Here is a 115,343-nt window from a genome sequence, read left to right on the forward strand (position 1 = left end):
GAGTGTTGGATTGACCGGAGTAAACGTCCCCAAAAATTGAGGGATGACGTGCTCCTTATTAAAGGGTCCGGTTGATCCGCAGTAGATGCAGTGCATACATGCGTGAGCGAAAAGGTATGGCGGAGGGTGTAGGATTCGAACCTACGAGGGCTATTAACCCTAACGGTTTTCAAGACCGTCGCCATAGACCACTCGGCCAACCCTCCAGCGTGTGCCTCGCATTCTTTGGGGTCCCAACAAACTTGGCGTGTATTCGTGCTCGATTGGGGTCCCCACGAATGTGGCGCGCAGTCCTGCATCAGGACGAGCACGCGTTCGTGGGGCAAAGCGAGGCTTCGCGCGACGGGCGGAGCGGATTCGGTAGCAACCGGATACGCGCAGCTCTGAGCGCGAAACGAACTGGTTTGCCAGCCGTAGCTCTGGCAACATACTTTATGTCCTCCTTCGCTATGAGCTTCGGAGGACAGCCTTCGCTCTCAACAAAGCTTGAGAGCGAAGGCTGGCGGAGAGGGAGAGATTCGAACTCTCGATACGGTTTTAAAGCCATATAACAGGTTAGCAACCTGCCGCCTTCAGCCACTCGGCCACCTCTCCAGAACACGATATTTCGTGGTATACTCTACCCCGTATGGACAATCCTAGCAATGCTACGGAGAATCAGCAACCACAAACCCCACTCCTGCGGTGGGAATTTCCGTCATTCATCCAGCATGATCGGAGCATGTTCTGGTACATCGGGCTAGGCGTCATCCTCGTTGGGTTACTGGTGTATTCATTTATTAACAAGAATTACCTCTTTGCAGTCATCATAGTCCTCTTTGCCGTTGTGATGGTCGCCCGGCAATTTCGGGTTCCAGAGCGGGTTGCCTTTGAGGTCAACGAGGATGGGATTCAAATCCACGATCGTGCCCATCGCTTCCGGGAATTTGCCACATTTTGGATTGCCTATGAACCCCCTGCGGTAAAAATGCTGTACTTGACCTTTAAAAGTGGGATCCGGCCCAGCTACCCAATTCCACTACAAGACCAAAATCCGCTGCGGGTGCGCGCTGTACTGCAGAAGTACATTCGGGAAGACCTGGAACGAGAAACGGAAGACTTAACTGATCGCCTTGCTCGAACCTTTAAGATTTAGGCTTGCCAGCTCCCACTTGGGTATGGTAGGAATGTAGAGCATTCAGCAACATTGTGCGCGCTCGTAGCTCAGCTGGATAGAGCGCAAGCTTGCGGAGCTTGAGGTCACAGGTTCAACTCCTGTCGAGCGCACCAGCTCGTTTCGTGCTTCAGCCTACGTACCCCCGCTGCTCGGGGTTACTTCGGCTTTCGCACGAAACCTCGCTTTGCCCCACAAACCCGTGCTCACTCCGTTCCGCTTCGTGTTTGTGGGGACCCCATAAGAAACACGCGAGCTTTTTTGCTATCCAAAAAATACCATGCCCATGAAGCCTTGACTCTCCCGGGTGTTGATGCTACACCATAAGCAAAGAAAATAACTAATCGTTTGGAGGAAAAAATGAAATCGATCAGAATTGAGCCTGTGGGAAGGGACGTTGTCCTTATTGATATCGTCTGCGATTGCGGCAATAATTGCCTCACGAATGAAGCAACACAGGAAGCTTCCTTCAAGCACGAATGCCCGATCGGCATTGCACCCGAGACCCACTTGATCTGCCGGTGCGAAAAGAAATTTCGTGTCATCCTGCAAGGTACGCACATTCACGTTTCTAACGCCTAATCGCTTGGCAAAGGTCGGGAAACCGGCCTTTTCTTTTTGGTTGATAACAGGTGCGATAACCCAAAAATGCTACACTTAGCTTATGCTCCGCCCCGAATCACCCATTGGCACCCTCACCGGCGTTGGCCCCACGGCCGCGAACCGGCTGAAGAAACTTGGCATTAGCACGGTGGCTGACTTGCTCTGGCACCTGCCCTTCCGATACGAAGATTTGTCCCGCGTGGAGCACATTGCCGACGTGCGGGGAAACAGCACTGTGTCCATCCGCGGCCGCATCCAGCTCATCTCCTCCCGCCGTGCAGCCAAGCGGAAACGTATGCTCGTCACTGAGGCGATTGTGGCCGATGAGACAGGGAGCATTAAGCTCGTCTGGTTCAACCAGCCCTTCCTAGCCAAAGCCCTGCACCCAGGTGATGTGCTATGGCTGGCGGGAAAGGTTGAGACCAACATTTTTGGCACCACGTTGGTCAACCCCACCTGGGAGAAGCGTGACAATCCCCTGCACGCCGCTGGACTCATTCCCATCTACCCGCTAACGGACGGTCTAACGCAGAAGCAACTCCGCAACTGGATTGCCCAGTGCTTGTCCGTCGTCCACAGTCTGGAGGATATCCTTCCCGCCACGGTGCAGGATGCATACGAACTCTTGAGCCTCAGCCGCGCTCTGCAGCTCATCCACCACCCAGCAAGCTTTGGCGATGTGCAAGCTGCGCGGCACCGGCTGGGTTTTGACGAACTCCTGGTGGTACACCTGGCCGTGCAACAAGAACGGGCGAGCTTAGCCGCCGAGCCCAGCGTTCGCATACCCTTCAACCAGCAGCAGACTGTGGAATTCGTGCAGCGGCTCCCCTTCACCCTCACCCCCGGGCAGAAGCGCTCAGCCTGGGACATTCTGCAGGACATGGATCAACCTGCTCCCATGAACCGACTTTTGGAAGGGGACGTGGGTTCGGGAAAAACTGTCGTCGCGGCCATCGCAATTCTGAATGTGACAACCGCTGGGTTCCAAACTGCGTACCTGGCACCTACGGAAATTCTGGCGCGGCAGCACTACCAGAAACTCACCCAACTGCTGAAGCCCTTTAACACGCGCGTGGCGCTCTTCACGCAGGCAAGCAGGCAGGTGAGCACCCAACCAGACAAAGCACTAACACGGCCAGCCCTCGTGGCACTCATGGCAGAAAAGAAAGTGGACTTGATCATTGGCACCCACGCCTTACTCAGCAAAGGGGTTGGGTTTCATTCCCTCGCCCTTGTCGTGGTGGACGAACAGCACCGCTTTGGTGTGGAGCAGCGGAAAACCCTACGCGCGGCTGGCAACCAAGGCATCCCCCATTTTCTCTCACTGACCGCCACACCCATTCCTCGAACACTTGCATTGACCGTGTATGGTGATTTGAGCACCTCCCGCATCCCCCACCTGCCAGCAGAGCGGAAGCCAGTGAAGACTGTGGTACTGGACAACAAGAACCGAGAACGTGCGTACACCGCCATTCGCGAACGCTGCACTGCTGGCGAGCAAGCTTTTGTCATTTGCCCACGCATTACGGATGACCCATTGGGTGCAAAATCCGCTACCGTGGAGTACGAGCGGTTGCGCAAGGACATTCTTCCCAGCCTCCGCATTGGCTTGGTGCATGGCAAACTCTCCAGCAAGGACAAGGAAGCAGCAATGGCAGACTTCACGGCTGGAAAAACCCAAGTGCTGGTGGCCACCGCCGTGGTAGAAGTGGGCGTGGATATTCCTAATGCCACGGTGATGCTCATTGAAGGGGCAGACCACTTTGGCTTGGCACAGCTTCACCAATTCCGCGGCCGCATTGGCCGGGGCAGCCAGGCCAGCGCCTGCTTCTTGGCCACTGAAGCAACGGACCCGGAAACCCTGGCACGTTTGGATGTGCTGGCAACGACCCAGGATGGTTTCAAACTTGCTGAGGAAGACTTGGCCCGGCGTGGACCTGGTGAAATATGGGGGATTCAGCAGAGCGGCTTCCAACCTTTCCGCGTAGCCAGGTTATCTGACCAAAAGCTGGTGGAAGCCACCCGTGCAGCAGCAACGACATTGCTACAATCTGATCCGCAACTGACAACGGCGCCCAAGTTAGCCGTTCTGGTAGCTGAGAAGCGAAACCTACTGCACCCGGAGTAGGGGGGTCAGGGTATGGATGCTCGTTAGGGTAGCGGGTATGGAAAAGGGTAGAAGTAATAGACCAAGCGTGTTCTTTTTGCGCTCTTGATTCTTGGCACCCTAGTTTACCCCATTAGGGTTACCTCCCCCTACCCCCTCCTTCTCAACAGGATGGAGGGTTTAGGTGTGGCAGCGAGTATGGTGAGAAGGTAGAGGTATAGGTTACTGATAAAACTCCTCCCCCTCCTTCCCAAGGGGGTTAGGGGTGGTTCTTATTTTTCCCTTCCATCTCCACTTTCAATCGATCCACGTCCAAACCCCCACCCAAAACCCTCTTTACCCTACAACAATCCCGGCTCAAGCAGCGGGCAGAGCCGTCCCCGCTCGGAGGAAAACACCATTTCCCCTCCCCATTCGTAATTCGTATATTTCCCGCCACTTCTTGCTTCTGAGGAGAAGAGGGCGGGATCCCGCCTCAGTGGCGGGACGTAACCCTCTTCGTAACCCGGGTTGACGAAACCAGTCCAAGGCGTATCATGGGTTGTATAAACCGCATCGCTTGTTTTGCGTTGCACAAAACCCTCACTCGTCAGGACGACGAAAACTGTACATTTCAACCAGAGGAGGTTCCATGCCTAAATTTCCCCAGCTTCCGGCGGCAGACCGAGAACTTTTGCTTAACAAGTTCAACGAGCTCGGTCTTGATCCGCCTCCCCCAACGCAAAATTGCGAATGTGAAAGGACTCACAATTGCCATGAGCAAGTGGCTGAACTCGTTCACATCGAAGTGAACGGTGAAACAACCCAAACAGTTCATGGTTGTGCGATCTGCGGAAATCTCCGCGCACAAAATGGCAGCATTCTGTCTACAACCAAGCTTTCGGTGGTCGTACAAGCTTTGATGGTCAAAGGCGCAGAAAAAATTGTTATCAAACCGACGATCAAAGGCCAGCGACTTCGCTTCAAACCCCGAAAACTCGAGTTGGGCACCATGCTCAATTTCCTCAAAACTGACGTGGACGAAAACATCCAGGTCGAAGCATAACACCAACATCGTAAATTCTTTAGAGAGCCTCAGGAAGGGGCTCTTTTTTTATTGTGGAAAAAAGATGAGGTTCATCCCTCTCTGTCATTGCGAGGAACGAGTCTTCGAGTGACGCGGCAATCCCGAAGTACCAAAAAACCAGATCCTTTCACAGACTTAGTCTCGTAGTTCTACGGGATTGCCACGCTCCTGCCCTCCTCCGCCTTTGGCTTCGGCGGACAAGCTGGAGCTCGCAATGACAAAGGGGGAAATACACAGACAAACCCATACGTCACCAACAAGCCACCGCGGCTTGGAAAAGCCGCTCTGGTATTATTCATAAACCTCTACAGCTCTACGGCTTTATAGCTTTACAGCTCTCTTCCCTAGCCTATCTTCAACGCCCGCAGGGCATCCGCGACCGTCTTCACTGGCACCAAGCGAATCCCTTTCAGGTTCGCGGCTTTGGCGTTGGGTGGGCACAGGAGGCTGGTGAACTTCAACTTCTGACATTCACCTGCTCGGCGTTCAAAGAAGCTCACACCCCGCACTTCGCCACCCAAACCAACTTCACCCACGGCCGCCACCCCAGCCGGTAAGGCGACGTTGTGCAGCGATGAGGCAATAGCCAAGCACACGGCTAAATCCACGGCCGGTTCATCAATCCGGAAACCCCCAACCACATTCAGGTGCACGTCTTGATTTCCCAGCGCCAGACCGGCCCGCTTCATGAGCACGGCAATGAGCAGCTGCAACCGGTTCAAATCAAACCCCGCTGCCACCCGGCGGGGGTAGCCAAAGACAGTAGCACTCACCAAGGCTTGTATATCCAGCAAAAAACTCCGCGTGCCTTCCACCACTGGGGCAATAGCCGAGCCACTGGTATCTGCTGGCCGTTCTGCCAGGAAGCGCTCTGAGGGATTTGGGACTTCCACCAGGCCGGTACTGGCCATATCAAAGACCCCCACCTCGTCTGTGGCGCCAAAACGATTCTTCGTTGCCCGGAGAATGCGGTAGGCGTGATGCGGATCCCCTTCCATAGTTAGCACGCAGTCCACCAGGTGCTCCAGCACGCGGGGGCCGGCAATGGTCCCTTCCTTGGTGACATGGCCAATGAGTACCACGGGAATGTGCGAGCGCTTCGCCACTTCCATGAGCTTCACCGTGGACACGCGCACCTGCACCATCGAGCCAGCTTCGGATGGTAATTCTGGGTCAAACAGCGTCTGCACTGAATCAATAATGACCAACGCTGGTTTCAGCGCTTCAATGGTTGCCAGCACCGATGGTACATCAGTCTCAGCCAGGAACTGCACATGCGGCGCTTTGAGCCCCAAACGGTCATACCGCAGCTTCACCTGGCTGGCAGACTCCTCACCTGAGACGTACAGGACGGGTTTGGGAATGGCGCTGGTAATCTGCAAAGCCAACGTAGATTTTCCAATCCCAGGTTCACCACCCAGGAGAATGAGTGAGCCTGGGACAATTCCCCCACCTACGGTTCGGTCAAATTCCGCAATGCCCGTGACCAGCCGATTCACTGCCGTGCCAACGACATCCGAAAACGCCTGAGTCTTCCCCGGTTTGCCACCTATGGCCGTCTTCTTCTTACTTTGGCGATTCGCTTCTGCAGTAATGGTCCCCCACTGGCCACACTCATTGCATCGGCCTTGCCACTTGGGGTACTGGGCGTCGCAGTTAGTGCAAACAAAAATGACATCGGGCGTCTTCATGGATTCGTAAACGTCTTTATTTGCTCATACGCACTCAAAACCTGTTGAACATAGTTTCGTGTCTGTGCATACCCAGAATTCTTCTCACACTCCCACCAAGTCTTCTTTGAATCTGGAATAATATTGCCGCTCACATCTCTCTGGGGTGGACATTTGCTCGCACTATTGCAATTCGCGCCCGCGCCACCATTGTACGCGGCAACCACATACCGTAAATCGCCATTCTTACAGTTCGTTAAAGATTGATCACATTGTTTCGTGATATATGAACCATCCTTTTGCTTCTCCCGAGCGCGCATAGGACACGTGCTACTGAAGAGTGTCTTCAAATACCCCGCAGATGCCTTGGCATTCAAAGCCGGGTCATACAAATCTGCACACGTGAGATTTGGTTTTTCTGGGAGATATGGTTGCGCCGTACTTACCCGCAACTGAAAGAGTCCACAAGCAGGCGGCGATGCCTTCGAAGTAGCTCTTTCAAATCCACTAGATTCAATCAACATGATTGCGTACATCAACTTTGGATCCAGCCCGTTGGTTGCAACTGGAGCAATGAAATTATTGTACTGATTGTATACCTTCGTATACCAGGACTGACTAGCAGACACTGTTCCAAGCGGCTGCTCACTCTTGTAACCATCTACTGCTACTTCTTGCTCTGCAAAAGTCTGCTGCTGACCAACCACCTGGCGGACATTCAGAGAGTTAAATTTTACCAACTTTGGGCTAATGGTGACCAAGATCAGGTACGCGCCAAAAGCCAAGCCCAAGCCAATGAGTGAGGAGAGAATGTGATCTTTCGCATCCTGTACAGCCCCCCGATTTCCACCCGCCGTCAGCCACCGGATGCCGGAATAGAAAATCATTCCAGCGGCTAAAATCCCAGCAGCGCTAACCAAAAAAAAGTAGAGGGCGGCAATGTACTCCCCTAAGGTCTCTCCGGTAATAGCAATACTCTGGCCTGCCAAAAATTTTGAACCGGGTAAGCTTACCGTTACCCGGAAACTAATGGGATTCTTTTCCTGCGTCTGACCAACAACCGGACCATCAGTTGGCGCTTCTCGCCCTGGCGTTCCAGTCTGCTTATCAAAGCAAGTTTGCTCATTATTACTTGCCGCATCAGCGCAACATATCTCACCACCATCCTCCTGAGCATTTATACCAGTTTTACAAATGCAAATACTCCCCCCACAGAAGTTGTTCAAACACGGAGCTGACGTGTAGGTTGATCCCAAATCTGAACACCCAGCAATGACAGCCTGCGATACCTTGGGTACCCAAAAACCAACGAGCAGCACCAGAATACCAGCGAACCGAATCATGTTCCTCATAGCCGGCCATTTATTGCCTGGCGAAGTGTATTTTCTTCTTGCAGACCTGTAAATCGTTCGTCACCAATGAATATGGTTGGCACATCATTCACCAACATCCGCTGAGATTCAGCGACGCTTGCATCCACCCGCGCCTTGCCGCCTCCTGTGGTCATGCATTGCTCCAGAGCTGCGGCATCAGCCTCAGCGTCCTTTGCCAAATCTACCAAAGCAATGGTCCCCAGCTGCGTTTGCTTTTCAAAAAGCAGGTCGTGCATTTGCCAGAACTTCCCCTGGTCTTGCGCACAGCGGGCAATTTCCGCCGCACGTCTGGCCGTGGGGTGCGTGGGCAGAGGCGCATCTTTGAACACCAGCTGCACATCTTTCTGGTAGTCCGCCAGAATACTCTTCAGAATGGGCACTTCGGCTTTGCAAAACTCACAGGCAAAATCGGTGAAGACAATGATCTTTAAACCACCTGAGCTTCCCAGCACAGGATCATCGCTGGTCACGCGCGGCGTTTGGCTTAATTCGCCTTGGTTCGCTTTGATGACGCTCACAGCAAAAACCACCAGCACCAGAGCGGCTGCGCCGGAGAGGATTGTCAGCCAGTGGCGCCGGAAATCCAACATACTTAGCGGACGGTCAATTGGAGCACGCGGCCAGTTGGTGCATCAGTGAAGTACAGCGTTCGGCCATCAGGGGAAAGGCCCAAGTTGGTTGCGGAAAATTGCCGGCTGCCATCTGTCCCCACGGGCACGGCAAGCTGCGTTTTCACCCCGGTGGTCAGATCAATTTTGTAAAATGTATCTGCACTTTGGCTGGCTTGGCTGCGGTAGATCCCACTGCCTGAGGCTAAAGAGTTTGGCACCGCGCAGAAGAGAGACGTGCCACCAGTGCCAAAGGTACACTTATCCGACCACGTTTGGATATCCAAAGACCGGTTATTCCCGCCAATCCTATCCCCCTGCGAATCCACAATGTGGAGCACGGGATTGAAATTTGAAGCAGCTGAGTACGTACTGTACACCAGCTGCTGGCCAGATGGTGCCCACGTACTTTCAAAACCCCGACCGTCGGTTACCACAGTTTTAAAATTCTCGCCATGCAATCCTGCAAAAACCACTTCTTGCGCTTCGCCATTCACGCCTTTGGTTTTGGAAGCCACAATTTGATTATTTGGTGACCAAGAAACTGTCACCGTTGAACCAATATCGCCCAGCGGTTCAATGGGTGTCATCCCTGTGCCATCCGGGTTTGCCACCACCAAGTACCGGTCATTGATGTTCGCAGCGTTGTACTTAAAGGCAATTTGCTCACCAGTTGGGGCAAAGCTAAAGTCTTCTGCTTCCTTGGGCAGGGTCGCTTGCTTTTTGGTGGTGAAGTCGTAGAAGACTTTGGAGTCATCCGGAAAACTAAGAATTGCGGAGGTTCGGTTTGGGGACCACACTACTGCTTCTGCAGATGGGAAACGAGTTGTACCCATGGGCACCACATTTCCGCTTGCATCCAGTTTGTAGAACTGCCCAGTGGACGGGTCGTAGTACAACACATTTCCGCTACTATCCACAACCGAAGCAAAGGCGTTTTGGGAAACCAATGTGCGCACGGTGGTATCCCCACCATTCGCTATGGATGACGGACCGGTGTTCGTGTTGGCAGTCGGTCGGTTTGCATTTGCATCATTGACGTTCGGCAAACCGCCATTGCTGTTCAATGGCCGGTTCACCCCACCATTGAGGTTTGGGAATTCCCCATTCACATTTTCATTGCCATTGGCATTCCCGTTGGGTGAGGGACTTATTGGACGAAAAAAGACCACGTACAGCAAAAGACCCAGGACAATGACCCCTAAGCAATAGGCTATGATGAGGAGGATGCGACGGTTCATATTCTTATAGTCTACACAAAAACCAATTTTTACGCATATTTTACTTCGAATTGACACTCAAACACTTTAAAAACTCATCTGAGGTTTGAGCTGCCGTGGAACCATCTTTCCTACAGCAAATAGAACGCACATTTTCTTTATCAGTTGTTAAATCAAGAGTGTAAACCGGATCTTGAGCTCCGGCATCACATTTCGCATTCTTAAAATCATATCCAGGGTTTCCATCAAATAGTCCTGCTAACCAATTTGGGGGATTGAGTGGAATAATCGTTGGAGAACCAAATGGAGGAATGAAGAGAAAACTTTTCGCCAAAGAATCTCCGCGGATATTTACTTTTCCACAACCCTTATTCGCAGCGACACATTCATTCGCGCAGTCAACCTGATGCCAATCAGCTGGGCATTTGAGAAGCGGTCTCCAGATGCAGCGGTCATCCTTAAAGAATTGTGCCCAGTACTCATCATACCAGCCGCAACGACCCACCCCAGGTACTGACAATCGACGGCAAAGGTTATCATGGTTTCCGAAACCAATACCAACAGAAGAGTCCGTCACTTGCTCGCAGCGTATAGAATTGAACTTACACGTTGAATCAAAACCAATAGGGTCAAGTGGATTTGGAGCTGTACATGACATGGTGGGATCTGTACACACAGCACCAAAGCACTTCCCCTCAGATCCAACACCCGCTTTCAAATACGTATACTCTTTCCCACATTCAGGAACAATGGTTCCTTGCGCAAAGACATCAACACTCCAACTGCATGTACCCAAAGATGTGCCGGGCCCGCAATCTGCATCGGCAATGCAAGTTTTCCCTTCAGAAGAGCCAGTTTGACAAGTTTTTTTGGTAGGGCAATTAACAAATTGCTGCTCCTGCCCTACTATCGATCGAATAGACGGCGGATTGAGATTGACGAGTTTTGGATTAATGGTGAAGAGAATGAGGTACGAGCCCAAGACCAAAGCCACTGCAACCAGTGATGTGACAATGGTTTCCTTAGCGCTCTGCACGTGCGCGCGGTTCCCACCTGCGGTCATCCACCGAATGCCGGCGTAAAAAATCATTCCTGCAGCGATAATCCCAATAATCCCTGAGAAAAATTTGTAGATACCACCAATGTACGCGCCCATGTCTTCAATATAGTGGCCAGACTCACTGGTTTGGGAGTCAACACATTGAAACGTTACCCCGGGAATTGGTACACTCACCCGAATAAGCTTTTCTCGCTGTTCAACGGTATAACTCTTCCCTGTGCAGTCAATAAACGCCGCGGCAGGGCGAGGGATCATGAATACACATCCAATGAACAGCGTAGCAGCGAGAAAACCTAGGTGTATTCCAGTTTTTTTATTGAAAAGCATCATACAAACTTTTTAAACCACTAAATCCATCGCCAAAGGTTGCAAGGACTATTTCCCAGGGGTGGGTAAGGAAGTAAACAATGAGTGCTGCAAGGAAAAAGAGAATGATGTAGAAAATGAGAACGAGGACAGTCACCCCCGTATGGGTGAACACCGCGGCCATGCCACCCATGGAAGTGAACCGATACGGCGGAATGACGTAGACATCTTTCAATTTGATTTTCATGAGCCCTACCACGATCCGCGCAAAGTACAAACCAACGAAGATAGGACCGGAAATGAAGACGCCGACGAGTGTAAAAATGGGGGCAATGAAGCCGGATTGAAAGGTGTTGAACCAGGTTTCGTAGGACTTGTTGACCAGATCGGTCACCTGCGCGGTTGGCGCGTCGAAAGTGCTAGTCAGCTGCCGCTGCTTTTCCCGTGCGGCGTGGAGCGCGCCAGCGACACTCCGAATATTTTCTGCCGGGTTGGCGTTATCTGCCGCGGCTTCCCGAGCCTGTGACGGGCCGCTGAGGCCATCCATCTGCCCAACGCCAAACGACGGTGGTCGGCTGACGGAAATGTTTGCGGCCTGCTGCGTATCGTGCGCTCGCTGCTTCTGTACTTCCATTGCATTTGCTCGCGCCCAGTTCTGCTCTTGTTGGATTGCATCTGCCATAGCCTAGCTACTGCTTTGCGCCCCAGGCTAAGCGGCCGACCTTCCACACGCCGTCCATTTTTGCAAAGGTCAAAGTGAGATTTTGGTTGTAGGTAGTGGTCGTCGCATTATTCCCAGACGTTGCTTCCCGCACCAGCGTTACTGTCACCGCTGCGGTGCCAGCCTTGGCATCCAGTGCATCCAGGTGCACAATGCGCGATTCAGAGCTGGTGCCTTGGTACAGGGACGTGTCCCCCTGCTTGGCTTTCTCCGCTGCCACAAAGGCTTCTTGCTGCGTTTTGAGCTCTGGGGTCATGTAGAAGTACAACTCGGTGATATTCTCATAGTTATTCTGGGTGGAAAAGCTGCCGTAGATACTGGCAAAACTCTTGGCAATCCCCTTCACCGCGGCTTCATCGGTGGTCACCCCGGCGCTGGGTTGATTGGTATTCGCATTCCCATTCTGCAAACTCACGTTCACCAGGTTCACATTCAGCACGGTTTGGTTCGCATTATTCGTATTTGCGGGGGTGGCTTTGCGCTGGAGAAGCACATAGCCGATGATGGCAATGAATAGGATAACCACCCCGAGGAGAATGAGTATTTGCGTGCGTCGTGACATAGAGAAGTGCATATTAGGCGGGGCCACCGTCAGCTTGCTGGTCGTTAAACTCTTTCTTCGCAGCTTCAATTTCCAAGAGCTGACGTGGGTCGGAAGTAATAATTTGATCTTCGGTGTACGAGGCCACAACTTTGATGGCGGCGTGCTTGGCGCCGGCGAAGAATATCCCTTCGCCCACCGCGGCTTCCAGCAGCAGGTACTTCTCTCCTTGGGTGAGCATGAAAGTCTTGGCGATCATATCAATGCCAGCCGGGGACTGCTTCATGAGTAGCTGCAAGGCAGAGTTGGTCACAATGGCTTGACCGTACGCAGAACGTAGGAAGTCATTCACATCCTGGGTAATGGTGGTCACCCCCAGGTAGTACTTGCGGCAGCGTTTCACCAGTGCGTAGATGAACTTGGCTGAATCTTCGTTCTGCATGAGCCACCACGCTTCGTCAATGACCAGGATACGCTTCTTCAACTGCGAGCGGACAATGTTCCACACGTAGGAAACAATCATGGAAATGCCAATGGGCCGGAGTTCATCCTCCAAATCACGAACCGAGAACACCACCAGCTGGTTCTGTAGTTCAATGTTGGTGGGACTATTGAACAAACCCGCAAACGTCCCTTCCGTAAACTTCTTTAGCCGTTCCACCAGGGAGTCTGACCCCACCATGCCGCTGAGCACTTCCTGGAAATCAGTCATGAGTGGGGCTTCCACCTTGGACAAATCACTGTCCGCGGTAATGTCCTTCTTGGCGTACGTTTCAATGAGTGCCCGGTCAACTAATGAGTCCTCCTCAGGGGTGAGTGTGCCAAGCATGAGCCGCATCAAACCTTTGAGGGTGATGACTGCAGCGCGAATGATGTCTGCAGGCTTTTCCGACCCGCCAACCGGGCGAGGTAGGTCAAAGGGGTTGATCTTGGATTCTGAGTTGAGGGAAATGTTAATGTACGTCCCGCCCACCGCATCGGACAGGTACTTGTACTCCCGCTCTGGGTCAATGACCAGAACGTCGGTTCCGGTCATCATGGAGCGCAGAATTTCCAGTTTCACCGCGTAGCTCTTTCCCGCACCAGACGTGGCGAATACCACGAAGTTTGCATTCTGCAAGCTAAACCGGTCAAAGAGGATGAGGGAGTTATTGTGCCGGTTAATGCCGTAGAGAATGCCGTTATCTGACGAGACGTCCGAAGAAATGAAGGGGAAGCTGCTGGCTGCCGGGGAGGAATTCATGTTGAACAGCACTTGCAGCAAGTCCCGGCCCAGGGGCATGGTGGACACAAATCCTTGCTCCGACTGGAAGAGCACCCGTTTGCTGAACACCAGTTTGGAACCAAAGAGCTGCTCCACCTTGTCGCTCTGCTTGTCCAGCTCTTCTTTGGTATCTGCGTACAGCGTGACGTACAAAGCCACTTGGAAGAACTTCTCCGTGCCTTGGGTCAAGTTATCACGCAGTTGCTCAATATCGCGCAAGGCAGTTTCCCGAATTGGATCACGCGGGGCGCCTTTCTCCGCATCCGAGAGAATTTGCGCCTCCAGCTGGCCCACTTTGTTTCGGAGCTGCTTCAAAACGACTTCTGACCCCACAGGGTAGAAAAACATGGCAATGTCCAACGGGACATTCAGGTTGATGATGGGCGCAAACCAGCCCACGGCAATGTACCGCGGGTAGGTGATGACAAACTGCGTCCGCGCCAGCTTGCCGCCCACTTCCACTTCCTTGGGGCTTACCTTGAAAGCCGCAGGGGCAATGAAGTCCCGCACCGAGACCACGCCTCGACGGTAAATCCGCTCAGCTTCCAGAAGCTCTCGCTTCCGTTGAAATTGAGATTCCTGCTGCTGCACCTGCTCTTCAGCAGTCAGCAACTGCTGCGGTTGGGTATCCTCAACTTTGGGAGCGTTTCGTTTGGTGAGATTCAGTGCCATTAGCGTTCAATGCTTACCTGCTCCACGGGAACGGCTTTCTCCGTACTGGAGGTTTGGGGGTTGTAGGTGGTGTAGTAGAGCTCAATGAGTCCTTGGGTATCCAGCGAGATTGCCTTCAAGCCCACACTACCCAGCCCGTCAATGATAATATCCATGCGCTTCATGAGCTCAGCCCGGTACTCTTCAAACCGCTTCTGCTTCAGGTTGATGACCCGGGTGGGAAACAGTGCGGCGGTCAACCGCTTGAAGAAGTTGGCGTTCTTATACTGCCCGCGTTGGAAGGGAATGACAATGTAGAAACGCTTGGCCATGATATCCGCCAACTCCACCAGCTCCCGGACGTAGGTAATGTACTCTTGCGTTTGCATTTTCAAGAGCTCATTCGTCTGCTGCTTTTCAATCCCTTTGAGATTATCCAGGTACCCGTCAATGTTCAGCTTCCGGGACTGGATGACAATTTGCAGGGGGAAATCCAGGGTATTCAGAAACTGCGTGTACGCTTGAATGACCGCGGCTTGCTCCTCATCACTCTTCAAGGCGAAGTTCACGGACGATACCAGCAGCACGCCACGCAACGTCCCATCACGCAAAATTGCCACATCATCTTTAATTTCCCACACGTCCACGTACCGTTGGGTGGACGGGAAAGGCGAGCGCTTGGATTGTGGAGCAGGGCTAGCCATTGGCGCGTTTCAATTCATGGGCGACGACTTCACCAGCTTCGTTGTACGCCCCACCCGTATCAACCACCAGGGCAATTTGGTTCAGGCGGGAAGCGTTGAGCGGCTGCTTGGTGGGTATGGCGGCTACGGCTTTCTTCAGCTGCGGGGCAACAAACCGAAATTCAAACTCCGTATCCTCTTTGTGCCAAATGCGCGTGCGCGGCTGCCGAAAGGTTTGCAGAAGTGAAAGAATGAAATGGTGGAAGAGTCTACCGTTAATTTTAATAAAGGCGAACAGGAAGGTGACCCCAGATTCCAAGATGAAGAGGAAGATGAACGTGAAGAAGGACGCCAGGCGGAAGGTGAGAAAGCCTGCTAAGGCCCAGAAGAGAATGAGGACAAACTGCCTGGCGGTCAGCGGACCCAGAATTTTGCTCTCCACATCAATGAATTGGGGGACGACGAATTGCATAGGTTAGAATCGGAATTGTCGGTTCAGCGCACCAATGGCCTCCATTTCATCGGCAGAGAGGACGGGTTTCCCTTGCGCGGAAAGCAGCTGAATAATGTCCGCTACTTCTTCATTGCGGTCCATAGCCATTCGCCCAATTTCCAAGTAACTCTGGAAAGTAGGTGACTGCCGCCACGCCCGAATGCCGGCAGTACGCTGGGAAAAAGAGTCTCGACCCAACGCCTCAATTTCCTCGGCAATCTTTTGCGTTCGGATCATTGCATCAGATCCCAACCGGCGGAAATCTGCCAGCGACAAACTGCCAAGCGCTTCTACGGGTCCCAACACCTTCTGCGGTGCCCGCACATCGGTCACCACCTCCCGGTACGTTGGCATGGCCGGACGCTTGGACACCAAAGGTGGTTGCGGTTTGGCTGGCACTGCCGCTGGTACGCTGGACGGACGGAACCACGGAGGTGGCGCAACAGGACCAGGTTTTGGTGCTGGCGCAGCTGGGGCTTGGGGCACAGTGGGTGCTACCGGTTTGGGTGCAGGTGCAAGTGCCGGAGGAGCAACAGGCTTGGGTGCAACCGGAGGAGGTGGAGTAGGTTTTACTACCGATGGTTTTGGTGCAGGAGGGGGTGGTGGCACGACTTTCTTGATGACCGGCTTTGGCCGGCGATGGAGCTCTTCCACCACCCGCTGCAGTTCATTGGCAATGCGGCTAGATCGAGCGTCATCAAAGCCTAAACCACCAATTTTCACCGGACGAAGCAACATTTCCACGGTTTCGGTTGTGTCACGTACATCCACCAGGCGGGATTCCACAATCTTCTGCAGCCGGCGTAGCAGCACATCATCTAGCTGCAACTTCTCCATTACCACAATATTTTTGGTAACGGTTTGCGGATCCAACACCGCCATGGGTGCGGGCGCAGTCTGTAATTGTTGCACGTGCGGAGCCACATCCTTTGCATCATCTGGGTGCACTAAGTACACAGAAGCGCCTGCTTGCGGTTGGAGTGTTGGAACCGCATTCTTCACCTCCGGCACTTCTGGGACTTCCAAAAGCCGGAACTTGAAGAAGAGCTGGTCCAAAAGCATCTTCGCGACCTCAGCAGACTTGGCTTTGGGGACGTTGTACTGCGCAACCAGCGCTTCGTCAATTTTTGTGGGTTCCACGTCACGCACCAAAACCCGCATGACCAGTTCGGCCAATTTTGTTCCGGTTTCCTGCTCAATCCGGTCTAAGGCACGCATGGCATCCGGGTCGGATGCACGCGCTTTCACCAGGTCGGGCAGTTTTTGAAATGTGAGGAGGAGGGAATCAGGCATGGGTCATCTCCCCTACTATGGGGTGTTTATTCGATAATACTGTCAAATTCTTTTTGCAGTTTGCCAAAGTCTTCGCGGAAGCCTTCAATATCATTGCCGTCAACGTGCTTCTGCAGGTTAGACAATCGCTTGCCTAGGAAGCCTGTGGTTTCTGCGGAAAGATTCTTCTCTGATTTCTGCATAGCATCAAAACCATTCCGGAGGTTGGTCATCAGCGACTTCATAACTAAGCTACTACGCAACGCGCTATCCAACGATGTGGACGTAAGTTTCATTGTATCACGGAATCCTTGGGGTGCGGACTTGACGACCTGCGTGATTTCATTGCGGATGTTGTTCGTGATGTTCGTGGTGCCGGCTTCTTCTGTGGCATACCTTGGCGCTGCTGGAATAGAATCAGTTGCAGGCGTAAAAGATGTAGCTGCTGCTTGATCACGTTCGTAACGTTCTGGAAGCGTGGCTGTGGGTGACTCACCTCGGGCTGCCCGGGTAGCAGCAGTTTGCAAATTCTTGCCCTTTACTGTGCTGGCTTTCCATTGTGACTCCAACTCATCAAATTGTTTCCCATATGCATTGTATTCAGCTTCTGCTTGCTTTGCTTCAGCCTCGTAGCGGCGCCCAGCTTCCCCAAGACGCATTCGATTTGCCGCAGCCTTTGTTTCCACCATCCGCGCTTTGAGCTGCGCAAGCTGCTGTTCACCTTGCGTGTAGTAGGTATCAAGTTTTTCCTGTTCGGCATCCTGATTTTGCAATGCGGCAGCGTAATTTTCGGGTGCTCCTGCTTGTTCTTTCGTTTGCGCTTTCGGATTCCCTACAAACCGCATTTGCACACCCTTTGCTTCAGCTTGTCGACGTAATTGAAGAGCTAAACCGCTCTTTAGCTGAATCGCATCTTTCCCTTCACCTTTGTAATTTCCGCTATTTGCTAAACCCTTTGCAAAATACTCATCAAAGGCCTGCTCAATGGTCATGTACTGTCCACCTTGTTGCTTTGAAATCTGATCTGCAATCTGCACACGTTCCTGTGGCGAAAATTGCGAATTAATGATTTCACGGCGGAAAGATCGATCAGGATCCATCGCTTCCATAATGGCATGCGATTCCTCTTCGGCGATTATATTTTTCGCATCCCCAGCTTTTCTATCACGCACAATGAACTGAATATTTTGAAGCTGATTTGGATTCTCCAAACGTTCAAGTGCAGCTTTCTGGCGTTGGAGCGGTTGGTATTGCCGATTCAAATCTTGTAATTGTACTTGTTCTGCATCAGAGAGTGGTCCGCTCTTTTGCTTATTCAACAGTTGCTCGCGCTGTTTGATTGCAGGGCCTAACTGCTGCTCCATCGCTGCAATATCCTTCGTCACAATTTCTGCCATCAGCCCAGCAACTTCGGCTTTCTGATTTGGAGTAATAGAAGTCCCAGCTCGAACATTCGTTATTCCTAATTCTCTTAGTGCGGTATCACTAATGGCGAGCATATTAGATGCACCGGCTGCAAAAGTTGACACACCAGATAGATGTTCATCTTGCAGGGCTGCATCTCGGAATTTATTACGGGTTCGCACTTCACGTTTCCGCATCAGTTGCGAGGGTGGAGTAACAACTTGCACTCCGCCTTCTTCGGTTTGGAATAGAATACCTCCTGCAGCATTATTAATTGCATCACGAACATTTGCGGGTACCTCCTGCTGGAGCCGCCGGGTAAACTGTGGGTTCGCAGCAACGCGGGTGGAAAGTATTGGGATTGCCACTCTGGCAAATGCGGTTTGCGCTCCACCAGCACCTGGCCTCCCTCTGTACCATGCGCTGTCAGTCATATCTGCAAGATCATTTGGCCGAAGCTCTTTCACTCGCTCTTCAATCTTATCGTGCCAATACGTCTCCAAAGCGACATTACCTGCCGCATGTGCTTTCTCCATGTAATCGCCCATGGGCGCAGGATTCTTTTTCAAGTAGTCTTTGTAAATCTTCAGCCCCTGCTGATCAGTAGCAAAATCGGACATCTTCCCATTCGGCCCAACCTTAATTTTCATGCCAATATCTCTTTCATACTGGGCGTGCATCATTTCTTGTTGCGCAGCACTCGCTTTGCTCATTTGGCCAGTGTTCATCAGTTTCTCAATTGCAACCTTGCGCCGTGCTGCCGCAGTCGCACTCACAGCGCTACCAGAACCAAGCTGAATGAGTTCAGAGGCAGAAAGATTTTCCACCATCTTCGCTTGAGCATCATCAGCGCGCTGGGTCTTTGCACGCAACCGGGAATTCATGGCCATGGCAGCACCGCCAATGAGCGGCATTTTGCTCATGAAACCCAACGTCTTCTCAGCAGCAGTGACAGCCGGTCGCTTCACTACATCGCCGGCGTACTTCACCGGTGCCAGTGCTAGTGCGCCAGCTCCTTTACCCAAATTCGAACCCCACTTCTCAAACGTGGCCATGGATTTACCTGCTATTTTCCCAGCTACGCCGCCCGCGGCTGCGGCCTGCTGCAAACCCGCAATGAGTAGCGCCGCAAACACAATGTAGTTCAGCACATTTGCGCCGGTGGATGCCTGGTTCGCAAAGTACGCCACACTGGATGTACTTACCCCAGAGTCAGTCCCCAACGGATCAACGCTGGATGTTGGTGAACCGGTGGTAAAAGTATTATTGGTAAATGAAGCAATGGTGAATGCCAGCCACAGGTAGAAGCCAATGACCGGCCCACGGATGAGGTACTTCATGAACGTCTCCCACCACCCACTCCAGAACCGGCCCAAGCTGCCGGGCAGTACCGCCATCATGTACGCCATGGGAGAGAGAATGATGTAAATCCACAGCATGATCATTCGCTGCACCAGGAAAACCACAAAGGAGGCCACGATGGCCGTAGCAATGAAGAGCATGACAATCCCGGCGAACATGGCACCCAGCACAGAGAGGAGGTTAATATCCCCACCTTCCGCAGAAGCGGTTTGGGAGAATGCAACAATATCTGCCACGCCAAAGCCTTCAGTAATGTTCCCGGCAGCCAAGTCTCGAAAAGCGTTGACGAAGGTGAGCATGATGACCTGAGAAAAGTCCACCAGCAAACTAGCAATGAGCCGCGAGAAGTTAATGAGAATGGCCATGATGACGAGCTTGCCCAGCAAGCGGCTGTACCGGTACTCCTGGAACCGGAAAATGGTGCCAAAGGAAATGAGGAGCATGGCCACAATGAAACCCATGTTCGCTAAGTCACGCACGACTGCCCACCCAACCTTCACCGCTTCCACGTCCGTGATGTTGGAGTACGTGGCAATGTAGATAAGGACGTCGGTGAAGAGAACCAACAGCCTCCCAAAGATAGACATGAAGAAACTGAAAATCGCATTCATCAAGGAAAGCGTGGCGCTCTCTAAGTCACTAGCTTGGGAAATATTTGGAACGAAGAGCGCCAGGGCAACCAACAGCAACGGCACAACGGCCAGCGCCACCCGGAAAGGGTGGGCTTTGACCTGCGCGAAAATGGAGGCGAGGCGACGAGGCATGAATTAGCGAATACGGATGGTAAGCTGATTATTCTGATTAAACCAGTACGTCTGATCCTTTGGGTCACTATCTGAATCAAATGGGAAGCTCCCCGCCTGGGGTTTTATGGTTGGGAGACGATTATACGGCGATGTGATGTTCTGGGTAGTCCAGCCCCAGTTGTCAATAATTTGTATACGGGGGTGGAAGATTGTGCCAGACGTACCCATGTACGCGTGAGCAAAAATGTGTGGTTTTGCAGGATCACTCTTGGGTGCCGCATCCCAAGGAATGATCTCATCGGCCCGGTAATCCCCATCCCAGTCAATTGCAATGCTTCGGAGCGGAAGTTGTTCATTATCAACGACCGTATTGAAACGCAATTGCACAGATTGGCCACTCGTAATGTCCACAGTACCACCAACGCCATTCAACGTGCCGTTCGTAATCTTCGGGAGCATACCACAATATGCGAGCGATAGATTGCTGTCTGCTCGGTTGTAAGGAGAATTAACTCCTGGTTGGGCGCAAAGGTGCATCTTCTTAAAACTTGTACGGGAGCCCACATCATCCACCGTATTCCAGTCATCAATAATTGTGCTGGCTGGGGTATTCGTTACTTCACCATACCTTTGAAACGTCGAATTCCAGGTCCACTCCCGGTAGGCTTTGGCAAATAACAACTTCAACCGATCAAGTCGGTCATCTTGGGTAGGAATTGGGGCAGTACTGGTATACTTCCCACCACCGTAGGTTTGGCTTGAACCGTAGTCACACTTATTTAAGGTTGTGGTTTGCGGACCACACGTTCCATAGATAGCTGGGAATAATGATATAGGACACTGGGTATTGGCAACACACACTTGACCTTGGAACATACCATTCGTACAAACACTCTGCGTCGTACTCCCGCACTCAGAATCTGCATCACACACTTTGCCGGCTTTCCCGCCAGACTGGCAGACTTTTACTGTGCCAGTCCCCAAGCAGAAACCATCTTTGTTTTGACAGTCACGAATCTCCTGGTTGGTATTGCAGGCTGCGCCAGTGGTGGAGCATACGCGTGATGCACACCCAGCACCGGAGCAGCCGTAGGCCGAACCAGCCCGTGCTACTGACGCGGTTTTCAAATTGTTCTTTACCACAATTGGCTGCTGCCCAGGCTCCACGGAAGAATCCCAAAGCTCGGGTACAGACTCATTTTGGGCAGGTGCCAAGATGCTCCCAAAGGGTTTGGTATCTTGCAAAAACCGGTAGCCAAAACCCGGAGTCACAAATGTGGACGTGGTTGAAACACGGGAAGACCAGGCAGCATTGCTGCCACCATTTTCAACGACCTGGACGATATTCGTACAAATGGAACGTGTAATGACCGTTGCACGAATTTCAGCATATCCAGTGCCACCAGAAGAGTCACAAAGGCCAGCCGTAAAATGATCTAAAATATTAAACGATCCTTCGCATTCACCCGTTTGTCCTGCGCCATTCCTACACTGCATTTGGACAAAGAAAAGATTTGTATTGTCGCTAGAGCCGCCTAAATCTCCACATCTTGAAGCAGAGCTAGTGTAGTGGTTAAAGTCGCGGTCATTCGCACCATTAAAATTTACAGTGTAACTAAGTTTGCCACACTCGTGGTTCTTTTGCTCATCATTCCCTCCACACCAAAACATGGTCCAAGGTTGATTCTTCTCTGGTTCAGTGGGGGTGCTGACCGAATCCGCAACATGTGATCCTCCTGAGGCATCAAGATAAAATTGACTTCCTTTTGGCCAGTCATCATTTTCCGCGCGACCAACTGTGAGAATTACGCGCTCGACATTCTCTAGTTTCATTCCTGCAACAGGAGTTGGTGCAAATGAGTATGTTTTCTGAATAACATCTCGTCCTGCACCACCCAATAATGCGTCTGTACATCTAGCGCCATTATCCATGAGCATCGAACTACCATCGGCAATTAGTGCATTGCAATCCAGTGGGATCACACTTGCTGGTGTGGACTCCGTACACAGGTATAGTGGGTTCCGCTGCTTGTAGCCCGCTTGTTCCACGGAGGTGAAAATATTCTTCTCCCCCGCTGGCAGATCAATGGGTAGCCACTGCAAGCAGGTGTTGGGATTCTTGGGGTCGGTTTCCACGCAGTACCCTTGCCAGCCTGCATGCGTGGTGCCAGTGTCATCCGTGTACGAACAGCTCATGGCCGTAGCGTCGGGGTACGCCCGGCAGGTACGCGGCACAAATTCTTTTCCACCGGAATCGCTCACTTGCAGTACGGGGAGCAAAGAAATGCTATCAAGAGCAAATGGTGTTCGATTACGGTTCACTGGAGGGTTGGTGTTGTTATCTCCTTTACTGGATCCAGCCAAAACAAAATACAGGAAACCCTTTTCTGGATCAAAGACTTGGTGCCCAGTACTGCCTAAATCCCAAGTCACATGATTCCCCAAACATGGCACGGCAGGGTCGCCCGGATTTTCCACTTTTGACCGACAAAGCTCAAACGGTCCAACGGTGTACTCTTTCCACTCCGTTGTCAAATCCACATTGTCGTACCAGGTGCTATACCCGCCCGTGCTACTGCCATTGGAAATCCCTACTTCAACATCCCTTCTGGCACCGGCCGGCGGTTCTTCCAAGTACCGAGCACGGAAAGAAACCATGTACCCTCGGCTTCCGCTCAAGCGATCTCGCAAAACACTGGGCTGCGTCCGTACGCCAATGTAGTTGGTACCCACGCACACGTCATCACTGCCGCACTGCAGGTTATTCGTACAAGCCGTACCAGGATTCTTGGCACAGTGGAGCGGTAAACCGCAGTAACCCGGGGTACCCAGACCTGTACAGACTGCATTACTTGCACAGGCAACCAACGTGGCACCACTATTGGAGCAGTACTGCTGTGCCGAAGTTGGATTTTCCGGAATCTTGGCCGGGTTTACTTCCAGGTACGGGTCAACTTCTACTGGTGCCACAGCGTTCCCAGCCTGCTTCACCTCACTGGTGACAATCCGCGCAGTACTACCTTCAGCAACCGCGGTTCCTTCCAACGCCCACCCGCTGCCTGCAACCGTTGTCGTGCTTTGGAAGTTACCGTTCAAAATCTCATTCGTCACTGGGGCTGCTTCTGCACCGGTTTGTGGTGCGGAACCGTATGGGTATGTCCCAATCAAACTATTCTTCACCACGCAACTCCCCAACGTTGTTGCCGGCCCACAGACACCAGAACCAGGAATTGGACCCGTCGGACCGGTAAGATTACATTGCGTATCAGCGAGACAGGGCACACCAACTAAACCTCGCGTACAGGTTCGCGGACCTACCCCGCAGTCAGTACTCGTCAAGCAGGACTTGGTAGCGTTGTTGGAACACGTTCTCCAAATGGCACCCACTTGCACCGCGCCAGTATTATTATGAAAATCTTCCACTTTGTAGGCGCTCCCCAAGCATTGGGCACCATTCTGAAAGCCACATGTACCACTCGTCCCGCCTGAACCGGTAAAATTGCAATCACCATTTGATCCACATAATCGATACGGGTCGTTGCTACATGTCCGACAATCATTATTCACCGAACAGGAATTCTTCAGGTAGTTTGAGCACCGTAGCTCATTTGCGGTTTGCGTGAACGGCTCGCACTTCCGAACGCCACCCGTGGCTGGACAGTCCGTATCCACCGTGCAGGTTTGCCGAGGGTTGTTGACACAGCGTTTCTCGCTCACGAACTGCTGGCATTCACCATTGGGGCCAATTTTACTGCACGTGGAAAGTTGCAGCGTCAAGTTTTGCTTTTCACCGCTGGGCTTGGTGCTCTCCACGGTTGTGGTGGGCGAGAGCCACGCCTTGCAGACCCGGTCTTGCTTCACCTTCAGCAGCACGTTGCTGTCGCAGTCGCCATCGATACTCGCGCAACTCTTCGGGGCACCTTTGGCATCTGGGTCGGTGGGCTCACTGCCAATTGGGCTTCCATCAACGTCATACGTCAAATTTGCACTTGAGCGATCATTGAACAACTTACATCCTTCCGCTGCATTCACTTCACCGTTGCAGGAGGTTGTATCTACACTCTGTCGCAAAACTGTGGTGATTGTTGTTGGAGTAATGCTGATATTATCAAACCACTGTCCATCAGCGCGACCGTAAATGGAGAACGTACTGCACCGAATTGGGACGGATGCATCGGGGTTCGAAGGCAGCACAGCAATGAACCGACCACTGAACCGATGAAACTCCGTATCAGAAAGTTTACTTGCTGGGGCATTTAAGGTTACGCCGTAGTGCGTACTCTGTGGCATGGTAATCAATGACACGCTATTGTCCGGAGTGTAAATTGGAATTTCTACAGTTCCACTGGTGGAATTGTACGTACATGCCCAGAGTTCTACGGTTGCCGGGGTTGTGTTCCCCGTATGCTGCATAATGTCTGCACTCATGACGTACATTTGGTTTGTCATCAGGTTTACGGGCTGCCCCATCCACCCATACGTGTCAGACCCCAGAGCACGAACTGCTTTCCCGCTAGCACCTGCCGAATCTGGAAAATCTTTATACTCCTGCAATGACCATTGACCAGCAACCCAGCCTTGTGGTTTTGTGTCTGGAGTTGCATTCAATGGTGGTGTTGGCTGTGTAGCTGGGGCAGCAAGTGATGCTACCGACTCCGTAGATTCAAACGTGCCATTCACCACTAGGTTGTCACCCTGGCCAACCGGATCCAAGTACCCTGTGCAACCACTTTGGTCACCTGGGCAGGTACCCGCAAAACCACCGTACGGTACCCCTGGGGGGACGTTATCTATTCGCTGCGTGGGGCAGACTTTCCCTGATCCACGCAATTTCCACCTTTGGCTAGCAGCATCGTAATCACAGACATTATTTACAGGATTCTTAAAGTAGGCAGTGCTCCCTTCTGGAGTTTTAAACTCTTCACAACGCAAAGCTTGCTGGCTGCAGAGAATTTGCTCGTAGGCGTCTGGGTCATTCTTCAGGTACTGCGTTTGCGCGCCTTGCAATGTGAGTGTCACATCGCTGGCTGTTGCCCCAATTTGCAAGGCTACAGACTCCCGACCCAAAGCGCGGCAAGCTTTGTCTTCCGGCCGGCAGGCTTTCTGCGGATCATTCACCCAGTACTCCACAACATCCGCGGGGGTAATTATTTCATCACCAGGGAGCGGGTCTGGAGAAATTGCCGTCCCGGCCGTAACCAAGCTGTTGATGGCACTGACATCATTCAGCGTAATAACGCCAGTCCCATCTGCGTCCCCGGCAACCAATGGATTTGGGGGCGGCCCTCCACTGAAAATATAATTAAGCATGTACTGCACATCATTCTGATCAACCTTGCCATTCCCATCCACATCCCCGCGCACGCTAGATACCGTGTTCGTCTGCGCAAATGGCGTCCGCAGGCTGTTCTGGGTATTGATGAGTGCTTCACACCCAACCTTCTCCGTCTTGCAGAGTTTGGTAAAGTCTTGGAACGTCGAGGTTTGTCCGCCCCGGTTGGTGTATGCCTGGCAACCTTCAAAACCGCCACAAGCTTTCTGCGAACCCTTTATCCGGTAGATGCTATCAGTAACTTCGGTGAGGATAATGTTGTCAATGAAAAACGCTGCCCCTCCGGCATTATTTTCAAGCAAAAGGTCATCAACAGTTACTGCGCTACCACTCCGCGTGAAGGTAACGGGGCCAACCGAGTACTTTCGCCAATCATTGGAGAGGAATTGCCCACCAAACCGTGCTCCAACATTTGCGGATCCGTACATGAGATACCCAGTGACCTCAACGGTATCGTTGCTGTTTTGCTTCTTTGCCCAGTACGTCAATGTATATGTCTTCCCTTCTTGGAGGAGGGAGGTTGGTGCACCACCACCTGCGGAAGTTGCCATCAAATTCGCTCGGTTTGCTCCACTAAACAGCAGAGAATGTCCACCAAATTGAATACTTTCTGTACTGATGATTCCACCAGACCACGGCGCAAAGCTCCCACCTTCAAACGTGCTGTTCAGCACTGTGCGGATGTTGCTGCCTGTGTTGCCCACGTACTCCCGGCAGCCAGCCGCGGCTTGACTGCAGGACTTGGATTTGCCTTCGTCAAAGTAGTAGACCAATTCATCGGTGGCGTTCCGGAACGGTTTGCAACTCACGGACTCTTCCACAACCAGGGAGCGTAATCGGTAGGTGATGTTCCCAGCGTTATCGTAAAACTCAGTACAATCAAGGTTTGTTCCATATTCCCCTTGGCAATCAGTGACTGTGGTTGCCGTATCAATACACACGAACGGTGTACCCGCAGTGGTATTCACTTGCAAATTTGTACACGGCGCACTGGGATTAAGATTGCTCTGCACAAAGCGGAACTTTTTGAGTTGGTACCCATTTTCATTTGACCCTTCCCAGCTGAAGAAGTCTGCGACGGCTGCGTTGGAACCAGGTGGGACGCACAGTTTTGGCGTAATAAATGCAGCTTTCCCTTCACCCCCAGCCGCCACTTCATCCAGGTTGGTGTACGCTTCGCAGCCTACATCCGCTGCCGTGCACTGCGTCCCAGATTGAGCAACGAAGGAGACGAGTGGTTGGCAGGCGCCACCAACACCCCCACAGTCAGTATCATCAGTGCAGGAAATGAATGCAAAATTTGGGGCGCCATTGGCGGGCTTGCAGTACTTTCCAGTGCGCGCATCGTGGTCTGGGAAAATGCCCGTGACTGGCTGTTCGCGGAAGGATTGACAGCCCACCATATCTGCTGGGCAGGACTGGCCGGCAATACCGGGTACTGCCGAACTCCCATCCGCTGGGGTGTACAGCTCGCAACCCACGTTCTCTGCTTCACACTTTCGGGCAAACTTCTCACAAGCAGCTGGGTCGGTGGCTGGGTTACCCGTGCACCCAAGGTTATTCCCTGGTTCCGACGGTGGGCGCTTCAGGTGAATGACATTTGCCTGGGCATACTCTTTGTACGCTGTGGCGGATTCGCCGGGTTCTAGCTGCACATCATCCAGGTAGAGCTCGCAGCCGTTATCTGGTAACCGGAAAGCAACAACAATGTTCTGCGAACGCTGGGTAACAGCGGAGTCTGGCCAAGTATACGTGTAGGTAAAACGCTGCCAATCTGCAGTGATGCCGGCAGCCGATGCTGGTGCGTACTCCCAATTCACGCCGTACCGTGGCCCACCGGTTTGGTATTCAACTGTCACGTTTGCGCAACTTGCTCCCACCCCCCGAGCCGTAAATGAGGTTGTGTAGGCTTTATTCGCCATTGCTGTTCCAACATCTACACCGTTGTACATGTAGTGTTCGCCCGAGCAGGTTGCATTATCATCTTGCCAAGTAACTTTCGCAGCTTGCGGGCTGCCGTTTGCCCCCGTGGTCACGGCCGCTGTCGCGCCACATGCTTGTGTCCCATTTCCCACACCCCACCCCTGGAAGTCAGCGGATCCAGCCGGGGTTGTCCGCGGTGTGGAAAGCTCAAAGCCAGAGTTCACCAAGAGATTGGTACCTGTCGTTTGCCGAATGAAGGCCGTGCACCCTTCAGAGGTAACATCGCACGGCACCGCATCACGGTCCAGGCGAATCGTATTCGCGGGATCTGTTGCACTGGTGCACGTCCACTGCTGCGTGGCATAGTCAAAGGACGTGCAGTACTGCGTACAGCCAGCATTGTTTGCGCCACAGATGCTGGTTTGCAATGTATTCCCCAGGTACGTGGCGGATACCCCGGCTGCGTCAATGTAGGTTTGACAGGTGGCATTCTGCGGGTCACAGCTCTTCCCGTTAAACTTCCAGGTATTCTTCTCTTCCACGCAGGTACCGTACGTCTTACAGCTCCCATCATCATTCTCTTGAATGCACGTTTGCTCATCAATGCACGCTTCTCGTCGCTGAATCTGCTGGACACGGGGGGTGATGAACGCACACGTACTTGTCTGTTCCGTGGTCGCTTTCAGGTCACACGTTTCTGAGTAGCAACTGGTATTGTCTGGGGTGGTTTCTGCGCAGGTACATTCTTTACCAAAATTTGCTTCAGAATTACTGGAACAGTACCGCACCGAAAAGTTGGTGATTCGCTTCCCACCTTCATCTCCATCATCATCCACGTACTCGTTGGAAACTGTTTCTTCTACAAAGCCGGTGCGCACGCACATGGTTTCTGGGGCTTTCAGTACCCAGTTGGGATCCACCAGCTTGTAAAACGGACTGGCGGGATCGTTATACTTTTCCATCATCGTTCGCAACGTCGTGTTCTGCTTGCTCACGTCCCGGACAAACTGGGCAGCCAATTCCCAACCCACGGGAATAATCCGGTTCTTCCGCAAAATGACCATGCTCCGGTAGGGGTAGCCATTCAGGTAGGTTGGTTCCTGGCCGTTGGCCAAAAAGCCAAAAGGCTTTTGGTCAGAGAGTAAACCTTGATCTAGAGCTTGCTTCACCGTCAGTCGCTCCTCAATCGCCCGGCGAAACGACTCATCAATAACACAGCTCTCCGCCGTCACTTGCCCCAGTGTCGTTGGGGTTATCACTGCCGCATCAATTGCACAGGAAGCTAAACGACCCAGTATATCCACGGGTCCACCGCTGCCCACGTTCAATGTCGCCAGGCTCGCAAAGCGTTCTTTGGCAGCCGCTACGCCACCAGTAGAGCCGCCGAATTGGTTAAAAACCGTGCTGAGCGACGTTGGATTTACTAAACCTTGGTTAAAAATGCGTTCCAGCAGTTTCTTTGAAAGGGTGTTTGTGAAAATGCCAATTGCATCTGCTACTGGCGAACCGGTGTAGACCCCAAATGGACTGCCAGCATTTTGGACCGACAACCCTTCCTGTGCGGCCTGCCGGGTTATACTAGCCGGGGTTTTTATCCCTACGCCAAATGCGGTAGTGACGGGACCTAGATCATACGCATCTGACCGAACTAGTTTCTCTTGCTCCACAGCTTTCCGCGCAGCTTCCCCGGTTTCCTGGGTAAGGATAAGGTACTGACCCAGCTCATTATTCTTGGGGTCAAAAATATTGGGCAGTTCCGCAAACACTTCTTTTGACTGCAAGTTGTGCAAGTTGTCTTTGAGCTGCGTGTAGGAGCACTGTGCGGTACGCCGTCGTGCTGAACACAAATTTTTACAAATGAGCAGGTCAGATTTTACTTTCTCTTCACCTTGGCTAAGAGCCGATTGATACGCGGCAATGCAATCAAGGACAGTGGCCAGCGGCGTGCACGCTGCTTGTGCTTGGATTCCAAGATCTTCTAGGTCTGACGTGTCTACAGTTGTGTCCTCCGAAGCGGGATTCTTTAATTCTAATGCCTGGATGATCGACCGTGCAGCAGTGAGTGAAACATTATTCATTCTTGTTATGTGCGCAGCTGGAACGATAATCTTCTCGTCATTCATTCCAGAATTAAAATTCTTCTGGCACGCCTCTTGGCAAAAATTTGGATTCAGATTCACCCGGATGGCAATGTCAATTTGCGTCTTGGCTAAACCAGGGTCACACAAGCTTACCCCAAAAGTATCCTTCGCAATGGTATCTAAGAAGTCCCCTGCGGCTGCATCATTGAGGTTGGCGAAGTACTGCGGGTCAGTAAGGAAAAGGGGTTTTTGGCCAGTTCCTGCGGAAGCGACCCAGGTTGCCGTGTCTTCCGCAATCTTCCCCAAGTACACCTTCAACGCGTTCTTAAAAGCCACATCTGTAGCGGTTTTCAAAGCTTTTTCGGCCTGCTTTGCCACCTTATCGGCAATATCTTTGATTTTATCCAGAATGGTTTTCTGCTGAAGTTGTTGCAGCACTGTTGGGTCTATCACCACCTGAGGGATACCGAGCTGCGCTCGAGCGGTTTGGGAGGTACGTAAAAGCACGCCACCAACAATTGCTACGCTAACAACCGTCAATACCCCCAAAACAAAAGCGCGGTGGGTTCGAGATACCCGCATGTTCCCTTTTTTCCAAAGATGGATTCGCTTAGGAGGCATTCGTATTTGTGGAAAGGGTTTCTTGGAGTGCTTGCTGGTATATGGCGCGCAGCGTGTCGTCATCCATTTTGTCCAAACTTTCGGCCGGCACACCGCCCAAGGAAAGGAAGGATCGGATCTCCGCAATGCTCAGATTTTGCAACTGCGACACAGTTTGCGGAGAGACATTGGTATTGCTTGTGCTATTCGTGGTTTGGTTCGTATTACTGGTGGCCACATTACTGTTCGCTGACTCTTCAGCCACCAGAGCGGCGTAATTTTCCATCAACGTCGCGTCGTCAATTGCATCCAATTCCGTTTTGGAAGCCCCGGCAGCAATGAGCGCTTCTCGCAGTTGGGCAGCAGTTACCTGGCTACTGGCCGCAACTTGGGTATTCGTTGCACTTCCTGCATTTGCGTTACTCGTTGCAGCATTGCTATTGGACAGCAGACTGCAGGTCTTCCCCGTGGGACAATTGGGGTCAGTTTTTGCTTCAATTTCCTCGCCATCATTCCGTCCATCACTATCTGAATCAGGAATGTAGGGACTAGTACTGTACTTGTAGAGCTCATCGTAATCCGTTAACCCGTCTTGGTCGGTATCCTTTGCCTGCAGGGCAATGAGTCGCTCATCTTGTGGCGCCTGATTCACATTTTGCAACTGCGACAGAGCGATGGGATTGAACGGCGCGGAAAGGTTGTTCTTAAACTGGATAATGCCCAAAATGAGGGCGGTTCCTGCCACAACACCCAGCATGAGCAAAATGCGCCGCTCCTGCCGAGGGTTTACGTCTATCCTGCGCTCAGGCTGATCGTCCGGTGAACCTCCTGGGGCATCGCGCTGATCAATGGCCATGGTTGGGCCTGGGGTTTAAGGTTTTTGGGGCTTTTCTGTACCGAGGATAGGCAGAGTGTACCACAAAAAGTGCTTTATGTCAAAATATATTTACCCCTATACGTCAAGTTTGGTGGTTAGCCAAGCCCACTGATCTAACGTTAATTCTTGTGCTCGCTGCAGTGGCTCAATTTCTAAGATTTTTAAGGCTTTTTCAACGATTTCTCGACGAGTACGAAGGCTGCTAGACAGGCTATTCGCTAAGGTTTTTCGGCGATTTGCAAACCCTGCCTTGGCTAAAGTGAAGATTTTCTGACGGACCTCCGCGGCGAACAAGGGTTTTGCATAGGTGTCAATGTGGAGAACTGCGGAATCCACGTCCGGCGCAGGCCAAAACGCCGTGGCGGGCACTTTGGCAACAATTGCTGGTTCGCCAAAGAGCTGCACGCTGAGACTCAGCAAAGACATGTGCCCCGGCAAAGCGCAGATACGCTCCGCAACTTCTGCTTGGACAAGGAGTGTGAGTGATGTGGGTGGCGCTGGCGAATCCAAAAACTTTTTTATTATTGCGGAAGTAATGTGGTACGGCACATTGGCCACGACTTTGTACGGTACACGGGAAAATGCTTTTTCCAAGACAGCGAACCCAAGCTGCATGATGTCACCTGGGAGGATGGTGAGGTTTGGATGCGCAGCAGCGAGTTTGTGCAGACCCGGGAGTAAACTTTCATCAATTTCTACAGCCACAACCCGTTGTACCAACGGAACCAGAGCTTGCGTCAGAATGCCTGTCCCCGCGCCAATCTCCAAAATCTGGTCATTGGGCTGAAGATCTGCAGCATCAACAATGCTTTCCAGCACCTCGTCATCCATCAAAAAATTCTGGCTCAGGTGCTTTTTGGGCTTGAGACCAGGTATGGAGGGGGTGCGTCGTAGCCGCCTTTTCTCTTTTCGATTCATGCGCGGGTCTGCTTTGGCGCTGATGGCAATGGTTCAGGCGCCCGAAGGAACTGGTACAGCAGGGTCACCAGACCGCTGACAATGAAAATGACCGACCAGGTATTGAAGAAGTGGAAAAGTCCAAGCAAAGCAATGGCCGTGAGAAATTTACCAATGGCAAGCGATTGCTCAAAGTACACGGCGATGGCCAAAGGATCTTCCCGAACCCCGTGCTCGTAGGTCATGGCCAAGAGGGGTACACCCACCAAATTCTTGGACGTTCTGCCGGCGATATCAAAGAGCACAATGCTCAGCGGGGTAAACCGCACAATTGCACGCAACAACCACACACCCGCCAGGAGCCAGGTCCCCAAGCGGAGCACGCGAAGTTTGGAAATGCGATCTGAGTACTTCCCAATGACCAGCACAATTGCCGTGGTGACGAATGTAGAAACGGCAATTGCCACCCCGGTGTCGGCAAAACCTTTCATAACCGTGAAAATGAAAATTGGCCAGAGCACAAGCGCAACCAGTTCTTCGCCAAAACCAAAGTACGCCAGTGCACTGCGCCGATGCGTTGGCTTCCAGAGCAACTTCCAATACTTCTTGTACGAAAAAGGTTTGGGATCGTAGACCTCTTTGAGCTTGAGTAGCGGAATGGAGGAAATGAGGAACAGCGCGGCAACAATGACGAAGAGCGTGGTAAAGCCAAAGAATTTCACAATAATGCCACCGGCAATTGGCCCCAAAATGGTGACAATCGCATTGAGGGTGAGGTACCCAGACACTTCTCTCCCCCGCTGATCCCGGGCTGAGAACAGGGCAAAATCAGCGTGGTAAGCCGGCCAGTACAGTGACTTTTGGATGGCGAAAATGAGCGGTGCAACGTAGATGAGCCAGCTAAAATGCGGCAACGCAAACAGCGCAACGTAGTACGCAATGAAGGCAAACTGGCTGCCAAAAATTGCATGCTCAAAGCCGTGCTTAGCTGCAATGCGTCCGCCCAAAGGAATGAGCACGGTATAGCCAAAGTAGACCGCTGCGTAGAAGAGGAGAATTTGCGCAATGGAGTACCCCTGGGTCCACAGGTAAATGGGTTCAAACAGGGCAACGGCAGAGTTTGCGAAATCCATGATACCCACGGACCAGTACAGTTCCTTCAGCTCATGGCTGGGGTGCTTGGAAAAGTAGTGCGGGATTGCCCGAAATTTATGGAACATGTGGATTAACGTTTGCGGCTTTTTGCTTTCCCACCAATGGTCACCTGCACCGACCCTTGCCGAAAGACCTTCGGTGGCTGACTAGTGAGGTCAACAATCGTGGATGGTGGTTCTTCAGGGATATCACCTACATCAATGATGAGGTCGGGCTGCATGGGTTGCTGCTCAAAGTGCCGAGCAACTTCCTGGCCACTGTAGAACACCCCTTTTCCAGAAATGTTGGCGCTGGTGCTGGTGATGGGCTTGTTCAGACCACGCACCAACGCTTGAGCAACAGGCTGATCTGCATGCCGCAGTCCAACGCCGGTGAAGTGCAGCGTGAGCGCAATGGGCAGCACTTTCTTGGACGGCAAAATGAAGGTAACCGCGCCGGGCCAGTACTGCTTCAAAAATGGCTTCGCAACAGCATCAATGGTCGCGTACTGCGCAGCCATCCGCGCGCCACTCACCAAGACGGGCAGCGGCTTCTGCGGCCGATGCTTCATGATGAACAACTTCCCAATTGCTTCCTCATTGGTGGCATCCACGGCCAAACCGTACGCCGTATCGGTTGGATACGCCACCACCCCGCCAGCCATGAGCACAGCCAACGCCTGCTTGATCACTGCGGGGTCTGGCCGAGTTCGTCGGGTAGTGAGGATGAGCATACGTTAATTATCTATACCGAGGTAGGAACGGGCAGTGCGAGCAGTGAGATCCCATGCGGAGGGCGTGTACTCAATCCCATGCTTCTCCCGCAGACGAAGTTCAGCTGTGGCCAGGGCATCAGGCAGGGCCAGACCTGCCCGTTCCGCAACCGCCGCCGTGATGGCCTGCAGGGTCCGGTCTCGCTCCTCTGGGTTGGGAAATCCTGTGGCCAGATTCACCCGAACCAGGAGCCAGATGAGATCGTGCAGCATGAGCTCCACATCGCTGGTCGCCACCAAGCACAGGGGAGCAAAAAGGTTTTCCCCGTCAGTCACCAGGTACACCGGCAGCACCGCATGAACGTCTTGCCAGGAGAACCCCGTCACTTCTGGAATAACTTGCAAGACTGGGGCAATTGCTTGGTCAAACACCAGCTCAAACGCCTCGCCCATGCCAATCAATCCCTGCCAGGCTTCGTCAAACGCTGCTGGATTCCCTCGGTACAGGCGTTTGGCAAAGTCGTAATTATAGGTGAGCGTCGTTATCGGCGTCATGCTCATACTGTAGCAGATTTCCCGTGCTTCTGGCACGTAAAAAAAGACCGCTCCATCCTATGGAACGGTCGACATTATCTTGGTAGGGTAAAGTGGTACCCTGTATCCGACTCGACTGCCGCGTCCCGCCATGAATCTCCCTGTCGGCCATACAATTGGCCTTGGTACTTTGTCACTAACCAATTGCCGGGTAGTCCACTAGGATCTTCCAATTCAGTCAACGGGTATGTACCCCGCGGGAGAGTGACATTTCTTGGAAGTGCACGCTCACGAGCTGCTGCAGAAGGGTATGCCCATACCTCGCAGCTTCTCTCGACCACCAGGTTGATGGGATACCCAAGCCCAGAATCAGGGTTGTTTTTTCCCCGCAGCTTTCTCAGTACTGCTACGGTAAAAAAACTGCTGATACCCGCACCAATGAGCACTTGGATTGGATCCACCTTTCCCTCCTTGGAAAATGGTTTTTTTGTTTTCAAAACTGACCTAGCACCGTATACCAGGAAGAGGATAATGTCAAGACTACGCTACCCTCCAAAGACTCATGAACGACCCAAAAAACTGAATAGGCCTCCCCTTACTCAGCAATCAAGATGAGCATGAGCATTATGACGGCAAAGAGTAACAACTTCTTCGTGATATTCTTCCTATCAAACTGCTCCCGGAATGCACCGGGGAAACGTTTTCGAAGCAGCAGGGTGTAGCCGAGCACGAAAATTGGTTGAATGGAAAAGACGGCTTTTACGAGCGTCACCGGCGCCAGGGAGTATGCGAGCACACTCCCGATCCCACTGCCGAATGCGAGCGCGCTATTTGCAAAGAAGATCTTGCGAGTGCCAAGGAACGACTGCCAGTGTTCCCGAACTGCCCGCCACTGCAACGCACCCAAGATCATCATGATGCCAAATGAAAAGAGCATGAAGTACGTCAGTGCCGTTACCCAATCCAGATGTTCCAGTACATGCTTGTAGATGATTGCACTTACCGAGTGTGCAAGTGATGACACAATCATAAGGAAGAGTGCCCTATTCACCACGAACTTCCCGCCAGCATGATTTGTGGTCAGCAAGGAAGCGCAGGTGATGATAATTATAAAGGCCAGATACTGGAACGGGCTTAATCGTTCGCCAATGAAGAAAAAGGCGAGAATCGGTACAAAAATTTTTCCAATGGAAAAGAGCGATGCGACAATGGAAGTGTCTGTATGCTGCAAAGCCCGAAGGTAAAAAAGCAAACACAGAATATCCAAAAGCGTGATGCAGAAAAACCACGCTGCCGTTGGGAGATCTATACTCTGCGGCAAACGGTACAAAAAAAGCAACGGTAAAAAAATAATTCCTACTACCTCCGCGTAGAAAAGCTGAACAAATGGTTTACGGAAGTACCCGTTGGATAAACGGCCGTCCAAAATATTTGCCAGCGCATCACTTAAGGTTGGAACCAGTGCAAAGACGAACCAGAGCATATTTTGAACTTCAGTTTACAAACCCTGCCCGACTGCTTCGCACTCGAAATAGGCGCAGCGCCCTAGGGGAGGTAACCCTTACCAAGAAGGAGAATGAAACTAGCATCGCGGCTTCCCGCCATAGGCGGACAAGAGAAAAACCGCTCTAGGTGTTTTTACGTTTTCTTAGCTTACGGCCTATGGCTTACTGTTCCCCCTCACACTACAATACTCACAATCTTCCCTGCCACGTAGCGGAACTGCTTGGGTTCTTTACCAGCCAGCCATTTCTGCACAGTCTCATTAGCCAGAACCAGTGTGCGAACTTCCACTTCCGTTGCTTGCGTCGCCACATCCAACTTCACCCGTACCTTGCTGTTGATCTGCACGGGGAGAGTAAAGGTATCCTGCACGGCTAACGCTGGATCAAACTTTGGCCATGTCTCCTGGCAAATGAACGTCTCATGACCAAGTTCGTGCCAAAGTTCTTCAGCGATATGCGGAGCGAAAGTGGACAACACTTTTAGGAACGCGACGAAGTCTTGGCGGGGGACTTCTTGAAGTGCGGTCATGGCATTCACCCACTTCATCGCATCACTCACGCAGGTGTTGAAGGCAAACCGCTCAATGCCACGAGAAAAACTATCCAGGAACCCATGCGTTGTTGGCAGTAATGAGTGCGATGCTGTCTGACTGACATGTTGATGAAGCGCCCACACCTTTTCCAAAAACCGCGTGATGCCCCGAATCCCCTGCGTGCTCCAGGGCTTGGCATCTTCAAATGGACCCATGAACATTTCGTACATGCGCACAGCGTCCGCGCCGTACTCTTTAATCACATCATCTGGGTTAATCACATTCCCACGGGATTTGCTCATTTTCACCCCATCCTCACCCAAAATCAGGCCTTGATTTTTTAACTTCACAAACGGTTCGTCTCCACACTCTTTAGGGATTGCGCTAATGTCGAACAAAACTTTATAAATGAATCGCGCGTAGAGCAAGTGCAGCACGGCGTGCTCAGCCCCGCCCACGTACACATCTACCGGTAGCCAGGCTTTCAACTTTTCTGGATCGGCAAAGACTTTGTCATTCTTTGGATCGCAGTACCGGAGGAAGTACCAGTTCGACCCTGCCCACTGTGGCATGGTGTTGGTTTCCCGCTTGGCCGCTCCGCCGCAGTTCGGACATTTTGTATTCACCCAGTCCGTTATTCCAGCTAAGGGTGATTCACCCGTACCCGTGGGTTCGTACTTTTTCACATCCGGTAGCAACACTGGGAGCTGCTTTTCTGGGACCGGAACAATCCCGCACTTCGCACAGTGCACCATAGGAATGGGCTCGCCCCAGTAGCGCTGACGGCTGAAGACCCAGTCGCGGAGTTTGTACTGGACTTTGGCTTTCCCAATCCCGGTCTTCACTAACCAGCCAGTGATAACTTTTCGAAACTCCTGCGAAGTCAAACCTTCGTACGGCCCGTCATATCCAACGCGCTGCAAATCATTACCAAAGTGACCATTTGCACCTGGGCTGACTACGGCTTCCAACGGATTTGTCGGAACGGGTGTTTGAGGAGTAGCTTCCCGAAGCATAGTACCCTCGCCCGTAAAAGAAAAATATTTTGGCACAGCATCTTTGCTTTCGTTATCAAAATATATTTCCCCTCTTATTCTCTGTTCTAATAGTGCACTTTGTTCATTAGGTAAATACTTGGGATTGTGATACTTAAAATACCAGCAATCTTGGGCTGTTGTGGGTTCAATTACTTGTATTTTCGGTAATTGATATTTTTCCGCAAACCCAAAATCCCGTTCATCATGCGCAGGCACGGCCATAATTGCCCCCGTGCCGTACGTAGCCAGCACGTAGTCTGCTACCCAGACTGGAATTTTTTCCTGGTTCACGGGGTTGATTGCGTAGGCACCGGTGAATACGCCAGTTTTTTCTTTCGACAAATCGGTACGGTCTAAATCCGTTTTCTGCTGCGCCTTTGCAACATATTGCTCAATCTCAATACGATGCTTGTCAGTCGTAATTTCTTTCACCAATACATGCTCGGGCGCAAGTACAACGTATGTTGCACCAAACAATGTGTCCGGGCGTGTAGTAAACACCGTGATAACTTTGGGAATCTGCAATTCTACATTCTTCGTTTTTCCTTCTCCTTTCTCAGTTCTACTTTCTACATTCTGCATCTCTACAGCAAACCGCACCTCAGCTCCTTCACTCTTCCCAATCCAATTCCGTTGCAGTTGCTTGATTGATTCTGGCCAGTCAAGATGGTCCAAGTCATTGAGTAACCGTTCGATGTACCGCTCGTCCGTGATCTTCACAAGCCACTGCCGGATGCGCTTCTTCTCCACCGGCGTGCCGCAGCGGTCACACTTGCCCCCAACCACCTCTTCATTGGCTAAGCCGGTCTTGTCTTTCGGACACCAGTTAATCGGCGCCTCAGCCTCGTAGGCCAGGCCTTTTTCAAACAATTTCAGGAAAATCCACTGGGTCCACTTGTAGTAGCTGGGGTCAGAGGTAATGACTTCCCGGTCCCAATCATAGGAAAAGCCCAGGGACTGGATCTGCCGCCGCATGTTGGCAATGTTCTCGGCTGTAGTCTTGGCTGGGTGGGTGCCGGTCTTGATAGCGTAATTCTCTGCGGGTAAACCAAATGAATCAAACCCCATGGGGTGAAGAACGTCCATCCCTTGCATGCGGAGGTACCGGCTGAGAATATCTGAGGCAGTGTACCCTTCCGGGTGGCCAACGTGCAGCCCTTGGGCTGACGGGTAGGGGAACATGTCCAAGACGTAGTGCTTCTCTACCTTCGATGCATCGTGTGCAGCAAAAACTTTTGCCGTGAGCCAGGCAGCTTGCCACTTTTTTTCAATTACTTGGTGATCGTAAGGAGAAAATGACATACAGGGACATAGTAGCATGTGAAAATCGGAGCAGCAAGCTACTTTTTGGCTAATCTAAGCCAAAATACTGTCTTTACGCTTGACAGAGGACTCCCTGCTTGCTAGTCTAGGGTCTCTGAAGAATCTCTACGCTCGTAGAGATTTTTGTATAGAGAGAGCACACAAGTGGAGGTATCACATTTTTTTCATTCCCCCTATTAGTACTCGTCTCATCCAATTGAGTATTCGCACGCTCCTGAGTGCGCTTGGCGGCTTGCTTCGCATTGCGCGTGGCATTGGTGCGGTGATCTTGCTGGTCACCTGGCCAATTCGCTGGTTGGGAAAAGGAATCTACGCCTTTGCCATGCTCCCAGCATACCGGTACTACCGCATTGGGCGCACCAAGTTCAACCGAGTCATTGCGCCGGCGAAAAGCCGTTGGCTCTTCTTCGTGCTCCATCGGAATACGGTTGCCGCTGCCATTGCTTTGGTTGCAGTCTTCATTGCAATTAACAATGTGCAGGCGAAAGCTTCAGATTCTGTCAATTTTGGCCGAAAAAGCGTGTTTGGGAGCCTTTTCCACGATACGCTGAGCGAAGAGACTGAGGTGGTGGAAGGGCCGGTGGCAAGCGGGAATGTGAAAGAGAAAGAAACGGTAGCCGCACTCACCCCAACCACCGAACAAAGCGCGCGTCCGGCAGCCAAAGCCGAGTCTGCCTCATCTGGTGAGCAGCAACTTGCCTTGGGGATTGGCGGCACCGGTGAAGGCGAAGCCGATGAAGCTATTCGATACTACATTGTGGAAGGTGGGGACACCGTGAGCTCCATTGCCGCGCAGTTCAATTTGAGTACGTCTACAGTCCTGAGCGCGAATCAATTGGGTGAAAATGACTTCATTAAACCTGGCCAGAAATTGACCATTCTCCCAGTTGACGGCGTTGCACACACCGTGAAGAAGGGTGATACCGTTGCCAGTATTGCTAAAAAGTACAAAACGGATGAAGAAAAAATTCTGAGCTTCAACCGTTTAGCTAGCGCAGACGCACTGAATGAAGGTGAAGAAATTCTGGTTCCAGGCGGCTCTCTTGAAGTTGCTCCCACGCCCCAACCCACAACCAGTACAGCCAGCCCACAGCGAACCTTGGCGATTATCAAGGTACCACCCGCTGCCCGTGTCTCTGGCAAACGTATGCAATGGCCAACTGCTGGCCACCGCATCAACCAGTACTTCAAATTCCGTCACACCGGCTTAGACATTGATGGTGATTACAGTTCCCCCATTTACGCCGCGGACAGCGGGGTTGTGGAATCCGTCATTTACGCCCGCTACGGGTACGGCTTCCACATTATTATTAACCATGGTGGTGGCCGGGAAACGCTGTACGGCCATGCGAGTAAAATTTTTGTGAAACCCGGGCAGTCTGTGCGGCGCGGACAGAGTATTGCTATGGTCGGGAGCACCGGCCGGTCTACCGGCACGCACCTGCACTTTGAGGTGATCGTGAACGGCGCCAAGCGAAACCCGCTGAGCTACCTGTAAGCAGGGTTAGAAGGTTTCGGTGTAGCGGCGAGTATGGTTGGAAGGTGGGGGCGTGGGATGGGCAGAAGTATATGGTCACATTCCTCTCTATCTCCATCCAGCGACCAAACCCAAAACCTCCATCCAGTGAATAGGAGGGGTTAGGGGTGGTAACCCTTACTGGTAAGAAGGATGAGACAAACACAACGGCTTAGAAAGGTCGCTCTGGTATTTGTTTATTTTCTTAGCTTTACGACTTCCCCAGCACCGTCCGAACCTTCGCAATGATCTCATCAATTGTGAGATTTGACTTAATTAAGTAATCCGTAGCGCCAAGTTCTTTTCCTTTTGCAACGTCAGAGTCTTGTCCCAGGTTGGAAAGGAGAATAATTGGCGTTTTCGCAATCAACGGATCATGGTCTTTCCGTACCATTTCTAAAACGCGGAAACCGTCAATGCCCGGCAGTATCACATCGAGCAGGACAATATCTGGTCGCTCTGCTTGTATGTGCTGCAACCCCTGGTTCCCGTCAACTGCAACGGTGACGGAAAAATTCTCACGACTAAGCTTTGTGTGCATGAGGTCGCGGAGGAATTGATCATCTTCTACCAGGAGCAATCGAATACCCTCTGGAATTGGGGACGTACGAGGGGTGACGGGATGACTTTTTGTATCAGCGAGAACAGGTGAACTCTCCTCAGCGAGAAGTTTCTGCACCTTCAGTACCACATCTGCTGGTTCAATTTGCGCTTTCACAATGAAGTCCCGGGCACCAAAACCAATAGCTTTATCAATTTCCACTGGCTGTCCGGAATTCGAGATGATAATGACCTTTGGCATTGGGCTTGGATCGGCTTTGAGTGCCTTCAAGACGTCGTACCCATTCCGCTTGGGCATCACAATATCCAGGAGGACAACCTCGGGTTTTGCGTTTCGAATCAGCGCCAAACCCGCCTCGCCGTCAGCAGCGGTTATGACGTCATACCCCTCCAGTTTGAACTTCTCTTCCAGGAGTTCCCGGAGAACGTCTTCATCTTCAATGATGGCAATGCGATGGGACATATGTGCTATGTATTATGACATGGCTGGCGGGTGGCTGGATACACCCGTAGGCCGGTGGTACACAGCGCCAAAGAAGACCGTCAGGAGCGCGGCAATGGACGCTCCATCCCCTACCACTGCCAAGACTTCTGTGGTGGCAGCGTAAAAAATGACCGCAGTGGCCAAAAGCAATATACTCCCAAAGCCAATGGTCAACGAACGCACCCGCACTACATACGTATTTGCCTGCACCGCTCGACGGAAGAAGAGTACGCTGCTGGAAAGTAAAACGACAATGAGAAAAGCTCCAGAAATTGCCCCTGCCACTGGCGGCGCGTTCCAGCGCGTAATGCCAGTCTGCACATCATGGAACGGCATGCCCGGCTGGAGAATGGACGCGAGAATGGTTATGCCAACCAGCACCATGGCCACAACGAACACTGGCTTTCGGTACCGCATGAGCGTAAAGGAAAATATGACTTGGCTAAAAAATGCCGCCGCAACCAGGAAGCATGCATTGCCAAAGGTGAACGAGGTGATGAGCAAATCTTCGTTCTGCTTATCCAAAAATCTGGGCAGGGTAAGTGCTGCAAACGCTAAGGTGAGAAAGCCGTACGTGTAGGCAAACCACCGTAGTGATTGACTTTCGGGGTTCAGCTTTGCTGCCCGCCAAAGCCGAATGCCCAGGTAGAGACTAAGCAAACAGTTGAGCGCGTCGATGGTTGGGGAAATGGGGAGGGACATAGCTTAGTAACTTTGCACGAAGTGAGTGAAGTGGTCTTGCTGATCCGCAACCGCAGGGCGCGTGGCGGGCAAGAGGATGTAGAACGTGGTGCCTCGTCCTTCATGGCTTTCAAACCAGATCCGACCTTTGTGCTGCTGGACGACACTCCGAGCAATGAAGAGTCCAAGCCCAGTGCCTTCGGTTTGCATGCGCATGACATTGTCCCCCCGGAAGAACTTAGTGAACACATGGTTCTGCTGCTCCGCTGGAATGCCCACGCCCGTGTCTTGGATGCTAGTAACCACACTTCCCCGATCCTCGTACGTCCGAATAATCACGGTTCCGGTTGCCGGCGTGTACTTCACCGCATTATCAATGAGGTTTTGCAATGCTAACCGGAACTTCTGTGCATCCAAATTGACTAATGGCAAATGTTTGGCGGCATCTTCATACACAATCGAAACTTGCTTGGGCTGTGCCAAGTGACGCATTTCATCAACCAATTCAACGACCAATGGCGTCAGCTCCTGTTCCCGGAAGACATAGGTGAAGCGGCCTTCTTCAATGCGCGAGACATCCAGCAAATCATTAATAAGCGCAATCATCCGCTCATTGCTCTGGTAACTCTTCTTCAGCAGATCGGCTTGATTTTCGGTTATTGGCCCTGCATCATGGTCCATGAGCATTTTCAAAGCCCACTTGATGCCGGAGAGCGGCGTCCGGAGCTGGTGGCTGGCCACGGAAATGAACTCCGTTTTCATCCGATCCAAATCTTTCAAGCGCTGGTTCGAAAGCTGATATGCGCGGTTCGCTTTGACCAAATCTTCGTTTGCCTTTGCCAATTCAGTTTCTAATTTCTGCAAACTCCGTACCACGTACCCAGACCGGTAGGTTGAGACGGCCATGAGCGTGACCAAGGTAATGCCGGTTGCGGCGACGTACGCCACATTGGTATGCAAATCTGGCGCAACATCAAATGGCGTATAGTGCAGTAGCCACCCTTGCCGCTCCAGGAGGTACAGACCAACGAAAGATATGGTGCCAACCAAAAAGTTCAGCGGTCCAGCAAGTTTGGAAAAGTGGACATTGGTGCCCACAATCTGCAGCAAGTACAGCGGAAGGAAGACGCTGGTGATGCCGCCGGTAAAGTGCACGATAGTGGTGATGATGAGCATGTCTACCAGCACGCCTGCGTACGCCCAGCCCAGATGAATGTTCTTCAAACTGTAGAGGTAGCTAAATGCCAGGTTGACGCCCAAGGCCATTGCCACCGCAAAGAGAATGCCGGGTAAGAAAAAGCTCGCGCCAAATTGCGACCCAACCCAGGAAAGGAGGGTGACAATGGTGATAACTAAGTAGCGGATGACAACTGACCACTGGAGGCGCTTCCGTCGTTCTTCACGCTCCAAGGTCAGGAGATCTTCTGCCCGCATAGAATATTCTGGATAGTTTTGATTTCTGAATATATTTTAGCACAAAAAACCCTTTTCGTCAAATACGAATATAGTTACGAACTACGAAAAAAGGGATACGAAAATACGAATTACGAATGGGGAAAATTACAAAATTGGTTTGATGTTGATAAAGTCTGGCTCATGTGGCACCGACTTTGAACCGGTAAAGGTTACCCCTCCTAACCTCCCCTTAGAAAGGGGAGGACAGATGCAAACAGTCTCTGGTCTGTAAGAAATCAACCACCGCGGCTTGGAAAAGCCGCTCTGGGATTTTCCTATCTTAGCTTACGGCCTTACGGCTTATGGCTGTACAGCTTCTTCACCCAAACACCGGCTGGCTCCGGTACTGCAGCGCTTCAGCAACATGCTGCATCTGGATACTCTCGCTTGCCGCAAGGTCAGCAATTGTCCGCGCGACTTTGAGCACCCGGACATACCCACGCGCGGAAAGGTGCAAACTATCCACGGCTTGCTGCAGCAGCGTGTGGCTGACTGCGTCCACCTGGCAGTATGCCGCCACTTGCGCCTGCTGCATTTGCGCATTGGTACACAAGCCCACGGACGCAAACCGCGTTTGCTGCAGCTTGCGGGCCTTCGCCACCCGTTGCGCAATAGAAGCAGAGTCCTCACTCCGCACGCCGTCAATCCGGAGGGTGGAAAAAGTCTGGCGGGGGACGTGTATGTGCAAATCAATCCGATCCAGCAACGGGCCAGAGACTTTTCGTTCGTACTGCAGCAACTGCCGTGAGCTGCACACGCACTGGCGCTGGCTATCACCCCGGAACCCGCACGGACATGGATTCTGGCTGGCGACGAGCGTGCAGCGTGCAGGAAACTGCAGGCTTTGGGCAGCTCGGGCAACAGTCACGACGCCGTCTTCCAGGGGCTGACGCAAAGCTTCCAAGGCTTGCCGAGGAAACTCTGGCAGTTCGTCTAAGTACAGCACCCCGTGGTGCGCCAGCGAGACTTCACCCGGCTTGGGTAAGGAACCGCCACCAACGAGAGCGACTGTGGAAGTAGTATGGTGCGGCGTGCGAAAGGGCCGGCGCAGTTGCAACGGCGTATCAGCTGGGAGCACGCCGCCCACGCTGTGGATTGCTGTCACCTCCAGAGCCTCAGGCTCCGTTAGCGGGGGGAGAATTGTGGGTAAACAGCGGGCGAGCATGGTTTTCCCAGAACCCGGTGGGCCAACGAGCAGCACATTGTGCCCGCCCGCTGCCGCAATTTCCAAAGCGCGTTTGGCCTGGGCTTGCCCCCGAACCAAAGCAAAATCCTGGTCTGTGGGCAGGTGATGCGCAGGCGGAATGGGAGTGGGTGGGGCAATGGTTATCTCACCACGTAAATACTGAATGAGCTGGTGCAACGTCTGCGGGGCCACAACCTGGATACCATCCACCAGGGCAGCTTCGGGGCCATTGTGCTTTGGCACCACGCACAGCTTGGCTTGCTCTGTACGCGCTGCACGGGCAATGAGCAGCGCACCCCGGATTGGCCGCAGGGTTCCATCCAACCCCAGCTCCCCGGCAAATACTTTCTCTGCGCACACCGCCGGGTCCAGCTGCTTGGTCTGGACCAGTAAGGCTAGGGCAATGGGTAAGTCAAAACCCGGACCAGCTTTGCGCAAATCCGCCGGCGCTAAATTGACGGTAATGTGGCCACGGGGAAAGAAAAATCCAGCCGCGCGGATTGCGGAGCGCACCCGCTCTCGCGATTCTTGCACGGCAGTATCTGGTAAACCAACCACCAGGAACTTTGGTAAACCGGGATTCCGGTCACCCTCAACCCGAACCAGGTGCCCTTCGACACCCACGCTTGTTGCGGACAAAATCATTGCTGGCATACATTGGGCAGATTTGTGGCAGTCTCACGTACCACCAACCTGCAATTATGGCACTACCCCGGAGGGCGTGCAGGACGAAGCACCCGAAAGAGCAAAACGCACGCGGCTACGGTGAGCAACCAGTCTGCTAGGTTGCCAACCGTTGGCCAAAAAGATAAAGCGAGGAAATCCCGAACGTACCCAAACTGCAGCCGGTCCAGCACATTGCTGAACGCGGCAAGCACCACGGTTGCAGCTGCAACTGCACTCACCTGGTCATGGCGCCGGTAGGCCTGATACCCAAACCAGCTCACCAAGCCAACCAGGAACGCAATACCAACCCAGAGCAATGGCGAAGGCACGGGAATGCCAAAGGCAATTCCCGCGTTTTGCGTTGGTACGCTCCGAAGCACTCCGGGCACCAAGGTTGTTGGCGGATGCGTGAAAGCCACGTACCGCGAAACCCGGTCAAGCACAAAGAACCCCAGGAGAACCCCGGCAGATACCCCTATCCCCTGTCGTGCCATATGCTACTTCTGCTCGCGCGCCTTCAGCACGCAGCTGGTGCAGAGCGTCGCTGCTGGGGCTAGTTTCAGACGCTCGGATTCAATAGCCTTACCACAGGTGTGGCATTTTCCATACGTTCCGGCATCCACTTGCTGCAACGCGGCTTCCAAGTCAGCCTTCGACTTCTCCAAATTCTTTTCCATGGAAAGTGTATCCTGAAATTCTGATACTTCAGCAGCATTCTCCTCATCCTTATTCCCATACTCTTCCCACATGGATTTCCCTTTATCCATGAGCGTGGAAAGTCGCTTGGTGACAGCATCATACTCCTTCATGAGTCGCTGCCGAACCTGCTGCAGGAAGCTGGTTTTCGCGGCCTTGGAGGTGGGGACGTGCTTTGGGAGTTCCGAAGTCATAGGAGTTGTTGCAAATGCAAATAGGGGCACGATAGTGCTTCCTCTTGTCCTGAATACTATAGCAGGGGTTGCATACTGGCACAAGGGTACAGCAAAACGCCGCCATGCGGCGGCGAAACCCAGATAACGATGGACAATCTACTTCACCAGCGCGCTCACCGTCCGATCAGTCTGCACAACTGCAGCTGAGGACTTTGGCCCAAAGTGCGCAGCCAAAAACCCTGCTGTCACCGCCAATACGGCTAGCCAGATGACAGAGATGCGAATACTCTTTTCGGGTGTCCGAGTGTGGAACATGATTTTTGGGGTTTATTTTTACTTTCGTACTACTAGTATAGCGGAAAAAACCCTTTTCGTCAACCTAGTTACGTCCCGCCACTGAGGCGGGATCCCGCCTTCCTTTTCCTCAGAAGCAGAAAGTGGCGGGAAATTACGAAAAGATGCTACGAAAATACGAATGGGAGAGGTAATGACAAAAAAGATGACTTTTCTCTTCACCAAAACCCGTCCTCCCCTTTCCAAGGGGAGGGGCGGAGGGGTAACCCTAACCAAGAAGACCTTGCTATAAAAACTAAGTACGTAAAAAAGAACGACCAGATTACTTGGTTCCGTGTTAGCGCAAGATTGCCACGTCGTTGACTCCTCGCAATGACAGAGAATAGACCTCTACAGCTTTATTGCTCTATGGCTTTTAGAGCTCTGCCCTCCTCCGCTCAGAAGCTTCGGCGGGCAGGCAGCTCTCCTCTCTACTTTCTCCGCTTTTTTTTCTTCACTGCGGCTTGCAGCGCTGCATGCGCCAAGAGCGCGTCAATCCGTTGCCGAGTTTGCACCAGGTCGCGCTTCACTTGATCATGCGCTGCAGCCTGAATGGACTTCTCTGTCAAAGCCGTGCGGATGGCACCGCTGATATCCCGATCCAAACTCCCTTGCAGTTTCTCAATTTCTTCGTCAATTTCAGCTTCGGCCCTATCCAGGTCAAAGTCCTGCTGCCGGCGCCAGTGTCGGTACCGCTCGTACAGGATGATGAGCAGAACAATGAGAATGAAAATAATCGCCAGCAAGCAGAAAATGAGCATCACCGAGGGTAAGACCAGCCCAAAGAACTGCACGGATGAGCCAATGGTGCTGAAGCGCACTGCCGTTGAAGGGGCGCTGCTCACCTCGTAGCGGTTAATGGCAATTGCCGTCAGCTCATGCCCACCTGGAGACAGCATTGGCCGAAGCGTGTAGCGCCACATAACCAAACCTTCGGGTACCGCCACGCCAGGGACCGGCTGGATTTGCGCATCCTTGGCCACAAACCTGCCCACTTCTTTACTATCCACGTATAGCACCACTGTGTCGCCATCCACGGCCAAGCCTTCCACTGGAATTTCACCAAAGAGTGTAACGGAACGTGGCACCGAGGTGATGCGCGGCGCCGGACTCCCTTCCACCATAATTTGCCCAATCGCATCGCGGCTATTACCGGCCTTGTCTATAGCGCGAATCGTAAACTGGTGGAGTCCTGCGGGTAAACGCTCCAGCTTCACTGGGCTGGTGGCAGTCACCGGTTTCCCGCTATCTAAGGTAAAGGCGTACTCCGCAATGCCACTGGTAGCATCTGTGGCGCTAAAGGAAATGGTTGGGCTGGGATTTGCATTCCCGCCTTCTCGCGTCACCTGTGGAGCAAAGTCATTTGGGGACGTGGTATCCACCTGCACGCGGAAGTGCGTGGTTGGCACCCAACCTGATGCAGTACGACCACGGACGTGCACGTACCACATGCCATCGGGGATATCCACAAAAGTCCGGGAGCCGGTGTTCGCTTCCAAAGCATCATCTGGCGTGGTTGTGGCTTTCTGATCCAGAATGTACGACACGCCTGTCACCCCGGCTGGTGTGGTCCACTTGATCTCCGCATCTGCCTTGGCATACCAGCTGCTCTGCTTGGGGTGGCTGGGTGACGAAATGACGGGTGATTGTGGGGAGGCAACTGGCTCAGGCTCTGGTTCGATTGGCGTGACGGCTACGGCTTTGGCAATAGCAATGGTTCCTGAACCATACCCCGTAAGCACGTTTGTCCCTTCCCCATCATTAGCCAGCACAAGCCCAGAGGTGAAGCGTAACGCTGCAGTACCAACGGCTTTGGCTCGGAAGGTGACGCTGATAATACCGCCACTACTCCCAGAATATCCTGGGCTCGGTACCCCGCCAGCAAAGCTCACTGTGCCGTTGGAGTTGGAGTAGGTGGGTTCCACTGTCCAGTACTTGAAGGTGCTGGCTTTTGCCACGCTGGTTACCTGCAGTTTATCTGCGGGGAAACTGAGCGTGCCTTGGCTAGCGTTAATTGCTACGCCGCCACTGTTCACGTACAGCGTGACGGTTTTGGTTGCCCCAACAGTCATGCTGGACGTACTTGGGGACACGCCCAAAGTTGCGCCAGCGTGCGCACCCTGCGGCAGCCCGAAGCCAAAGCACAGAACCGTCACTGCAATGCTGGCGAAAAAGCGTTTGTGCATATACCTACTGCTGCCCAGTTGGTGGACTTGTCCGTCCAAAGTCGTCATTCGACGACGCAGGCGGATGGAGAAAATCAGCTGGTTGCTCAGGGGTTTGCGGAGGTTGCTGCGCTGATGCAGTCCCAACTCTGGATTGCAGGCTCCGCTGCAACTCCTGGGCCTCTTGTTGATGAGAAAACTGCTGCTCAATGGACGCCTCCAGAGAGTGCGCCGCCTGAATGGTACGGACCAATTCTGATTCCTTGCGTAACGTCTCCTGTTCCAATTTATGGATATCATGGATCACGTCACCTGCCCGCCGGCGCCAGCGAATGACCAGCCAGGTTGCAAGAACCAGCACCAGGAGCCCGGCAATAATAAGTGCTACGTTGGTGAAGAGGGTATTCTGCAGCAAAGGTGTGCGACCAATAATGGATCCGCTCTGCGCAGCCGCAACTGTGAAATCCAACTTCCCATCCGTGGAATTTCCCGCTTGGTCAAACGCCCGCACCAACACTTGGTACCGACCGGCAGTCAGCTCTGGGAGACGAACTGGGCTCACCACTTCGGTGAAGAATGGGGTTGCTTGGTTTGGATCATCCAAGGCCAGGAGCTGCATTTCGTAGTGATCAATGCCAGACATGGCATCGGTGGTCAGGAACTTCAGCTCGGGTCGCTTGCCTGGTTCTGGCGTGGGGGGGTCAACCGTGGGGGTAAAGGCAGCTGGCGGCGTCCCATCAATGAGCACAGCACCGTGGCTGGTGCCGCCCCAGCTGGTTACTTTTGCGCGCAGGTGGAAGTACCACCGACCATCTCGGTCAGCGGTGACCGAGGTGCTGCGTGCGGGCGTGGCATCTTGGCGTTCGGGTGGCGTGGTACGCGGGTTTTGATCAAAGACGTAACTGTACCCCACGGCATTTGGGACTTCATCCCAGTTGTACTCCACGGTTCGGTTTTGGTACCACGTATTCTGGTCGGGGTGGGAAGGCGAGGAAAGCACTGGGCCTTCTGGTGCAGCCAAGTTCAGCGTAAAATTTGCATCCCCACGAGAGTTAAGAATATTCGTGCCTTGGCCATCATTCGCCAGCACTTGCGAAGCGCTGGTGAAAACGAGCTTGGCCGTCCCAGGTGCAGTCACCCGGAAGGTAATGGTACTCATTACCCCGGCATCAGTTTTGATGCCCGGATTTGGCAAACCACCTTGGAAGGAAATTGTGCCCGCGGTGTTGGAGTAGGTTGGCTGGCTTACCCAAATGGAAACGAAGGACGTGCCGGCTGATGGGTTCACCACTTGCAAGCGCGAGGCCGGAAAGGTAATGTCCGCCCGCACCGCATTTACGGATTTTCCACCCGTGTTCACCAAAACGGAGACGTTGAAGGTGCTCCCAACGGTAAATGCGCCGGTTGCGGGTGAGAAAAGCAAACTCGCCCCATCTGCGGCGTGCATGGAGTTTGGAAGAAAGTACAGCGTCAGGGCGAAGAACGCAATGATACTCGCTTTACGGATTGTGCTTTTTCGTACCTCCATACCCAGTAGTATAGCGCGTCTGCTCCAGTTTTACCGCTTCTTCCTTTGCACCCACCAGGCTGCTCCAAGAAGAGTGAGGGCAATGACTGCGCCACCGCCAATCCACACCCACTGCGGCACGCCAGCTGCGGAAGCAGCAGGAATGAACGCCACCCGCACGTTCCCAGCTTGATCGTACGCACGGACGGTCAGTGTAAACCGTTGATGGACATCGCTCACCTGGTAGGGGCTTGCTGCTGGTTGAAATGCTCCATCCCCTTCCTGCACTTCGTATCGCTCTATCCCAGATGTACGATCCTCAGCTTGGAAAACCAAAGCGAGTTTGCCTGGAATGACGTCTCGCCTCAACTGCGGGGTAAAGGGCTCTGGCTGAGTGGTGTCAATGAGTACCCGCCGCCGAACCAATGCACCCCACGTATCATTAGGTAGCTTTTCTTGGATGGTAAAGTAGTACGCACCGTCTGCCTGACTGGGAAATGTAGTCTCACCTACGAACCGGGCTTGCTGCACATCGGGCACTGCGTTGCGGTCGGTGGTGAGCAGAAACGCGTACGGTGTCTCCTTGGCCGCTTGCCACTGCATGCGCACGGTGCTGATGGCATACCACTGATGCTCATTGGGATGCGATGGTGAAGTAATGCCCAGGGTATCTGCAGTCACGACAACATCGACGTAGAGCGAGCGCAAACGGAGGGCAGCTTTCGTTCCCAGACCGTCATTCAGGTACACCCCAGCTGTTCCGCCATCAATGCTTAGTTGGGTAGTGCCAAGTTTCTTGGCCCGGAAAATGACCTGCAGTACCCGGCCGTCAATAACGTAACTCCCATTCGGAATCCCACCGGCAAAGGTAATCACTCCGGTTGCTGGATCGCTCTTTGGCTCTTCTGGCCAGAGCGAAAGCACAGAACCAGCTTTCTCCAGGCCAACTATTTCCAGAGCATGAGGATCGTACGTCAACCGCGCCTGCACAGCATTGATCACCTCTCTTTCGCTATCAACGCGCACTTCAACAATGAAGGTTTGGTCTTGCCCAACCTGCGGATTAGCGGTTTGAACAGTCAGAGTTGCTGCATGTGCAAGATTGGGCACACTGCACAGCAGGACCGCGCTCCAGAGCACAACGCCAATTCGCATGATATGTGTGCGCATAGCTATTTCGTTCCCGTCCAGAAGTAGAGCATGACGCTGAAGTCAATGATGTTCACCGTGCCATCCTGGTTAATATCTGCCCTGGCATTTGCTGGATTCCGCTTATTCCAGTAGAACAGCAAAATACTGAAGTCTACCAAGTCCACTTTCCCATCACAGTTAATATCCCCTTTCGTCTTACCCGCGCAGAGTTCCGTAGTCGCTACCTGGAAAGCCACGGAGCGGCTGAATTCGGAAACTGACCCGTCTGGATCAGTGGCTTTGGACCGGACACTGTGCGAACCAATCTGCAAATCAGAAGCTTGGAACTGCTTTGACCAAGCACCTGCGGTTGAAGCTGATACCTGCGAGGAAGTTTCGGTTTCTGAACTCACGTAAATCTGCACCGTGCTGCTGGGGCTCGTTGTTCCAAAAACCGTGATGGTATCTCCCAAGCGCACTTCGGTTTTATCCGCGGCAATGGTGGGTCCCAAGAATATCCCGGTAATGGTCACGGAAGTTCCGGTTGCCAAGGTCAAAGTAAAATTCGAGGTTGGTCCGTCTCGGCCATCTTGGTCCACGCTGAAGACCCCAAATGTGTACGTTCCTGCGGTTAACCCACCAATGGTCACGTCAAAGCGTGCTTGCGGGTCAGCGGGCACTTGCACTGCAGTAACCCCATTTTGCAAAATCGTCACCGTCGACCCTGGGTAGGCAATACCTTTGAGGATGACAGACGTTGCCGTTGGTTCCGGTGGTGCAATACTGGGCACAGTTGCTGAAACGGAAACCGTAATGTCAGCATTGGCTGGCAGGACAAGCAAAGGAAAAACAAGAATCATCACTAGGAGTGATCGGCCAAGAGTTCGCACCACAGGGCGCATGTATTCGTTCTGCTTATTCTCCCGTCGGCGGCGTCTTGGTTGACGCGCGTCGGCGAATCCAAGCATTGTACTTCAGGATTGCAAAAATCAGCAGGAAGAGCACGACCAGCAACCCAACTCCGTACACCACCAAGACATGCCAAGGGAGTACCCAGAAGCTTATTGCAGCTGAGCTTTGCACACCCGCCGCGGGCACTGTGGTTGCCAGTTCTGACGTGGCTTGCCCCGTTCCAACAGACAGCGTTGCGGTGTACTTCCCAAGGGCAAAGTTCTTCCGTTCATTACGGAATGCAGTCCAGAAGCGGTTCCATCCATTGCCGTACAGATCTTCGTTCTGTCCGGTTTGCCAGGTCGTCTTGTACGTTCGGGAGGATTTGGGCAACGTTGCGCCTTTGGGTTCGTTGAAAGCCAAAAGGGCGGACTGCTTCTTCAAAGTGTTGGTGATGGTTACATTCCCTACTGGCTTGAGGTGAATATTCCCCGTATTCTGGTACACCGTGGTGAATTCAATTGGTAACTGAGTGAATGTATCCTTGGCAACAGAAAAGCTGGTAATTACCGCGCTCTCCTGCACATCACCCTCAACTTTAACGAATAGGAGGGTGCCAATCCCCTGCGCAACAGCCACTTGGGGCTTCGCGTTGCCTTCCGCGGTTGGCGGCGTGGTGGAAAAAGCAACCACACCGTAGTGACCACCCGGCCCAGCATTCGCGGGGACATCAACGGTTACCAAGACTGCTTGGCGACCCTGAGGTTCCAGGACGATTGGCGCGGGATCCAGTTTCACCCAGGTAGCAATGTCTTCCTTCGGTGCTGCAAAGTCATACACCGGTATTCCAGCTTCGGGACCTGAAGTAAACGTGGTGGTGTTGATGTACAGCACCTGCTTTTGGTCAGTTTCATTGTAGAGTTTCACCACAAAGTCAGCCTGATTCCCAGGCTGGGCGGTGAACTCAATGGAAGGCGGGCTAATCGTCAACGCTTGGGCTGTAGTGATGCTCGTAAGCACACCAACAAAACCAAGGGTAACAACCAGGAAACCTCGAACCAAAAATGAAATTTTCTTTGCTCTTTCCATGCGTTTATTTAGTCAAAAACTGCCCTCATAGTATACCACTTTTCCTGCCCACTCACTACTCCATCATACAACTCGCCTGAAGCGTCAATAATCGAGGCTTCAGGCGAAGAGCGGTAAACGTCGAAAAGTCAGTTAGAAAGTGCCGGTTGCGATATAGGTAATCGCTGTGGAGTAGCTGCCGGCTTCTGTGGCCGCCGAAATATTCGCAATGTAGTGCGCGTCGATGGTCGCAGCTGCTGTAGGTCCGGCAATGGACAGGATAGCCGTGGTAGTGCCAGCAACGAACTTGAAGTTATTCGCGGACTCATCGTAGGCTGCGGTATCAGCAAAGGTGAAGGTAGCAGCGTTATCGTCAAAGCCTATTGCAAACTGCTCGGAGCCTGGGGTGCCATCCGCATCACCAGCAATGGTTGCTACGGAAATTGTGTCGCCACCGCTCGTCAGTGTGGCACCGGTGTACGTCAGGGCAACACCGTCTGTGGCATTTGTCCCTAATTGGAAGGTATGCGCAGCCTCTGGTGTAGTATCGCAGGCCGCAGGTGGTGTACCATTCGCCCAACACTCTTGCGTGGCATCCAAAACCCCAAACCCAATGGCCACGTCCGAAATGGAGAAGGTGACGGATGGGTCAACCGTGGCGGTAACATTCACTGTATCATCATCCAGAATGGCAACTGCAAAAGAACCGCTGTCTGACGTGGTGGTGATGTCAATTTTGTAGACCGCTGCTGAGCTGGGATTGGTAATCTCGTTATTGTCGATGGTAAAGGCGATAGCACCAGCAGGAACCGTATCGCCAGTGCAGACAGTTAACGTGTAACTTTCTCCTGGGGCACTCGCGTCAACGGATGGGTACACCTCATCTGTTGCACCAGCACATGCACCAATGTTTGCAACAATGGTCAAACCCGAAGCAGCCGAAAAATCCGTACTTGCAATAGTACCATCGAGAGTAAAGGAATCAGCCGCTGTGTCGAATGCGATAGTAATTGTCTGCGTGGCAGTGAGGTTCGTTGCGGTAGTAAAGGAAAAAGCATGCGTCCCAGCTACACTCTTCTCCAAACGGGACATGGTGTCCTTCATCCCGGTCAGTGCAGCTGCACCCACTGGCTGAATTGGCATAAAAAACCCAAGTACCCCAAGCACCGTAAAGAGCACAACGACGGTTCGGGTCGTGCCACGTTTCATGCCACGTTTCATAAGTAGCTTGATGGGATTTTTCATAAAAATTTGCCTAAGGTAAAGACTTTTTATTTTTAACTATCTACAGTATAACACAGTTTCTTGAAAAAAGCAAATCCTACCCTTTTGTCATTCTGTGAGACGGAGTAGAGACTGTAGTCTCTCTGCAGATACAGACCAGAGGCTTCCGCCATAGGCGGATCTGCTGAGAAGTCTCTACTCCGATATATCATCATTCACGTAAGTCGAAGAATGACAGCATATTCCTAGAACGTCGTCGTTGCAATGTACGTGACATTTGTACTGTATGCACCCGCCGTCGTAGCACTGGAAATGTTACAGATGTAGTAAACACTAGCCGTCTCGATTACCGTAGACCCAGCTTCAGACATCAACGTGGTTGCAGTGCTGGGAACGAACGAATAATTGTCACTTGCTTTCTGGTACGCAGAGGGAATGGTTGCATTGCCATCTGTGGTTATTGATAAAGCAAATTGTTCACTACTTGGTGTGCCATCTGCATCTCCTGTAAAGGTTGCGGCAGTAATATCCTCGGGCCCTGACAGGGTAGACCCAAAGTAAGTTAATGCATACCCGCTCCGAGCATTGGTGGTCACGGCTAATGTATGTGCGGACACGGCACTGGCAGAGCCGGTTGCCGCCCCATTTGCCCAACGGGCTGCTGCAGAGGAAAGTGTCCCAAAGCCCACCGCGGTATCAGAAATGCTGAAAGTCAAAGTATTAATATTCCAGCATGGGTTGTTGGTCGAATCGTAGTTTGTACCGTCTGTGGCATCAATGTCATCCCCTGGGCAGGCATTGGAATCACGTACATCCGTATTGGAGACGGTTTGCGTTCCCAGGCTATTGAGGTCCCACAGGGTTCCTGTGGTTGACGAACGCAAGAACACGCGTGTGCCAGTTGCTTGGCCGTTGAAGGCAATATTGTTGAATGTATACGTACCGCCGGCCAGGAAGCGCAGCTTCGTATTTGCTGTCTGCGCTGTGAACGTTGCTGCAGTTTCTGCCGCAGCCGCAAAAATGACAGAGGGCGAAGTGACCGGATCCGCACCGGAGCTATTGGTAATAGTGAGGTTATTGAACCGATCACTTGCACCAGTCAATTGCCCATCAACCGTTTGCTGAGCGGCGCCATCCAGGGTCACTGTCCCGGTGTTGTCCGTGAAATCACCATTGTTCGTCCAGTTCCCCGCAACCGTGAAACTTGCGGTTGATGATCCATTCAGCAGGCCTTTTGAGGTAATTGTTACTGCACCATTGGCATCAAGAATCCGATCATTGGTTTCATTATCTAGCGTCGTCACATTCGAATCACTCGCGTTCCCAATCGTGAGCGTTCCCGAAACAATAACCTGCCCGGTTCCACCCGTAGCAAACGTAACCGTACGGTCTGTGGCGCCTGAGGTTTCAAAGGAAAGATTATTGAACGTCCAGTTATTTGCATTTGCTGTGCTGCCAAAATTTTTAGCAGCCGCAACCCGATGCAAAAATGTGCCACCTGACCGGGTTACGGTTCCACCCCCAGCCAATGTGCCATACATGGTGATATCTGTTGCGCCCAGCAAGCTCCCGGCGGTCACCGTCAGATCATTCCCCACAGTCATGGCGGTATTCGTGGTCCACTCCCCACCGCTGCCGTTGAATACGAGGTCGTAAAAGTCGTCAAGATCGCCCATTGTACCACCAATGGTATTTCCAGTATCGGTCGCGGTAAAGGTGACTGTCGCCGATCGGGCCGTAAAAGAATCGTTATTTGTCCAGTTATTGCCAACCGAGATGCTGTTACTCTCACCAGTTTTCGTATCCAGAACCCCGCCGGTGATCGTAATGTTATTCGTAACAACCAGCGGGTCCTCCACTTCAACGGTGAGGGTGTACGTCCCACCACCGTCATTCACAATGACGTTGTAGGGGTTTCCAGTGCCAACGGTAATAAGGTCTGTGGTGGCATTTGCAACGACCGTACTTGCAAGCGTCATAGTCAACGTGGACTGATCAGGCGTGAAGGTTCCACCAGTCTGTAGGTCGAATTTCCCATCCGTATCCATGAACGTTTCATCAGTTTCCACATCATCGGTAGCGTCCAACGTCCCAACGATGGTTATGCCGCCCGTGCCAATATCCAGGTCGTAACCATTCGTATTGAAGATATCACCCGTCGGGATGGTTACTGACTTTGCAGTAAAGTCAGAACCCAAGTCCGTCGTACCAGGCGACAACCCAACCTGCACATTGCCCATATCCTGTTTCGGTGAGGTGTTATCCGTGAAGGTCATCGGTGTAGGATTCCCATCCATGATTAGAATGCCAGAACCTGTAGCTGCAGTGAAAGTCGTTCCCGTTGCAATGGTGAAATTACCGTAAACTGTAAGGTTGGCATTTGCCGCCTGCGTAAAGCCTCCCCCCGTGATGTCGAACGTCTTATTCACCAACACTGCGTCTGCGGTGGCAACGCTTCCACCAGACACTTCAAACTTCTGCAGTTCGTTTCCCGCAGCGGTGAGCGTCTTGGACGTGCCGTTCATCTTCAGGGTATTGTCAGTGGACGCCGTGTACGTCCCCCCAGTGAAATCCACGTTCCCACTGACGGTCCACACCCCCGTGCCCGAGGTAATCACTTCGCTTCCACCTCCAGTACCGGTGAAGTCAACATCCCCACCCACCGTGACCGTCGGGTTATTCGAGGCGCCAATCAGTGTGGCATCTCCTACACCATCGGTAATCACGTAAAGGTGTGAACTTGCGCCGGAAAGGGTGAACGACCCAGTGGGGAAAGTGAAGGTTTTTGCCGTGCCACTATTGGTGAACAGCTCTACCCGTCCACCATACGTCCGCGCGTCCAGAGTCGTGGACGCAATGTTCGCTGACGAACCATCGTAACGGACAATACTACTGAGGGTTCCGCCCGTCCCTGGACCGGATGAAGCGTCGGTGAACCGCAAGGTTCCATCCCCGCTTATGGTTCCCGTGGTATTAAGCGTCAGCGTTCCAGGCGCATTCACAATTCGACCGCTACCAATAGATAGAGTGTCGCCATCTGCCACATCGAGCGCGCCAGACACCGTGAGATCCGACGTGCTCACTGTTATTGTCCCTGTGGAAGCAGGATTAATAGTAAGGTTGTTGAAGGTGGTTGCCGTGGATCCAGTTAAACTGTTCGACGTACCGGTCATGGTTATGGTGGATGTGCTCTGCGTAAAGGTACCGTTATTCGTAAGCGTCCCGGCAATGGTGTACACACTGTTCCCACCTGAGGTGAGCGCGCCGCCAATGGTCACATTCTTCGCGGTTACGGTTTCTGTGCCACCAATCGTCAACGTGGCGCCAGAGAGAATGCTCAGCGTGGCGCTGGTGTACGTTCCACCTGCCTGAGCAGCCAAGGTGGAGGAATTTGCCGTGTGTACAATATTTTCATTATCATCAGCATCATACTGGCCCATGTTGGTTACCGTCACCGATGGATTGTCCACGCTCCCAATGGTCAGCACATTTGTGTCCAAGACCAGGCCAGTAATGTTCCCCGACCCGTCATAATTCGTAACGGCTGTTGTTTCCGCACTATCGGCAACGCCATCCACAAAAACCGTAACCGTATTCCCTGTGGCCACGGTAACGCCAGAAATAGTCCACGTTCCAGCCAAGGTTGTGGTTTGAGCTTGAATGCTCCCATTCACCGCTACTTTCACTGTCCCGCCTGAACTGTTCGACGTGCCAGCTACGTCTATACCACAGGTTGCGCCAGCACTGACTGTAATATTCGTATTTCCGCTATTCGTAGACTGGGAGAAGGTGGCACATATTGCTGCGCCAGCATTATTTGCATCGCTAATGTCTACGTAGGAAAGTGACGCTGAAGTTGGGTTGACGTTCCAAGCGTTGCCCACACTGGATGATTGCAGGGTGATCAGCTGGCCCAAAGCTCCAGTGACTGTCCACGTACCCGCGATGGTCTGTGTTGTGGCAGCGGTAACGGTAATTACCTTTGCCGCACCAATACTGGTGACCGAAAGATTATTGAAGGTTGTACTGCCGGCAATAGTTGAAGCCGCTGTAGTAGTAAGCGCAATGGTGCCGGAATTATGGGTGAACGTGCCAGCATTAGAGAAGCCGGCTCCAAAATTTGTGGTGGTAGCTGAGCTTGCCTGGAAAACCGTATCCGCCGCAATCGTCACATTACCGGTGACAGTGAAGGTTGGATCCCAGGTATTCACCTGGAAAATCGTAGTGCTGGAACCGGTGCCAGTGTTCAATAGGTCCAGCGTGGAGGCGATGGTCAGGGTTTGCGAACCCGCAGTGCCGGCAGTCACCGTGCGCCCCGCCGTCGTGCCACTATTATCAATTTCCACTTTTTGGTAATCCGTGCGGGCACCCATGGATTGATCAGTGGCCGTGGCGTCCATTCGTAAAATGAGACTTGCGCCCAGTGTCCCGCCGGTTGGGAAAGTTGTAGCACTTCGGTAGGTAAGCCGACCCGGGCCGTTGATAGTGCCGCTTAAGGTAAGCGTGGCGCCAGTGTGGGTAATAGTGCGGCCGGAACTAATGGTCAAGACGTTACTTGCTCCAGACAATAGTAGAGTATTTGTAACAGCAATATCTGATGTTTGTACCGTTACAGCTCCACTGGCGTTTCCAATATCCAGGTCATAAAATGTTGTGCTACTTGAGCCGTCAATTGAGCCTGCGCTCCCTGTAAGACGTACTCGACTGTCATTATGGGTAAAAGTTCCGTTGTTCGTGAATGTCCCACCAACCGTCAAGTTTGATGTGGATGTAAATGTGCTTGGGGTCAATGATCCAGAAATCAACAATGCATTACTTACGGTTAAGTTATTTGCAATACTCATGCTGCCACTCGACGTAAAATTGTAGAGTGTGCTACCTCCAGTATATGCGGTTAATGTTTTTGAGGTGCCATCCATGATGACCGTATTCCCAGTTGACGCAACGTAACAATACGTAGCCAGAAAAGAGTTGCATGTTGCATCAAAATTTCCTGAGATAGTCCAGATCCCAGAACCCGACGACACTGGTTCCGTGCCGTCGCCAGTACCCAATATATCAAAGTCACCACCAATATTCACCGTGGGATTATTGGTTACACCGGTGACAGCCATATCCCCAGTGCCATTAGCATAGACGTAAAAGTGGCTACTGGCGCCAGAAAGTGTATACATTCCAGTGGCAAAAGTCGTAGTTCGACCCGTTGCGCCACTATTGAAGAACTCAACCGTGTTCCCATACGTCCGCGCGTCAAACGTCGTGCTAGCAATATCTCCACCAGTGGCATCGTACCTCGTAATCGCACTTATGATTCCCACCGTACCTGGACCACCACTCGTGTTGGTAAAGGTGATGCGGCCCGGACCGGCAATGGTACTGGAACTTGTAAGCAATACGTTTGCTCCAGTATGCGTCAATGTTATCCCACTGGCTATGGCCAGCGTGGCGTCCGTGTTGACGAGGAGGGTATTTGTAACCGTCAAATCTCCCGTCTGCAAGGTCAGGGTACCTGTACTCACTGGGTCATAGCGAAGATTGTAGAGAGTCTGACCATTGCTGGTTATGGTTTTCCCAATACCGGTGGTGAACACCGTTCCAGTCCCTGCATCCACGGTTAATCCAGAAGCCATTACAAAATTTCCATCGATATGTGTGGAAGACCCTAGCGTGTAGGTGGGTGTTCCACTTGCTTGCTGCAAGGTTAGGTTATTGAAGTTGCCTACGTAAATTGTGGTCGCACCAGTACCGCTGTATACAAAAGTTGAAGTGCCAGGAATGAGTACTGTGAAGCCAGACTCATCCACTATCGGTGTCCCTGAGCCGGACAGGGTCCAGGTTTTTGCCCCAGCATTGAGCGAGTGCATGTTAAAACTCTCCCCGGCGGCAGTTGCCTCAAGAGTAAGCACATTAGTGACAGTTACCCCGCCATTCCCTGTAGCTGTTGTGGTAAAAATGTTTCCCCCAGATTGCTCCAAAGTGAGGTTATAGAATGTCCACCCAGTGGCACCACCAAAGTTCCCTGTCTCACTAAGCGTGAAAGTTGGTGTGCCGCTTGTAGTTGTTACCGTTCCATCACCTGTGACGGCCCCACCATTCACGGTCATATCTGCATTTACAGTCAGGGTTGAACTCGTGTCCACGACAACATCCCCAGTGACGGTGAAAGTCCCAACTGCAACCGTGAGTGCCGAAGCCACACTCCCATTCCCCACAGTTAGGTTATTGGAAACCGTTGCAGCTTTCTGCAAAGTCGTTGTCGCGGCTGTCCCATCGCCAATCACTAAATTGTAAATGGTAATTGCTCCGCTGGCGCCATTGGTTCCCAAATTTCCAGTCCCGCGCATGGTTACGGTGGGAGTTCCACTGGATGCGATGATCCCGGTTGTCGTATTTGTAAAGTCGCCGCCACCGACGGTCAGGTTTGCGCCAACCGTGAAGGTTGACCCAGTACCCACTGTCACATCACCGCCAGTTACAGTAGTCGCAGCGGAGCTCAATGCAGTGGTTGCCGTAGTACCATCACCAATCAGGAGATTGTAAAACGTAAGTGTAGGGGTTGTGCCACCACCAATACTCCCACTACCCCGCATGGTTGTAGTTGCGGTCCCAGTGGAACGAGTAACAACAGCACTCGTGCCTGCAGTTGTAATATCACCGCCAGCAACAATCGTGTTTGCATCAATATTCAACGTTGCCCCGCCATCCACCAAAATATCCCGGCCAATGGTATTCGTGGCGGTGTCGAGAGATGCCGTACCACCGTCATCTATGTGAAAATCTCCGCCTGTACTATTGGTGGTCACGGTCCCGCCCGGATCGTACGTGTCACCCGCCCACACATGAAACTCCATGCCAGACTCCACGGTCAAGTTACCAGTAGTAACGCTATACCGAACACCAACATTCGCTCCAGTATCAGCTGTCGCTAATTTTGCATTTGTCATGGGCCCTGCGTCTTCGTGACGCACCGAGGTGTGATCTTGATAAATGTGCAAATCAACAATATCTGACGTCGTGTCAGCAGCCAGGGTCACCGTTGTCCCCTTAATTGCTTCAACGCTATCAATGAAAATTGCAATTGGGTCTGCGGCGGTGCTTGGGCGAGCAGCTGCGATAGCAAATGAACCATTACTCAAGGTGCAGTCAGCGGTCTGCTCAGACGCACTGCCATTCACGGACGCACGGACGGTTATGGCATTTGCCGAACAGTCATACGCCGTTGGGGTTTCATTGGTGTAGATTTTCCCATAGATCGAAATGGATGCTGGCACATACTCAACTAAGAGCCACAGCGTTGTTACCTGCAATTGTTCGGGAGAGAGGAGGTTGCTTGTATTTAAATTGCGAACACCGATTTGCGCGCTATCCAGGGTCGTCGTTGTCCAGGCGGTTAACTGCTGCGGCCGGGTATAGGCGGTCATGCCATAAATTCTTGGAATCGCCGAATGGTGCGACATCCATGTCGTTGTCGTGAAATTCTCTTTCGTCCCTTCAATAACCGCCCCACTCGCACTATCTTTCAATCGAACTGCGGTTGTGAAAGCCGACGTATTCCCGATGTTGGCACGCATACCAGCAGAAACCAGAGAAATTGTGTCTGAAGCACCAATGGACTGTGTCGAACTATCAAAAAGATTAACGTCCGTAATAGTGTTCGCTGTGGCTGTGTACAGGTAAGTTGTTGCATCATCTGGGTCTGCTTCATCCACATAGGTATAGTCATTCGTAAAACCCGTATTATCCCCGGCGGCATTTGGTTTCAGGTGTGCTATCGACCCTGCGCCAGGGTATCCATTTTGCGTTGTACCAGCATTCTGGTTCACCGCCACATCATCGAAGTACCAATCGCCTTGCGTTTGCGCTTCAGAATTTAGGTTGCCACCAAGTGCAATTGTTGTTACACCATTAAGAAGGTCTCTGGTTGAGCTGGATCCAAAATTGGTTCCATTTATTCTGCCTTCAACCGTATCAGTTGCACCCGCACCAGACGAATTTATTTGGAATTCCACCCGGTACCATGTGCTGGTACTCAAGGCGGCTGACGTGCCAATCGGCGTCCCGCCAGAATCTTCATCGTGTAGCTCCAGTGCGCCAGTGCTGGTCAGCACCAGGAACACTCGGTCTGTAGTCCCGGAATCTCGAAACGACATGATGCGATTACTCGCACTCGGCAAGGTTTCAATCCGGAGATACGCCCGGGCATAGTATGGGCCGTCTGCATTCGCTGCCACAAAATCTTGATTCACACCTTCAGCCGAACCCGAACTCATCCCGTTAATGCGCAACGATGCGCCTCCAGAGCGGTAGTAGGTTGCAGTTGTGTTGATGGTTGGTCCGCCTGCAATCCCCGCCCACTCTTCACCCGCGCTTACCGTTTGCATTTCAAAACCAGATGACCACAACCGACCACCTTCTGCTGGCTCATACTCCACCAGCAACCACATCGTCGTTACCAGGAGATCGGGAATTGCATCAGTTGCGGTCACGCGTAATAAACCATCGTCAATGTTCGCAGCGGTCATTACATCGTAATCTGCAGCCGAGGTTTGATCACCGTAGGAAGTTTGCTTGTAGGTTCGTGGAGCCGCGTTGCCATTGGTGGTATAGGCGGTCGCGCTATCAGAAATACTCGTTGACTGGTCAACTGCATTCCCACTTGGGATTTTTACCTGCAGATTATGGGCACCAGCTGCTGCACTGAGACGCGTATACCGAATCCCAGCTTGCGTCAAAATTATTCTATCTTTCGCATTCATACCCTGACTTCCTGTACTTTCTAGGGACACCTCAAGAAAATCCGTCCCGGCGTCACTATCACAGGTCACCGTTGTTGTCGTATCATCTGGTCCACCAGCGCCACGATCATTTACGGCATCCCATGAGCTAGTTGACCCACTGCAGGTATTCGAAGAAGCGCCGCTTGGTTGTCCATCTGGCATGAGGTGTACAATTTTTCCCGCCCCTGGCCAGTTTTCCGGTATGCTTGGGGTGATGCCGGCATCGTCAGAATTAATTGCCAAATCGTCCCAGAATATTGTTGAGGCTCCACCCGTATCAGTTGAAAGCGTACCAATGCGTACAACGTTGGAACCATTCGCATGGTTCACCGTGCCTGACGAGAACGTCACGCCATCCACCTTGGCCTCAAGGTAGGTAGTGCCAATCGTTGTGGTGTCACTCCGAAACTCAAGCCGATACCAAGTACTAGTGGAGAGAGCTGCAGAAGTCCCGGTCTGCTGCGCGTTGTCTTCATCATTCCACAATTCCAATGTCCCATCACTATTTAACCGAATACTCGCCTGAACAGAGGGGCCACTGTCGTAAAACTCCATAATATTCACACGCGTTTCTGGCATATTGGTGATATTCACATACGCGCGGAAGTAGTAGTCATTCGTTGCATTTGCGTTCGAATATTGGAATGTTGCGCCCGAAGTTGCTGCACTCTCATTTGTTTGCAGCGCCGCAACGCCAGAACGAAAGGTGGAGGTATCAATAGTGGGTGCAGTACCAACTGTCGCTGTAAATTCTTCATTTGCCGTGACGGTTTGCAATTCAAACCCAGAGCTCCACAGACGTGTAATACTTGCCGAACCCACCGCGTCACTCGCAATCTGCCAGTGGCGTAACTCTTCAAACACTGGCTCGGCACTCCCAGTCTTTATCAAGCGCGCCTTCCCCAGCAAGAAAAGTTCCGGGCTAATGTCTGGTGGATTCACTCGGTAGGTCAGCGTGTATATCTTCCCGCCCTTCCACTGCACAGGCCAGCGTATGGTCAGCCGATTGTCAGCAGCAACAGTTTTCCCTTTGCCAGACACCGCAGACACCTCAAAGGAAGTTGGAACCGAGTCTTCAAAAAAACCGGCCACGTCTTTTTGCGGACGTACGGTGAGAGTAACTGGATAATCTTCAACCGGATAGATGCGGGTAGGCGCATCACGATGCACGTCCAATGTCACCATAGCTCGCACGGCAATTGCATCTTGGATTGTGTACTCGCCAAACTTGGTCTCCGCTTTGAGATCCAAGGTGTACATCCCTTCATCGCCACCCTCATACACTGCACTGTAGTCAGGCGTATTGGTCACGGTAATGGGGCCACACTCTGTGGAACGCGTAATTGACCCAGCATCAGTGGTGAAGGTTTGCACTCCCCGACTTGGGTTGGTTATAGTAAGCCATAATTTCGCATCGCAAATGGTGTGCCCTTGCGGATCCAGCACACCCATCCCCACGTCAATATTTTCCCCTGGGTGGTAAATGGATTTTGGTGTGTTCAGCACCAGCACTCCCCAGTAGAAATCTTTCTTCACCGTGGTTTCTTTGTTCCCCTGCACAATGGTAATTTCCGCCGTATACTTTCCAGGCTTGTGCAGCATTTCGTTCCGCACTTCAATGCGTTCGTAAGTAGACCGGCCCTCCGTCACCCGCGTCACGTCATACTCTGCCGGGACTTCCGCGCCATCAGGCCCAACCAGCTTCTTGGCTTCCACGGTTCGCTCAGTTTTGGTGAATGGTAAAAAGGAGAAGCGGGATTGCTTTTCCACTTCCACCTTCAGCACAGGGTCTTCAGAGTTCTTCAGCTGCGTGTCTTCCACCTGCACCACATCCCCAGAGAGGAACAGCGGTTCTCGCTTTGGCTTGGCCACCTGCTCCACATCCAAACCTATGCCATCCACGTAGACGGTTGCTGCTGCATCTGGAGACAAGGCAATGTACCGCACCCGAACCTGAAACGTATCAATATTCCCACGGTGTAGCAGCGGAAAAGCGGCTCGCCAGTACCCGCCATGCTGCGCGTTACTAACATCTTGGTTCAACCCAAAAGAATCAAGCCGTGTCCAGGTCTTGCCATCCAAACTGGATTCCATCACCACCAAGTCTTCAGAATCTTGACCAGCTTTCCCAGCCAAGGAGAGCACAAGCTCTGCTTGGGAAAAAGACGCGTCCGGATGAAAGTCACTTGGTAGGGCAAAATTCTTGCAGACCAGCTGCGCTGCCCCAGAACCACCACCCGCTTGGGCTGAAGCATCTTGGGGGAATTGCGCTAGCCCAGTATTTCCCAATGCTTGAATTTCCTGCGCCTTGTCACTTCGATCCCAGCCTGTGCATGACTGCGGCCGAATATGCAGCGTCTGCGGTTCAGTCTCTGCACGCGACACCAGGGCTACACCAAAGAAGAGCAGACAGCTCAGGCTCGCCAGTACCATTCGAGTTCGGTAGGTCACTTGCACCCGTTGGTGCTGCCGCGTTTGTAACTCATGCCGCATTGCCCGTTGGAAACTGTGCGTGCGGGCACGGTACACCTTTCGCGCTGACTGGGGAGCTCCGGCAACCGATGACTTTTTTGCAACTACAGTTTTCTGTCGAATCACCCCGCGTTTTGCAACAACTCGACGACCTCTGAGTCCAAGTGGACGCGACTTTAGGTACGTCGTTGTGCTTTGCGGTTTGGGCATGGAGGAACGTTTTGTTCGCCGAACGAAGCACTTGGCCTTCCGTGTCTTTATACAAGAATCCAATGTATATTATGCCACATTTTCACAACAATAACAAAATTGGAGCAAACGTAAGTTTGCTCCAATGAATGAGCTTTACCAACTCATCGCCCAGCTGCAGTCCTTGGCGCTGCAACTGGCATGGTAACTAATGCCAAAGTCGTTGCCTGTTGAAGATGCTTTGTCGAAAAGGACATTTGAATGCCCGTTTGGACAAAAGAGATTACTCGCATCACACATAATACCGTTTGGGCCGGACTGACCTATGCCCAAGCGTCGTACGATTTCATCTTGTAACGCACGTTCTGCTGAACTAAAATCTGTTGCTTCCACTCTGCCTCCAATCAAAAAACGTTTTATCTTTTATAATACCGCCAAGCATAGCTGCATTTCGCTCTGCTGTCAACCCTGCAACTTCCGGTGCTCAACCATAATGCACGTCCCAGGGTCATTCACCGTCATACCCAAATGCCCAGCCAAAATGGTGGTTTCTTGTGATTCTGCTCCAGGTTGAAACCAAATTTTAGTAAACCCATAGTGGTGGGCTTCGTGCAGAATGTGCAAACCAATCTGGGGTGGGACAACGAACACCAGCACATCTGGCTTCTTGGGAATTGCTTCAATACTGGCGTAGCACGGCACACCAGAAACCGAAGAGTACTTTGGATTCACACCCACAACGTCCAGCTGATGCGCATGCAGGTACTGCAAGACACGAAAACCATACTTTTCCACGTTTGTCGTTGCACCAACAACGGCGTAGCGAAAATTCTTCTGAAAAAAAACTTTGGTATCCATACGTACAGTATGCCTGAAATACGCAAGCTGAAAACTTGACAATAACCTCTATTTTTGGTATGATGTATATATTACGAGAAGTGAAAATGATTTCACTTTTCCTTCAGCAATTTCGCCCCTAACCTTGTAATTTACGTCTATGGCACATGCACATGCCTCAGCACTTCGTCATCAGTCAAAAGCATCTGTACCTCGGTTTAGTGCTTTTTTGGTCATTATTCCTGCTGCCTTAGTTGTCTCCGGATTACTCTTCTCCCTTCCCCACTTGCAAGCCGGTGGAGCAGGCTTGAGTTTTCTTGGCTTCAAAAAACCAGCGCCTAGCCAAAAGTACGTCTGCCCCAGTGCCTCCTATACAAAGGACTTTACTAGTGTCTTGAAAAATGGAGTGCCAGCCAGTTCCGCACAAACCGTAGTGGAAACCAATGCGCGGTTACTGGGCCAAGCTGAGCCAAGTAAGGATCTCATTGCGAGCCGCACAGATCTCACTGCCCGGAAAACTGCACTCCTTGGTCTCATGGCAACCGCACCAGACAAAGCCTTAGCTGCAGTTTTGAGCCCAAATATTGGGGATGCGTACCAAACATGGACGACGAACTGCGTGGAAGAACGCGTGACCGTGACGGGAAAAGTGACGGAATATGATTATACTGCGGCGAAAGGCATTGCTCCAAAAGGGCCCGATGCACTGTTCATGTTGCAAACTGTTTCTGGTAGCACTCTTGCGCTTCAACCAGCCAAAGCACTGCACACCGCCTTTCTTACAGGCGATACGCTAACCATTACCGGCTTTCAACTTGATGACCGTATAGTTTTTGATGGTCGGTCTTCAGTGACAGTGGATCCATCCGGCCTGGGAACTGGCTACACTGTAGCGAAGGAGAAGACTAATCGTGATGCAGTAACCGGCCCCCAAGAGACTATTGTACTGCTGGTGAATTTCCAAAATACACCTCAGCCGGCATATCCGGTTTCAACTATTGAAAACATCGTCTTCTCACAAATGAACAGCTACTACCAGCAGAATTCGTACAACAAAATTAGCATAGTTGGTGATGTGGAAAATTGGCGGACGATCCCGATGGACACGACCTGCGATTTTGCCTCAACCATTGGGCCAGTGGTCCAAGCTTTTGATGCCGACGTTGACTTTCGTCAGTACGAACGGCTCGTGGTGTTTGCGCCGCTTGGACCCTCATGCCCTTTCATTGGCATCAGCAGCGTTGGGCAAACCACGGTAGCGACGAATGATGGTCCGGTTGTTATGTCAACGTCCTACATCTTGTCCAATTACGCCGGCGTTGCGCTAACCGCGCACGAGTACGGCCATGGTTTGGGTCTGCACCATGCAAGTTTTTACAATTGCCCAAATACCCCCTACCAAGAAACTGGCTGCGATATTACTGAGTACGGCAGTCCATACAGTACCATGGGTAATCATGCACTCTTTGGCTACTTCAACGCTCTGGAAAAAGATTTCCTTGGGTGGTTTGTACCATCCAATATCGAGACGGTAACCGAAAGTGGCACCTATACCATAGATCACCTAGAAGTTGCATCAACCAATCTGAAGGCACTGAAGTTTCAGCGCTCAGCAAATGACTTTTTGTACGCTGAATACCGGCAACCAATTGGGCATGACACAGGATTTGGATCGACGAATGCCTATGACGGTGCGCTCCTCCACATTCGCGCAAATACGGGCGTATCTGGCCCACAGGCGAACCGTTCTTTCTTGCTTGATGCTGCGCACCCACCAGTGTGGGGAAGCGCAAATGACGCAGCGTTGACCGTTGGACAAACTTTTGTTGACCCCCTGACCAATACTTCTGTAAAGACAGTCGAAAAGGGCGACGGGGACGTAGACATCCAGGTGCAAATTGGCAAACATGACTTTACCGCACCGCAAGTGAGTATTACATCGCCAGCTGAGGGCAGCACGGTGAGTGGCCAATTTACCGTCACTGTTGACGCACAAGATGCATCTGGAATCGAAAAAGTTGTGTTGCAGAACGGGTCACTGTTATTCCGATCTGAAATTGGCACTGACACGCAAGCCCCGTTTGCATTTAACGTCGACAGTTCCATGTTCCCAGCCGGGATCGCGACTCTCGTTGCAGTTGCCTATGATAAGTCTGGTGCGCCCTATGGAGTGGCAAATAACTCTGGGAGCAGTGGCTTCTTTACGGTGAATATCGTGGGTGGGGATGTAACTCCTCCGACCACCAGCATGACAGCTCCGCTGAACAATACCGCTGTACGAAATCTGGTCACCGTCAGTGCCCAAGCAGATGACAACGGATTCATTAGCCAGCTGAAGCTCTTCGTGGATGGGGTACAGAAGTTCTTCCAATTTGGTGATGCCTCCAGCATCTCCGGGGTACTGGATTTAACCCAAGGGACGCACACCGCGTATTCGGTTGCAGTAGACCAAGCAGGATTAACGACGCAAAGCGCAACTTCAACTTTCGTCGTTGACAATACTGCCCCAACCGTCAGCCTGGTGGATCCTGCTCAAGGAGCTTCCGTTTCGGCCAGCATCGCACTCACCGCCACCGCTGCGGACAATGACGCTATTCAGAAAGTGGTCTTCGTTCGCGACTCTGGCACGGTCATTGGTGAAGATCCCACCGCGCCATACAGCGTTACCTGGGATACCTCACTTGTTCCTCCTGGGCCACACACCCTTGGAGCCGTGGCGTATGACCGCGCAGGGAATACCGCAACATCAAGCACGCACGCAATCACTGTGCAGGCCACTGCTACCTACGTCTGCGGGGATAGTGACAGCAACCAAATAGTCACCATCTCCGACGCCGTCCACCTCATCAACTACATCTTCAGCGGTGGACCCGCCCCAAGCCCCTTGGTGGCAGCGGACGCCGACGGGAGTGGCGTAGTAACCATCTCCGACTCCGTCCACCTCATCAACTACATCTTCAGCGGTGGGCCGACACCAAGCTGCGTTACCAACCCACCCAGTGTGAAACTGGCACCGGATCCAACCGAAGGCCAAACCTTGCAGAGTTTCAAAGCTGCACACCCAGAGATTTTTAGCCAGTAAACATTACGGCAACAAAAAGAAAGAGCTCGCCAATATGGTGAGCTCTTTTTGATAGAGAGACGCTGCCCATGCATGTGAACTGTACATCGTACTAGTCGATTTTCAGTGAACCAGGATTGACCCAGTGCTCCTCGGTAACGTAGCAAATTGCAAGCGGCACCGGAATGCCCGGGCGCGTGAACCAGAGAAGGAATGGTTCGTCGATGATGAGATCCGGCGGCTTTGGTGCGTGTGCAGAACCAAAGACCATGGTCCGAATGTGCACCTCACTCTTCACGTGTGCGCCAACGACATTGACCCGCAGCTTCGTCGTTTGCTTGGCTGAAGCAATGATTGCTGGGTAGTTTTCCGCGCTCGTTGTGCTCATCTTCTCCAGCCAATCAATATTCGGTGCATCGTCCAATTTCACCATGGGAAATTGCACACCATCAAACCCGAAGTACACTGCAGTAATTTCCTCCGTGTGGGTCAGTGTACGGACATATGCATCAAGCACGGTTCCACGCAGAGGGTGAGGAGCTTGCGTGATGAACACGCGATCGCCCGACTTCGTTTCCAGAATTGCTATGGGGTACGGATGCACTTTGGTTGTGTATATTGCAATGTGCTCATGTGCCAGCCGCACACCGGGGAATTCTTTCATGGTACGCGACTGCACAATGGTTCGTTCGTCACCAACCTTCACCCATTGCACAGTGACGTCCAGCACACTTGTAGCATCCACTGCCACCAGATTGTTATCCATCTTCTCCGTGGATACCGAAGCGGTTAGTTCTGGAATCTGGTCAAGGTGTGGCCGAAGTTCCGACAAATGCATCTCCAGGAATGCACGCTGCTCTGCATTCACCGGTGTCCACTGCTCGCCTGCACCAATGGCTTTTTCGGTTTCCACCAGCGCTTTTGCCACGGGTAGCAACGTTGAGGTTGCACTCATATTTTCTCCTTTCAAAGAGTTTTTCTTTCCACCACCTTACGTAGTGGAACCCTCACTGTCAATAGGGAAAGCCGTTCACAAATTGTGAACGGCTTATTTGTTTACTCGTGAAGAATGAACAGGTAATCTCCAGCATCCGGTATATCCTCTGGTTTCCAGATGCATGCACTCTGGACGGAACTGAAGTGTCGGTGGAAAACTGGCTCCAGTTTGGCAAGTGAAGTCTTGTACTCCCAACCAAGAACATCACTTCGTATGATATCAACTGCAGCCTGGACAATATCCTCCGGTGGGTTCTTCTCCAGCACGGCCAGCAAAGTTTGATAGCCGAATGCGGCGGCATTGCGTTTCCGCTCACGCTCAGTTTTGTACGGGGCAATGAACCGATCAGCGCAGATTGCTGTCCCACCGGGTTTCAGGAACGTTTTCAATTTTGCGATGAACGACGCTTGATCCTTATACGGCAAGTGATGAATGCCGGCAGTGCATACGACATAGTCAAACCGCATTCCCATATTCCATTCTTGAGTGTCCCACGTCCGAACATCTGCTTGGGTGAAACGTATCCCTGGATTGTGCACCATGGCATATGGGATGTAGCGCCAATCACAATCCACACCATAAAGCTCCAAATCCGGGCGCTTCTTCTTCAAACGACCTAGTAACTGTCCGGGTCCACACATGAGATCCAAAATCGAACCACGTTTTGGCGCTTTTTGTGAAATTAGGTGCAGCACATTTTGGATGAGTTGTCCCCAAGGGAAAAACTGCATTTCCCGTATATACACGTCGGGATCAGGAAGAAAAAAATCTTGGTTTTTCATAGAACTCCTTTCGTTTGTATGTATTTCCCACCACCTTACTCGGCGGTACATTACATGTCAAGGAAGGATAAATGCTACTTGCTTATATTCGTGTGACACATCCCTTTGGCCCATGGGTTTCAAAAAGCCTCTTATAGCTTTACGGCTTACAGCTTATGGCTTCCCCTTGGTATACTTTCCCTATGCGCCTTGTCTTTGCCACCCACAACCCTGGGAAAATTCCAGAAATGCAAGCTATCTTGGCTGGACTGCCTTTGACCGTGTGCAGCGCTGATGATGCCGGCGTGCATGAGGATGTGGTGGAGGACGGACAGACATTTGCCGAAAATGCCTTGAAGAAGGCGAGGTTCGTGGCGAAGCAGAGCGGTGAGTGGGCGGTGGCGGATGATTCTGGTCTGTGCATTGCAGCCTTGGATGGAAAACCCGGCGTATATTCCGCGCGCTGGGCCGGAGAAAGTGTATCTGGTGATGCGCTGATTGCGTACACCTTAGCCGCACTCAAGACTGTTCCTGAAGGCAAACGCCAAGCTTGGTTTGAGTCCTGCGCCGCACTGGTTGCGCCTGATGGTCGAGAATGGACGTTCAGTGGAAAAATTACTGGCATCATTCCACTCACCCCCCGAGGAACACCCAGACCCAAGCTACCCTACGATACCATCTTCATTCCTGACGGGCATGGCCGAACGTTTGCAGAAATGTCGGACACGGAAAAGAATAGTCTCAGCCACCGGGGACAGGCGTTTGGGGAACTTCGGAAATTTCTTCAGGAAATATTTGAAAAGGCATAACCATGTCTACTGAAATCCACCCGGTTCTCCAGCACCTGCTGGCTCGCCGGGGCAAAACCGTGCCCGTGCAGGATGGGAGAAAAATTGCCCTGGTGCTGTACGGCGGCGCCATGGCTGGTATTGTCGGTGGTGGTGCAGTCCAAGCCTTGCACGAGCTTGGACTTGACCAGGCGTTTGATCATATTTTTGCAAACTCCGCTGGGTTTTGTAATGCTTCCTACTTTTTAGCAAACCAGGTTCGGTTAGGTATCACCATCTATTCAGAAAATCTGACGAGCAAACGTTTTATTAATCTCTGGCGATTTTGGAAAATGGTTGACGTGGACTATGCCGTGGAAGTAATGCGAAACGTGAAGCCGCTCAAAGTTGAGCATATATTAGCCTCCGCTACAAAGTTACACGTGTCATTGTATAACCAAACCACGAAAAAAGACGCTTTCCTGGAAGTGCATGACCATCCGGCACATAGCTATTTCGATATTGTACATGCGGCGACGGCCATTCATTTTTTTCATCCTGGTGCCACCCAAATTGACAGCCAACGGTATATGGATACCAAGATTGGCCAGGAAATTAACCGACTGCAGTACGCACGCGCACTTGGCTGTACGGATATCCTGATTATTTACAACCGAAAGGAAAATACCCCGGCAAAAGACCTGAATCAAAAGGATACCTTTGAAATTCGGCCTGATAGAGATTGGAATATTTCGCAGTTTGAGAGAAATCCTACAAAATTACTTGCGGCGTGTCGAGGTATGGGTCACAAAGTGAAAGTAACATTTGGTCTGGACAAACCAATTACTATTTAATATGACAAAGGTGGGATCATTTCATAATCGGGTGTTCGCTGCTGTCCGTCGCATTCCCTCAGGCAGGGTAGCAACCTATGGACAGATTGCCGGGCTCATTGGCTCACCCCGCGCAGCACAGCAGGTAGGTTGGGCCTTGCATTTACTGGAAAAACGGCCTGACCCCACTGTTCCCTGGCAGCGGGTCATCAACCGGCATGGCATGCTGTCCATTGTGAACCTACGCTACGCGGCCGATGAACAGGCCAATCTGCTCCAGGCCGAAGGGGTTGTGGTAAGCAAGAAAGACGACGTTTGGTTTGTTGATTTGGAAAAGTACCTGTGGGAACCAAAAGAAAACCCACGCTCGGTTGAACGTGGGTAAAGGCGCTACTTTCCTTTGGATTGATTTTTGGGTTTGCCCTTCTTCACTGGTTGGGGGTTTTTAGGCAATCCCGCTGAGCCTGTATTTGCACCAGCCACATAACCTCCTTTCTGGGTTAGGCGAGGATAGATGAAAAGATGTGTTTTTCTTTTACTAGTGCCTGCACGCCAAAGTGCATTTGCCAATTTTGGACGCCGTTTTGGTAGAGAACACGGAAAGAACTTCCTGAGTGGATTTGCGCATTCGTGTATGGTCTGACGTTTTGACCAAACCGTGACGTTCCACGTTGGAGCTCAGTCAGGGTAAATGCAATCGCGTATGGCGCGCGGTACGTGGCATCAGCATCAATAACAAAGGTCTCGGTTGGACTGACGGATTGGGGGTAGAAAGTAACTTCCACACCCTCAAGGACAAATTGTATTGCGCCTGGCGCAACGATTGCCTGCTCAACTGCGGAACAAAACCTAGCCTTTCCAACAACCTGCGCAAGTTTGGCAATATCCTCAGCCACGTAGATTCGAAAGTGGATGGGCCGAAGTGTGTTAGCCGCAACAATTTGCTGCCAGGCAATGTTGAACTCGTGCTGATTCAATGCGAACAGTGCAATTTTAGGTCGGGCAGGGGTTAAGGTGGTAACGTGCCATTCGCCTACTTGATGCGGGAGTGCGTTTTCCGTAGCCAAAATACTTGCATAATTCAGTTTGGTTACGGTGAAAAGCGAGTGTACCCGGCCATTTGGCTGGAGGTAGGTTTGCGCCTCCGCAATCCCTCGCATTGCCTGTGCATACGATTTTGCATTTCCCCGTTGGAGATTGTGAATCTGCTCAGGACCGTCCAGAGAAATGTCCAGCCAGTCAAAAGCAAACCCAGACGTATGCAAACTTCGGTCATGCACGAGGTATGAACCATTATCAATCATGCCAATCTTGATGTCTGGTCGGGCTTTCCGAACAGCCAGCAGCCAGGCGAGATGCTGCGGACGGAAGATCCTGCCTTCATGGACAAGGCAGGCACCCTCTGGCATCTGCTGGGCAATATGGAGGACTACTACATCCAGGTCAGAACAATGTGACATTTTGTCAGAAGACGTCTCTGCTTGAAAAATGCAGTGTTTACATTGGAGGTTGCAGGTTCTTTCCGCTACAACAGAGAGAATATGCGGGGGCTCCTGCGCAAGTGCAGCGTACATATTTTCAATGAGCCATTTATCCTGGCTATTCTCCACAACCAGAGCGTACCAGAGATCAATTGATGTGTATTTTTGTTGCATGTTTTTTGCTCCACTCTTTTTTTGTCCGCTCAGTATCTCTCAAATATGAATGTTGTCAATTAATATATCTAATATATTGTCATAAATACCAATAAATAATAGGTATTATTAAAAGTATTGGATAGTTGTCAGAAGTATTGACAGATTAATCAATTTTCACTATCCTCTACTTATGGAAAAAATCTTAGAAAGCTTAATGAATATTGGACTCAACCGGAAAGAAGCGCAGGTGTACTACGCCCTGCTACAGCTGGGGCAAAGCTCTGCGCAAGCAGTAGCCCAAAAGGCAGGTCTGAAGCGACCAACAACCTACCTTATCCTGGGTGAGCTCATGCAACGCAGCCTGGTATTGAAGGTGCCCAAACTCCGGAAGCAAATGTTCATTGCAAAATCACCGCGTGCGTTTGTGGCAGCAGCCGAAGAAAGACTCCAAGCCACCAAAGCCATGCTCCCCGCCTTGGAAGCAGCAACGAAAGCGCAGGAAAAGGTCCGAACCTTGTACTTCGAAGGTGTGTCCGGCATTCGTGAAGCATTGTTCTACCGAATACCTGAATTTGCAGGTACAGAAATCAATGCCTTTTTTGGCAACTCCAAAGCAGCTTCAGACGCCTTAAACCAGGTTTTCCATGAATGGAATGCAAAAGTGTTTCAGGTAGGTGCAACCATTCGATCTATTGTCCCAAAAGCTCCCTTTCTGGAACAATTCCGGAAGCAGGATACAGCATATAACTTCCTTTCAAAAATTGTTCCGCCTGATCTCTATACCTCACGATGTTCCATTGACATCACTCCATTCTTCGTTCGGGTCATTCTCTTCAAGGAGGAGCAGGCAGTGATCATTGAAAGTCCTGATGCGGCAAGAGCAATGAAAGAAATTTTTGAGATGGTGTACCGTCAGGAGTAGAAAATATTGAGATCTGCCAACATGTGCAAGGTATAGACATGAAGCAATATTTATGGAAAGCTACCTGAAGTAGCGTCACATTTTGCGGGCATCGTATAATGGTAATACCTCAGCTTTCCAAGCTGATGCCGGGGGTTCGATTCCCCCTGCCCGCTCCATGAACCACTCGCTGCGCTCGGGTTCATGGCAAGCCAGCATTTAGTGATTCAGGCCAACTCGTTTCGCACGTCAAACTCCATATGACGCGGTTTTGCCGCATCCACTTTGGCCTGCCTCTTGGCCGGAGGCTGAGCGAAGCTCCCGCACCAGTTCATTTCAATCCGGTACGGGGCAGACTCGTTTTACCCTGGAAGGACTTGACATTCTTTCTCTTTTTGCTAAGCTGGGCGATAAACAAAATCTTTACAAGGAAGGGGTTACCCATGCAATTTTCACGATGGAGAAAAGCGCGCCTACACCAAGAGCCGACCTCAGCAGTATCTGCACTACCACTGCCAAAACTGCTGCAGCTATATAAGTCGGAGCACGACTACCTACAGAGCCTTGGCAAGCACCGGGATGAATTTCTCACGGATGCGGACTACAAACGCATTGGGTTCATAGAAGCTCAGCTCCAGGAGCTTCTGCCGGATCCGCTGCAGTACCTGGTTACTCAGGAATGTGTTCTCCACGGCATGCATCCAGATAACTTCGTGGATCCGAACCACTGGCGCACTGCGCTCCAGGAAACCGTGCGGGCAATTGTCCACTTTCTGCACTACGGTGAGCCATACCCAGTAGTGTCAGAGCCGCCGCGGCTCTACTTCCCAGGCGATGTCTTTCTGCTGTGGTTGCTCCAGGAAGCAAAAGCTGGCACTGCTGGAGATGCGAAAGCCAACATGGCAGCTGCCTTGGAGCAAGTTGTCACATCTGGATCCATTCTTGGCAGGCCGTTCACGCCAAAAACGGCAAATGACTTTGGTGGGCGTATCATTCTCCTCTTCTATGGTGACTACACTGAAGGACTTAGCATGCTCATTGCTATCTACAGTGCAAGCGAAGCTGGCGAGCAGCTCATCCGAGAAATAGTAGGCTGCTACAAACTCGCTCCGATCCCCTAAAGGTCGGAGTTTTTTTACCTCCCAATTTGTCCTCCTTTCTCATTACCTGGATGCGTTGTAGTGTGGTGAGCTGCCCAGCGTAGAGGTTTGCGTTCTTGGGTATCCAGAGGGTTCCTTTCTCATTTTGCACAACCCCACCTGCCTCTCGTACAATGCACACCCCAGCGGCCACGTCCCACAGGTTAATTGGTCCGGCAATGACCACGGCATCTAAACGACTGGCTGCGGTGTACGCCAAATCTAGTGCCGTGGAACCCGCGTGGCGAACAGAGCGTGCATGCCAGCTTAGACGCTCCGCCATGAGCAATGATGCATGGAGGGACGGCAAGCTGTGGCTGTACCCGTAGCCGATGATCGCTTCGCGAAGCGGTCGAGCAGGAACCATGTGCAATGGTCTGCCATTTCGTTCCGCACCCTGATTTCTGGCAGCAACAAACTGTTCGCCTGTTGGCGGGCAAGCGACAATCCCAAACAGTACATCGTCCCCATCCATGAGCGCAATGGACACACCAAAGAATGGAACATGGAGCACAAAGTTCGTGGTGCCATCCAGTGGATCCACAACCCAACGAAGCTTCCCAGGCTTGTTCCCACCCTCTTCGGAGAGAAAACCTATTGCTGGGAAAGCTTTCCGAAGTGTGCGTTGGATGAGGAGATTCGATGCTTTATCCGCTGCAGTTACCAGCTCATGGGCAGACTTTGCGGTCGCGTCAACTCGATGCAATTTACGGAACCGCTGGAGCAGGAGTTTCCCGGCTGCAGCTGCAGTTTTTTGAGCTAAGGCAATTGGTTGCATAAGTAGAAGATTGGATAACGGAATTAGGCGAACGGTTTCGCTACCCGCCCGCCTGGCGACGAGGCAGGTATTGTGAGACTGTTTTGGATGACGCGGTACGGATCGTATCCCGTTCCACGATTTGCGTAAACCGATACGGGTGGCGACCCCGTATTCCGATTTCCCTACCTCTCCCCTTTCAACCAGTAGTACACATTCGCCGCGTACTCACGGAGGACAACTTTTGTCCCTTGCAACCGGCGGGATACCGTGTGCTGCTCTACTGCTTCACGATCAGCTGCTCGGCAAATGACGTCTGCCCCTGCCCGGCGGAAGAAGGTGCAGGCTCGGCTCGTATGGAAGTCTGAAGTGAGGACAATGAGCTTCCCCCACCCTTGCGTTTTTGCCATCGCAACCACGTTCGCCGCATTCTCCAAGGTGTTCTGCGCCAGGTCATCTTGGAAAATTTGATTCTCCACCACACCCAAGCGGGTTAGGAGTTCAGCCATGGCTGGCGCTTCGGCAAATGGATTGTCACCTACCTTCCCGCCAGTCACTACTACAACGGGAGCAATACCCTGGGCGTAAAGTGCTGCGCCGCTTCGCACCCGCTCTTCGGTTTTGAAACCCAGTTGCCCCGTCTTGGCAGAAATGCCTCCACCCAAAATAACCAGGGCGTCAGCAGCGGCTACAGGCTGCTGCTCGATCAAAGGTCTGCTAATGAACGCGTTAAAATCTGTAAACCCAACCAGAATAAAAAGACCCACAAGTAGGATGACAGTTTTAAATAATTTCCCACGGGCATTCCAAAATCTTCGCACGCTAAATTTTTGTGCGTGGCCGGTGGAACGTGGATTTTGCTGGCCAACAGTTTCCGAGGCAGTGCGTCTTTTTACCTCAGCTTCGTCACCAAGGTTACTGAGCAGGGTTCGGCGACCATCATTGCTCATACGTTTCGGAGTTTCTTCAGGGTAGTCAGGTCAACAATGTGCTGGCCATCATGGTGCGTCTCCAAGAGCATGTCCACATTTTTAAGCTTTGGATGCTGGACTAATGCACGGAAACCCGCCAGGCCAATCTTCCCCTTCCCAATGTGCTCATGCCGGTCTTTATGTTCACCCAAGCCCGCCATGCTGTCATTCGCGTGGAAGAGTTTGAGGAACTGCAGGCCAATGTGCTTATCAAATTGCTTCAGGAAGCTATCAACATCTTGTTTGGTTCGCAAGTCGTAGCCACTAGCAAAGGCATGGCAAGTGTCAATGCAAATGCCAATATGCTTTCGTTGCCCGGCTGGAATTTTTTTGATCAGGAACGCCAGGTCTTCCAGGGTGTCACCAATGACTTTTCCCGCCCCTGCAGAATTTTCCAGGAGAAAAGTTGCGGTACCTGTGTACCCCTTCAGCACGGCAACCAGCCCAGTTGCAACCATGGGCAGAGCTTTTTTCTCAGGTACGTCTTTGGCTGAACCCAAGTGGGTCATGATTGCCGTGACGCCCAGGAGTGAGGCGCGATCCAGCTCCCCGCGGACAATCTCGATTGACCCTTTTTGCAGACGTGGATTGGCTGAGGCAAAGTTAATGAAGTACGGTGTATGAATGTACGTTCGGGGAATGTCATACTCTTGGTTACTCGCTTTGAACGCGGTAACAATCTCGGGAGTGAGCTTTGGCGCTGCCCCGCCTTGGGGGGAACGCGAGAAGAATTGGAAAACTTCACACTTCAGGTCGTGAGCATTTTTGGGCGCGTTCTGGGCACCACCGGCGGCGGAGACGTGGAGGCCGAAGAGCATATGGGGATAGTATAGCTTAGCCTGGCGGCAATGGGAGAGTTTTCCAGATTGTCTCAAACATCAAACGCTGCATGTCAGCAATACGCTTATCCTGGATTTCCACGGCAAGGAAACTGTTTTGGTAGTCAATAATAATGATCTTGTCGTGAAAAATGTACACGCCAGAGCCAAAGTCATTTGAAGCATTGCTACTTGGAAGAATCCTGGTTTCGGCAAAAAATCTCTTAGAGTCAGCTAAGGCTTGTCTTGCCAGCGGACTATCATTCAAAATTGTACGCGTTTTTATCTTCGCTGCCGCACGCCGTTTCTTGAAGTCAGAGATCCAATGTACATCCATATTCATCCAGCTGTCTTCCGGCGCAAAAATCAGATACTCCTTTAAGCCCTTGGTACGCACGATATCGTTGTACATTTCCTTAATAGCGCTTAAACCTTCATAGTACTTTATCTTTGGTCGACCTTTAGCTGAACGGTAAAGCGCTTTGAGTTCTGGAAATGAGGCTTTGAGTAAACGGGTGGATTCTTCGCTCACATTCAAAATTTTCTGCGGATCTTCCGCTGAATAGGTCATGACTTTGCTGTCTTTGAGTGCAAAGATAAGGTTTTTTGCGATGAGTGCTTCGAGAATGCTGTAGCAGGTAGAGCGCATGAGCCCACTTTTCCTGGATATCTCCTGAACTGTGGCTTTCCCAAGCTCCAAAGTAGCCAAATAGACTTTTGCTTCTTTGCCGGAAAGCCCAAATTTTTCTAGTGATTCGTTGAGTAGCATATGTTTAATATGTATACTTGCCGACGATTTCGTCAACAACTATGCTTATTTTTTAGCGAATATTAGCGATTTTTATGGTTGCACTATGTATATATTCTATACTATTGACACTTTTTTGTAAAGCCATATACTACGCTATTAAAGAAAATTGATCATTAAAAATTTGAAAAGGAGTTTGAAATGAAGGTACTTGTTATTGATGACCAAAAGCGGAACATCGCTTCAGCCCAGAAGCTGGAAGAGCACGGCCATGACGTAGTGGCAGTTAGCACAGTCCAAGAAGCTGAAGAGTTGCTTACGAAGTGTCTCGGCAATTTCGATGCGGTGTTAACCGACCTGCATATGCCCGTAGGCCAGTTTACCGGCGCGATGGCACGGTCGATCCCGGCTCCGAAGGAAGAGATACCAGTTGGTCTGGTATTTGCCATTACCGCGGCTAACTTCGGAATCCGAACGGTAATCTGCACAGATTCTAACCATCACCGTGACTGGATATGTACCTTACTAGACATGGTGCATTACACGGGAGACTCCGCAGTTCGGAAAGTGGCATTCGTGGAAGCTCGTTGCTGCCCGCTAGAGGCATATTACGACGAGGAAACACAGAATCTCGTTGGATGTGACCTCGAGCAGCTGAATGACAAACCAGTAGTGAAAGACTGGTTTAGAGCAATGCGGCGTTCCGGCCTATTTCCAGAGCTCATCGGCGCCAAGTAGATGGCGTGGCAACAGCAGTTCCTCATGGTGCAAGCCGGTAGGAACATCTACAACGAACTTTGAAGAAGCACCTTGGAAACTTGGTGCTTTTTTCGTAAGCCTGACCTTGACAAACAGTGATTATTTGTTACACTCATATGCAACCTGGAGGTATTCATGAAAACCAAAAAGCCAACCACCCGCATTCCCCTACCCGCTAAAAAGGGTAAACCGCAAACCACCAAGAAAGGCAAGCGCGGGTATGACCGGAAGCGGGAACGAAGCAATGCGTTCCTTGATGAGGCGTGACCAACTATCACGCCTCTTTTTGCATTGACAATCCTGGTGGATTGCCGGTAGGGTGGAGGCAGGAAAACACACTTGCACTTTGAGAAAGGAGCAATATGCCCAAAGAAACGGAACGGCGGTTTATTCTGCCTGGAGTCACACCTTCTGCTGTGCTCACTAATCCACGGGAGCTTACGCAGGGATACCTCAATACGCCACCGCATTCGATTTTCCGGGTACGCGAAACAGCTGGCAACCAATTTGAGATGACCACGAAACTTGGCCATGGTGTTGCACGAGAGGAAGAAAATTGTGAGCTCAATGAGCAACAATTTCACTTCATTTACCAAGCCTGCCCTTACCCCCTAGCCAAGCGGCGTGCGGATTGTGGAGTCTGGACAGTGGATACGTACCATGGGCCTCTCCAAGGGCTCGTGTGTATTGAGGATGAGGCGGCTCCTGGCGCACCATTTCCGGCATGGGTTGACCCAGCGCTGGCAATTGAGGTGACCAATACCGTGACCAATTACGACTTAGCCCGCCTGGCACGGGAGTTAACGCACAATCCTCTGCACGGCGGCATGACCGTCTACACATTCCTGAAGGCTTCGGTGGAGATGCCGATGGATGTGGTTACCGGACCACCCTGTTCTGGTAAGAGTAAGGCTTTGGTCGAGTTAAATGAAAAATTCGGCGAGCAGATTCATTTTGTTCCTGAAGCCGCATCCATTATTATCGGTACGGTTGGCGTCCCATTCCCGGCTGGTGATGCCTTCGCCATTGCCCGCTTCCAACAGTCTTTGGCGACAATTCAACGCAGCTTCGAATTTTTAGCAAAAACCGAAGCCATTCGTTCTGGGAAACTGGGCGTGGTACTGGATCGAGGTGACGTTGACTGCGCCGCCTACTTGCCCAACGGGCTGGACGATTTTGAAGTGCTCACCCAAACCGATCGCACCTATGCCTACTCCCGGTATAGTAGCGTCTTCTGCTTGGAGATTCCCTCTCGTGCTATTTACGAGCAGCACAAAGCTGATAATCTCGTTCGCAGAGAGTCGTACGAAGAGGCCTGCGCCTTAGGTGAAGCCATGCAGCGGGTATGGTGTGGGCACCCAAACTACACGTTCATTCGAAATGCCGACTCCTGGGAGGCGAAATTTGAAACTATTCGCAATGCCTTCCTCCGTAAGATTGCCTAACAAACCACAGGCGCTCACACATGAGCGCCTGTTTTTTACTTGCTCGTTTTTCCTTCGGCCTTCTCCGTCAACCACTTAATAACATTGCGGTTGGTGAGAACCATTCGGAGGTAATCTCGATACGCTTCGGTTTCCAATTCCTTCAGCAATTCTTGCTGGTTGCTCAGCCGGAGCTTCTCTTTGCTAATCTCCCCTTCCACTTCAGCCGGCGTGGCCAGCAAATTGTTTGCATCAGCAATGGTGCGGAGGAGCAGGGCAACCTTCACTCGCTGCTCAGCTTTCTTCGTGAACTCGTGCATCAGCTCCTCACGGGTTTTCTTGATGGACTTCAGGTAGTCTTCAAACTTTCCACCATCTTGCTCAATTGCGTGCTGAAGCTCGTGCACCATTTTGTCCTCTTCCGAGTGGACGAGGATGTGCGGCACCTCACCCACCGTGCTCTTCTGCAACGCAGCTTCCACAATGGCTTGCTCAAAGCGCTGCTGCTCGCGATTCTCTGCTTCTTCTTTAAGGTTTTCCATGATCTTTGCGCGGAGCTGTTCCATGTTTTCAAACTGGCCCATGCGCTTGGCAAAAGCATCGTCCAGTGCGGGCAGCTGCACGTCGTACACTGCAGAAACTTTTACTTTGAAATCAGCAAGTTTCCCCTGCAAGTCTTTTTTGCCATAGTCCTTGGGGAAAGTGAGCTGGAAAGTCTTTTCCTCGTCAACCTTCATGCCCACCAGGTTGTCTTCAAACCCAGGAATGAAAACCTTGTCACCCAACGTCAGCGGGGTGTTCTTGGCTTGGCCACCATCCAGCGGTACTTTATCAATGGAGACATTGAAATCCACATCCACCCGGTCGCCCATCTTCGCTGGTCGGTCTGCGCGGACTTCCGAAGCCTGCAACCGTTGCAATCGCTTGAGGGTGTCATCAGCATGGTCAGCCTTCAGCTCCACGGGCTTGCGCTCAGCTTTGAGATTGGAAAAGTCGCCGAGTTTCACTTCCGGGAGAACAGCGACATTGGCTGTGAAAATGAAAGGATTACCCTCAGCTAACTTTTCGACGTGGATATCCGGACTGCCAATGGACTTCACATTTTTTTCCGTCACCACCTTGGGGTACACGGAACGCACGGCCAAATCCGCAGCTTGTTCCATAATAGCTGCATTCCCCACCTTCTTCTCCACAATCTCCCGGGGCGCTTTGCCCGGCCGAAAACCAGCCAGCTTCACCTCGCTACTCAAGGCCTGGACGGCCTGGGCAATGTACGGGGCAAATTCCTCTGGTGTTAATTCAACTTTGAGGCTAACAATGCTCTGTGGCTGGGGGGTAACAGTGGTCTGCATACAGGCAAAAAAGACGGGGCGAGAGTTTCACGCTACCGTATTTCCATGGCCTGGTCAACCCAATGAAAAGAGCTCCCACATTTAATGAGAGCTCGTTTAGTATTTCCTTAATCAAGGAGCTGCAAAGCTTGCTGAAGGTAGGAACCAGCCATTTCCCAGACAATCGGATCTTGCGCACTACCACTTGACCGAAGCTGACCTTGTGCGTCAATGCTCAAGTTTGGAATTTCTTCAGCGAGCGGTTTGACCAAGTGAAGTGTACTCGGCCCCAGTCCACCAGCCGCGCCAATACCTAGTGTTGGAAAAGCTTGTTTGATTGCCCTTGCAAACAGAAGGAGTCCGGCAGCATCCATCCCCTTGCCTTGGCCCATGCTTTTATCAAGGAGGACTCGGTGAATAACCCCCTCATAATCTTCGAGTTTTCTCACAACAAGCTGAGGATCATTTTCTGCTTCATCCAACGCATACTTTCCAAGCTGCAGAATTACTTCCACATTCTTGCGTGACGTATGCACTGCGTTTGCAATCTGCCCAGGTTCAGGCCAAATCATATCCAACTGCAGAGCATGAATATGAATTCCGCCGTGGGAAATTGCTTGAGAAATACTTTTCCAAGCTTCTGGGTACCCATCGTAATCTGCGTAGTGTATGCAGTTATAGGTTTCCAAAGAGCTGAATATTTTTCGGATTTGATTCTTATCCGGAAAAATTCCACTCCACTTGCTTGGAATTCCGTTGAGGGTTTTGTAGCTCATCATTACCCCCACGTGCAATTTTCGCTGCGAACCTGGCCGCAAATGCGTGTTGAATACTTCCAGCATTGCTTCCACCTGTGTAAATTTCGTGAAATCAGTAATGCCAATGTACGGGTCCATATTATTCTCCTTTGGAAAAGATCTTTTTGTCTAGGACTACTTTGGCATACGGCTGTGAAAAATGCAATAAAGCAAATTGCATTGTATATAAATCGTTATTTCTTGAACTTTCCAAGCACTCTTGCCTCTTTTGATTGCTTCCTTTAAGGTGGAGGGAATATAAAGAATCTTTGACAAATAACCCAATAAATGGAGGTTCATATGAAGCGATGCTTGCATGGCATCGGCTACCTGCTTTCTTTAAGCGTTTCAATGCTTGCGTGGTTTTTTACCTTCGTCGGTTGTGTGGTGTGCATGCCTTCCGGCTATGGACTTGAGCTGAAAATTATTCCCCTCGGTGTGGTGATGATCACCTCGTTTTTTTTCTTTGTCTACCAGGTCTCCATCGCATACGATTGTTTTAAGAACGTACTGCGAGGAACAGAACGCTGGAACAAAAATGCCGTCGACTGGAATCCCCTGAGTCTGTACTTGTACAAGCTGCCAAGAGCAATCTGGGAATACGGTAAAAAGTGCATTGCCAATGAAACGGCATTCCTCACGAAGGTGTAGTCAAGTGTTTTTCTTCAGGTTGGAACAAGGTCTTCCCTAAAGTATAAAACGTAAATTTTTCTCGGAGGTTTCCATGAAGCGAAGTTTTCACATTGGTATTGCCTGCGCCTGTGGTGCTGGCATTGGCACGTTGATTGCTCTCTCAATTGGCGGGCTCTGGTGGTGGGTTGGCGCACTGATTGGTGCGCTGTGCGGGTACATTATCATTGATTTCCGGGGGATACCGAAGAAAATCAAAACTGCATGGCTGAGTACGTTTACCTGGTGGGGAGACAAAGCTAACATTCGAGTGTTTGCTCATTTCAGCGCCTGTCTTTCTATCATGTTGCTTTGGCTCGGTATTCTGGCTCTATCATTTACTATCGCAGCATCGAACCCAGGTACATTTCTCTCCGGACTTATGGGAGTTGGTTTTATAGTTTCTATAGGAATGGTGCTAATAACCTTAGCAATAATGGATGGATCCGCTCCGAATGTAAAGAATGGAACCGACTCGTGGTACGAAGCAGCGCTTGCTATAAACCCTCTCGCGGTATTCTTGTATTGGATACCTAAAGGTGCCTTCATATTCTTTGCCCAGCTCCTACCCAGTTTTGCCAAAAAATTCAGCGCATTCCTCAAGGTAGCCTTCCGCCTTATCCACTCCGACGTCCGCGTGCTCTGCGCCGTGGATGCAGCCCTTGGCACCTGCCTCGGCTACTTCCTTGGCCATGTGTTCTACGGTGTTGGCTTTGGATTCGTATTTGGCCTCTTGTCTTACGAGATTGTTTCCAAACGCATCCAAAAGCGCATTCCTGTTCGTTCGTAAAATAGTTCTCCATCTAAAAAAGCTCGTCTACCAAAGACGGGCTTTTTTTATGCAAAAAATTTAAGCAATTTTGCCATTGCGCTGATTGTACTTGACACTTCTCGTTTCCTGTGAGAATATGGCTCGAAAACTAAAAATCAACCATAAACATACACAAACGTACTTTAAGAAAGGAACACAATGAAGTGTGAAGAATTTTTTCGCCATCTGAGTACCCTGCTGGTCTATGACCTGATTCGCCAGGTGAAGGCTTTCCGCGATGACTTTGAAACGTGGTATTGCAAGACCGGGCACCAAAAAAGTCGCTTGCCATTGCTAGGCCACTACGATGTTGATCCAGAATCCTTCTATCTTCTGAAGGCGGTAAGGAAATACCTGAAAACGCAGATTTGGCCAACAGTTGAACGGGGAGGTGAGCCAGGCATGTTCGAATGTGAAACAATTGACTGTCTCCTTCGTACAAGCGCGGAAGACGTTTTCGACTTCAAGTCAGACACTTGGGTGGAGGAATCACCGTTTCCATTCTCAAGTTACTTACGGAACACATTCCGGCAGCGGGCAGTTGCGCAGATGGTCAAAGAAATCAAACGAGCCATACGAGACGAAAAAATCACAGACCCATTGAAACTGCATGACCTCGTTGCCGAGCACATTCTCAACCATATTGGAAGGATTGCCGTGAAATACACTCGGTCTCGAGGATCATTAACTGACTTTGTTTTATCAAAAGCCGCAGCCAAGTACGGCAAATAGCCGCCGCAAGCCTGTCTTACCAAGCGACAGGCTTTTTTATGGCCTCACATCTCAGTCACCTACTGCAAAAACGCCCGCAGCGCTTCGTTCTGCAACGTATCATTGTACCCCCGGGTAAAAACTGTATTTGCATTTGCATTGTCGATATCCCATGGGGCCATATTGAGGTTGGTCTTTGGGATCAAATACGTAAGCGCCACATTTGGTGGGGGCACAAAATGCGCTATCTGTTGGATGTAGGCCAGCTGATTTTTACGGAACGTTTTGTTCCGTACCTTGGCTAAAAATTTGCTAAAGAGTAAATTGCCCCTATTATCCTCAGCATGCCAACTATCAAAGATAAGAATTTTGGTTGCACCTTCCTGTATAGCTTTCGCAACATGCGGTTGGTAACTGGCTGATGCAGTTGAGTCTGAGTAGTCTTTCCCGTTGATGGTTACCCCTTGGATATGAAAAAGGTTAGTGAAGAAGGGTACTGACTTTGCCGCCCGGAGCACTTCCCAGGTGTCAACAGCATCGGTGTTGGAAAAGTATTCCAGTTGGCCCGTTTTGGAATTGGTCAAAGGGAATAGTATCTTTATTGGCGAGGTGGCAACCTTCGCCATATCCAAAGGGTTATCTTTTTTTAAAACTGTATCAATTAAGTAATCAATGTCCACAACTTTCCAAAATCGCAAAAAATTTACAAATTTCTTGGTGGAGAGTGCTTTGCACCAGACATTTTTTATTGTCTCGTGTTGCCCAGTGACGTAGCACAAACTTGTTGCCGCGCTACCCGAGCATGCAATGATGATGTCTGGCTGTATTGGGTGTAATTGACACACCGCGTACAGAGAACCTGCGGTGTAGACAGTCCGAGCGGCTCCCCCGGCCAGAATCCAGGCAATTTTTTCTTTGGGTTGTTCTGACTCGTTCATGGTTGCGAAAAATGTATTATCTACCTTTAGCGAAGGAGGAAATGCAGTCCACATACCCTCACCTCGCCAAGCCGAGGCATGCCTGCCCGCCGTACTCCGAGTGAAACTCGGAGGCAGGTGGGAAAGCCTCGGCTACCCTCCTTGGTTCAAAAAACTTACTCTGATGCATCTACACCGCAGCTTAGAGAAGCTGCTGCTGGGTTTTTTGGTCTTGGCTTACGGCCTACGGCTTACCGGCTTATGGCTTCCCCCCTCAGTTCTTCGGTCTCTCATCCACTACCCGCTTCTCCTTCAATTCGCTCTCCATGCCAATCATGCGGAGCACATCAGCGAGATCGCTCTTGCGGATACGGACGGAGACCCCGGTTTCGTTCAGCACGCTACGGTGAATGGTGTGTTCTAAGGCGCTGAAGTCCGCATGTGGCTTGGGCGCAACGTGGAGCACGAGCTCATCCACTTCAAAAGGATCGTCGTTCACTTTGCGGATTTGGAGCTGCCACTCGTCTACGTCCGGCATGCCGGAGAGCAACGGGTAGAAAGCATTCAGATCCACCAACTCGCCCTTCACCTTGGTGAGGTTGAATTCTTTAATGTCGGAATTGCGGCGAATGTCTTTGCGGATCCTGGGCACGGTGCGGCCGCAGTGGGGACAGGGGCCGCGGTCAATCCCCTGCACCAAGTCACCTGTGCGGTAGCGCACCATCACTGTCCCACGCCAACCCAAGCTGGTAATTGCAAGTTCACCGGGTTGGCCATCCGGCACGCGATTGCCCTGCGCATCCACCACCTCAAAGAATTCTTGGTCTGGGTAGGTGTGGTAGCCAGTTTCTTCACTGCACTGCACCCAAGCGGCCTTCCCTTCGGTGAGTGCGTACGTCGCAAAAATCTTGGCCTCACCCGCGCCAACCTCCCGAAGCAGATCCTTCACTTTCGCCCGAAGTGCATCGCTTACTCGCTCACCGCCAAAGACAATGTACTGCAGGTTGGACCAATTTTTCTTCTGCGCCACGGCCTCCCGGAGAATGTGGTAGAAGTACCCAGGAATAGCAGTAACGACCTTGGCTTTCAGACGTTCAATGGCGTCAATAATTTTCTGCGTACCCATCACTTTACCCCCACCGCTCTGGAGCGTCGTGAGCTGCAGGGACGAAGTGGCGTAGAAGGTTAGCCAAAAGGCCAGGTGTGGCGCGTATGGAAACGCATTCACCACCACCGCATCACCAGGAATGCCCATGGTGTTGAACAGCCGGTACGCGGATTCTTTCAGCGTGAGTAAATCTTTGGTGGTGTAGCCAACAACCGTGGGCAAAGCAGTGCGACCAGTGGTGAAGTGTAGGTGGGTGGGTTTGTACTCCCATTCCAACTTCTTCTTCACATCCTTTCCCAAAATTTTCTTCGCTACAATCCCCAAGAGTTTCCCTTTACTGGCGTACTGCTTCAGCAGGTGCTCATCTGGCTGCAGCATGAAGCCGCGGGGCCGGGCTGGGTCTTCCGCGGTTGGAGCAAGGTCAGCCTTGCTGGTGAAAGGCACTTTTTGTAAATCATCCGTGGATTGGATGTCAGCGAACCGAACATTGTGGTCGGCAAAGTGTTTGCGGAAAAACGGACTGTAGGGCAGTTCGTGACGGAAAAATGTGCGGAGCGCTCGGTTCTGGAGCGCGGCTATTTCTTCAGGGGCAAGGTGGTCCAGGGTGTGCCAATCCATAAGCGTATGGGTTAAAGAGCGCCCAGCATTGCTGCTTTAAGCGGGCGACGGGAACGGGGAAGGCCGGTTGGAAAGCTGGCCAATTGGATCCATGATGGCACGCGTGGTCTGAATGAGCAACTCCTTGGTGATCTGCTCGTCCGGGGTTTTGGGGAAACGCAACGGGGCGCCAATACGGAGCGTCATATCTTTCCGGGGGGTAAGGAAGGCACGGAGTCCTTGATTAAATGACCACGTTGCCGGACCTTGAAAGCCAAAAGGAACCACGGGTGCCCCAGACCACAAGGCTAATCTGGCAACTCCAGTTTTTCCGGGTAAAACGAAAGGGGCAGAGTTCCGCATGCCTTCGGGGAATATACCCACAGGGTTTCCGGCGGCTAATTCACGTCGCAGCTCCACTAAGCAGGCATCGGGCGCTGCTTCATTTTTTTCTACCAAATGCACCCAGCGTCGCGCAAATTTCTTCCCCAGCATGTGGGTAATGATATCCATGGCCACGAAGGTAATGGGCCGCCGGACGTGGCTGTACACTTCAGCAAAAATGAACGCTGGATCGGCTGATCCAACGTGATTGCCAGCAAGAATAAAAGGTCCAGAGCGTGGGAGATGCTCTGTTCCCAGAACTTCCCGAAACCGCCAACGCGCAATGGGGATGAGCCAGTGCAGGCCAAGGTAGGATTTCATCCAACGTATGTTTTGCTAGCGAGGGTTGCCACAGGAGTCATGATAGCACGCATGACAGTGTCCAGGAGCGGCCGGTCTATTGTTCGGTTGTGAAACTCTTGTAGATTGATTGCAGAACCAATGGCAATGCGAACCTTGCCAAAAAACATATCTTGGAAGTGCTCACGTTCGGTCTGTGCTGGGGGCGTTGTTCGCTGCAAACCAACGGGGAAGACAGGCACCTTCGTTTGGAGCGCCAAACGTGCAGCACCAGTTTTCACTTTGGCAATGGTCGGTAATGGATTCACCTTTGCCTCCGGGTAGATAAGGACAAGTTCACCAGCCTCCAGGTACTGCTGCGCCAGGTGGAGTGTTTGCTGCGGGTCAGCGGCTAATGGAATCGTTTCCAGCCAGGGATGCAGGGGCCAGGTTTCAAAAATTTTCCACTTGGTAATGGCATGCACTTTCCGGCCACCGGTAGCCAGGATGACCGCGGTCATGAGCAAGATGGGATCTTGCAGACCCACGTGGTTGGCCACGAACAAGGCCGGACCGGATTTGGGAATTGTACCCAAACCCTCCGCCGACGCTATACGCCGGCGGAGGAGTGGTCCAAAGATGTGTCTGGAAAATGCGTAGGCCATGGTTGGCCTGTGACCAGGATTAGAACTTCGCGCTCACCAGGAGACCAACGATGAGCAACGCGACGATGTTGATAATCTTGATCATGGGGTTGATAGCTGGGCCAGCCGTGTCCTTGTACGGATCACCCACGGTGTCGCCCGTGACGGCGGCCTTGTGCGCCTCCGAACCTTTACCACCAAAATTCCCAGCCTCAATGTACTTCTTGGCATTGTCCCATGCTGCGCCGCCGCTGGTCATGGACACGGCGACGAAGAGCCCGGTGACAATGGAACCCACTAGCACACCACCCAAGGCTACCGGCCCCAGCCAGAAGCCAACGATGATGGGCACGACCACAGGAATGAGCGCAGGGACAATCATTTCCTTAATTGCACCCTTGGTCACAATGTCCACGGCGCGCTTGTAGTCTGGTTTGCCCGTGCCATCCATAATGCCCTTGATCTCGCGGAACTGGCGGCGAACTTCTTCTACCACTGAACCAGCGACTTTCCCCACGGCTTGCATGGCGCGCGCACCAAACAGGTAGGGCAGCATGCCACCAATGAACAAGCCAATGAGCACGTTAATGTCATCCAAGGCAAAGACCAGGGTGTGCCCACGGTCCGTAAACTCCTGCGCGTAGGCCGCAAAGAGCACAATGGCGGCCAAACCTGCGGAACCAATGGCGTAGCCTTTGGTCACGGCTTTGGTGGTGTTCCCCACCGCATCCAGAGGGTCAGTGACGTCCCGAACTTCCTGAGGAAGCTTGGCCATTTCTGCAATCCCACCGGCGTTGTCCGTAATGGGACCAAACGCGTCAATGGTCACAATAATGCCAGTCAACGAAAGCATGGCCATGGCAGCAATGGCAACGCCGTACAGGCCGGCCAGTTCAAACGAGGCCCAGGAACCAGCAGCAATTGCCAGCACAGGCAAGGCAGTGGCTTTCATGCTCACAGCCAAACCAGTAATGATGTTCGTACCATGCCCCGTGGTTGACGCTTTGGCAATATCCTGCACTGGGCGGTACCGCGTGGAGGTGTAGTACTCAGTAATGACAACGATAAGCGCTGTTACAACCAAACCCACCAAACTCGCAAGGTAGAGTTTTGTCACATCCGCACCTGCAACATCTTTCATCAACCATTGGGTGATGGGGTAGAAAAAGATGGCCGCAATAACTCCGGAGGCAATGAGCCCCTTGTACAGCGCACCCATAATGTTCTTCTTGCGTCCCAAGCGGACGAAGAATGTACCCAGGATGGAAGCGACGATCGAAATGGCACCCAAACCCAAGGGGTACAGAATGGCATTCTCGCTGCCCTTGAACACGAGGGCGCCCAGCAACATGGCAGCCACTGCCGTCACGGCGTAGGTTTCAAACAAGTCAGCGGCCATGCCTGCATCATCTCCCACATTGTCTCCCACGTTGTCGGCGATCACGGCTGGGTTGCGCGGGTCATCCTCAGGAATCCCGGCTTCCACTTTGCCCACCAGGTCAGCACCTACATCCGCGGCTTTGGTAAAGATGCCGCCACCCAACCGGGCAAAAACGGAGATGAGCGAACCTCCAAAGCCCAAACCAATCAAGGCTTTGACGTCACCGGTAATCCAGTAGAATCCTGCGACACCCAGGAGACCCAAGCCCACCACCAGCAAGCCCGTGACCGCTCCTCCGCGAACAGCGACCAGCAACGCCCGAGCCAAGCCGGACTTTGCGGCTTCTGCCGTACGGACATTGGCACGAACTGCAATGTACATCCCAATGTAGCCAGCCAGTGCTGAGAGCACCGCGCCAACCACAAAGCCCAGGGCAGTGGTCCAATCCACCACTAAGCCAAGAATCACAAACACGATAACCGCAATCATGGCCACGGTGCGCGTTTGCCGGTTCAGGTAGGCTTTGGCGCCTTCCTGAATTGCCTTGGCAATTTCAATCATCTTTTCTGAACCCTGACCCAAACCCAGAATCCACTTCGCCAGCCAGAGGCCGGTGAGAATGGCGAGAACTGCGGCGACCAGCGCCATGATTATCGGAGTGCTCATACAATTAGATTACGAAAGGAAATGGAAAAATGGAGAAAACTACTCTGCCTTGGCTTCAGCCGCAGGCGCTGGTTCTTCTGGTTTGGCCTCAGCTGGTGCTTCCACTTCTGGAGCAGCAGGTTCGGCCGGCGTTTCTGCGGTTGCCTCAGGGGCTGCGTCAGTCGGCGCTGCCACGGCGTCAGCAGCTGGGCGAGGTTCACCACCTTCTCCTACAATATCAATGCGCCACCCAGAGAGTTTGGCAGCTAACCGGACGTTTTGTCCAGCCTTGCCAATAGCCAGAGAAAGTTGATCCTCTTTGACCTCCACCTTGGCAGTGTGGCTGGCTTCGTCCAGGGAAATGGAAATGACCTTGGCGGGTGAGAGCGCGTTGCCGATGAATGCCACGGGATCGTCGGACCATTCAATAATATCCACCTTCTCACCGCCGAGTTCGTTAATGACGGTTTGCACACGGCTGCCCCGCTGACCCACGCACGAACCAATGGGATCAATGTTCGGCTGGGTGCTGGCCACCGCAATTTTGGTGCGGTGCCCGGCTTCACGCGCCACGGCTTTAATGTCCACGGTGCCATTCTGAATTTCCGGCACTTCCACGGAGAAGAGCTTCTTCACCATTTCCGGGTGCGCGCGGGACACCACAATTTCTGGACCCTTCGTCGTCGCGTTCACGGACACAATGTACACCTTCAACCGGCTACCAGCGCGGTACTGTTCGGTTGGCAACTGCTCACTAGGGGGCATAATGCCCATGGTGTGCCCAATGTCGAAAATCACCAAGCGACCTTCCTGGCGCTGGACGGTGGCGTTAATCAATTCACCTTCACGATCTTTGAATTCTTTGAACACCATGTCGCGCTCTGCTTCGCGCAGCTGCTGGATGATCACTTGCTTGGCAGTTTGCGCAGCCATGCGGCCGTAGGAGGCAGGTGGGAAAAGTTCGGTGCGAATCACATCACCCACCACCGAACCGGGCTTCAACTTTTCGGCATCCGAGACGGTGATCTCCGTCTTTGGGTCAAAACGTTCAAAGGCGGATTCTGCTGCTTCTTCCGTTGCTACCTCGGGTGCAGCTACAGGTGCTTCCACAGGCGCATCTTCTGGCCGGACGACAATTTCCCCAGCCGCAACTTTCGCTTGGCGTTCGGCTTCCTCTGCTTCCAACCGAGCTTTGCGCTCGGCGTCGTAGGCTTCGGTTTGGGCTTTCTTGGCATCTTCCACCACCGTTTTCACGTCAAAGACCCGGCTGGATCCGTCTTCAAGACTAAAATCCACCTTCACGTTTTGGTCTTTCTCACCAAAATCTTTGCGGTAGGCAACTGCTAGCGCAGCTTCCACCGTGTGCACAATCGCCTCCATGGGAATGTGCTTCTCATCGGCGATCTGCTGCATTGCGGCTACAATTGGGCTTTCGGCCATGGGCGTACGTATGTAAAAAAAGAAACAGTCTCCATATGGACTGCTTGGCTAGAGTATACAGGGAACCTGGGGAATGTCAAGGTCAGTAAATAAGGAGGGAGTGTTTTATGTACGGACATTTGGCGGGTTGGAACGAAGATACTTCCCTAGAAATTCATTTGGCGTTACGCCCTGTAGTCCGCAGTGCTCCAGGTTGTTGTACGTAGTATTCCACTGCACTAGCTTCCTGTGCAACTCCGCAGCGGAGGCAAAGGTGTTGCGATCATAGAAAGTCTCCTGGTCGGAGCGGTGGGATCGTTCCACAGTACCGTTCTGCGCTGGCTTCCCTGGATCAATGAGGTAGTGGGCGATGTCGTGCACCGCACAGTACTGGTCGAGGCCATGGACGGTCTGCACGGTCAGGTCGCTCCGTCGGTTCGTTCCCACATACCGGTTGGTGAAGATGCTCCCGTTATCGGTCTTCACGGCCTGGATGCGGGTGCGGGAAGTGCCGCCGCACCTCCTGCAAGAATCGTATGGCGTGCCAGGTGCTCTCGTGCTCGTAGATGGCGAGGTACCGCCAGCGTGAGGCACAGTCGATAGCGGTGTACTGGTAGTATTTCAGCCCTGCCACTGCGCCAGGAACGTGCTTCACGTCTATTTCGACCAGTTCTCCTGGCTGCCGCTCGGCTTTGAGGTATTTGTACTTTATGCGCTTCGTTCGGTACCGCCGAACTAACCCCTCAACTTTGAGGATCTTGCCAACAGTCCGTTCATGCAGACAGACACCCTCTTTCGCTAACCGCCACGCCAGTTTCAGGGCGCAGAGTTTCGTGGCCTTGCGGAGGGCGATGACCTGTTCTTTGGTGTGCATGGGTGTCTCCTGGGGGTGGGTTTTCGGCCTGGTGGACTTTGGCACCAGTCCGGTGGCACCGTGCTGGCGATAGAGGGTCACCCATCGCTCGAGAGTGCGTTGACCGTACGGGAAGACCTTGGCCACATCACAGAGCCGCACCTGCTTCTCGATGATTGGCAGAACCCAACGCAACCGTTCTTCTTGGATTGTAGTGACCATATGGGTAGACATTTCCCCAGTGTATGGGAAACCGCCATATGTCTGTACACATTACCGGAGGGCATTGACAAAATGCATATAATAACTTATACTATAAGTAGTAAGTTAATAATTAATCCAAAATTTTATGGGCATAGAATCAGGAAGACCCTCGGGAGTAGAAATGGGTCTAACTCCAAAAGTAGACTCCATTGACGATGACTTAGATCTTGTTTCCGAAAAAAAAGAAGTGAAGGATGTCGTCCCGGGTGATTGGATGCAAGTGGATAGCATGGTAGTTACTAATGACATTTCGCTTGGGAAAAAAGATTCGATTGTTGAGCGGAGTAATGACACGAATGATTCTGGAAAGTACGAAAGCAATAATGGCGTACTTACCTATGTTACCCCTAAGGGGGAAAAATTTGTTGGCCCACGAACAGATGCACAGCTTCAGGCATTAGAGGATGCAGGGTATGAGCGACAAGGCATGTTTGTCCCCCTGTCCCATGGTGAGATGCCAATGGATCCGGAGCAACGTAAATTGTGGAAAGACATGTTAGCACGAGGCAGTGGACAAGTTGAAAAAGAGAATCAAGAGGCTCGAGAAAAAGAATATCGGAAATCAGCAGAGAAATAATATCTATACAATCCAATAAACCCCTTCACATATCTTCTATGTGAAGGGGTTGTTGTATAGATTTATAAAAACTCTCCCCGCCCACTTGGATTTCATTAGAAAATATAGCGATTACTCCTGGTCGCCACCAATACCCCCATGCTGGCATAGTATCGAAAATGGACAATACTAGAGACGTTCTTATTCTTTAATTCGCAAAATAACGAGTTAGCTAGAATGACTAAAAATCTTAATCCAAATTTAAGTATGGCAACCCAAATGCTGAAAAAATATTGTTGTTCGTGATTGTGTTAGTAATAGTTCTTGCTGCTACGTTACTTACCTTCTATCAAATGGAATCAAAAGGGAATTCCAATGTAGTTGTAGGTAGCGCCAATACATCATTAGTTAATAATAGTAATTCATTTCCGATCTCAAACATCCAAAAGAATATTAACGCATCTCTTAATAATCTTGATATAAGTCTGAATATTTTTGTATTGAAGACTTGTTTAGATTCAGCTCAAAGTGATTTTGATGATCGTTACAGAAATACCTGTAAACAGGAAGGAATGAACTATGTTTGTGATTTTTATGCACCTGTTTTTGATAAAAAATTTCAAGATGGAAAAACTAAATGTTTTGATGACTTTGGAACGTCAGTGTCTAAATAGTTGTTGCATAACATCCTTTTTGTGACTCTCGTGTGCAGGGGGATGCCTCGTGATGTCGCGAGTTTGGTTTTTACTTGAAAAATCCTTTGTCCGTTGATAGTATTATCTTATCTCGTCAGTCAATTCATCTATATCAATCATCCACAAGTATGCGAGAAAATACCTCAAACCACGTTGAGCAAGCATATACTGAAGCAACTACCCAACGTATTGAGCCAACGAAATTCCTCACAAAACATGAGGAAGCAATTACCACAGCTGATGCTGAAAGAGCAGACGGTAGTGAATGTGGCTTTACGGTTGTGATGCGGATATTAGCCTCCGAAACCCAGTCTTTTCCCAGGGAGCGGATGATGAAAGAGATTGAAGAAGAAATTCGGGAAAATCAAAAGTTGAACGACACCGTAGATGAAGCTGAAGTGGAAAAGCATCTTCAACGTTACAATGTTGTCGTAGAGAATCTACTACAATCAGGAGTTCTGGTTGAAGAAGAAGGAATATTAAAACTTGAAAGAACTGTGTAGGATTTTGCAGAAGCCTTATTATTGTTAGACTCTTTACTAGGTCGTAAAGTAGTAACCCTGTAAGAATCAAAAATTTTTGTAAACCTCTTACTCTTGCGTGAGGGTACTTTAGCGTAAGTTTTTTTTCATTCTCTCCATCTTGACCAGATGGGTAGACTCGCCTACCCTCTATAGCATATGCCAAATCTCGTGCCCGTCGCCACCACGACCAGACACACGTTCCACACCAAGCACCGGCAAGAATTCATTACCATCACCCAGCAGGTGGAGGCGGCAATTGCTGCATCCGGCGTGCAGATGGGGACAGTGACCATTCAGAGCCTCCACACCACGGCCAGCATTTGGGTAAACGAAGATGAAAAAAATTTGATTGGCCCAAACCAGAAGCTGGGCTACACCAGTGACTTGTCCCGGGTGTTGGATCGGTTTGCCGATCCAGAAGAAGACTACGGGCACAATGACGTGCGCGATGCCCGGAATCCCAAAGGCAAGCGAGACACCCACCTGTGCGATGCTGACTCCTGCGGCATTGTGCATGAGTGCATCAACGGCCACGCGCATGCTCAGGCCATGATCCTCCCCTGCTCCGTCACCATGATTGTGGAAAATGGAAAGTTGGTAAAAGGTCGGTGGCAGCAGATCATGCTCATTGAGCTGGACCACGACCGCGAACGCCAAGTAACGATTCTTGTGCAGGGCATCGGGGAGAAAAAAGCGTAACCAAGAATATACCAATACCAGAGCAGCCTCTCCAGGCTGCGATGCTTTTCCGATTAAAAAAACCCGCTCCATGGTGGGCGGGTTAAAAATTCAAATAGCAGGGTTCAATCGAGCCAATAGTAGGTGATTGCGCCGTCTTCATGCAAATCATCAACTTCATTGAGAGCTTTGTCGATTTGCATTTTCACGTCTTCTCCTGTCGGTTCGGTTTTGAAAAAAAGCAGTAGGTGCACCATGAAGCATTCTTTTTCCGACGGATGTGGGACAACTTTTATGGTGTTCCCGGTACTGTCTCTCGTAAACGGATCGAAGATTGCGTGCAGGAGCAACGTAGCGTTCTCAGAAAACGTAGGAGACAGTTCATCGAAAGGGAGTAAGACATATCGTTCATACGTTTGCCGGTACAGCCAGCCTTGGTAATAAAGTATGAGCTGACCAGTATGCTGGTGATGTGACAGAGTGGCCCAGTTCATGCACAGACCTAAATCGTCAAGTGACCGTACAGCATTCCCTGGACTGTCACACACTAGTGATTTAAACTCCGGCTTCCCTTGTAATGTAACAAATGACATTGTTCCTCCTTCTTAGTTTTTGCTTTTTCTTTACACATCATCCTATCCTTCGGACGTTTGCTCGTCAAGCGCTATACTACCTCCATGACCCTTGACCCCACCGGCGCTACGCTTGGACTGGGCTCAGCAGACTTGAAGGTAGTTGTCCTCTCCACGGTCAGCTTTGTGTTGGGCTTGCTGACACTCATTCAGACCATTGTGGTGCTCTACAGTGGTTTCATGTGGCTCACCGCCCGGGGTGACGATGAACGGAAGCACGAAGCAAAAATGACCCTCTTTCGCTCAGTGGTCGGCACCTTCATTGTTGGGGTTGCCTGGGGAATTGTCCTGTTCTTGTTCCGGTTGGTGGAGCGAGCAACGACATAGCCGGATCTTCCTCCCTCTCCTCTCTGTCATTCTGAGTCTTCGACCTGCCCGCCGTACTTCGTCGCGAAGGCAGGCGGGAGAATCTCCGAACAATTTTTACAAACCATGGAGATTCTTCATCCCGAAGCGGGATTCAGAATGACAAAGAAGAGACCTCTACAGCTCTACGGCTTTATAGCTCTACGGCTCATCCCCCCTACTCCCCCACGTTTTCCAAATGCACTACCTGCTCCTTGCCGGTCGTGTTCGTAATGGCAATGACGTCCAGTTGGTACTCACCTGTCCAGCCTCGTTGTTCCACAATCCACTCCATGGATTGCTCCAGGCGTTCCAGCTTTGCCGCGTTGATTGCTGCTTCCGGTGGGCCAAAGCCCGTGGAGGTACGGTACTTCACTTCCACACCAACCAGCACCTTTGCTTTGGTGCAGAGAATGTCCACTTCCCCATAGGGTGTGCGGACATTTTTTTCAATCTTGGTGTACTTCTTTTTCTGCAATAAAGCCACGGCCAGTTGCTCACCGTACTTCCCGCGTTCGTGTGCCAGTACGGCACTCATCCTACTCCTTGGTGAACACCAAGCCGAAGTGGTAGGGACCGGGCACAAACTCTTCCACAAAGGTAAAACCAACTTGATCCGCAGACTTCCGAATACTGGAAGCGTGTGCCAGACCATCCACATTGTGCGGCCCCATCCGCATGCCAGATACCTTCCAATCAATAACCAACAGCCGACCGCCAGGCTTGAGCATGCGGTACGTCTCCTTCAAAATCTCCACCGGCTTCTTGCTTTGGAAAAGGAGGTTGATGAGTAACCCAAGATCCACAATCTCATCCCGCACCAGACGCGCGCCACGGAATACTTCCAGGTTAGACCACACCGGAATGATGTTCGGTAAGCCTGCTAACTTTGACCGGCTGACCAAGTTTGAAAGTGCGGACTTCAGCACATCAATTCCAAACACCGTCCCTTTGCTGCCCACCATCTTGGCCGCTTGCAACACGAAGTAACCGGAGCCACCGCAGCCTAAATCCGCTACCACTTGGCCAGGCCCCAAGCCCACCCGGTGGAGAATGTGCTCAGTGTCGAAAAGTTTGGTACCCGAAGGAATTTTGCTGGCCATAAGTATTTAGCGTTTGGACGAACGGCGTTTGCGAGAAACTTTTTTGGGAGTGACGCGGCGCGCCTTTGTGATACGAGGTTTTCCTTTTGCGAGCTTCCGCTTTGGAAGAGCTTTCCGTGGCTTGGGTTTCGCAATGACTTTCTTCTTCACAACTTTTCGTTTTACCCGTGCTCCAGTCTTCTTCTTTGGCTTCACTTTCGTCTTCTGCTTTTTCACTTTCAATCCTAACCGCGCCTTCACGGGAGCAAAAGATTTTCGGTGCTCTGGTGTTGGTCCGTGCAACGTTAATAACTGCTGGTGCAGTGCTGTGCCGTACCCTTTATGAATGTGAAACTGGAAAAGTGGGTACAACCGGTGCAGTTCTGAACTCATGATCCGATCGCGTACGACCTTCGCCACAATCGATGCCGCGCCAATGGTTCGCTCCAAAGCATCGCCATCAATAATGCTCACCACCGGAATGTTGGTGAAAGTAAGTGGGAAGGCATCCACCAGCAACGCATCCGGTTTGATGTACAACTTTGCCGTTGCACGTTCCAGTGCTTGGCGGTTGGCTTCGGTTATCCCTTCCTTATCTATGACCGCCGCTGGGACAATGTGCACCGCCCAGGCAATCGCCTTTTTCGTGATCGCCACAAAAAGCTCCTCACGCTGCTTTGGGGAGAGTAGTTTAGAGTCCGTAACCCCTGCTGGAACATCATTCGTATCCAAAATCACGGCAGCTGCCACTAATGGGCCAGCCCAGCTGCCTTTGCCAACTTCATCCACGCCGGCAATGTGCCGGTGACCGGCCTTGCGCAAGCGGTGTTCGTGCTCATTTGTTGGTTTCTTCCATTTTGCCATACGCAGAGTATAGCGCATTCCCCAGCTTTTTTCTCCTTTCCTTATTCTCTGCAATAATCCCTTACTTCAAAAAAATAACCAATTAAAAAAGGGCGCGAGCGTCCAAATATCATAGATAATAAGGGGACTGCGCCCTTTAGAATTCTCAAAAGTAGATATTTGCCGCTACGTTTACCGTTCCTCCGTAGAGAAGCCGTCAACGTAGCAGCAACTACCATAAACCTTATGAGAATGTATATTCTTCATTCCCACTTTCTTGAAGAATGTTTTTAACGCCAACCGCTCTTGTGGTTATACTCCCTGCCCGAGAGCTCAGAAGTTAACCTTTTAGTTCCAGTGGCTTTTTATAACCTCCTGGAGTTTTATTTTACAGACAGGCGTGTGGGACGCCTATGACGAGCAGTAGGACAGGGAGGTCACAACGCGTTTTGGGTGACATTGACTGCCCGACTTCTCGGTCTTTAGTAGCAAGAGTAGTTTTTTGCGTTGATTTAAAGAGCGTTCTTTATCTAACAGCGGAAGTATAGCACTGTTTTGACGTAATGTCAAATATCTGGTTTGGCTAAGATTAGCGGAAATTACGAATAGGGTTACGTCCCGCCACTGAGGCGGGATCCCGCCTTCCTCTTCTCAGAAGCAAGAAGTGGCGGGAAATTACGAAAAGAATGCTACGAAACTACGAATGTACGAATTGGGAGGGAGAATGCAGTTTTTTCGGAGTGCGGGCAGCTCTCGTAGAGTCTGAGCGACCCCGAGTCTGCTCGAGGGGGAGTCGAAGACTACCCGCTGCTCGACCGGGGAGGTTTTGGAGGGGGAAAGAATTCGGAGGATTTAGATTTGATTTGCATAAAGCCTTCCTCATGTAATACAGACGTTGCACTGGTAAGGGTTACCTCCCCCAACCCCTCCTTCGAAAGGAGGGGGGTGTTTGTGGTTTATGAAAACCAAGATCTTTAAACGTTCCTCCCCTTTCGAAGGGGAGGACAGGTGGGGTAACCCTTACCGGGAGAGGAATGCAAATAAACCTAGCTATTTTTTACATAGACTATCTCGCTTCTACTTCCCTCCCACTCCCGATAAGCCTTTTTCACTTTACTTATGACTTGTCGAAGTGGAATCTTGGTGGTATCCAACACAAAGCTGTACTGCTTTCGCAGAAAGACATTCACCCCGTACAGTCTTTTGTAGCGTCGTGTGTCGGATTTCACCCGTTGTTTATTGATTTTCATGATCTGCGTCAGGGTTGGCAACTCACCCACTTCATTTTTCCGGTTTTTCTGGTCTGCCAGTACCCGCCGAGCACCTTCCCTGGGTGCAACATCCAAAAAAACGTTGAAAGCTCTGGGGAAAAAGTGAAAGGCCGTGCGGCTACTCAGCACCAAGTTCGGATATTTCCGCGCTTCCTTCACTAAGGCCTTATCAAATGCCCGGTCACCAGCATCTGGGTGCGCTTCAGCCCACGCATTGAAGGCATGGAGGGTGAGCCCGCGTTTGGTCGCCTCAGCACGGCGCAGGTGCCCCACGTCTAGTTGCCGGTATTTGAGTTGTTTTGCCAAGGCACGACTTACACTGGACTTGCCCGAACCAATAGCGCCGCTGATGGTGATAATCATTTAATTTACGAATTACGAAAAGTGGTACGAATATACGAATGAAGAAGTACGGAGTAGAGACTTCAGTCTCTTGTACGATCCAGAGGCTGAAGCCTCTAGTCCATCATGCTTGCACCGTGTGCGTGAGGAGGTCTAAAGAATAACGTTTACCAGCTTGGTAGTCACGGACCATTTGCTTAATGTCTACGTCACGCAAGGTTGCACCGTCCATGGCTGCAATTTCCTCTGGGGTGAACCAACGTGTTTCCGTGGAGTCGTCAGCAAGTGCTTGCTGCGTTCCTGTAACTGTCCCGACGAAAATAAGTTTTATTGCATGAGGCATTACCGTTTCATTTTCTCGGATATCATGCCGGACAAGTGAGTATACTCCAAGTATATGCGTGGGTGTAAATGTGAAGCCACTCTCTTCTTGAGCTTCTCTTTGCACAGCATCAACTGGATTTTCACCTACATCAATCCAACCAGCCGGATGACTCCACTTTCCTGCATCTGGCCCTTTTCTTCCCGCTTCGCGCATGAGTAAGAATTTGCCGTCACGTTCAATGATGGCACCAACAACGCCAAAGGTTTGAGTGAAGACACGTTGTGTCATATTCAATGTGCTTTAGAGGTCCTGCGCAGGATAAAATAATCACTAGCAAACACCGCGGCCACGAATAGACCAAACCCGGTGTACGCCCAGTAGCCAACTTTGTACCAGATGCTGGCCGCGTAGCAGATAGCAACCAGAATGAGCACGGCCTTGAAGACGATGGTTGTGAAGCGTAACGCCGGATGACGATCAAAACCCCAGACTTGCCGCAAGGTGAAGAAGCAGTCCAGGATAATGAGAGTACTACTGATCGCGCCTGCCCACACCAATTCATTAGACAGACCGTAGCGTTGGGCCACGAACGTCATGATGATCACGACCAACCAACCACGGAAGAGGTAGGTGAACAGGAGGATGATCTCAGTGAGTGGTCGAACCTTACGCGGTTTGGTGAGGTGATACATGGGTGAAGTATAGCAAGGGGTTGGTCAAGAAGTTAGGTTTGGGTAGAGCGGCGAGTATGGATAAAGGTTGCAGGTGTGGGGAAATGCAGAAGTTTCAATCATTGAGTGGGGTTGACAAAACTGAATAAATGCGCTACACTACAGCGTTCTCAACAATTGTAGGTACTTTGAAAATTGACAATTTTCATCTCCAGTTCCTTGCGTGGGAAATTCGTCTTGCGCAGGGTTGCTGGAGGTGAAAGGGATATCTCCGAAGCAATGTGTGTGTTTGCCTGATCCCTAGAGGGAGGCGTAATGCCTTACCAACAGTATTCCGGTGAAGTAGTCACCGTGAATGTCGAGAAACAATTTGGCTTCATCGGCTTGCTGACCGTACGTTTATCGAACGACCAGGAACACGACCTGGTAACGTCGGAAGATATTTTCGTCCACCAAAATGACGTCGACACGACGTTAATCCCAGGATTGCGTGTTGCCTTTGACGTGGAACTCGATGACAAGCGTGGCGACGGTACGTTCCGGGCAGTGAATGTCATCGCTCTGGTGGAGCACGACTTGCTGCCGGCTATGGTGGAACCGATTCCTGGTTTCCACGTGGTGGTGCCAGCGGGTCAGAGTTTCAAACTCACCGCCTATCACGCGCAGATGAAGGACGTGCGACCCGAGGTAGTAGCTCAGGTGGAGGCAAATCAGCCGCTGCCGGGTATTCCACGGGAAGATATCCGATTGGACAATGAAGAGACCAGGAAGTTCTTGCAGGCTTTCCTGCTGTACACGTTTCCTTCGTTGGTAGATTATGGGGCCGATTTCAACATCGGCACCCCGGATGACACGGCCATGCAGCTCACGCTACAGGAAGCAATCGAGAGCCACCGCGCACTTGGGTTAACTTCCCAGGTGGAGGTGCTTGAAGAGGAAGTCAAACGTTTTGGTAAGTTTCGTGGGGCACTGAACTTACTCTGGGCAGATGGCGTTGCACGGCCGGGATCTATTATTCCGATCGAGAATTTGCCGGATCTCTTTATGGCGGTTCCAGTCTGGTACCACTACTTCGCCAACGATACCCAAGGGAAGAGTGAGGCAGTTGAAGCAGCGAATACGGATGATCCATGGGTGCATGCGCGCACTGCTTTCTTCTGCGACCTCGTGCCAACCCGGCGTTGGTCGGACCTTTACCAGATGTTCAACCGTCGGTTGCGAACCCTGGAAAACTACAAGGGGGACATCATTCCACCGCATGTTGCACGACGGCTCCAGAACGCTGCTGAGGTGTTTGACTACTTAGTCATCGCAACTCCGTACCTGGAAGAAGCTGGTAAGGACTGGGAAAACCTGGACTGGATTCGCTCCATTGATCCGTACGTCCTGGGTTTCATCAAGGATTCTCCTGTGTTCTTCGTAGTGGCACGGTTCAGTAACAGTGGGACGTTCCCGCTGTACAACGAGCTACTCGGCGACACGGTGGAATTTCTCCGGTCGAACCGATCCAAGTTGGATGGGTTTAATACCGTCAGTAGACCGTTCTGGTACAGGGGTGGCGATACCGGCGTGAATGACGGCAACCCCTTGCGGGATTGCTTTGATGGTTTGTTAGGTCAGCATCTGAGCAAACTCACTGAAGAGCTGCTCAGGCAGTTTGACCAGGGCACACTCTTCCCCTGGATTCGTCAGGAAGAAGAGCAACCTACTAAACAGTAGATTTTTACTGAGTACTTTCAAAGCAACCTCGCTCCACGGGGTTGCTTTTTTCTTGACTTCCTTTCACCGCATGCTACACTTCGCGGAAATACGAAAACAAAAACAAGGAGGAAAAAATGGTACGTATCCAACACGCGTTCTGTGATTTAGATGACACGCATTTACATTTCATGGCTGGCCATCGACCCGCTATTGCCTTTCTTGCCAAGGAGGTTGGCCAAAAATTTGCAAATGCATTTGATGCCACGTATCAAGTGCTGCACCTTGGTGGTCAAGCGCAAGATGGGGATTGGTCCATGGTCCCTGGTGGCCAGGAGGCATACGAACAGCTTCGCAAGAAATTGCAACTGACAAAAATTGGCAGCCGATCCTTCCCCTGGTCACGCGAACTCGCGGCACTGCATGCGGCGCAAGTTGTGGACATGCAACTGCATCCAAGAGAGGCAGTGGAAATTGCGGCAAAGTACTGGGCGATATTGAGTAGCAATATTACGCTCTACCCAGATGCGCTGCGTTTCCTGGGCCGCTTAAAAGCAGAAGGTGTGCAGAACCACATCTCCACTGGGTCTGACAGCAGTCTGCGCTGGGCAGAAAATGGTTGGGTGTATGACCCAAAATTGGCCAAGAAAATTAAAATGTTCCGCGTACGAGTACTTGATGAGTTTGGTTTTTCTCCGGCTAGTGTCACAACCGGAGATCCAATTGACAAACCCGATAAAGCATTTTACGAACAGGTTATGCTCAATGCGTGCATTGAAACTGACCTGACGACAATTGATCCCGCAACCTGCATCACGGTAGGTGATTCTTTCCGGGGCGACGTCGCAATGCCCATGCAGTGCCTGGGCATTCCGCAGGGGTACTGGCTCCAGCGAGGACAACCAAGACGGCAGCTGACAGAGAACATTCACCTGATTGGCTCCTTGGACGAAATTCCGTTGGAGTAATCCGCTCATTAGCACAACAGTCTCACACATGTGAGGCTGTTTTTGCTTGAAAATATTTTTGGATTCGCCGTAACCATCTTCCGGTAAGTGACCCAATAACCATCAGCCAAAAAATTCCAGTCCATCCGTACAAATCAAGCAATGGACTCCGTGTTGCATCCCACCAAGTCCAAGAGATAACGAATTGCGTCACCACAAAGCTAAAGCAAAATAGTACTACCGCCCGCAGCCAATGTCTTGGAAGAAAATAGGCGAGTGATATACTTGGCCCCAGAGTGAGTACGAGCGCTAGGAAGAATGAATGCGTGATAAAAACAAGCACGGACATCCCCACCCCAAGAATGACCAAAATACCTGATGGCTCATTCCGTACCTGTCGTGCCACTGCGGTACGAAATGTTTGTAATCCCAAAAGCACAAATGTTACAGCTGCAACGCCGAAGGAAATGAAATGCCGTTGGATGAGAATCGGATCCATAGCATCTTTGATCGGATTGGCCACATAATCTATCATTTCCCTTTTAAAAGGCCAGAATACAGATTCAAGAAAAAACTCCATGAAAATAAAAACCAAAAAGGGTACGCCGATCAGCAAAAAACTATTCAGGTAGAGCCGATCGAGTTTGAAGCGTGTCGGACCAAAGTCAGTAGGCTGTTCCATAATTCCCGCAACAAGTGTTACTGCACTTAATCCAATAGTAACCGGAATTGCTGTCAGGAAACTGAGTAGTATATCCCAACCCACGGACTGCGGTCCGCCACCAGCGGGTGGTGTCAACATTGCCACCGTAGTGCTATATATGAGAACCAAAATTCCAAGGTGAACAAAAAAACGCGTTAATGCATTTCCGGAACGATGCATTCTGGTCGCGGTTCGACCAACCCAAATCGCCATTGCCGTACATCCAAAGTAGGCTACGAATTTTCCTAACATATAACTCAAACTTGCCTGCACAGATTGCCCAATGTTCGGAGCATTTTTTCCAAGGAGAAACCCTAGTGCAAGAAAAAACGCGATGCCGACAATCGGGACAAGCTGTAAACGAAAATTTGTATGCAACCACCCAATATGCACTCGGTTCAGCCGGGTGGCGAGTTGATCGGGTTTGCCCAGGGCATCTTCAGCAGATTCCGACTCGTCAACATCATCCAAATGCCCTTGCACTTCGGCAATGAGCTCTGCCCGTTTAGGTTCCCCTACCCGGAGTTTGGCGGTGAAGAGCTCTAAAAATTCCTGGGGGCTCATATAGCTGCAGCGTGCACAATGCGCGTGATGGTTTTTTGGAAAACCGCCCAATCCTGTTTCAACGCCTTCAGTTCCTTTTGCCCGCGCGTGGTCAGTTCGTACACCCGGCGCTTGCCTGAACTCACTTCTCGCCACGTACCGGTGATGAAACCCTTCTTCTCCAGATTGTGCAGGAGTGGGTAGAGCATGCCCATCCCGAATTTAAAGGTATCCGGCATTTGGTCACGAAGCGCCTGAGCCAAGGCATACCCATGCATAGCTTTCTGGTCCAACGCGGCCAGGATGAGCATCCGCGAATGGCCTTTGAGTTGTTCTTTATTCATATTGTATATCGTATTACGATATAGAGAGTATAGAACATACTTTTCTTATGTCAAATGTGTACGATCTAAAAAACAGCGCACCTTTCGGTACGCTGTCAAAGAACGAAAATCAGTTACACTGGCCGGTTTGTCACTAAGACAACCATCAGTACCCAAACAAGCGCGGTTACGGCGTGGTGTGTGCCGCGAATAAAGAATGTACGCAGGCCGGAAATCAACCACGTGAAGAGTAAACACAAACCAAGGAGGAGGCATAGATACCCAGTGTTCAGTAAAGGACTACCCTCATGCGGGAATACAAGCGTAAAAAAAGTAATGGTAAATAGTGCTACGATTCCCGCTACCCGCATACCGCCGCCAATGCCAATGTACACCGGTGGATCTTCAATGCTTACCTTCAGCGGCATATCTGCCAGATCAGGATTGCGACTTGCTTCATCTAATCGCTTCAACACTTCTCGCAAAAGATACGTTGAAAATGTAAACAACATTAGCTGTCCAATGACGCTACCCTGAGCAAAACTTGCGTCCAATGATCCCATAACGACGCAATTCATGCAGATATAGGCGACAATTGTGCTTTGGTAAAACCAGTATCGAGTCTTACCGCAGACCAATGTGTATGCCATTACCGCCATACCTTGCATGAGCATGATCAGTAATCCTACCCATGGTAAGAAGCGGGCGCATAGGATCAAGGCGAGCAAGAAGGAAGCTGCCGCCGCCAGGAAGAGCACATGTCGGTACTCTGGGAGTGGGCGGTCAATGAATTTTGGGAGGTACTTCATTCCTCGCCACGGTGAGCCAGCGTAGAACAAACTTGCTGCCAGACAGCATAAACTCATGACCACGGCTGGCATGAACGCTGCAACTGACCACGGGTCGATCATTGTCGTGAGAAGTGTGGTTGCCCACGTGCCAGCAAAGGCAGTGAGGCAGGCGACTGGCCGGGTAGCCAGGCAAAAAATTTTTAAAGGACTCATCTTTTCCTCCAGGTTTTAAGTATTTTGAGTTTTTTTCACCTTAGCTCCGGACCGATGGAATGTCAAAAGGCTAGGACTTCTTTTGAAGGAGTAGGGACTTTAGCCTCTCGTAAGTATAAGAGACTAAAGTCTCTACTCCGCCAGTAGCGATCTATGTTCGGTTTTATGTAACCAAAAGGCGAGGTCAAGGGACCTCACCTACCCACATAAGCAATAACGAAAAGAAATGATTGACAACCGTACCGGCTGTTGGTAGGGTCAAAAAAAGACAGGATTAAAAAGATATTTACAAACCCCAAGGAGGTACGCATATGAGTAAACGTGATTGGATCATCGGTGGCCTGTTTTTCCTGGCAACACTTGTTATGTTCGCCATTTGGAAAGACAAAATGCTGGAGGTGGATGATGAGCAAACGCGAGCTGCCCAGGTTGATTACTCCATTCCGATTCTGGAGCTGCTGGCACAGCACGGGTATGATTACTCAACATCAGAAAAGCGAATTGTCGCTATCGATGATCGAAGTGATACAGCGTTCACTTTTGTTCCGGTGACGTTCTACTGTTTTTCAGACACCGGCCTAACGCCCGATACAATCTTGCAATTCTTTACGGCAGAGGGAATGGAACCTGCGACCCTTCGGGAGGCGTGCATAGCGCTTGGTACAAATTCCCTGGTGTCTGGGGATTTCTGTGTCATCGCTTTAGGAACGAAGATGAAGGATGACCGATTCGTCAATGATGACTATAGTACTTTTCGATTTGCTCGGTTGACGTATTGCTTGGGTGTCAAAGGTGCACAAATGGCACTGGACAATCCGATGTTGCCCGACGCAATAAACTACTACGCTGCAAAACCGAGAGCGAAGCAAACGTAATCCACTGAAGCACATTGATGTAATAAGCCGCAGGTTTGCACCTACGGCTTTTTTGTTACGCAAAGGCGAGGTCAAGGGACCTCGCCTACCCACCTTGGGATTTACTAACTAGAAATTTCCTGGACCACCACCACTGTCGTCGCGATGTGGGACGGGCCGTGGACCACGGTCGTGGAACCGGCCACCACCTCCGCCGCGAGAACCACCCCGGTCATGGAAGCCGCCGTTGCGGCCCATAGGCCGAGGCGCGTGACGACCAAAGCCACCACCGGCGTCGCTGTGGTCAAAAGCGGATTCAGGGACAACCAGGTCACTCTCTGGACCCAGAGCTTTTACGGACAGGCCAATGCGTCCGCGCTCCTTGTCCACTTCCATCACTTTCACCTTCAGCTTCTGGCCAACCTGCACCACGTCGGACACAGCGCGGATGCGGCCATTGGCGAATTCGGAAATGTGCACCATGCCGTCCTTCCCAGGAGTGAGTTCCACAATTGCGCCAATCTCGCTCCCGGAATTCCGGTCTTTCATAATCTGGGTTACCGTCCCTTCAAACACTTCGCCTGGGGTAATTTCCCGGGTAATGTTCTCAATCCAGGTTTTGGCTTTGTCGGCCATTTCCGCATTGGTGGAGGTAATGAAGATCATGCCATCGTCTTCAATGTCAATCTTGGTCACGTCAATGCCACCGCACTCATCAATAATCTTGTTGATCGTTTCCCCACCCTTCCCAATCACTTCGCGGATCAGGTCTGGATTGATCTTCAGAGTGGTGATGCGTGGCGCGTATGGTGAAAGTTCCGCACGTGGTGCAGCAATGGCTTCACTCATGACCTGCAGGATTTGCAGCCGGGCTTTCTTGGCGCCGGTGAGCGCTTCTTCCACCATGGGCATGGTCAGGCCGTCAATTTTAATGTCGACCTGAATGGCGGTAATGCCTTCGGCTGTGCCGGCGACTTTGAAGTCCATGCCGCCGCTGTGATCTTCAATACCTTGAATGTCGGTAATGATCTTGTAGCGGTTGGCATCCTTGGGATCCACAATCACCCCCATGGCAATACCTGCCACTGGAGCGGTGATAGGCACACCCGCGTCCATCAACGCCAGGGATGAACCGCAGGCAGAGGCCTGTGAGGTGGAACCGTTGGAAGACAGCACTTCGGAAACCACGCGAATGGTGTACGGGAACGCTTCCTTCTCTGGGAGCACAGGCAGCAAAGCTTTTTCCGCCAAGGCGCCATGACCAATTTCCCGGCGGCCAGGGCCGCGGTTGGGTTTCACTTCACCCACAGAGTAGGAAGGGAAATTGTAGTGGTGCATGTAGCGCTTCTTGCCCGTCTCTTCCATGCCGTCCAAGGTCTGCTCATCCCCAGGGCTGCCCAAGGTGATGATGGACATGACTTGGGTTTCACCACGTTGGAACAAACCTGAACCGTGGGTGCGTGGTAACAGAGCAACGGCAGCACTGAGCGAGCGCACTTCATCCAATGCTCGGCCATCCACGCGCTTGCCAGTTTCCAGCACCAACTCAGTGGCAGCTTCGTCAGCCAAGTCTGCCAACATGCCCACGCCAGCGGCGCGGAGCTCTTTAGACACTTCGTTGTCGGCTTTCAGCTGGACATCCAGCTCTTCCTTCAATTTTGCCATCGCGGCTTTCTGCTCAGCTTTGTCTGGACTGGCGAACAAGCTGGCTTTGCGTTCAGCGGTCAAGAAAGCTTTCACTTTCGTCTTCACTTTTTCCGTGTCGGCATTCGCTTCGGCGGTTGTCAGCTCAACCTTGGGTTTGCCAACGGCAGCAACCACGTCTTCAATGAGCGCAATGACTTTCCGAATGTGCTTCTGACCAAAATTGATGGCGTCTACCACGGTCTGCTCTGGTACCTGCTTGGCGCCGGCTTCCAGCATGACCACCTTGTCTTTGTTGGCTGCGAGTACCAGGTCAATGGCGCTCTTGTCGCGTGCTTCGTAGCTGGGGTTCAAGACCCACTCGCCGTTAATTTGGCCAACGCGGACACCGGCCAAGGGACCGTTCCACGGAATTTCGGACATGCTCAAAACCGTGGCCGCGGCAATCAACGCCGGCACGTCGGGGTCGTTCTCTTGGTCAACGGAAAGTACCAAGATGCTGACCTGCACGTCGTTCCGCGTGGACTGGTTGAACAGCGGGCGGATGGAGCGGTCAATCACCCGGCCGGTGAGGATGGCCTCATCCGTGGGGCGACCTTCCCGCTTGATGAAGCGGGAGCCTTTAATTTTGCCGGCGGCGTACAGCCGTTCTTCGTAGTCCACCATCAGGGGGAAGAAATCAATTCCTTCCCGCACGGAGTTGGAGCGAACCACGGTGGCGAGCACCACGGTGTCTCCGTAGCGTACGGTGCAAGCGGCGTTGGCGAGACCGGCGTACTTACCGGTTTCGATACTGAGGGTTTTGCCGCCAATCTCGGCGGAAAACATTTTGGGTTCTGACATAGGCACAGGTGGCACGCCCGCTCGCCCATAGTTTGCAGTGAGTGCAGCGCCAAAAGGCAGACGCGGCGGTCACTTCAAACTTTGAACTGTGCGGTGGGTGCGGTTAAAAAAAGAGAACTACCGACGGAGTAAACGGAGCCGACCTTCACGGGCCAGGCGGCTGGGTATAATGAACGAACGTTTATCTTTGGAAAGGTCGGTGAAGAGGTCAACTTCTTCTTTGAGTTTGATGGCTGTGGATTCACCGTAGGCCATGCCTTCCACCCGCACACCTTGGTGCTGCAAGGCCTGGACCAGGGGAATGAAGTCACCATCACCCGTGACGAGAATGACGACGTCCAGCTTGGGGGCGAAGCGCAGCGCGTCCACGGTCATGCCCACATCCCAATCACCTTTCTTCGTCCCATCGCTGAAAACTTGGAGGTCTTTCATCCGCAGTTCAAACCCTTGCTTGGTGAGCGACTCCAGGAATTTCTGCTCTTCTGCCGCCGGGCTGGCAATGCCGTAGGCAAACGCACGGATGAGCGTGCGCTCTCCCACGCCGCGTTCCAGAATGTTCCCAAAATGCGGCCGCGCGCCGTGGATGCGCCGGGCGGTGTGGTAGAGGTTGGAGAGGTCGACGAAGACGCCGACGCGTTGATCTGCTGTTCGCATTATTCGGCGGGGGCGGTGGGCACGATGTAGGTAGCAGCCTTCAGCTTCAACTTCTTGGTGAGCTCCTCAAAGCGGGTGTTATCCTCGCGCTGGAGGTAGACCAGCAAGCGGCGACGTTGGCCAACTTTCTTCAGTAAACCGCGGCGAGAGCTAAAGTCCTTCTTATGGGTCTTCAGGTGCTCCGTCAGCTGTTCAATTTCGTGCGTGAGTATGGCAATTTGGACCTCGGGTGAGCCCGTGTCGCCTTCGTGCTGTTTGAATTTCTTGATGATCTTCTCCTTTGAGTCGCGTGCGAGCATAGCTGGTTCCTTTCGCGGCAGCCGAGTAACCCAGAGGTGGGTAACCAAGCAACCGTACCGTTAAGAATTGAGTGAGGAGACTATACGGGTAAAGGCGGAGTTTGTCAAGGTATTATAAAAAGCCCACAGTTCGCTATGGGCTTCGTATACATGTTACTCGAAAATAACTTCGTACTGAGGAAAGAACTGATGAAGCGCTTCGACAGTTGGGTGCTCCAGTGCGAACGCCTTATGGTACTTCTCGGCAATTGTCGGGTGCATCGTGCCAAGGGCGACCTCAATGGTGCCTGAACGTTTTGGCACACCGCCATGCTCCGGGTCGAAGGAATCGTACGTAAATGTGTCGCCATCGCGGGTAACACATGTGCTTCCAATATCCGAGCCGTTGCACAGGAATTGGTCACTCACCTCAACAACCTTACCGTTCTTTACTCGAACGATATTTTTAGGTTTAAAAGTTGCAATGTCCATCATTTTCTCCTTTGGATGATGTGCATCGCTACCTTAACGATTCACTGGTTCGTTTGTCAAGCCCGGTTACGAATTACGAACGAGTACGTCACCGCTCTGAGCGGGATCCCGCCTTCTTTAGCTCAGTTGCAGAAAGTGGCGGGAAAAATACGAATGTACGAATGGGGAGCGGGAAAATACGTATTCTCCGAGTGCGGGTCTCCGTGCCCGCGCTCGACCGGGGATGGTTATGGGGTAGGTAGGGAAGTAACCCTCACAAAAAAAGCTCACCCAAATGTATGGATGAGCCGATTGACTACAGAAAGAGTGGACAACAGATATTTGCCTCAATTTCCAGTTCACGCCATTCGGGGCCAATCTTCTTCCAAGCGTACTTGATTGGGTAACGGTCCGGTGGCACTTTGCTATTCGGAAAGAGGGTAAGTTCTGTCTTATCCAGAACCATACCCTCAGCGACATCAAACAAGAAAACACCGGCAGCCGCAGAGTGAAATTGGTAGTTGTATACTTCAATCCGCCGACCAACGGCTAAAGCTTTCTTCAAGCTGCTGGTGACAAGCACAACCGCAACATCAAGTCGCTGCTCCGTGTCGTGTTTTGCAATGAGCACATACATACTTTTTCCTCCATCTTTTCCATTTGTTACAAGGTACACAACGGCAAAGCGTGTTGCTCTGACCACTTCCGGTACGGACAGTCCAAGATTGCACTGCAGACTTTCTGGTCACCTTCCCGCTCCATGAGTTTGCAGGACTGATGAAGAGCGCGAACTTTTGCAACATGCTCACCCAGATGTTCCGCCTCTGCCGTCTGATTGAACTCTGGGATGCAGGACAGTACATAGCTATGACAATCAATGAGCTGCGTGACGAAAAACGGAAAAACATGCACTTCTTCATCCATGACGTGGAATGTCGTCTCACCAGAATCTGGCTGGAATCGTAACCGACAATGGAGGACCAGGAATTTATACCCACCGGTAGTTTTCTTCCGTCTGGCGATATGATCCAAAACTCTCTGCCGGTGGAGCTGAATCTTTTTGGGATCAGGTTCCCCAGAACGTTTTCGTTCCTTCCTTTTCCATGCTCTGCGCGTACTTTTTGATCGAGACATTTTCCTCCTCGGTTTTTTCAATTTTCTATTTCAGCCGAGTGTACGTTAAAAAACGTACCTTCGTCAAGGGGGGTGGGTAAGGTTTGGGTGTGGCAGCGTGTATGGTTGGAAGGTTGGGGTGTGGGATGGGTAGAGGGGAAGACGGTGAAAATTTGGTTTGATTTGAATAGAGCATGTTCCATGTAGTACAGACTTCGGACCGGTAAGGGTTACTTCTCCTTACCCCGGGGTGCTTCCGATGGGTCGCACCCGCCTGCTGGCCCCCTTGGAAAGGGGAGGACATCTATGAACAGGCTTTGGTCAGTAATAAACCTCTATCCTCCCCCCTCTGTCATTCTGAGTCTGACGACCTGTCCGCCGAAGTTTCTGAACGTAGGCGGAAGAATCTCCGAAGTGTACCCACAGTCTGGGGATCCTTCATATGATTCAGGATGACAGAAAGGAGGGCTTAAGAAACCCGGTCTGGAAAATCCGTGGCTACCCCGTCAACGCCTAGGGCACGTAAAGCCGCAATGCGGGTGGGTGTATTTGGAGTCCAGGCAAAAATTTTCAAACCCATACCATGCGCACGCTCTACCATGTGTCTCGTTATGATGGGGAAAAAAGCACAGATTGTCATTGCCTGCATACGACGTGCTCCCCTTTCCCAGCCCCACGGCCACCAAAAGACAAAGCCCATCCTCGCCGCGGGTCTAAGCACACGATATGTTTGGAGGAAATGCGAATGAAAGGAGATGATAAGCAAGTCGTCTTCCCGTACATGCTCGGTCTGTGCCACAATCTTCGCAACAGCCTCAGCACTCCCAAAACTTTTTAATTCTACATTAATGTAGACCTTTTTATCCACCAACCTGAAAACTTCCTCCAAGGTTGGGATTCGTTCCCCTTTACCCGCGTCCAGCTTTTGCAATTCTGCCAACGTCATGTCTGCCACTCGGCCATGGCCGTTGGTGGTTCGATCCACCGTCGCGTCGTGGATGACCACCACTTCCCCGGTCTTACACACGTGCACATCCAGCTCCACCATGTCGCAGCCCAGGTCGATGGCTCGCTGAAAAGACCGGAGCGTGTTCTCCGGTTCCAGACCTGCGGCG

94 protein-coding genes and 4 tRNA genes (1 of these 98 running past the window's edge) are annotated in these 115,343 nt (G+C 51.6%); 27 read left to right on the forward strand and 71 right to left on the reverse strand.

Translation table 11 applies throughout. From position 1 onward, the window contains the following. Positions 1-117 precede the first annotated feature (117 nt). Together WCV85_05600 and WCV85_05605 are read right to left on the reverse strand one after the other, a co-directional pair. Positions 118-206, reverse strand: a tRNA-Ser gene (locus WCV85_05600). A gap of 294 nt (positions 207-500) precedes the next feature. Further along, positions 501-594, reverse strand: a tRNA-Ser gene (locus WCV85_05605). A 34-nt stretch (positions 595-628) separates the two neighbouring features. On the opposite strand from WCV85_05605, the gene WCV85_05610 reads away from it, so the two are divergent. The 5 genes from WCV85_05610 (at position 629) to WCV85_05630 (ending at position 4,908) form a co-directional block, all read left to right on the forward strand. Beyond that, positions 629-1,135: a hypothetical protein gene (locus WCV85_05610; GenBank protein MFA6474323.1), complete on the forward strand. Its 507-nt coding sequence runs from the start codon at positions 629-631 to the stop codon at positions 1,133-1,135. Between the two features lie 57 nt (positions 1,136-1,192). Next, positions 1,193-1,269: transfer RNA gene (locus tag WCV85_05615), tRNA-Arg, on the forward strand. Between the two features lie 244 nt (positions 1,270-1,513). Next, positions 1,514-1,735, forward strand: a complete 222-nt coding sequence (locus tag WCV85_05620) for a hypothetical protein (protein MFA6474324.1) — start codon at positions 1,514-1,516, stop codon at positions 1,733-1,735. Between the two features lie 82 nt (positions 1,736-1,817). Continuing rightward, entirely contained in the window at positions 1,818-3,884 is a 2,067-nt protein-coding gene (gene recG, locus WCV85_05625) for an ATP-dependent DNA helicase RecG (GenBank protein ID MFA6474325.1), read from the forward strand. 610 nt (positions 3,885-4,494) lie between these two features. Beyond that, positions 4,495-4,908: a hypothetical protein gene (locus WCV85_05630; protein MFA6474326.1), complete on the forward strand. Its 414-nt coding sequence runs from the start codon at positions 4,495-4,497 to the stop codon at positions 4,906-4,908. 365 nt (positions 4,909-5,273) lie between these two features. On the opposite strand, the gene radA is transcribed toward WCV85_05630, so the two are convergent. From radA to leuS, 20 genes are all read right to left on the reverse strand, one after another. After that, positions 5,274-6,620 (reverse strand): DNA repair protein RadA, encoded by a 1,347-nt coding sequence (radA, locus tag WCV85_05635; GenBank protein ID MFA6474327.1) that lies wholly within the window; start codon positions 6,618-6,620, stop codon positions 5,274-5,276. After that, the gene (locus WCV85_05640) at positions 6,617-7,951 is read right to left on the reverse strand and encodes a transglycosylase SLT domain-containing protein (protein MFA6474328.1); all 1,335 of its coding nucleotides are present in this window, start codon (positions 7,949-7,951) and stop codon (positions 6,617-6,619) included. Before WCV85_05640 ends, radA begins: the two co-directional genes overlap by 4 nt. After that, positions 7,948-8,562 (reverse strand): DsbA family protein, encoded by a 615-nt coding sequence (locus tag WCV85_05645; protein ID MFA6474329.1) that lies wholly within the window; start codon positions 8,560-8,562, stop codon positions 7,948-7,950. The genes WCV85_05640 and WCV85_05645 overlap by 4 nt, the downstream gene beginning before the upstream one ends. Before the next feature lie 2 nt (positions 8,563-8,564). Beyond that, positions 8,565-9,821, reverse strand: a complete 1,257-nt coding sequence (locus WCV85_05650) for a hypothetical protein (protein ID MFA6474330.1) — start codon at positions 9,819-9,821, stop codon at positions 8,565-8,567. 40 nt (positions 9,822-9,861) lie between these two features. Beyond that, on the reverse strand, positions 9,862-11,115 hold the full coding sequence (locus WCV85_05655; protein ID MFA6474331.1) for a hypothetical protein: 1,254 nt from the start codon (positions 11,113-11,115) through the stop codon (positions 9,862-9,864). A gap of 58 nt (positions 11,116-11,173) precedes the next feature. Then, complete coding sequence (locus tag WCV85_05660) at positions 11,174-11,848, reverse strand: hypothetical protein (protein ID MFA6474332.1); 675 nt, start codon at positions 11,846-11,848, stop codon at positions 11,174-11,176. 7 nt (positions 11,849-11,855) lie between these two features. After that, positions 11,856-12,449 (reverse strand): hypothetical protein, encoded by a 594-nt coding sequence (locus WCV85_05665; protein MFA6474333.1) that lies wholly within the window; start codon positions 12,447-12,449, stop codon positions 11,856-11,858. Positions 12,450-12,462: 13 nt separating this feature from the next. Further along, positions 12,463-14,364: an ATP-binding protein gene (locus tag WCV85_05670; protein ID MFA6474334.1), complete on the reverse strand. Its 1,902-nt coding sequence runs from the start codon at positions 14,362-14,364 to the stop codon at positions 12,463-12,465. Further along, positions 14,364-15,047, reverse strand: coding sequence for a hypothetical protein (locus WCV85_05675; protein ID MFA6474335.1), 684 nt, complete (start codon positions 15,045-15,047; stop codon positions 14,364-14,366). Before WCV85_05675 ends, WCV85_05670 begins: the two co-directional genes overlap by 1 nt. Further along, on the reverse strand, positions 15,040-15,498 hold the full coding sequence (locus tag WCV85_05680) for a PrgI family protein (protein ID MFA6474336.1): 459 nt from the start codon (positions 15,496-15,498) through the stop codon (positions 15,040-15,042). The genes WCV85_05675 and WCV85_05680 overlap by 8 nt, the downstream gene beginning before the upstream one ends. Positions 15,499-15,501: 3 nt before the next feature. Further along, positions 15,502-16,812, reverse strand: a complete 1,311-nt coding sequence (locus WCV85_05685) for a hypothetical protein (protein ID MFA6474337.1) — start codon at positions 16,810-16,812, stop codon at positions 15,502-15,504. A gap of 26 nt (positions 16,813-16,838) precedes the next feature. Continuing rightward, on the reverse strand, positions 16,839-20,321 hold the full coding sequence (locus WCV85_05690; GenBank protein ID MFA6474338.1) for a hypothetical protein: 3,483 nt from the start codon (positions 20,319-20,321) through the stop codon (positions 16,839-16,841). Between the two features lie 3 nt (positions 20,322-20,324). Further along, positions 20,325-30,221 carry a hypothetical protein gene (locus tag WCV85_05695; protein ID MFA6474339.1) on the reverse strand — a complete coding sequence of 3,299 codons (9,897 nt, stop codon included), beginning with the start codon at positions 30,219-30,221 and terminating at the stop codon, positions 20,325-20,327. A 28-nt stretch (positions 30,222-30,249) separates the two neighbouring features. After that, positions 30,250-31,095, reverse strand: a complete 846-nt coding sequence (locus WCV85_05700; protein ID MFA6474340.1) for a hypothetical protein — start codon at positions 31,093-31,095, stop codon at positions 30,250-30,252. Positions 31,096-31,191: 96 nt separating this feature from the next. Then, positions 31,192-32,034, reverse strand: coding sequence for a 16S rRNA (adenine(1518)-N(6)/adenine(1519)-N(6))-dimethyltransferase RsmA (rsmA, locus tag WCV85_05705; GenBank protein MFA6474341.1), 843 nt, complete (start codon positions 32,032-32,034; stop codon positions 31,192-31,194). Further along, positions 32,031-33,233 carry an MFS transporter gene (locus WCV85_05710; GenBank protein MFA6474342.1) on the reverse strand — a complete coding sequence of 401 codons (1,203 nt, stop codon included), beginning with the start codon at positions 33,231-33,233 and terminating at the stop codon, positions 32,031-32,033. Before WCV85_05710 ends, rsmA begins: the two co-directional genes overlap by 4 nt. 5 nt (positions 33,234-33,238) lie before the next feature. Next, positions 33,239-33,880, reverse strand: a complete 642-nt coding sequence (locus WCV85_05715; GenBank protein MFA6474343.1) for an L-threonylcarbamoyladenylate synthase — start codon at positions 33,878-33,880, stop codon at positions 33,239-33,241. A 3-nt stretch (positions 33,881-33,883) separates the two neighbouring features. Then, the gene (locus WCV85_05720) at positions 33,884-34,414 is read right to left on the reverse strand and encodes a hypothetical protein (GenBank protein MFA6474344.1); all 531 of its coding nucleotides are present in this window, start codon (positions 34,412-34,414) and stop codon (positions 33,884-33,886) included. A gap of 574 nt (positions 34,415-34,988) precedes the next feature. Beyond that, entirely contained in the window at positions 34,989-35,876 is an 888-nt protein-coding gene (locus tag WCV85_05725; GenBank protein ID MFA6474345.1) for an EamA family transporter, read from the reverse strand. Positions 35,877-36,073: 197 nt separating this feature from the next. Further along, positions 36,074-38,770, reverse strand: coding sequence for a leucine--tRNA ligase (gene leuS, locus WCV85_05730; protein MFA6474346.1), 2,697 nt, complete (start codon positions 38,768-38,770; stop codon positions 36,074-36,076). A gap of 217 nt (positions 38,771-38,987) precedes the next feature. On the opposite strand from leuS, the gene WCV85_05735 reads away from it, so the two are divergent. After that, positions 38,988-40,289 carry a M23 family metallopeptidase gene (locus WCV85_05735; GenBank protein MFA6474347.1) on the forward strand — a complete coding sequence of 434 codons (1,302 nt, stop codon included), beginning with the start codon at positions 38,988-38,990 and terminating at the stop codon, positions 40,287-40,289. 229 nt (positions 40,290-40,518) lie between these two features. Here the strand turns inward: WCV85_05735 and WCV85_05740 are convergent, their stop codons facing one another. The 15 genes from WCV85_05740 to WCV85_05810 form a co-directional block, all read right to left on the reverse strand. Beyond that, positions 40,519-41,331 (reverse strand): response regulator, encoded by an 813-nt coding sequence (locus tag WCV85_05740; GenBank protein ID MFA6474348.1) that lies wholly within the window; start codon positions 41,329-41,331, stop codon positions 40,519-40,521. A 12-nt stretch (positions 41,332-41,343) separates the two neighbouring features. Continuing rightward, a complete protein-coding gene (locus WCV85_05745; GenBank protein MFA6474349.1) occupies positions 41,344-42,054 on the reverse strand; it encodes a hypothetical protein in 711 nt (236 codons plus the stop codon). A gap of 3 nt (positions 42,055-42,057) precedes the next feature. After that, positions 42,058-43,467: a HAMP domain-containing sensor histidine kinase gene (locus WCV85_05750; GenBank protein MFA6474350.1), complete on the reverse strand. Its 1,410-nt coding sequence runs from the start codon at positions 43,465-43,467 to the stop codon at positions 42,058-42,060. A gap of 340 nt (positions 43,468-43,807) precedes the next feature. After that, positions 43,808-45,328, reverse strand: a complete 1,521-nt coding sequence (locus tag WCV85_05755; protein MFA6474351.1) for a YifB family Mg chelatase-like AAA ATPase — start codon at positions 45,326-45,328, stop codon at positions 43,808-43,810. 53 nt (positions 45,329-45,381) lie between these two features. After that, entirely contained in the window at positions 45,382-45,834 is a 453-nt protein-coding gene (locus WCV85_05760) for a signal peptidase II (GenBank protein ID MFA6474352.1), read from the reverse strand. Between the two features lie 3 nt (positions 45,835-45,837). Continuing rightward, positions 45,838-46,230 (reverse strand): TraR/DksA C4-type zinc finger protein, encoded by a 393-nt coding sequence (locus tag WCV85_05765; GenBank protein ID MFA6474353.1) that lies wholly within the window; start codon positions 46,228-46,230, stop codon positions 45,838-45,840. Positions 46,231-46,368: 138 nt separating this feature from the next. Further along, positions 46,369-46,527: a hypothetical protein gene (locus WCV85_05770; GenBank protein ID MFA6474354.1), complete on the reverse strand. Its 159-nt coding sequence runs from the start codon at positions 46,525-46,527 to the stop codon at positions 46,369-46,371. A 449-nt stretch (positions 46,528-46,976) separates the two neighbouring features. Continuing rightward, entirely contained in the window at positions 46,977-48,731 is a 1,755-nt protein-coding gene (locus WCV85_05775) for a cohesin domain-containing protein (GenBank protein ID MFA6474355.1), read from the reverse strand. A gap of 4 nt (positions 48,732-48,735) precedes the next feature. Continuing rightward, positions 48,736-50,238 (reverse strand): cohesin domain-containing protein, encoded by a 1,503-nt coding sequence (locus WCV85_05780; protein ID MFA6474356.1) that lies wholly within the window; start codon positions 50,236-50,238, stop codon positions 48,736-48,738. 30 nt (positions 50,239-50,268) lie between these two features. Continuing rightward, positions 50,269-51,372, reverse strand: a complete 1,104-nt coding sequence (locus WCV85_05785; protein MFA6474357.1) for a cohesin domain-containing protein — start codon at positions 51,370-51,372, stop codon at positions 50,269-50,271. A gap of 17 nt (positions 51,373-51,389) precedes the next feature. Then, on the reverse strand, positions 51,390-52,250 hold the full coding sequence (locus WCV85_05790; protein MFA6474358.1) for a dockerin type I repeat-containing protein: 861 nt from the start codon (positions 52,248-52,250) through the stop codon (positions 51,390-51,392). A gap of 13 nt (positions 52,251-52,263) precedes the next feature. Further along, positions 52,264-53,328, reverse strand: a complete 1,065-nt coding sequence (locus WCV85_05795; GenBank protein ID MFA6474359.1) for a hypothetical protein — start codon at positions 53,326-53,328, stop codon at positions 52,264-52,266. A gap of 132 nt (positions 53,329-53,460) precedes the next feature. Then, positions 53,461-54,552: a hypothetical protein gene (locus tag WCV85_05800; GenBank protein ID MFA6474360.1), complete on the reverse strand. Its 1,092-nt coding sequence runs from the start codon at positions 54,550-54,552 to the stop codon at positions 53,461-53,463. 224 nt (positions 54,553-54,776) lie between these two features. Beyond that, entirely contained in the window at positions 54,777-65,990 is an 11,214-nt protein-coding gene (locus tag WCV85_05805) for a hypothetical protein (protein MFA6474361.1), read from the reverse strand. A 441-nt stretch (positions 65,991-66,431) separates the two neighbouring features. Further along, the gene (locus WCV85_05810) at positions 66,432-66,827 is read right to left on the reverse strand and encodes a CoA-binding protein (protein MFA6474362.1); all 396 of its coding nucleotides are present in this window, start codon (positions 66,825-66,827) and stop codon (positions 66,432-66,434) included. Positions 66,828-66,966: 139 nt separating this feature from the next. Between WCV85_05810 and WCV85_05815 the strand changes: the two genes are divergently transcribed. Beyond that, the gene (locus WCV85_05815) at positions 66,967-69,888 is read left to right on the forward strand and encodes an Ig-like domain-containing protein (protein ID MFA6474363.1); all 2,922 of its coding nucleotides are present in this window, start codon (positions 66,967-66,969) and stop codon (positions 69,886-69,888) included. 91 nt (positions 69,889-69,979) lie between these two features. Here the strand turns inward: WCV85_05815 and WCV85_05820 are convergent, their stop codons facing one another. Together WCV85_05820 and WCV85_05825 are read right to left on the reverse strand one after the other, a co-directional pair. Continuing rightward, a complete protein-coding gene (locus WCV85_05820; GenBank protein MFA6474364.1) occupies positions 69,980-70,822 on the reverse strand; it encodes a hypothetical protein in 843 nt (280 codons plus the stop codon). Positions 70,823-70,923: 101 nt separating this feature from the next. Further along, the gene (locus WCV85_05825) at positions 70,924-71,646 is read right to left on the reverse strand and encodes a class I SAM-dependent methyltransferase (protein ID MFA6474365.1); all 723 of its coding nucleotides are present in this window, start codon (positions 71,644-71,646) and stop codon (positions 70,924-70,926) included. Positions 71,647-71,828: 182 nt separating this feature from the next. On the opposite strand from WCV85_05825, the gene rdgB reads away from it, so the two are divergent. Genes rdgB through WCV85_05840 form a run of 3 tightly spaced genes read left to right on the forward strand, consistent with a single transcriptional unit; the run spans position 71,829 to position 73,610 of the window. Continuing rightward, positions 71,829-72,434: an RdgB/HAM1 family non-canonical purine NTP pyrophosphatase gene (gene rdgB, locus WCV85_05830; GenBank protein ID MFA6474366.1), complete on the forward strand. Its 606-nt coding sequence runs from the start codon at positions 71,829-71,831 to the stop codon at positions 72,432-72,434. Between the two features lie 2 nt (positions 72,435-72,436). Next, positions 72,437-73,246: a patatin-like phospholipase family protein gene (locus tag WCV85_05835; protein ID MFA6474367.1), complete on the forward strand. Its 810-nt coding sequence runs from the start codon at positions 72,437-72,439 to the stop codon at positions 73,244-73,246. A gap of 1 nt (position 73,247) precedes the next feature. Further along, complete coding sequence (locus WCV85_05840) at positions 73,248-73,610, forward strand: MGMT family protein (protein ID MFA6474368.1); 363 nt, start codon at positions 73,248-73,250, stop codon at positions 73,608-73,610. A 115-nt stretch (positions 73,611-73,725) separates the two neighbouring features. Here the strand turns inward: WCV85_05840 and WCV85_05845 are convergent, their stop codons facing one another. Continuing rightward, positions 73,726-74,880: a radical SAM protein gene (locus WCV85_05845; GenBank protein ID MFA6474369.1), complete on the reverse strand. Its 1,155-nt coding sequence runs from the start codon at positions 74,878-74,880 to the stop codon at positions 73,726-73,728. Positions 74,881-75,052: 172 nt separating this feature from the next. Here WCV85_05845 and WCV85_05850 point away from each other — a divergent pair, with 172 nt between their 5' ends. The 3 genes from WCV85_05850 to WCV85_05860 all read left to right on the forward strand — a co-directional run bounded on the left by WCV85_05850 (position 75,053) and on the right by WCV85_05860 (position 76,884). After that, positions 75,053-75,784, forward strand: coding sequence for a helix-turn-helix domain-containing protein (locus WCV85_05850; protein MFA6474370.1), 732 nt, complete (start codon positions 75,053-75,055; stop codon positions 75,782-75,784). Between the two features lie 84 nt (positions 75,785-75,868). Continuing rightward, positions 75,869-75,942, forward strand: a tRNA-Gly gene (locus tag WCV85_05855). Positions 75,943-76,206: 264 nt separating this feature from the next. Then, complete coding sequence (locus WCV85_05860) at positions 76,207-76,884, forward strand: hypothetical protein (protein ID MFA6474371.1); 678 nt, start codon at positions 76,207-76,209, stop codon at positions 76,882-76,884. On the opposite strand, the gene WCV85_05865 is transcribed toward WCV85_05860, so the two are convergent. The 4 genes from WCV85_05865 to WCV85_05880 form a co-directional block, all read right to left on the reverse strand. Further along, the gene (locus tag WCV85_05865; GenBank protein ID MFA6474372.1) at positions 76,838-77,680 is read right to left on the reverse strand and encodes an inositol monophosphatase family protein; all 843 of its coding nucleotides are present in this window, start codon (positions 77,678-77,680) and stop codon (positions 76,838-76,840) included. The genes WCV85_05860 and WCV85_05865 overlap by 47 nt on opposite strands. 164 nt (positions 77,681-77,844) lie before the next feature. Further along, positions 77,845-78,609, reverse strand: coding sequence for a YdcF family protein (locus WCV85_05870; protein ID MFA6474373.1), 765 nt, complete (start codon positions 78,607-78,609; stop codon positions 77,845-77,847). Further along, positions 78,606-79,448, reverse strand: coding sequence for a deoxyribonuclease IV (locus WCV85_05875; protein MFA6474374.1), 843 nt, complete (start codon positions 79,446-79,448; stop codon positions 78,606-78,608). Before WCV85_05875 ends, WCV85_05870 begins: the two co-directional genes overlap by 4 nt. Positions 79,449-79,464: 16 nt before the next feature. Then, on the reverse strand, positions 79,465-80,256 hold the full coding sequence (locus tag WCV85_05880) for a helix-turn-helix domain-containing protein (GenBank protein MFA6474375.1): 792 nt from the start codon (positions 80,254-80,256) through the stop codon (positions 79,465-79,467). Between the two features lie 141 nt (positions 80,257-80,397). Here WCV85_05880 and WCV85_05885 point away from each other — a divergent pair, with 141 nt between their 5' ends. From WCV85_05885 to WCV85_05895, 3 genes are all read left to right on the forward strand, one after another. Beyond that, on the forward strand, positions 80,398-80,934 hold the full coding sequence (locus WCV85_05885; protein MFA6474376.1) for a response regulator: 537 nt from the start codon (positions 80,398-80,400) through the stop codon (positions 80,932-80,934). A gap of 156 nt (positions 80,935-81,090) precedes the next feature. Continuing rightward, positions 81,091-81,222, forward strand: a complete 132-nt coding sequence (locus WCV85_05890; GenBank protein MFA6474377.1) for a hypothetical protein — start codon at positions 81,091-81,093, stop codon at positions 81,220-81,222. A gap of 95 nt (positions 81,223-81,317) precedes the next feature. Next, a complete protein-coding gene (locus WCV85_05895; GenBank protein MFA6474378.1) occupies positions 81,318-82,400 on the forward strand; it encodes an AAA family ATPase in 1,083 nt (360 codons plus the stop codon). A 35-nt stretch (positions 82,401-82,435) separates the two neighbouring features. On the opposite strand, the gene tig is transcribed toward WCV85_05895, so the two are convergent. Together tig and WCV85_05905 are read right to left on the reverse strand one after the other, a co-directional pair. Beyond that, the gene (tig, locus tag WCV85_05900; GenBank protein MFA6474379.1) at positions 82,436-83,731 is read right to left on the reverse strand and encodes a trigger factor; all 1,296 of its coding nucleotides are present in this window, start codon (positions 83,729-83,731) and stop codon (positions 82,436-82,438) included. A gap of 107 nt (positions 83,732-83,838) precedes the next feature. Next, the gene (locus tag WCV85_05905) at positions 83,839-84,606 is read right to left on the reverse strand and encodes a hypothetical protein (GenBank protein ID MFA6474380.1); all 768 of its coding nucleotides are present in this window, start codon (positions 84,604-84,606) and stop codon (positions 83,839-83,841) included. 201 nt (positions 84,607-84,807) lie between these two features. Between WCV85_05905 and WCV85_05910 the strand changes: the two genes are divergently transcribed. The 3 genes from WCV85_05910 to WCV85_05920 all read left to right on the forward strand — a co-directional run bounded on the left by WCV85_05910 (position 84,808) and on the right by WCV85_05920 (position 86,719). Then, positions 84,808-85,158 carry a hypothetical protein gene (locus tag WCV85_05910; GenBank protein MFA6474381.1) on the forward strand — a complete coding sequence of 117 codons (351 nt, stop codon included), beginning with the start codon at positions 84,808-84,810 and terminating at the stop codon, positions 85,156-85,158. 73 nt (positions 85,159-85,231) lie between these two features. Further along, complete coding sequence (locus WCV85_05915) at positions 85,232-85,966, forward strand: hypothetical protein (protein MFA6474382.1); 735 nt, start codon at positions 85,232-85,234, stop codon at positions 85,964-85,966. Positions 85,967-86,146: 180 nt separating this feature from the next. After that, positions 86,147-86,719, forward strand: a complete 573-nt coding sequence (locus tag WCV85_05920; protein ID MFA6474383.1) for a hypothetical protein — start codon at positions 86,147-86,149, stop codon at positions 86,717-86,719. A 59-nt stretch (positions 86,720-86,778) separates the two neighbouring features. On the opposite strand, the gene WCV85_05925 is transcribed toward WCV85_05920, so the two are convergent. The 8 genes from WCV85_05925 to WCV85_05960 all read right to left on the reverse strand — a co-directional run bounded on the left by WCV85_05925 (position 86,779) and on the right by WCV85_05960 (position 95,159). After that, complete coding sequence (locus WCV85_05925) at positions 86,779-87,690, reverse strand: patatin-like phospholipase family protein (protein ID MFA6474384.1); 912 nt, start codon at positions 87,688-87,690, stop codon at positions 86,779-86,781. A 199-nt stretch (positions 87,691-87,889) separates the two neighbouring features. Next, positions 87,890-89,341 (reverse strand): AMP-binding protein, encoded by a 1,452-nt coding sequence (locus WCV85_05930; protein ID MFA6474385.1) that lies wholly within the window; start codon positions 89,339-89,341, stop codon positions 87,890-87,892. Between the two features lie 36 nt (positions 89,342-89,377). Next, a complete protein-coding gene (locus tag WCV85_05935; protein MFA6474386.1) occupies positions 89,378-90,025 on the reverse strand; it encodes a lysophospholipid acyltransferase family protein in 648 nt (215 codons plus the stop codon). Further along, complete coding sequence (locus WCV85_05940) at positions 90,022-90,648, reverse strand: lysophospholipid acyltransferase family protein (GenBank protein ID MFA6474387.1); 627 nt, start codon at positions 90,646-90,648, stop codon at positions 90,022-90,024. Before WCV85_05940 ends, WCV85_05935 begins: the two co-directional genes overlap by 4 nt. Before the next feature lie 19 nt (positions 90,649-90,667). Continuing rightward, complete coding sequence (locus WCV85_05945) at positions 90,668-92,674, reverse strand: sodium-translocating pyrophosphatase (GenBank protein MFA6474388.1); 2,007 nt, start codon at positions 92,672-92,674, stop codon at positions 90,668-90,670. Between the two features lie 39 nt (positions 92,675-92,713). Next, positions 92,714-94,093, reverse strand: coding sequence for a transcription termination factor NusA (nusA, locus tag WCV85_05950; protein MFA6474389.1), 1,380 nt, complete (start codon positions 94,091-94,093; stop codon positions 92,714-92,716). A gap of 105 nt (positions 94,094-94,198) precedes the next feature. Further along, entirely contained in the window at positions 94,199-94,558 is a 360-nt protein-coding gene (locus tag WCV85_05955) for an integrase core domain-containing protein (GenBank protein MFA6474390.1), read from the reverse strand. Continuing rightward, positions 94,545-95,159: a helix-turn-helix domain-containing protein gene (locus WCV85_05960; GenBank protein ID MFA6474391.1), complete on the reverse strand. Its 615-nt coding sequence runs from the start codon at positions 95,157-95,159 to the stop codon at positions 94,545-94,547. Before WCV85_05960 ends, WCV85_05955 begins: the two co-directional genes overlap by 14 nt. Before the next feature lie 151 nt (positions 95,160-95,310). On the opposite strand from WCV85_05960, the gene WCV85_05965 reads away from it, so the two are divergent. The 4 genes from WCV85_05965 to WCV85_05980 all read left to right on the forward strand — a co-directional run bounded on the left by WCV85_05965 (position 95,311) and on the right by WCV85_05980 (position 97,663). Next, positions 95,311-95,766 (forward strand): hypothetical protein, encoded by a 456-nt coding sequence (locus WCV85_05965; GenBank protein MFA6474392.1) that lies wholly within the window; start codon positions 95,311-95,313, stop codon positions 95,764-95,766. A gap of 281 nt (positions 95,767-96,047) precedes the next feature. Then, a complete protein-coding gene (locus WCV85_05970; GenBank protein ID MFA6474393.1) occupies positions 96,048-96,419 on the forward strand; it encodes a hypothetical protein in 372 nt (123 codons plus the stop codon). A gap of 149 nt (positions 96,420-96,568) precedes the next feature. Continuing rightward, positions 96,569-96,943: a hypothetical protein gene (locus WCV85_05975; protein MFA6474394.1), complete on the forward strand. Its 375-nt coding sequence runs from the start codon at positions 96,569-96,571 to the stop codon at positions 96,941-96,943. A gap of 177 nt (positions 96,944-97,120) precedes the next feature. After that, entirely contained in the window at positions 97,121-97,663 is a 543-nt protein-coding gene (locus WCV85_05980) for a YjbQ family protein (GenBank protein ID MFA6474395.1), read from the forward strand. Positions 97,664-97,767: 104 nt separating this feature from the next. Here WCV85_05980 and WCV85_05985 read toward each other — a convergent pair whose 3' ends face one another. Further along, positions 97,768-98,235: a hypothetical protein gene (locus WCV85_05985; protein MFA6474396.1), complete on the reverse strand. Its 468-nt coding sequence runs from the start codon at positions 98,233-98,235 to the stop codon at positions 97,768-97,770. 84 nt (positions 98,236-98,319) lie between these two features. Between WCV85_05985 and WCV85_05990 the strand changes: the two genes are divergently transcribed. After that, positions 98,320-98,601 carry a hypothetical protein gene (locus WCV85_05990; protein MFA6474397.1) on the forward strand — a complete coding sequence of 94 codons (282 nt, stop codon included), beginning with the start codon at positions 98,320-98,322 and terminating at the stop codon, positions 98,599-98,601. A gap of 196 nt (positions 98,602-98,797) precedes the next feature. Here the strand turns inward: WCV85_05990 and WCV85_05995 are convergent, their stop codons facing one another. From WCV85_05995 to WCV85_06020, 6 genes are all read right to left on the reverse strand, one after another. Further along, complete coding sequence (locus tag WCV85_05995; GenBank protein MFA6474398.1) at positions 98,798-99,157, reverse strand: YraN family protein; 360 nt, start codon at positions 99,155-99,157, stop codon at positions 98,798-98,800. 1 nt (position 99,158) lies between these two features. Continuing rightward, entirely contained in the window at positions 99,159-99,722 is a 564-nt protein-coding gene (locus WCV85_06000) for a methyltransferase domain-containing protein (protein ID MFA6474399.1), read from the reverse strand. Positions 99,723-99,728: 6 nt separating this feature from the next. Then, positions 99,729-100,565 carry a ribonuclease HII gene (locus tag WCV85_06005; protein MFA6474400.1) on the reverse strand — a complete coding sequence of 279 codons (837 nt, stop codon included), beginning with the start codon at positions 100,563-100,565 and terminating at the stop codon, positions 99,729-99,731. Positions 100,566-101,590: 1,025 nt separating this feature from the next. After that, positions 101,591-102,178 (reverse strand): (d)CMP kinase, encoded by a 588-nt coding sequence (locus WCV85_06010; GenBank protein MFA6474401.1) that lies wholly within the window; start codon positions 102,176-102,178, stop codon positions 101,591-101,593. 103 nt (positions 102,179-102,281) lie between these two features. Next, entirely contained in the window at positions 102,282-102,770 is a 489-nt protein-coding gene (locus WCV85_06015) for an NUDIX domain-containing protein (protein ID MFA6474402.1), read from the reverse strand. Positions 102,771-102,772: 2 nt separating this feature from the next. Continuing rightward, positions 102,773-103,174 carry a hypothetical protein gene (locus WCV85_06020; protein MFA6474403.1) on the reverse strand — a complete coding sequence of 134 codons (402 nt, stop codon included), beginning with the start codon at positions 103,172-103,174 and terminating at the stop codon, positions 102,773-102,775. Positions 103,175-103,468: 294 nt separating this feature from the next. Between WCV85_06020 and WCV85_06025 the strand changes: the two genes are divergently transcribed. Both WCV85_06025 and WCV85_06030 read left to right on the forward strand, forming a co-directional pair. Further along, positions 103,469-104,872 (forward strand): hypothetical protein, encoded by a 1,404-nt coding sequence (locus WCV85_06025; protein MFA6474404.1) that lies wholly within the window; start codon positions 103,469-103,471, stop codon positions 104,870-104,872. A gap of 116 nt (positions 104,873-104,988) precedes the next feature. After that, entirely contained in the window at positions 104,989-105,819 is an 831-nt protein-coding gene (locus WCV85_06030; GenBank protein MFA6474405.1) for an HAD family hydrolase, read from the forward strand. Positions 105,820-105,841: 22 nt separating this feature from the next. Here WCV85_06030 and WCV85_06035 read toward each other — a convergent pair whose 3' ends face one another. From WCV85_06035 to WCV85_06045, 3 genes are all read right to left on the reverse strand, one after another. Then, positions 105,842-106,972, reverse strand: coding sequence for a hypothetical protein (locus WCV85_06035; GenBank protein MFA6474406.1), 1,131 nt, complete (start codon positions 106,970-106,972; stop codon positions 105,842-105,844). Between the two features lie 89 nt (positions 106,973-107,061). Beyond that, on the reverse strand, positions 107,062-107,388 hold the full coding sequence (locus WCV85_06040) for a PadR family transcriptional regulator (GenBank protein MFA6474407.1): 327 nt from the start codon (positions 107,386-107,388) through the stop codon (positions 107,062-107,064). A 113-nt stretch (positions 107,389-107,501) separates the two neighbouring features. Then, complete coding sequence (locus tag WCV85_06045; protein MFA6474408.1) at positions 107,502-108,371, reverse strand: hypothetical protein; 870 nt, start codon at positions 108,369-108,371, stop codon at positions 107,502-107,504. A 311-nt stretch (positions 108,372-108,682) separates the two neighbouring features. On the opposite strand from WCV85_06045, the gene WCV85_06050 reads away from it, so the two are divergent. Next, positions 108,683-109,246, forward strand: a complete 564-nt coding sequence (locus WCV85_06050; GenBank protein ID MFA6474409.1) for a hypothetical protein — start codon at positions 108,683-108,685, stop codon at positions 109,244-109,246. A gap of 108 nt (positions 109,247-109,354) precedes the next feature. Here the strand turns inward: WCV85_06050 and WCV85_06055 are convergent, their stop codons facing one another. The 7 genes from WCV85_06055 to WCV85_06085 form a co-directional block, all read right to left on the reverse strand. Next, a complete protein-coding gene (locus tag WCV85_06055; GenBank protein ID MFA6474410.1) occupies positions 109,355-111,712 on the reverse strand; it encodes a polyribonucleotide nucleotidyltransferase in 2,358 nt (785 codons plus the stop codon). A gap of 117 nt (positions 111,713-111,829) precedes the next feature. Next, positions 111,830-112,366, reverse strand: a complete 537-nt coding sequence (locus WCV85_06060; protein ID MFA6474411.1) for an NYN domain-containing protein — start codon at positions 112,364-112,366, stop codon at positions 111,830-111,832. Continuing rightward, positions 112,366-112,665 carry a 30S ribosomal protein S15 gene (gene rpsO, locus WCV85_06065; GenBank protein ID MFA6474412.1) on the reverse strand — a complete coding sequence of 100 codons (300 nt, stop codon included), beginning with the start codon at positions 112,663-112,665 and terminating at the stop codon, positions 112,366-112,368. Before rpsO ends, WCV85_06060 begins: the two co-directional genes overlap by 1 nt. 153 nt (positions 112,666-112,818) lie before the next feature. Further along, entirely contained in the window at positions 112,819-113,136 is a 318-nt protein-coding gene (locus tag WCV85_06070; protein ID MFA6474413.1) for a hypothetical protein, read from the reverse strand. Between the two features lie 295 nt (positions 113,137-113,431). Beyond that, positions 113,432-113,752, reverse strand: coding sequence for a hypothetical protein (locus WCV85_06075; protein MFA6474414.1), 321 nt, complete (start codon positions 113,750-113,752; stop codon positions 113,432-113,434). Between the two features lie 26 nt (positions 113,753-113,778). Then, entirely contained in the window at positions 113,779-114,249 is a 471-nt protein-coding gene (locus tag WCV85_06080) for a hypothetical protein (GenBank protein ID MFA6474415.1), read from the reverse strand. 448 nt (positions 114,250-114,697) lie between these two features. Further along, positions 114,698-115,343 carry the 3' portion of a glycerophosphodiester phosphodiesterase family protein gene (locus WCV85_06085; GenBank protein ID MFA6474416.1) on the reverse strand. The gene runs 23 nt beyond the window's last position, so the window shows 646 of its 669 coding nt (coding positions 24-669); its start codon lies off the right edge, out of view — the gene reads right to left on this strand; the stop codon is at positions 114,698-114,700.

This window comes from Patescibacteria group bacterium, from assembly GCA_041665345.1.
Classification (GTDB): domain Bacteria; phylum Patescibacteriota; class Patescibacteriia; order PEXW01; family PEXW01; genus JBAYJA01.

Coding starts and splice junctions, on each gene's coding strand:
- WCV85_05890 (MFA6474377.1), top strand. CDS start 81,091: ATGAAAACCAAAAAGCCAACCACCCGCATTCCCCTACCCGCTAAAAAG.
- WCV85_05795 (MFA6474359.1), bottom strand. CDS start 53,328: ATGGAAAGAGCAAAGAAAATTTCATTTTTGGTTCGAGGTTTCCTGGTT.
- WCV85_05700 (MFA6474340.1), bottom strand. CDS start 31,095: ATGGCCATTGATCAGCGCGATGCCCCAGGAGGTTCACCGGACGATCAG.
- WCV85_05745 (MFA6474349.1), bottom strand. CDS start 42,054: ATGTCCCTCCCCATTTCCCCAACCATCGACGCGCTCAACTGTTTGCTT.
- WCV85_05620 (MFA6474324.1), top strand. CDS start 1,514: ATGAAATCGATCAGAATTGAGCCTGTGGGAAGGGACGTTGTCCTTATT.
- rdgB (MFA6474366.1), top strand. CDS start 71,829: ATGCGCCTTGTCTTTGCCACCCACAACCCTGGGAAAATTCCAGAAATG.
- WCV85_05885 (MFA6474376.1), top strand. CDS start 80,398: ATGAAGGTACTTGTTATTGATGACCAAAAGCGGAACATCGCTTCAGCC.
- WCV85_06040 (MFA6474407.1), bottom strand. CDS start 107,388: ATGAATAAAGAACAACTCAAAGGCCATTCGCGGATGCTCATCCTGGCC.
- WCV85_05630 (MFA6474326.1), top strand. CDS start 4,495: ATGCCTAAATTTCCCCAGCTTCCGGCGGCAGACCGAGAACTTTTGCTT.
- WCV85_05960 (MFA6474391.1), bottom strand. CDS start 95,159: ATGTCTACCCATATGGTCACTACAATCCAAGAAGAACGGTTGCGTTGG.
- nusA (MFA6474389.1), bottom strand. CDS start 94,093: ATGGCCGAAAGCCCAATTGTAGCCGCAATGCAGCAGATCGCCGATGAG.
- WCV85_05650 (MFA6474330.1), bottom strand. CDS start 9,821: ATGAACCGTCGCATCCTCCTCATCATAGCCTATTGCTTAGGGGTCATT.
- WCV85_05995 (MFA6474398.1), bottom strand. CDS start 99,157: ATGAGTGCCGTACTGGCACACGAACGCGGGAAGTACGGTGAGCAACTG.
- WCV85_05935 (MFA6474386.1), bottom strand. CDS start 90,025: ATGAAATCCTACCTTGGCCTGCACTGGCTCATCCCCATTGCGCGTTGG.
- WCV85_05805 (MFA6474361.1), bottom strand. CDS start 65,990: ATGCCCAAACCGCAAAGCACAACGACGTACCTAAAGTCGCGTCCACTT.
- WCV85_06020 (MFA6474403.1), bottom strand. CDS start 103,174: ATGTATCACCTCACCAAACCGCGTAAGGTTCGACCACTCACTGAGATC.
- WCV85_05670 (MFA6474334.1), bottom strand. CDS start 14,364: ATGGCACTGAATCTCACCAAACGAAACGCTCCCAAAGTTGAGGATACC.
- WCV85_05660 (MFA6474332.1), bottom strand. CDS start 11,848: ATGGCAGATGCAATCCAACAAGAGCAGAACTGGGCGCGAGCAAATGCA.
- WCV85_05845 (MFA6474369.1), bottom strand. CDS start 74,880: ATGCAACAAAAATACACATCAATTGATCTCTGGTACGCTCTGGTTGTG.
- WCV85_05875 (MFA6474374.1), bottom strand. CDS start 79,448: ATGCTCTTCGGCCTCCACGTCTCCGCCGCCGGTGGTGCCCAGAACGCG.
- radA (MFA6474327.1), bottom strand. CDS start 6,620: ATGAAGACGCCCGATGTCATTTTTGTTTGCACTAACTGCGACGCCCAG.
- WCV85_05895 (MFA6474378.1), top strand. CDS start 81,318: ATGCCCAAAGAAACGGAACGGCGGTTTATTCTGCCTGGAGTCACACCT.
- WCV85_06030 (MFA6474405.1), top strand. CDS start 104,989: ATGGTACGTATCCAACACGCGTTCTGTGATTTAGATGACACGCATTTA.
- WCV85_05905 (MFA6474380.1), bottom strand. CDS start 84,606: ATGGACCCGTACATTGGCATTACTGATTTCACGAAATTTACACAGGTG.
- tig (MFA6474379.1), bottom strand. CDS start 83,731: ATGCAGACCACTGTTACCCCCCAGCCACAGAGCATTGTTAGCCTCAAA.
- WCV85_06045 (MFA6474408.1), bottom strand. CDS start 108,371: ATGAGTCCTTTAAAAATTTTTTGCCTGGCTACCCGGCCAGTCGCCTGC.
- leuS (MFA6474346.1), bottom strand. CDS start 38,770: ATGTCATTTTCTCCTTACGATCACCAAGTAATTGAAAAAAAGTGGCAA.
- WCV85_05685 (MFA6474337.1), bottom strand. CDS start 16,812: ATGCCTGATTCCCTCCTCCTCACATTTCAAAAACTGCCCGACCTGGTG.
- WCV85_05850 (MFA6474370.1), top strand. CDS start 75,053: ATGGAAAAAATCTTAGAAAGCTTAATGAATATTGGACTCAACCGGAAA.
- WCV85_05915 (MFA6474382.1), top strand. CDS start 85,232: ATGAAGCGAAGTTTTCACATTGGTATTGCCTGCGCCTGTGGTGCTGGC.
- WCV85_06015 (MFA6474402.1), bottom strand. CDS start 102,770: ATGACACAACGTGTCTTCACTCAAACCTTTGGCGTTGTTGGTGCCATC.
- WCV85_05985 (MFA6474396.1), bottom strand. CDS start 98,235: ATGTCATTTGTTACATTACAAGGGAAGCCGGAGTTTAAATCACTAGTG.
- WCV85_05720 (MFA6474344.1), bottom strand. CDS start 34,414: ATGACGCCGATAACGACGCTCACCTATAATTACGACTTTGCCAAACGC.
- WCV85_06080 (MFA6474415.1), bottom strand. CDS start 114,249: ATGTCTCGATCAAAAAGTACGCGCAGAGCATGGAAAAGGAAGGAACGA.
- WCV85_06055 (MFA6474410.1), bottom strand. CDS start 111,712: ATGTCAGAACCCAAAATGTTTTCCGCCGAGATTGGCGGCAAAACCCTC.
- WCV85_05835 (MFA6474367.1), top strand. CDS start 72,437: ATGTCTACTGAAATCCACCCGGTTCTCCAGCACCTGCTGGCTCGCCGG.
- WCV85_05640 (MFA6474328.1), bottom strand. CDS start 7,951: ATGAGGAACATGATTCGGTTCGCTGGTATTCTGGTGCTGCTCGTTGGT.
- WCV85_06075 (MFA6474414.1), bottom strand. CDS start 113,752: ATGTATGTGCTCATTGCAAAACACGACACGGAGCAGCGACTTGATGTT.
- WCV85_05695 (MFA6474339.1), bottom strand. CDS start 30,221: ATGCGGGTATCTCGAACCCACCGCGCTTTTGTTTTGGGGGTATTGACG.
- rpsO (MFA6474412.1), bottom strand. CDS start 112,665: ATGCTCGCACGCGACTCAAAGGAGAAGATCATCAAGAAATTCAAACAG.
- WCV85_05990 (MFA6474397.1), top strand. CDS start 98,320: ATGACCCTTGACCCCACCGGCGCTACGCTTGGACTGGGCTCAGCAGAC.
- WCV85_05870 (MFA6474373.1), bottom strand. CDS start 78,609: ATGAGCAATGATGGTCGCCGAACCCTGCTCAGTAACCTTGGTGACGAA.
- WCV85_05690 (MFA6474338.1), bottom strand. CDS start 20,321: ATGCCTCGTCGCCTCGCCTCCATTTTCGCGCAGGTCAAAGCCCACCCT.
- WCV85_05775 (MFA6474355.1), bottom strand. CDS start 48,731: ATGCACAAACGCTTTTTCGCCAGCATTGCAGTGACGGTTCTGTGCTTT.
- WCV85_05925 (MFA6474384.1), bottom strand. CDS start 87,690: ATGTGGACTGCATTTCCTCCTTCGCTAAAGGTAGATAATACATTTTTC.
- WCV85_06000 (MFA6474399.1), bottom strand. CDS start 99,722: ATGGCCAGCAAAATTCCTTCGGGTACCAAACTTTTCGACACTGAGCAC.
- WCV85_06005 (MFA6474400.1), bottom strand. CDS start 100,565: ATGGCAAAATGGAAGAAACCAACAAATGAGCACGAACACCGCTTGCGC.
- WCV85_06010 (MFA6474401.1), bottom strand. CDS start 102,178: ATGATTATCACCATCAGCGGCGCTATTGGTTCGGGCAAGTCCAGTGTA.
- WCV85_05860 (MFA6474371.1), top strand. CDS start 76,207: ATGCAATTTTCACGATGGAGAAAAGCGCGCCTACACCAAGAGCCGACC.
- WCV85_05790 (MFA6474358.1), bottom strand. CDS start 52,250: ATGCGCCCTGTGGTGCGAACTCTTGGCCGATCACTCCTAGTGATGATT.
- WCV85_05840 (MFA6474368.1), top strand. CDS start 73,248: ATGACAAAGGTGGGATCATTTCATAATCGGGTGTTCGCTGCTGTCCGT.
- WCV85_05755 (MFA6474351.1), bottom strand. CDS start 45,328: ATGCCAGCAATGATTTTGTCCGCAACAAGCGTGGGTGTCGAAGGGCAC.
- WCV85_05655 (MFA6474331.1), bottom strand. CDS start 11,115: ATGATCCCTCGCCCTGCCGCGGCGTTTATTGACTGCACAGGGAAGAGT.
- WCV85_05715 (MFA6474343.1), bottom strand. CDS start 33,880: ATGCTCATCCTCACTACCCGACGAACTCGGCCAGACCCCGCAGTGATC.
- WCV85_05965 (MFA6474392.1), top strand. CDS start 95,311: ATGGGTCTAACTCCAAAAGTAGACTCCATTGACGATGACTTAGATCTT.
- WCV85_05930 (MFA6474385.1), bottom strand. CDS start 89,341: ATGGATTGGCACACCCTGGACCACCTTGCCCCTGAAGAAATAGCCGCG.
- WCV85_05940 (MFA6474387.1), bottom strand. CDS start 90,648: ATGGCCTACGCATTTTCCAGACACATCTTTGGACCACTCCTCCGCCGG.
- WCV85_06050 (MFA6474409.1), top strand. CDS start 108,683: ATGAGTAAACGTGATTGGATCATCGGTGGCCTGTTTTTCCTGGCAACA.
- WCV85_06070 (MFA6474413.1), bottom strand. CDS start 113,136: ATGGACATTGCAACTTTTAAACCTAAAAATATCGTTCGAGTAAAGAAC.
- WCV85_05725 (MFA6474345.1), bottom strand. CDS start 35,876: ATGCTCTGGTTCGTCTTTGCACTGGTTCCAACCTTAAGTGATGCGCTG.
- WCV85_05975 (MFA6474394.1), top strand. CDS start 96,569: ATGCGAGAAAATACCTCAAACCACGTTGAGCAAGCATATACTGAAGCA.
- WCV85_05675 (MFA6474335.1), bottom strand. CDS start 15,047: ATGGCTAGCCCTGCTCCACAATCCAAGCGCTCGCCTTTCCCGTCCACC.
- rsmA (MFA6474341.1), bottom strand. CDS start 32,034: ATGAATCGAAAAGAGAAAAGGCGGCTACGACGCACCCCCTCCATACCT.
- WCV85_05980 (MFA6474395.1), top strand. CDS start 97,121: ATGCCAAATCTCGTGCCCGTCGCCACCACGACCAGACACACGTTCCAC.
- WCV85_05750 (MFA6474350.1), bottom strand. CDS start 43,467: ATGCGGGCAGAAGATCTCCTGACCTTGGAGCGTGAAGAACGACGGAAG.
- WCV85_05785 (MFA6474357.1), bottom strand. CDS start 51,372: ATGCGAATTGGCGTTGTGCTCTGGAGCGCGGTCCTGCTGTGCAGTGTG.
- WCV85_05780 (MFA6474356.1), bottom strand. CDS start 50,238: ATGGAGGTACGAAAAAGCACAATCCGTAAAGCGAGTATCATTGCGTTC.
- WCV85_05610 (MFA6474323.1), top strand. CDS start 629: ATGGACAATCCTAGCAATGCTACGGAGAATCAGCAACCACAAACCCCA.
- WCV85_05680 (MFA6474336.1), bottom strand. CDS start 15,498: ATGCAATTCGTCGTCCCCCAATTCATTGATGTGGAGAGCAAAATTCTG.
- WCV85_05740 (MFA6474348.1), bottom strand. CDS start 41,331: ATGTCCCATCGCATTGCCATCATTGAAGATGAAGACGTTCTCCGGGAA.
- recG (MFA6474325.1), top strand. CDS start 1,818: ATGCTCCGCCCCGAATCACCCATTGGCACCCTCACCGGCGTTGGCCCC.
- WCV85_05645 (MFA6474329.1), bottom strand. CDS start 8,562: ATGTTGGATTTCCGGCGCCACTGGCTGACAATCCTCTCCGGCGCAGCC.
- WCV85_05820 (MFA6474364.1), bottom strand. CDS start 70,822: ATGAGTGCAACCTCAACGTTGCTACCCGTGGCAAAAGCGCTGGTGGAA.
- WCV85_05910 (MFA6474381.1), top strand. CDS start 84,808: ATGAAGCGATGCTTGCATGGCATCGGCTACCTGCTTTCTTTAAGCGTT.
- WCV85_05760 (MFA6474352.1), bottom strand. CDS start 45,834: ATGGCACGACAGGGGATAGGGGTATCTGCCGGGGTTCTCCTGGGGTTC.
- WCV85_06060 (MFA6474411.1), bottom strand. CDS start 112,366: ATGCGAACAGCAGATCAACGCGTCGGCGTCTTCGTCGACCTCTCCAAC.
- WCV85_05945 (MFA6474388.1), bottom strand. CDS start 92,674: ATGAGCACTCCGATAATCATGGCGCTGGTCGCCGCAGTTCTCGCCATT.
- WCV85_05920 (MFA6474383.1), top strand. CDS start 86,147: ATGAAGTGTGAAGAATTTTTTCGCCATCTGAGTACCCTGCTGGTCTAT.
- WCV85_05865 (MFA6474372.1), bottom strand. CDS start 77,680: ATGCAACCAATTGCCTTAGCTCAAAAAACTGCAGCTGCAGCCGGGAAA.
- WCV85_05665 (MFA6474333.1), bottom strand. CDS start 12,449: ATGTCACGACGCACGCAAATACTCATTCTCCTCGGGGTGGTTATCCTA.
- WCV85_05800 (MFA6474360.1), bottom strand. CDS start 54,552: ATGAAAAATCCCATCAAGCTACTTATGAAACGTGGCATGAAACGTGGC.
- WCV85_05815 (MFA6474363.1), top strand. CDS start 66,967: ATGGCACATGCACATGCCTCAGCACTTCGTCATCAGTCAAAAGCATCT.
- WCV85_05710 (MFA6474342.1), bottom strand. CDS start 33,233: ATGTTCCATAAATTTCGGGCAATCCCGCACTACTTTTCCAAGCACCCC.
- WCV85_05810 (MFA6474362.1), bottom strand. CDS start 66,827: ATGGATACCAAAGTTTTTTTTCAGAAGAATTTTCGCTACGCCGTTGTT.
- WCV85_05825 (MFA6474365.1), bottom strand. CDS start 71,646: ATGAAAAACCAAGATTTTTTTCTTCCTGATCCCGACGTGTATATACGG.
- WCV85_05770 (MFA6474354.1), bottom strand. CDS start 46,527: ATGTTCCACACTCGGACACCCGAAAAGAGTATTCGCATCTCTGTCATC.
- WCV85_06025 (MFA6474404.1), top strand. CDS start 103,469: ATGCCTTACCAACAGTATTCCGGTGAAGTAGTCACCGTGAATGTCGAG.
- WCV85_05765 (MFA6474353.1), bottom strand. CDS start 46,230: ATGACTTCGGAACTCCCAAAGCACGTCCCCACCTCCAAGGCCGCGAAA.